Annotated in this window: 108 protein-coding genes and 6 pseudogenes; 49 read left to right on the top strand and 65 right to left on the bottom strand. The window is 43.5% G+C overall.

All coding sequences use genetic code 11. The features are described from left to right. Positions 1-162 precede the first annotated feature (162 nt). Both murI and btuB read right to left on the bottom strand, forming a co-directional pair. A complete protein-coding gene (murI, locus tag ACGF49_RS13845) occupies positions 163-1,026 on the bottom strand; it encodes a glutamate racemase (protein WP_112878932.1) in 864 nt (287 codons plus the stop codon). After that, the gene (btuB, locus tag ACGF49_RS13840) at positions 971-2,830 is read right to left on the bottom strand and encodes a TonB-dependent vitamin B12 receptor BtuB (protein WP_113042951.1); all 1,860 of its coding nucleotides are present in this window, start codon (positions 2,828-2,830) and stop codon (positions 971-973) included. The genes murI and btuB overlap by 56 nt, the downstream gene beginning before the upstream one ends. 183 nt (positions 2,831-3,013) lie before the next feature. Here btuB and trmA point away from each other — a divergent pair, with 183 nt between their 5' ends. After that, positions 3,014-4,114, top strand: a complete 1,101-nt coding sequence (trmA, locus tag ACGF49_RS13835) for a tRNA (uridine(54)-C5)-methyltransferase TrmA (protein ID WP_223121506.1) — start codon at positions 3,014-3,016, stop codon at positions 4,112-4,114. A 62-nt stretch (positions 4,115-4,176) separates the two neighbouring features. Here the strand turns inward: trmA and ACGF49_RS13830 are convergent, their stop codons facing one another. Both ACGF49_RS13830 and fabR read right to left on the bottom strand, forming a co-directional pair. Then, on the bottom strand, positions 4,177-4,548 hold the full coding sequence (locus ACGF49_RS13830) for a YijD family membrane protein (protein WP_113043069.1): 372 nt from the start codon (positions 4,546-4,548) through the stop codon (positions 4,177-4,179). Between the two features lie 23 nt (positions 4,549-4,571). Then, the gene (gene fabR / locus ACGF49_RS13825; protein WP_011148806.1) at positions 4,572-5,216 is read right to left on the bottom strand and encodes an HTH-type transcriptional repressor FabR; all 645 of its coding nucleotides are present in this window, start codon (positions 5,214-5,216) and stop codon (positions 4,572-4,574) included. A 374-nt stretch (positions 5,217-5,590) separates the two neighbouring features. Here fabR and sthA point away from each other — a divergent pair, with 374 nt between their 5' ends. After that, on the top strand, positions 5,591-6,988 hold the full coding sequence (sthA, locus tag ACGF49_RS13820; RefSeq protein WP_113042952.1) for a Si-specific NAD(P)(+) transhydrogenase: 1,398 nt from the start codon (positions 5,591-5,593) through the stop codon (positions 6,986-6,988). Here sthA and oxyR read toward each other — a convergent pair. From oxyR to argC, 5 genes are all read right to left on the bottom strand, one after another. Next, complete coding sequence (oxyR, locus tag ACGF49_RS13815; protein ID WP_113042954.1) at positions 6,980-7,885, bottom strand: DNA-binding transcriptional regulator OxyR; 906 nt, start codon at positions 7,883-7,885, stop codon at positions 6,980-6,982. The genes sthA and oxyR overlap by 9 nt on opposite strands. A gap of 155 nt (positions 7,886-8,040) precedes the next feature. Continuing rightward, the gene (gene argH / locus ACGF49_RS13810) at positions 8,041-9,420 is read right to left on the bottom strand and encodes an argininosuccinate lyase (protein ID WP_228900143.1); all 1,380 of its coding nucleotides are present in this window, start codon (positions 9,418-9,420) and stop codon (positions 8,041-8,043) included. A 152-nt stretch (positions 9,421-9,572) separates the two neighbouring features. After that, entirely contained in the window at positions 9,573-10,787 is a 1,215-nt protein-coding gene (locus ACGF49_RS13805) for an argininosuccinate synthase (RefSeq protein ID WP_113042958.1), read from the bottom strand. A 68-nt stretch (positions 10,788-10,855) separates the two neighbouring features. Next, complete coding sequence (argB, locus tag ACGF49_RS13800; protein ID WP_113042960.1) at positions 10,856-11,629, bottom strand: acetylglutamate kinase; 774 nt, start codon at positions 11,627-11,629, stop codon at positions 10,856-10,858. Positions 11,630-11,654: 25 nt separating this feature from the next. After that, a complete protein-coding gene (argC, locus tag ACGF49_RS13795) occupies positions 11,655-12,659 on the bottom strand; it encodes an N-acetyl-gamma-glutamyl-phosphate reductase (RefSeq protein ID WP_113042962.1) in 1,005 nt (334 codons plus the stop codon). Between the two features lie 102 nt (positions 12,660-12,761). Here argC and argE point away from each other — a divergent pair, with 102 nt between their 5' ends. From argE to ACGF49_RS13780, 3 genes are all read left to right on the top strand, one after another. Continuing rightward, on the top strand, positions 12,762-13,919 hold the full coding sequence (gene argE, locus ACGF49_RS13790; RefSeq protein ID WP_113042964.1) for an acetylornithine deacetylase: 1,158 nt from the start codon (positions 12,762-12,764) through the stop codon (positions 13,917-13,919). A gap of 282 nt (positions 13,920-14,201) precedes the next feature. After that, a complete protein-coding gene (gene ppc, locus ACGF49_RS13785; RefSeq protein ID WP_262977868.1) occupies positions 14,202-16,838 on the top strand; it encodes a phosphoenolpyruvate carboxylase in 2,637 nt (878 codons plus the stop codon). Between the two features lie 306 nt (positions 16,839-17,144). Beyond that, on the top strand, positions 17,145-17,726 hold the full coding sequence (locus ACGF49_RS13780; RefSeq protein WP_262977869.1) for a YolA family protein: 582 nt from the start codon (positions 17,145-17,147) through the stop codon (positions 17,724-17,726). Between the two features lie 305 nt (positions 17,727-18,031). On the opposite strand, the gene ACGF49_RS13775 is transcribed toward ACGF49_RS13780, so the two are convergent. Together ACGF49_RS13775 and ACGF49_RS13770 are read right to left on the bottom strand one after the other, a co-directional pair. Then, positions 18,032-18,427, bottom strand: a complete 396-nt coding sequence (locus ACGF49_RS13775) for a type III secretion system chaperone (RefSeq protein WP_228900137.1) — start codon at positions 18,425-18,427, stop codon at positions 18,032-18,034. Between the two features lie 11 nt (positions 18,428-18,438). Further along, positions 18,439-19,113, bottom strand: coding sequence for a hypothetical protein (locus ACGF49_RS13770; RefSeq protein ID WP_262977870.1), 675 nt, complete (start codon positions 19,111-19,113; stop codon positions 18,439-18,441). 582 nt (positions 19,114-19,695) lie between these two features. On the opposite strand from ACGF49_RS13770, the gene ACGF49_RS13765 reads away from it, so the two are divergent. Continuing rightward, positions 19,696-19,965 (top strand): DUF1778 domain-containing protein, encoded by a 270-nt coding sequence (locus ACGF49_RS13765; RefSeq protein WP_158536575.1) that lies wholly within the window; start codon positions 19,696-19,698, stop codon positions 19,963-19,965. A gap of 179 nt (positions 19,966-20,144) precedes the next feature. On the opposite strand, the gene metF is transcribed toward ACGF49_RS13765, so the two are convergent. The 3 genes from metF to metB form a co-directional block, all read right to left on the bottom strand. After that, a complete protein-coding gene (gene metF, locus ACGF49_RS13760; protein ID WP_113043071.1) occupies positions 20,145-21,029 on the bottom strand; it encodes a methylenetetrahydrofolate reductase in 885 nt (294 codons plus the stop codon). A gap of 322 nt (positions 21,030-21,351) precedes the next feature. Beyond that, the gene (locus tag ACGF49_RS13755; protein ID WP_228900131.1) at positions 21,352-23,787 is read right to left on the bottom strand and encodes a bifunctional aspartate kinase/homoserine dehydrogenase II; all 2,436 of its coding nucleotides are present in this window, start codon (positions 23,785-23,787) and stop codon (positions 21,352-21,354) included. Between the two features lie 2 nt (positions 23,788-23,789). Next, the gene (metB, locus tag ACGF49_RS13750) at positions 23,790-24,950 is read right to left on the bottom strand and encodes a cystathionine gamma-synthase (RefSeq protein ID WP_113042978.1); all 1,161 of its coding nucleotides are present in this window, start codon (positions 24,948-24,950) and stop codon (positions 23,790-23,792) included. Between the two features lie 287 nt (positions 24,951-25,237). Here metB and metJ point away from each other — a divergent pair, with 287 nt between their 5' ends. Further along, positions 25,238-25,555 (top strand): met regulon transcriptional regulator MetJ, encoded by a 318-nt coding sequence (gene metJ, locus ACGF49_RS13745; RefSeq protein WP_113042979.1) that lies wholly within the window; start codon positions 25,238-25,240, stop codon positions 25,553-25,555. A gap of 129 nt (positions 25,556-25,684) precedes the next feature. Here metJ and rpmE read toward each other — a convergent pair whose 3' ends face one another. Next, positions 25,685-25,900 carry a 50S ribosomal protein L31 gene (gene rpmE, locus ACGF49_RS13740; RefSeq protein WP_112878949.1) on the bottom strand — a complete coding sequence of 72 codons (216 nt, stop codon included), beginning with the start codon at positions 25,898-25,900 and terminating at the stop codon, positions 25,685-25,687. Between the two features lie 220 nt (positions 25,901-26,120). Between rpmE and priA the strand changes: the two genes are divergently transcribed. From priA to rraA, 7 genes are all read left to right on the top strand, one after another. Continuing rightward, positions 26,121-28,319, top strand: a complete 2,199-nt coding sequence (priA, locus tag ACGF49_RS13735) for a primosomal protein N' (RefSeq protein ID WP_113042981.1) — start codon at positions 26,121-26,123, stop codon at positions 28,317-28,319. Between the two features lie 326 nt (positions 28,320-28,645). Beyond that, positions 28,646-29,674 (top strand): DNA-binding transcriptional regulator CytR, encoded by a 1,029-nt coding sequence (gene cytR, locus ACGF49_RS13730; protein ID WP_113042982.1) that lies wholly within the window; start codon positions 28,646-28,648, stop codon positions 29,672-29,674. Between the two features lie 69 nt (positions 29,675-29,743). Continuing rightward, entirely contained in the window at positions 29,744-30,565 is an 822-nt protein-coding gene (gene ftsN, locus ACGF49_RS13725) for a cell division protein FtsN (protein ID WP_113042984.1), read from the top strand. A gap of 124 nt (positions 30,566-30,689) precedes the next feature. Further along, positions 30,690-31,220, top strand: a complete 531-nt coding sequence (hslV, locus tag ACGF49_RS13720) for an ATP-dependent protease subunit HslV (RefSeq protein WP_036780122.1) — start codon at positions 30,690-30,692, stop codon at positions 31,218-31,220. Positions 31,221-31,231: 11 nt separating this feature from the next. Next, on the top strand, positions 31,232-32,563 hold the full coding sequence (gene hslU, locus ACGF49_RS13715; protein ID WP_113042985.1) for an HslU--HslV peptidase ATPase subunit: 1,332 nt from the start codon (positions 31,232-31,234) through the stop codon (positions 32,561-32,563). A 219-nt stretch (positions 32,564-32,782) separates the two neighbouring features. Continuing rightward, positions 32,783-33,700 (top strand): 1,4-dihydroxy-2-naphthoate polyprenyltransferase, encoded by a 918-nt coding sequence (locus ACGF49_RS13710; protein ID WP_387491443.1) that lies wholly within the window; start codon positions 32,783-32,785, stop codon positions 33,698-33,700. Positions 33,701-33,849: 149 nt separating this feature from the next. Continuing rightward, positions 33,850-34,356, top strand: a complete 507-nt coding sequence (gene rraA, locus ACGF49_RS13705) for a ribonuclease E activity regulator RraA (RefSeq protein WP_113042989.1) — start codon at positions 33,850-33,852, stop codon at positions 34,354-34,356. A gap of 68 nt (positions 34,357-34,424) precedes the next feature. Here the strand turns inward: rraA and zapB are convergent, their stop codons facing one another. Further along, positions 34,425-34,667 carry a cell division protein ZapB gene (zapB, locus tag ACGF49_RS13700; RefSeq protein ID WP_113042990.1) on the bottom strand — a complete coding sequence of 81 codons (243 nt, stop codon included), beginning with the start codon at positions 34,665-34,667 and terminating at the stop codon, positions 34,425-34,427. A 304-nt stretch (positions 34,668-34,971) separates the two neighbouring features. Between zapB and ACGF49_RS13695 the strand changes: the two genes are divergently transcribed. Beyond that, complete coding sequence (locus ACGF49_RS13695; protein ID WP_113042991.1) at positions 34,972-35,802, top strand: MIP/aquaporin family protein; 831 nt, start codon at positions 34,972-34,974, stop codon at positions 35,800-35,802. A gap of 30 nt (positions 35,803-35,832) precedes the next feature. Continuing rightward, complete coding sequence (gene glpK / locus ACGF49_RS13690) at positions 35,833-37,356, top strand: glycerol kinase GlpK (protein WP_112895294.1); 1,524 nt, start codon at positions 35,833-35,835, stop codon at positions 37,354-37,356. Positions 37,357-37,419: 63 nt separating this feature from the next. Here the strand turns inward: glpK and ACGF49_RS13685 are convergent, their stop codons facing one another. Continuing rightward, positions 37,420-37,629, bottom strand: coding sequence for a hypothetical protein (locus ACGF49_RS13685; protein ID WP_228900124.1), 210 nt, complete (start codon positions 37,627-37,629; stop codon positions 37,420-37,422). A gap of 211 nt (positions 37,630-37,840) precedes the next feature. Between ACGF49_RS13685 and fpr the strand changes: the two genes are divergently transcribed. Further along, positions 37,841-38,587 (top strand): ferredoxin--NADP(+) reductase, encoded by a 747-nt coding sequence (fpr, locus tag ACGF49_RS13680; protein ID WP_113042993.1) that lies wholly within the window; start codon positions 37,841-37,843, stop codon positions 38,585-38,587. 2 nt (positions 38,588-38,589) lie between these two features. Here the strand turns inward: fpr and ACGF49_RS13675 are convergent, their stop codons facing one another. After that, complete coding sequence (locus tag ACGF49_RS13675; protein WP_112878960.1) at positions 38,590-39,024, bottom strand: DUF805 domain-containing protein; 435 nt, start codon at positions 39,022-39,024, stop codon at positions 38,590-38,592. A 67-nt stretch (positions 39,025-39,091) separates the two neighbouring features. Here ACGF49_RS13675 and ACGF49_RS13670 point away from each other — a divergent pair, with 67 nt between their 5' ends. Both ACGF49_RS13670 and tpiA read left to right on the top strand, forming a co-directional pair. Further along, on the top strand, positions 39,092-39,694 hold the full coding sequence (locus tag ACGF49_RS13670) for a YiiQ family protein (RefSeq protein WP_387491436.1): 603 nt from the start codon (positions 39,092-39,094) through the stop codon (positions 39,692-39,694). A gap of 134 nt (positions 39,695-39,828) precedes the next feature. After that, the gene (gene tpiA, locus ACGF49_RS13665) at positions 39,829-40,596 is read left to right on the top strand and encodes a triose-phosphate isomerase (RefSeq protein WP_228900120.1); all 768 of its coding nucleotides are present in this window, start codon (positions 39,829-39,831) and stop codon (positions 40,594-40,596) included. 52 nt (positions 40,597-40,648) lie between these two features. Here the strand turns inward: tpiA and ACGF49_RS13660 are convergent, their stop codons facing one another. From ACGF49_RS13660 to ACGF49_RS13630, 7 genes and pseudogenes are all read right to left on the bottom strand, one after another. Continuing rightward, positions 40,649-41,644: a sulfate ABC transporter substrate-binding protein gene (locus tag ACGF49_RS13660; RefSeq protein ID WP_113042998.1), complete on the bottom strand. Its 996-nt coding sequence runs from the start codon at positions 41,642-41,644 to the stop codon at positions 40,649-40,651. Between the two features lie 171 nt (positions 41,645-41,815). After that, entirely contained in the window at positions 41,816-42,787 is a 972-nt protein-coding gene (gene pfkA / locus ACGF49_RS13655; RefSeq protein ID WP_113042999.1) for a 6-phosphofructokinase, read from the bottom strand. Between the two features lie 465 nt (positions 42,788-43,252). After that, a pseudogene (locus ACGF49_RS13650) lies at positions 43,253-43,408 on the bottom strand (plasmid stabilization protein); the annotation flags it as partial. A 178-nt stretch (positions 43,409-43,586) separates the two neighbouring features. Beyond that, complete coding sequence (locus ACGF49_RS13645) at positions 43,587-44,531, bottom strand: phosphatidate cytidylyltransferase (RefSeq protein ID WP_191214902.1); 945 nt, start codon at positions 44,529-44,531, stop codon at positions 43,587-43,589. After that, positions 44,528-45,130, bottom strand: a complete 603-nt coding sequence (locus ACGF49_RS13640; protein WP_113043072.1) for a 1-acyl-sn-glycerol-3-phosphate acyltransferase — start codon at positions 45,128-45,130, stop codon at positions 44,528-44,530. Before ACGF49_RS13640 ends, ACGF49_RS13645 begins: the two co-directional genes overlap by 4 nt. Positions 45,131-46,286: 1,156 nt before the next feature. Next, a complete protein-coding gene (locus ACGF49_RS13635; RefSeq protein ID WP_113043002.1) occupies positions 46,287-46,592 on the bottom strand; it encodes a type II toxin-antitoxin system RelE/ParE family toxin in 306 nt (101 codons plus the stop codon). Between the two features lies 1 nt (position 46,593). After that, on the bottom strand, positions 46,594-46,872 hold the full coding sequence (locus ACGF49_RS13630; RefSeq protein ID WP_113043004.1) for a damage-inducible protein J: 279 nt from the start codon (positions 46,870-46,872) through the stop codon (positions 46,594-46,596). 27 nt (positions 46,873-46,899) lie between these two features. Between ACGF49_RS13630 and ACGF49_RS13625 the strand changes: the two are divergent. The 5 genes and pseudogenes from ACGF49_RS13625 to ACGF49_RS13605 form a co-directional block, all read left to right on the top strand. Further along, positions 46,900-47,142: pseudogene (locus ACGF49_RS13625) on the top strand (transposase); the annotation flags it as partial. A gap of 205 nt (positions 47,143-47,347) precedes the next feature. Next, complete coding sequence (locus ACGF49_RS13620) at positions 47,348-47,590, top strand: type II toxin-antitoxin system ParD family antitoxin (RefSeq protein WP_113043006.1); 243 nt, start codon at positions 47,348-47,350, stop codon at positions 47,588-47,590. Continuing rightward, positions 47,583-47,867, top strand: coding sequence for a type II toxin-antitoxin system RelE/ParE family toxin (locus ACGF49_RS13615; protein ID WP_113043008.1), 285 nt, complete (start codon positions 47,583-47,585; stop codon positions 47,865-47,867). The genes ACGF49_RS13620 and ACGF49_RS13615 overlap by 8 nt, the downstream gene beginning before the upstream one ends. 193 nt (positions 47,868-48,060) lie before the next feature. Next, positions 48,061-48,275: pseudogene (locus ACGF49_RS13610) on the top strand (integrase); the annotation flags it as partial. Between the two features lie 712 nt (positions 48,276-48,987). Then, positions 48,988-49,428 carry a type II toxin-antitoxin system PemK/MazF family toxin gene (locus ACGF49_RS13605; protein WP_262977874.1) on the top strand — a complete coding sequence of 147 codons (441 nt, stop codon included), beginning with the start codon at positions 48,988-48,990 and terminating at the stop codon, positions 49,426-49,428. A 137-nt stretch (positions 49,429-49,565) separates the two neighbouring features. On the opposite strand, the gene ACGF49_RS13600 is transcribed toward ACGF49_RS13605, so the two are convergent. Together ACGF49_RS13600 and mobC are read right to left on the bottom strand one after the other, a co-directional pair. Continuing rightward, a complete protein-coding gene (locus tag ACGF49_RS13600; protein ID WP_036811429.1) occupies positions 49,566-49,811 on the bottom strand; it encodes a hypothetical protein in 246 nt (81 codons plus the stop codon). 81 nt (positions 49,812-49,892) lie between these two features. After that, on the bottom strand, positions 49,893-50,618 hold the full coding sequence (gene mobC / locus ACGF49_RS13595; RefSeq protein WP_262977875.1) for a MobC family replication-relaxation protein: 726 nt from the start codon (positions 50,616-50,618) through the stop codon (positions 49,893-49,895). A gap of 135 nt (positions 50,619-50,753) precedes the next feature. Between mobC and ACGF49_RS13590 the strand changes: the two are divergent. Further along, a pseudogene (locus ACGF49_RS13590) lies at positions 50,754-51,059 on the top strand (ISKra4 family transposase); the annotation flags it as partial. A 227-nt stretch (positions 51,060-51,286) separates the two neighbouring features. Then, the gene (locus tag ACGF49_RS13585; protein ID WP_113049739.1) at positions 51,287-51,562 is read left to right on the top strand and encodes a helix-turn-helix domain-containing protein; all 276 of its coding nucleotides are present in this window, start codon (positions 51,287-51,289) and stop codon (positions 51,560-51,562) included. A gap of 79 nt (positions 51,563-51,641) precedes the next feature. Here the strand turns inward: ACGF49_RS13585 and ACGF49_RS13580 are convergent, their stop codons facing one another. Then, a complete protein-coding gene (locus ACGF49_RS13580) occupies positions 51,642-51,857 on the bottom strand; it encodes a helix-turn-helix transcriptional regulator (RefSeq protein ID WP_113049738.1) in 216 nt (71 codons plus the stop codon). A gap of 410 nt (positions 51,858-52,267) precedes the next feature. Here ACGF49_RS13580 and ACGF49_RS13575 point away from each other — a divergent pair, with 410 nt between their 5' ends. Next, positions 52,268-52,543 (top strand): helix-turn-helix domain-containing protein, encoded by a 276-nt coding sequence (locus tag ACGF49_RS13575; RefSeq protein WP_113049737.1) that lies wholly within the window; start codon positions 52,268-52,270, stop codon positions 52,541-52,543. Positions 52,544-52,687: 144 nt separating this feature from the next. Here ACGF49_RS13575 and ACGF49_RS13570 read toward each other — a convergent pair whose 3' ends face one another. From ACGF49_RS13570 to ACGF49_RS13450, 25 genes are all read right to left on the bottom strand, one after another. Further along, positions 52,688-52,906 (bottom strand): ogr/Delta-like zinc finger family protein, encoded by a 219-nt coding sequence (locus tag ACGF49_RS13570; RefSeq protein WP_262977876.1) that lies wholly within the window; start codon positions 52,904-52,906, stop codon positions 52,688-52,690. 54 nt (positions 52,907-52,960) lie between these two features. Continuing rightward, complete coding sequence (locus tag ACGF49_RS13565) at positions 52,961-54,070, bottom strand: phage late control D family protein (protein WP_387491422.1); 1,110 nt, start codon at positions 54,068-54,070, stop codon at positions 52,961-52,963. Next, positions 54,067-54,531 (bottom strand): phage tail protein, encoded by a 465-nt coding sequence (locus tag ACGF49_RS13560; RefSeq protein WP_262977877.1) that lies wholly within the window; start codon positions 54,529-54,531, stop codon positions 54,067-54,069. Before ACGF49_RS13560 ends, ACGF49_RS13565 begins: the two co-directional genes overlap by 4 nt. Then, positions 54,528-57,170: a phage tail tape measure protein gene (locus ACGF49_RS13555; protein WP_262977878.1), complete on the bottom strand. Its 2,643-nt coding sequence runs from the start codon at positions 57,168-57,170 to the stop codon at positions 54,528-54,530. The genes ACGF49_RS13560 and ACGF49_RS13555 overlap by 4 nt, the downstream gene beginning before the upstream one ends. Then, positions 57,163-57,282 (bottom strand): GpE family phage tail protein, encoded by a 120-nt coding sequence (locus ACGF49_RS13550; protein ID WP_051560792.1) that lies wholly within the window; start codon positions 57,280-57,282, stop codon positions 57,163-57,165. Before ACGF49_RS13550 ends, ACGF49_RS13555 begins: the two co-directional genes overlap by 8 nt. A 14-nt stretch (positions 57,283-57,296) precedes the next feature. Beyond that, positions 57,297-57,614 (bottom strand): phage tail assembly protein, encoded by a 318-nt coding sequence (locus ACGF49_RS13545; protein ID WP_149616303.1) that lies wholly within the window; start codon positions 57,612-57,614, stop codon positions 57,297-57,299. A 45-nt stretch (positions 57,615-57,659) separates the two neighbouring features. Next, on the bottom strand, positions 57,660-58,175 hold the full coding sequence (locus tag ACGF49_RS13540) for a phage major tail tube protein (RefSeq protein ID WP_036811406.1): 516 nt from the start codon (positions 58,173-58,175) through the stop codon (positions 57,660-57,662). A gap of 10 nt (positions 58,176-58,185) precedes the next feature. After that, entirely contained in the window at positions 58,186-59,358 is a 1,173-nt protein-coding gene (locus ACGF49_RS13535; protein ID WP_262977879.1) for a phage tail sheath protein, read from the bottom strand. A 313-nt stretch (positions 59,359-59,671) separates the two neighbouring features. Then, positions 59,672-60,118 (bottom strand): tail fiber assembly protein, encoded by a 447-nt coding sequence (locus tag ACGF49_RS13530; RefSeq protein WP_262977880.1) that lies wholly within the window; start codon positions 60,116-60,118, stop codon positions 59,672-59,674. Continuing rightward, the gene (locus tag ACGF49_RS13525; protein ID WP_262977881.1) at positions 60,119-61,642 is read right to left on the bottom strand and encodes a phage tail protein; all 1,524 of its coding nucleotides are present in this window, start codon (positions 61,640-61,642) and stop codon (positions 60,119-60,121) included. Beyond that, positions 61,639-62,247, bottom strand: coding sequence for a phage tail protein I (locus tag ACGF49_RS13520; protein WP_262977882.1), 609 nt, complete (start codon positions 62,245-62,247; stop codon positions 61,639-61,641). The genes ACGF49_RS13525 and ACGF49_RS13520 overlap by 4 nt, the downstream gene beginning before the upstream one ends. Next, the gene (locus ACGF49_RS13515; protein ID WP_262977883.1) at positions 62,240-63,148 is read right to left on the bottom strand and encodes a baseplate assembly protein; all 909 of its coding nucleotides are present in this window, start codon (positions 63,146-63,148) and stop codon (positions 62,240-62,242) included. The genes ACGF49_RS13520 and ACGF49_RS13515 overlap by 8 nt, the downstream gene beginning before the upstream one ends. Before the next feature lie 2 nt (positions 63,149-63,150). Then, positions 63,151-63,492, bottom strand: a complete 342-nt coding sequence (locus ACGF49_RS13510; RefSeq protein WP_214089435.1) for a GPW/gp25 family protein — start codon at positions 63,490-63,492, stop codon at positions 63,151-63,153. After that, the gene (locus ACGF49_RS13505) at positions 63,489-64,127 is read right to left on the bottom strand and encodes a phage baseplate assembly protein V (protein WP_262977884.1); all 639 of its coding nucleotides are present in this window, start codon (positions 64,125-64,127) and stop codon (positions 63,489-63,491) included. Before ACGF49_RS13505 ends, ACGF49_RS13510 begins: the two co-directional genes overlap by 4 nt. A 37-nt stretch (positions 64,128-64,164) precedes the next feature. Further along, positions 64,165-64,830 carry a phage virion morphogenesis protein gene (locus ACGF49_RS13500; protein WP_046974474.1) on the bottom strand — a complete coding sequence of 222 codons (666 nt, stop codon included), beginning with the start codon at positions 64,828-64,830 and terminating at the stop codon, positions 64,165-64,167. 1 nt (position 64,831) lies between these two features. Further along, a complete protein-coding gene (locus tag ACGF49_RS13495; RefSeq protein ID WP_046974475.1) occupies positions 64,832-65,248 on the bottom strand; it encodes a phage tail protein in 417 nt (138 codons plus the stop codon). A gap of 7 nt (positions 65,249-65,255) precedes the next feature. Continuing rightward, positions 65,256-65,417 carry a hypothetical protein gene (locus ACGF49_RS13490; RefSeq protein WP_228939934.1) on the bottom strand — a complete coding sequence of 54 codons (162 nt, stop codon included), beginning with the start codon at positions 65,415-65,417 and terminating at the stop codon, positions 65,256-65,258. Continuing rightward, entirely contained in the window at positions 65,389-65,730 is a 342-nt protein-coding gene (locus ACGF49_RS13485; protein ID WP_262977885.1) for a hypothetical protein, read from the bottom strand. The genes ACGF49_RS13490 and ACGF49_RS13485 overlap by 29 nt, the downstream gene beginning before the upstream one ends. Positions 65,731-65,761: 31 nt before the next feature. Beyond that, the gene (locus ACGF49_RS13480; protein WP_262977886.1) at positions 65,762-66,157 is read right to left on the bottom strand and encodes a structural protein; all 396 of its coding nucleotides are present in this window, start codon (positions 66,155-66,157) and stop codon (positions 65,762-65,764) included. Further along, positions 66,150-66,473 carry a phage holin, lambda family gene (locus ACGF49_RS13475; RefSeq protein WP_262977887.1) on the bottom strand — a complete coding sequence of 108 codons (324 nt, stop codon included), beginning with the start codon at positions 66,471-66,473 and terminating at the stop codon, positions 66,150-66,152. The genes ACGF49_RS13480 and ACGF49_RS13475 overlap by 8 nt, the downstream gene beginning before the upstream one ends. Positions 66,474-66,476: 3 nt before the next feature. Next, positions 66,477-66,680 carry a tail protein X gene (locus ACGF49_RS13470; protein WP_262977888.1) on the bottom strand — a complete coding sequence of 68 codons (204 nt, stop codon included), beginning with the start codon at positions 66,678-66,680 and terminating at the stop codon, positions 66,477-66,479. Then, positions 66,680-67,267, bottom strand: a complete 588-nt coding sequence (locus ACGF49_RS13465) for a head completion/stabilization protein (protein ID WP_262977889.1) — start codon at positions 67,265-67,267, stop codon at positions 66,680-66,682. Before ACGF49_RS13465 ends, ACGF49_RS13470 begins: the two co-directional genes overlap by 1 nt. Next, positions 67,227-67,892 (bottom strand): phage terminase small subunit, encoded by a 666-nt coding sequence (gene gpM / locus ACGF49_RS13460; protein WP_262977890.1) that lies wholly within the window; start codon positions 67,890-67,892, stop codon positions 67,227-67,229. The genes ACGF49_RS13465 and gpM overlap by 41 nt, the downstream gene beginning before the upstream one ends. Beyond that, a complete protein-coding gene (locus ACGF49_RS13455) occupies positions 67,892-68,995 on the bottom strand; it encodes a phage major capsid protein, P2 family (protein ID WP_262977891.1) in 1,104 nt (367 codons plus the stop codon). The genes gpM and ACGF49_RS13455 overlap by 1 nt, the downstream gene beginning before the upstream one ends. Positions 68,996-69,007: 12 nt before the next feature. Next, positions 69,008-69,844, bottom strand: a complete 837-nt coding sequence (locus ACGF49_RS13450) for a GPO family capsid scaffolding protein (protein ID WP_262977892.1) — start codon at positions 69,842-69,844, stop codon at positions 69,008-69,010. A gap of 142 nt (positions 69,845-69,986) precedes the next feature. Here ACGF49_RS13450 and ACGF49_RS13445 point away from each other — a divergent pair, with 142 nt between their 5' ends. Both ACGF49_RS13445 and ACGF49_RS13440 read left to right on the top strand, forming a co-directional pair. After that, complete coding sequence (locus ACGF49_RS13445; RefSeq protein WP_262977893.1) at positions 69,987-71,744, top strand: terminase ATPase subunit family protein; 1,758 nt, start codon at positions 69,987-69,989, stop codon at positions 71,742-71,744. Continuing rightward, the gene (locus ACGF49_RS13440; RefSeq protein ID WP_262977894.1) at positions 71,744-72,778 is read left to right on the top strand and encodes a phage portal protein; all 1,035 of its coding nucleotides are present in this window, start codon (positions 71,744-71,746) and stop codon (positions 72,776-72,778) included. Before ACGF49_RS13445 ends, ACGF49_RS13440 begins: the two co-directional genes overlap by 1 nt. A gap of 315 nt (positions 72,779-73,093) precedes the next feature. Here the strand turns inward: ACGF49_RS13440 and ACGF49_RS13435 are convergent, their stop codons facing one another. The 10 genes and pseudogenes from ACGF49_RS13435 to ACGF49_RS13390 form a co-directional block, all read right to left on the bottom strand. Beyond that, the gene (locus ACGF49_RS13435) at positions 73,094-73,399 is read right to left on the bottom strand and encodes a helix-turn-helix domain-containing protein (RefSeq protein WP_051691050.1); all 306 of its coding nucleotides are present in this window, start codon (positions 73,397-73,399) and stop codon (positions 73,094-73,096) included. Between the two features lie 8 nt (positions 73,400-73,407). Further along, complete coding sequence (locus ACGF49_RS13430; RefSeq protein ID WP_036773962.1) at positions 73,408-73,743, bottom strand: type II toxin-antitoxin system RelE/ParE family toxin; 336 nt, start codon at positions 73,741-73,743, stop codon at positions 73,408-73,410. A 388-nt stretch (positions 73,744-74,131) separates the two neighbouring features. Then, positions 74,132-75,229: pseudogene (locus ACGF49_RS13425) on the bottom strand (DNA cytosine methyltransferase); the annotation flags it as partial. Then, complete coding sequence (locus ACGF49_RS13420; protein WP_387491402.1) at positions 75,223-77,361, bottom strand: replication endonuclease; 2,139 nt, start codon at positions 77,359-77,361, stop codon at positions 75,223-75,225. The pseudogene ACGF49_RS13425 and the gene ACGF49_RS13420, both read right to left, overlap by 7 nt. Next, positions 77,358-78,173: a Dam family site-specific DNA-(adenine-N6)-methyltransferase gene (locus tag ACGF49_RS13415; RefSeq protein ID WP_315901987.1), complete on the bottom strand. Its 816-nt coding sequence runs from the start codon at positions 78,171-78,173 to the stop codon at positions 77,358-77,360. The genes ACGF49_RS13420 and ACGF49_RS13415 overlap by 4 nt, the downstream gene beginning before the upstream one ends. 4 nt (positions 78,174-78,177) lie before the next feature. After that, a complete protein-coding gene (locus ACGF49_RS13410) occupies positions 78,178-78,399 on the bottom strand; it encodes a TraR/DksA C4-type zinc finger protein (protein ID WP_262977896.1) in 222 nt (73 codons plus the stop codon). Then, positions 78,392-78,586: a DUF2732 family protein gene (locus tag ACGF49_RS13405; protein ID WP_036773977.1), complete on the bottom strand. Its 195-nt coding sequence runs from the start codon at positions 78,584-78,586 to the stop codon at positions 78,392-78,394. Before ACGF49_RS13405 ends, ACGF49_RS13410 begins: the two co-directional genes overlap by 8 nt. A gap of 73 nt (positions 78,587-78,659) precedes the next feature. Beyond that, a complete protein-coding gene (locus ACGF49_RS13400; protein ID WP_149616323.1) occupies positions 78,660-79,019 on the bottom strand; it encodes a DUF5347 family protein in 360 nt (119 codons plus the stop codon). Positions 79,020-79,141: 122 nt separating this feature from the next. Then, a complete protein-coding gene (locus tag ACGF49_RS13395) occupies positions 79,142-79,369 on the bottom strand; it encodes a hypothetical protein (protein WP_036811332.1) in 228 nt (75 codons plus the stop codon). 10 nt (positions 79,370-79,379) lie between these two features. Beyond that, the gene (locus tag ACGF49_RS13390; RefSeq protein ID WP_036811329.1) at positions 79,380-79,670 is read right to left on the bottom strand and encodes a Cox family DNA-binding protein; all 291 of its coding nucleotides are present in this window, start codon (positions 79,668-79,670) and stop codon (positions 79,380-79,382) included. 196 nt (positions 79,671-79,866) lie between these two features. On the opposite strand from ACGF49_RS13390, the gene ACGF49_RS13385 reads away from it, so the two are divergent. Beyond that, a complete protein-coding gene (locus tag ACGF49_RS13385) occupies positions 79,867-80,160 on the top strand; it encodes a helix-turn-helix domain-containing protein (protein WP_036773984.1) in 294 nt (97 codons plus the stop codon). Positions 80,161-80,226: 66 nt separating this feature from the next. Beyond that, complete coding sequence (locus tag ACGF49_RS13380; protein ID WP_262977897.1) at positions 80,227-81,195, top strand: tyrosine-type recombinase/integrase; 969 nt, start codon at positions 80,227-80,229, stop codon at positions 81,193-81,195. Between the two features lie 230 nt (positions 81,196-81,425). Here ACGF49_RS13380 and cpxP read toward each other — a convergent pair whose 3' ends face one another. Further along, entirely contained in the window at positions 81,426-81,920 is a 495-nt protein-coding gene (gene cpxP, locus ACGF49_RS13375; protein ID WP_113043010.1) for a cell-envelope stress modulator CpxP, read from the bottom strand. Between the two features lie 157 nt (positions 81,921-82,077). On the opposite strand from cpxP, the gene cpxR reads away from it, so the two are divergent. The 16 genes from cpxR (at position 82,078) to ACGF49_RS13295 (ending at position 100,466) form a co-directional block, all read left to right on the top strand. Continuing rightward, on the top strand, positions 82,078-82,773 hold the full coding sequence (cpxR, locus tag ACGF49_RS13370) for an envelope stress response regulator transcription factor CpxR (protein ID WP_112877772.1): 696 nt from the start codon (positions 82,078-82,080) through the stop codon (positions 82,771-82,773). Beyond that, the gene (gene cpxA, locus ACGF49_RS13365) at positions 82,770-84,140 is read left to right on the top strand and encodes an envelope stress sensor histidine kinase CpxA (protein WP_113043012.1); all 1,371 of its coding nucleotides are present in this window, start codon (positions 82,770-82,772) and stop codon (positions 84,138-84,140) included. Before cpxR ends, cpxA begins: the two co-directional genes overlap by 4 nt. 400 nt (positions 84,141-84,540) lie before the next feature. Beyond that, positions 84,541-85,851: a nucleotide sugar dehydrogenase gene (locus tag ACGF49_RS13360; RefSeq protein ID WP_113043014.1), complete on the top strand. Its 1,311-nt coding sequence runs from the start codon at positions 84,541-84,543 to the stop codon at positions 85,849-85,851. Positions 85,852-85,865: 14 nt separating this feature from the next. Beyond that, positions 85,866-86,915, top strand: coding sequence for a Gfo/Idh/MocA family protein (locus tag ACGF49_RS13355; RefSeq protein WP_113043015.1), 1,050 nt, complete (start codon positions 85,866-85,868; stop codon positions 86,913-86,915). Between the two features lie 18 nt (positions 86,916-86,933). Beyond that, positions 86,934-87,521 (top strand): acyltransferase, encoded by a 588-nt coding sequence (locus tag ACGF49_RS13350; RefSeq protein WP_113043017.1) that lies wholly within the window; start codon positions 86,934-86,936, stop codon positions 87,519-87,521. A 14-nt stretch (positions 87,522-87,535) separates the two neighbouring features. Beyond that, positions 87,536-88,615, top strand: a complete 1,080-nt coding sequence (locus tag ACGF49_RS13345; protein WP_387491390.1) for a DegT/DnrJ/EryC1/StrS family aminotransferase — start codon at positions 87,536-87,538, stop codon at positions 88,613-88,615. After that, a complete protein-coding gene (locus ACGF49_RS13340) occupies positions 88,612-89,835 on the top strand; it encodes a lipopolysaccharide biosynthesis protein (RefSeq protein ID WP_228902743.1) in 1,224 nt (407 codons plus the stop codon). Before ACGF49_RS13345 ends, ACGF49_RS13340 begins: the two co-directional genes overlap by 4 nt. 1 nt (position 89,836) lies before the next feature. Then, entirely contained in the window at positions 89,837-90,946 is a 1,110-nt protein-coding gene (locus ACGF49_RS13335) for a D-glucuronyl C5-epimerase family protein (RefSeq protein WP_228902744.1), read from the top strand. A gap of 346 nt (positions 90,947-91,292) precedes the next feature. Continuing rightward, a complete protein-coding gene (locus tag ACGF49_RS13330) occupies positions 91,293-92,165 on the top strand; it encodes a hypothetical protein (RefSeq protein ID WP_228902726.1) in 873 nt (290 codons plus the stop codon). An 11-nt stretch (positions 92,166-92,176) separates the two neighbouring features. Beyond that, the gene (locus tag ACGF49_RS13325) at positions 92,177-93,265 is read left to right on the top strand and encodes a glycosyltransferase (RefSeq protein ID WP_228902727.1); all 1,089 of its coding nucleotides are present in this window, start codon (positions 92,177-92,179) and stop codon (positions 93,263-93,265) included. Between the two features lie 5 nt (positions 93,266-93,270). Continuing rightward, complete coding sequence (wecB, locus tag ACGF49_RS13320) at positions 93,271-94,341, top strand: non-hydrolyzing UDP-N-acetylglucosamine 2-epimerase (protein ID WP_387491385.1); 1,071 nt, start codon at positions 93,271-93,273, stop codon at positions 94,339-94,341. Further along, on the top strand, positions 94,338-95,576 hold the full coding sequence (locus tag ACGF49_RS13315) for a glycosyltransferase family 4 protein (RefSeq protein ID WP_387491382.1): 1,239 nt from the start codon (positions 94,338-94,340) through the stop codon (positions 95,574-95,576). The genes wecB and ACGF49_RS13315 overlap by 4 nt, the downstream gene beginning before the upstream one ends. After that, complete coding sequence (locus tag ACGF49_RS13310) at positions 95,569-96,726, top strand: DegT/DnrJ/EryC1/StrS aminotransferase family protein (RefSeq protein WP_113043038.1); 1,158 nt, start codon at positions 95,569-95,571, stop codon at positions 96,724-96,726. Before ACGF49_RS13315 ends, ACGF49_RS13310 begins: the two co-directional genes overlap by 8 nt. Continuing rightward, positions 96,727-97,338: a sugar transferase gene (locus ACGF49_RS13305; RefSeq protein ID WP_387491378.1), complete on the top strand. Its 612-nt coding sequence runs from the start codon at positions 96,727-96,729 to the stop codon at positions 97,336-97,338. A gap of 9 nt (positions 97,339-97,347) precedes the next feature. Then, positions 97,348-99,222 carry a polysaccharide biosynthesis protein gene (locus ACGF49_RS13300; RefSeq protein WP_387491375.1) on the top strand — a complete coding sequence of 625 codons (1,875 nt, stop codon included), beginning with the start codon at positions 97,348-97,350 and terminating at the stop codon, positions 99,220-99,222. A gap of 290 nt (positions 99,223-99,512) precedes the next feature. After that, positions 99,513-100,466, top strand: a complete 954-nt coding sequence (locus ACGF49_RS13295) for a DMT family transporter (protein ID WP_387491372.1) — start codon at positions 99,513-99,515, stop codon at positions 100,464-100,466. A gap of 63 nt (positions 100,467-100,529) precedes the next feature. Here the strand turns inward: ACGF49_RS13295 and ACGF49_RS13290 are convergent, their stop codons facing one another. After that, positions 100,530-102,467 (bottom strand): acyltransferase family protein, encoded by a 1,938-nt coding sequence (locus tag ACGF49_RS13290; protein ID WP_387491370.1) that lies wholly within the window; start codon positions 102,465-102,467, stop codon positions 100,530-100,532. Positions 102,468-102,592: 125 nt separating this feature from the next. Here ACGF49_RS13290 and ACGF49_RS13285 point away from each other — a divergent pair. Together ACGF49_RS13285 and ACGF49_RS13280 are read left to right on the top strand one after the other, a co-directional pair. Next, a pseudogene (locus ACGF49_RS13285) lies at positions 102,593-103,166 on the top strand (transposase). Positions 103,167-103,508: 342 nt separating this feature from the next. Next, the coding region (locus ACGF49_RS13280) for a transposase (protein WP_387491459.1) at positions 103,509-103,679 on the top strand (171 nt) is incomplete at its 3' end.

The following is a 103,679-nucleotide window of genomic DNA, read 5'->3' as shown; positions in this document are numbered from 1 at the left end:
GCCCGCAGAGTCAAGCGCTTATTAGCTTTTTCTCTGCCCGACCTCACAATGTTTATCAGCGTTGTGTCGGTCAGTGGTGGCGCATTATAGGGCGTTCTTTGGCGCTGGCAATAATTATTTTGAAAAAAGTTAACGACCGATGATTATTTCATCAAATTTAACTTAAGTTATCAATTTTTCTAGTTTTGAAAATCCATACTCCTGCAAAACGGGGATTAATGCATCAGTATCAGCATTCACTTTCATACAATAAGCAAGACTATCTGCTGAAGTGCAAACAAGATTATTCTGATGTTTAACCAACCAAGCCGTTCTTCGAGCAATAGCAACACCAGAATCAATTAAACGCGTGCCATCAGGTAATATCTGAACTAATTCTTCTGCTAATAGTGGAAAATGGGTACAACCCAATACCACTGTATCAGGTGGTTTTTTCATTCTAAGCCACGGTTTCAGTATCTTTTTTAAAATATCGGAAGAAACCTTACCACCATGCAGTTTAATTTCAGCTAATTCTACTAATTCAGAAGAACCTATAGATTCAATCCTGCAACCTGTCGCAAACTTTTCGATAAGTTCTTTTGTATAGGAACGATTAACTGTTGCTCTAGTCGCCAATAATCCAACGACACCATTACGAGTTAACTTTGCAGCAGGTTTTATCGCTGGAACCACACCAACAACCGGAAAGCTGAACCGCTCACGTAGAGCTGGCAAGCTGACTGTACTGGCAGTGTTACATGCAATAACCACTATTGTCAGAAGGTGTTTTTGCTGAACAGCACCAACAATTTGAACGACTCGTTCAACAATAAACTCTTCCGATTTTTCACCATAAGGGAATGCTTCGTTATCAAAAACATATATATAATGGAGATCTGGTAATAATTGTCGGATCTCTTGGTAAATAGATAAGCCGCCTACCCCAGAATCAAACACTAAAACTGTTGGGCGTGCGGCTTTATTTAAATCAGAAGTTATAGCTCCCAGTGAGGTAGTATTCACGTCCTGGAATGCGATAGCCATAAACTGTCTCGTAATCTTTATCAAGCAGGTTGGCTATTCTAGCACGAATTGTCAGATAAGAAGTGATTGGATATGAAACTGTTAAATCCCAAAAGCTGACGCCACCTAATTTCACACTCTTAGCCGGGAATGTACTGAAATCCTTGTCATAACGCCGCCCTAGATATTGATAAGTTAACCCCCAATCAAAATCATATAACTGCCAGTCAAGTTGATATTTCACTTGCTGCTTCGCACGACGAACTAAAATTTCATTAGTTTCACTATTACGGGGGTCAATATACTGTATTGTCAATTGATGCTGAAATATGCCAGTGTCTATTAAGCTAGTCCACTCAACACCTTTAATTTTTGCTTTACCAATATTGTAGTAGCGACTATTTGCATAATCGATCAATTGCTCAATCTCATTGCGATATACAGTCAGACGCCAATTTAGCTGGCCTGTGACGCCTTCAATACCGCCTTCCCATTGTTTACTTTCTTCCGGCTTCAAATCATGATTACCACCAAAACCATACATCTGGCTAAGCGTTGGAGCCTTAAATGCCGTACCATAAGAAGCGATCAAGCGATAATCTTTAATAAACTCCCAACCTAAACTGGCTTGCCATGTAGTATTCCAGCCAGCTTCTGAATGTTTATCTGAACGAATTGCACCTTCTAAAATAAAATCTTTCAGCTGTTGCTGTGCTGTCAGATACATTCCTGTATTACGTACTGTTTTACTCTTCGGAATATAACTGGTTCCAGCTTCTATCGATTGTTCTTGGAAATCCACACCGGTACTGACCATGCCCTGATATAGCTGAAAAGTATTCCCCCATTGCAAGTTATATTGTTCAGAATCATTAAGGCTAGCAGACTTATCATAGCGTCCATATTGAGGATCAAAGTTATAATCTTTTGTATGACTATAACTGGTAATTAACTGGGATGAGTAGATCCCTTGGTTAAATCTGACTCCCATGTCATAGTGGCGACTATAAAGTTCACGAGTATCAGGTCTGGCATATGGATAGCTCCAATTAATATCCGCATCATAAGATGTTCTATTGTTATAGCCATAAGCTCGAACAAATCCACTGACTTGCTCATTAAATTTTTGATCGACTCCCAACCAAAGCATTTTGCTCATGAAGCCATCACGATCAGGTTGTCTAAAACCACCGGTATTACCATCAGCAACAACATCGTATCCTTTGGTATAAGTATAGTTGGCTGCTGCTGTCAGAACTGTATTTTCAGCTATCGTTTGTTGAGTTGCACCATCATAAGTTTGATAACCATGTGAGCCGATACCTACATTAAGGCTGGTTCCTAGTTTCTCTCTAGTAGTGATGATATTAATAACACCACCAATAGCATCAGAACCATAAACAGCGGAACGTGGCCCACGGATATATTCAATTTTCTGAACCAATGATACAGGTATTTGGCTTAAATCAGAGGAGCCACTGATGCCCGCTTGATTCAAACGTATTCCATCTATCAGTACCAATACATGACTAGCATGAGTACCACGTATAAACAAAGAGCTTAACTGCCCAATACCTCCATGCCGCGCAATATCAACACCGGGTAGACGACGCAAAATATCGGCTACACTATTTGACTGCCAACGATCAATTTCATCCCGTGTTACAACAGTATAAGCAGCCAGTATGCTTGATACCGGCTGTTTAAAACGACTCGCCGTCACAACCAATGAATCCTGCGACTCCACCGCAACAGAGGCTTGATTCCAACCAGAAATTACCATGATTGAAACAGTGGATAATAATAACCGCTTTTTATTTATCATGAGAGAAAACATCCCACAATTTATTGTTAGAAGGACACGCTACGATGAAGCGTTGAACCTATTCATAATAGTAAGCATAGACAGGATCGTGTATGAGTAATAAGAAAACTGGACATTCTTTGCTCTTCCCCTACAATTTTGCACGAAAATTTTTCTTACTACAGATATAAGAGAACAAACATAATGCAAAATCTCCTGCCAACGGAAAGCTATGAACAGCAACTGACGGAGAAAGTCAGCCGTTTAAAAAACATGATGGCGCCTTTCCAACCCCCGGGGCCAGAGGTTTTCCGCTCACCGCTATCTCATTACAGAATGCGAGCAGAATTTCGAATCTGGCATGAGCAGGATGATTTGTACCATATTATGTTCGATCAACAGACGAAACAGCGTATTCGCCTTGTTCAATTCCCTGTCGCCAGTAAGTTAATCAACAAAATGATGGTAGTATTAATTGACTCCATTAGATCTGAACAGATCTTGCGTCATAAGCTATTTCAAATTGATTATCTGTCTACTTGCAGTAATAAAATCCTTGTTTCTCTGCTTTATCACAAAAAATTGGGTGATGAATGGACACAACAGGCATTAAGACTGCGTGAAGCGTTAAGAAATAAAGGATTTGACGTTGAGTTAATTGGCAGAGCCGCTAAAACCAAAATCACATTGGATCATGACTATATTGATGAGGTTTTACCTGTTGCAGGCCGAAAAATGATTTATCGCCAAGTGGAAAACAGCTTCACCCAACCAAATGCTAGCGTCAATATTCATATGCTTGAATGGGCAATTAATATTACCAAAGATTCAAAAGGTGATTTACTTGAGCTCTATTGTGGTAATGGCAATTTCTCTCTGGCATTAGCTCAAAATTTTGAACGAGTATTGGCAACAGAAATTGCCAAGCCATCCGTTGCTGCCGCTCAATACAACATTGCAGCCAACGGTATTGATAATGTACAAATTATCCGAATGTCAGCAGAGGAGTTCACCCAAGCAATGAATGGTGAACGCGAATTTAATCGCCTTCAGGGAATCAATTTAAAAAGCTATCAATGTGAGACTATCTTTGTCGATCCGCCACGTAGCGGCCTTGATGAAAAAACGCTTGAGATGGTCCAAACATATCCACGGATTCTTTATATTTCCTGTAACCCGGAAACCCTTTGCCATAATCTGGAAACATTAACCCAAACGCATAAAATTAGCCATCTGGCTCTGTTTGATCAGTTTCCTTATACTCATCATATGGAATGCGGCGTGCTTCTGGAAAAATTAAACTGATACTTGACGAACATATAAAACAAAAACGCCGGCAGATAGATCTCTCCGGCGTTTTTCATCAATTAATGGCAATTTTCTGTAATTGCTTTGTTTTTACGAATTTTTACCTTTCTGTAAATCCAAAATACCAGTACGGTACCCATTACTGCGGGCAGAAAATTAGAGCCAATTTCAGGGTATTCAACTCTGATAATCGCACTATAACTAAATAATCCTAAGAGGAAACAGGCGACAACCAACTTAGGCATCCCATCTGGCATTGAGTAATTCAAATAGCGCTGGTGGATACAATAAATTGATAAAATCAATGTTATCAATGGGAAAACTGAAAAAGAAACAACTGAGCTAAAAACTGCTGAAAACGTTCCATTCGTTGCTAATCCGACAATAAAAGCGAGTAACAATGTACTTTTGTCCTGGCGATATTGTTCCATCATTTCGTTCTCCTCCTTCATAGTTATTTAAGTTTAGGGTTCGGTGGGTTCATTTCTTTGCGATACCAATAATATGCACCTTTAGCAATCATCCGTAGCTGCAAGACTAAACGTTCTTCTAAACGCTGTCTTTTCTCCAAATCAATATCCAGTGCTTCTGCACCTGCACTGAATACTATTGTTACCATTGCCTCTGCCTGCACTTCAGTAAAATGCCTCGGCATACAGCTTTCCTGTTCTAAATAGTCTGCCAGCTCAGCAATAAAATGTTGTATTTCCCGTGCGACAGCGGCACGAAATTCAGCAGAAGTCCCTGAACGTTCACGTAATAATAATCGGAATGCATTTGGGTTATTACCGATAAATTCCATAAAAGTTGAAACAGACGTACGGATGACACTGCCACCTTTAGCAATACGTTGCCGGGCTTGCCTCATTAACTGACGTAACATCAAACCACTTTCATCCACCATAGTGAGCCCAAGCTCATCAACATCGCGGAAATGACGATAAAATGAAGTAGGTGCAATACCTGCTTCACGGGCGACTTCACGCAAGCTAAGGCTGGTAAAACTCCTTTCGGCACTCAACTGGCTGAAAGCAGCTTCAATCAGTGAACGACGAGTTTTTTCTTTCTGTTTCGCTCTGATGCCGATAATGTTACTCACACGAATCCTGACTCTTTATCTGAACTACATGTTAGGAAATATACCAAATTTTAACGCGTTTGCCGTAATGATATGCTTGTCATGTCATTTATAATGATCCATGTCATTTTCTCAGCGCATTTTCTTATTAGATATTAAGATGATAAAAGTGACTACGCGTAGTCAGAAAATCATTAAGGGAGCATTCCCCCTTTGTTAATTCGATCGTTAGATAATTATTTTTTTTCCAAAAACTTCATGGTATTAGCATAGCGAGTAAAACTATGTTCAATTCACCCTAAACGATGACATAAACTCCTTATGAGGATTGGGTTATTAAGTCAACCGATGTTAATATAGCGTTGTAATTTTGTGTAAAAACAGGTATTTCCTCTATGCAACATATTCATTTTGACGCCATTGTCATTGGTTCTGGTCCCGGTGGAGAAGGAGCAGCAATGGGATTGGTGAAACAGGGTAAAAGCGTTGCTGTTATTGAACGCTATAATAATGTCGGCGGTGGTTGTACTCATTGGGGTACCATCCCGTCGAAAGCCCTCCGCCACGCCGTCAGTCGTATTATTGAATTTAACCAAAACCCTCTGTACAGTGATAATTCCCGCATTCTTCGCTCTTCATTTGCTGAAATCTTACGCCGTGCTGAAATGGTAATTAATCAGCAAACTAGAATGCGTCAAGGATTTTACGAACGTAATGGGTGTCGTATGTTTTCCGGGGAAGCAACATTCATTGATGACCACCGGGTGAGTGTGCGCTATGCCGACGATAACCACGATATTTTAAGCGCAGATAAAATTATTATCGCAACGGGTTCTCGCCCATATTGTCCGCCAGATGTCGATTTCACTCATTCCCGTATTTATAACAGCGATTCCATTCTGAAACTGGATCATGAACCACGGCATGTCATTATTTACGGTGCCGGAGTGATTGGTTGCGAATATGCTTCAATCTTCCGTGGATTAGGCGTAAAAGTTGATTTGATTAACACGCGTAATCACTTACTCGCTTTCCTTGATCAAGAGATGTCAGATGCACTTTCTTACCATTTCTGGAATAGCGGTATAGTGATCCGCCACAATGAAGAATATTCTAAAATTGAAGGTGTTGATGATGGTGTTATCGTTCACCTTAAATCCGGTAAAAAAGTCAAAGCTGACTGTCTGCTTTATGCTAATGGTCGAACAGGTAATACGGATACTTTAGGACTAAAAAACGTTGGTCTAGAAGCAGATAGCCGCGGTTTACTGAAAGTTAATAAGATCTATCAAACTAGCAACGAAAATATTTACGCTGTAGGAGATGTTATCGGCTATCCAAGCCTGGCCTCAGCTGCTTATGATCAAGGTCGAATTGCCGCCCAAGCGATGACGAAAGGAAACGCCGAAGTTCATCTGATTGAAGATATTCCAACGGGTATCTATACCATTCCTGAAATTAGCTCTGTAGGTAAAACCGAACAACAATTAACAGCAATGAAAGTGCCTTATGAAGTTGGACGCGCGCAATTTAAACATCTTGCGCGCGCGCAAATTGCGGGGATGAACGTAGGAAGTTTGAAAATACTGTTCCACCGGGAAACAAAAGAGATTCTTGGCATTCATTGTTTCGGGGAACGTGCGGCTGAAATTATTCATATCGGCCAAGCGATTATGGAACAGAAAGGTGAAAGTAATACTATCGAATATTTCGTCAATACTACTTTCAACTATCCAACTATGGCTGAAGCCTATCGTGTCGCGGCTTTAAACGGGCTTAACCGGCTATTTTGATTGCCCGTAATAAGTGCCCATTTTAGCTCTAATAGCCTCTGCTAGTTGCTCATAGCGACCACGCAGAGGTGAACCAGGACGATAAATCAAAACAACAGACCGCTTAGGTTCAGGGCTGCTACACTCCAGATAACAGACGCCATCACGTTTTTTCTCTTGTGGCACTGCCAGATCAGGCAATAAGGTTATTCCACTACCGGCAGCAACCATATTACGCAGGGTTTCCAAACTGGTTGCACGAAAATGGGTATCTTCCTTCGCGCCCGCCTGAAAACAGAACCCCATTGCCTGATCACGCAAGCAATGACCATCTTCTAACATCAACAATTTTTCACCTGCCAATTCATCCATAGCGATTTTTTTACGCTCTGCCCAAGGATGACCATCATAGATAGCTAGTTTCATGGGTTCTTCAAACAATGGCACTTCAATGAAAGCTCTTGTCTCCTTAACCATTGCCAGAATCGCACAGTCCAATTTTCCACTATCCAACTGGGCTAACAGACTTTGAGTCTGGGCTTCATATAGATACATTTCCAACTTAGGAAACAAACTATGAAGCCCAGGGATAATATGAGGCAACAGATATGGACCAACCGTCGGGATCAAACCAATATGCAGAGGACCAGACATGTTTTCCCCTTGAAGTGACGCCATTTCCTGCAAAATCCTCACCTCGCGGAGAACTGTTCTGGCTTGTTCTACTAATAACATCCCTTGTTGCGTGAACAAAACTTTACGGCTGGTGCGCTCCAATAACATGACACCCAGATCATCCTCAAGCTTACGAATTTGCCCGCTTAACGTAGGCTGGCTAACGTGGCAAGAATCAGCAGCATGGCGGAAGTGCCGATGCTCCGCAAGCGCCACAAGATATTCCAGATCGCGGATATTCATTCCCACCTCAACATATTTAATATAAATGATAGAAACTACCAATAGATAATTATATCAATGTGAGGAAAAGACTATCAGATAATCCTTAAGAACTTATATATAAAGCTCTCATTTATTTTATAGGGGATAAATTAATCCCCCTACTATTATGATGACTAACTTAATTTTAGCCTCTGTTTAGCCTCTGCAATCGCTTTCATAACCTGTTTTTGCGACACTCCCCCCTTTGCAAGGCGTTTGTCCAGACAAGATTGCAAAGACAAAATATCATATACATCTTCAGTAATTGCACTACTGAACTTCTGCAACTCTGCCAATGACAACGCTTCCAATGCCTGCCCCTGGGCAAGCGCCATAATCACAATTTCCCCAACAATATGGTGAGCTTCTCGGAATGGAACACCTTTTGCAACCAAATAATCAGCTAATTCGGTCGCGTTAGCATAGCCCTGTTTAGCTGCTTCCGCACAACGTGAACGCCTGACCTGAATACCATCTAACACCAACGCGGACATATGTAAACAATCCAGCCAAGTATCCAGCGCATCGAATAGCCCTTCTTTATCCTCCTGCATATCTTTATTGTAGGCTAGCGGCAAACCTTTCAAGGTCATCATCATACCGGTCAATGCCCCCTGCACCCGGCCACATTTCCCACGAATTAACTCCAGTGCATCCGGGTTTTTCTTCTGTGGCATCAGAGAAGAACCGGAAGTGACTCGATCTGACAGTTCAATAAACCCGGCTTCACCGCTATTAAAGAAAATTAGGTCTTCCGCAAAACGGGAAAGATGGATCATACTGATACTGGCATTAGATAGCAGTTCCAATACATGGTCACGATCTGAAACGCTATCCAAACTGTTACGCGTCGCTGAAACAAAACCTAGCCATGATGCTAGTTGTTCACGGTCAATATCATAAGCGGCTCCAGCCAATGCACCACACCCAAGCGGGCTGGTATCCAGCCGTTTCAAAGTATCCTGTAACCGACTTTCATCTCGGACCAACATTTCTACATATGCCAAGCACCAGTGAGCAAATGTGATAGGCTGCGCTCTTTGCAGATGGGTATAGCCCGGCATCACTGCATCCTGATTATTCTCCGCAGTAATCACCAATGCCTGCTGTAACTCCACAATTGCCTGATGGAGATGTGATATGTATTCTTTACACCAAAGTTTGAGATCTGTTGCCACCTGATCGTTACGGCTACGACCAGTGTGGAGCTTCTTACCCAAATCGCCAACTTTACTGATCAACTGCCCTTCTACCCAACTATGGATATCTTCTGCACCACTTTGCAAGATGGCTTGTGGGTTAGCCTGAACCTCATTCAACAATTCATTTAATGCCAGCTCCAGTCTTTGTTGTTCTTCAACGGTCAGCACACCAACCGTTATCAACGCTTTCGACCATGCAACTGAACCGGTAATGTCCTGTTCCGCCAACCGATAATCAAAGCGAAGTGAATCGTTAAATTGTTTAAACCGTTGATCTGCTTTCTGACTGAAACGCCCGCCCCAGAGTGCCATATTTTCGTTCCTGATTATCTGATGTCTGAGTGATTGATTACCTTTCATAAACAGCAATTTCATTCGCAACATGGAGATAATAGACTCGATAAATCAAATACAAGGATGAATTCACGATCTGGTCATTACCTCCATAACTACGAACGATGAAATTACTCTTTACTATTTAATGCTCGAATGCGCGAAGGGAGAGAATACAGACGGATAAATCCTGCTGCATGGCTGTGATCGTAAACCTCATCTTCACCAAACGTTGCAAACGCTTCAGAATAAAGGCTATTTGTTGATCTTTTCTGGATCGCTGTTACCTGACCTTTATAGAGTTTCAGTACTACTTCACCGCTGACATCCGCAGCCAACGTCTCAGCCGCGGCCTGAATAGATTGACGTAGCGGGGCAAACCAACGTCCGTCATAAACGACATAAGACATTTCTAGCCCAAGCTGCTGACGCCATTTAAAGCTATCACGGTCCAGAACCAGTTGTTCAACACCACGCAACGCAGCCATCATGATGGTTCCTCCCGGCGTCTCATAACAACCACGAGATTTCATTCCCACCAGCCGGTTTTCCACGATATCGATACGGCCGATACCATGTTTTACGCCCAGAATGTTCAGCGCTTCAAGGCATTGATATGGAGACATCACCTTGCCGCTAACCCCAACAACCTCGCCTTTCTCAATAGTGACACTGACCAATTCAGCTTCATCTGGTGCCTCTTCTGGATCGACTGTCCACACCCAACAATCTTTATTAGATGCATTCCAAGTACTTTCCAGTACGCCACCTTCGGTAGAGATATGCCACGCATTCTCATCACGGCTGTAAATTTTCTCCAATGTTGCGGTGGTTGGAATATCTCGCGCTTTCAGATAATCCAGCAACGCTTCACGGGAACGCAAATCCCACTCTCTCCACGGTGCAACTACTTTTAGCTGGGGGGCTAATGCCGTATAAGTGCTTTCAAACCGAACCTGATCGTTACCCTTACCTGTTGCACCATGAGCAAGTGCATCTGCTCCCACTTTCAGTGCCAATTCAACCTGTGCTTTAGCAATAATGGGGCGTGCCATTGAAGTGCCCAACAAATAGCTACCTTCATACAGAGCACCGGTTTTCAGTACCGGATAAACATAATCTTTAATGAATTCCTCACGCAGATCCACAACGTGACATTCTGATGCGCCAGAACGCAAAGCTTTCTGCTCCACGCCTTCCAAATCTTCACGGCTTTGCCCCACATCGGCAACAAACGCAACAACTTCACAGTTGCCATAATGTTCCTTCAGCCAAGGAATAATGGCAGAAGTATCCAGACCACCAGAATAAGCAAGAACGATTTTTTTAATATCTTTAGTATGCATGAAGTTACCCTTTGAAATTCCGTTGTTATTTATCAGCAAAGATTTGCCGAAAATTAATCAAACTTAATTTAAGCCAGAATACGAGTACCGACGGGAACACCGTTAAATAGATCGGTCAGTTGATCTGCATGACGCCAACTGGCGATATCTACCGGACGATCTAATGTTCTAGCTGCATCTAGAGCGGCATTCACCTTCACAATCATGCCGTCAGTAATGATGCCGTGAGCAATAAGTTGTTCTGCTTTCTCAACATTTATGTCAGGGATTCTCTGCCCTTTACCATCCAAAATACCACTAACATCAGAGAGCAATATCAAATCAGCACCTAGTGTCTGAGCTATCGCCGTTGCTGCCTGATCGGCATTCACATTCATCAGCTCCCCTTTATCCGTTACACCAATCGAGCTGATAATAGGCATATAACCCGCATCCAATAACATTTTCAGCAACTTAGCATCGCCCGGCATCGCTTTCCCCACATGCCCCAACTCTTCACTCAGTTGGGAAACCATGACCACATTACCATCTCCTAAATATAATCCAACTGATGCAAGTTGATATTTAGTCGCCCACGACAACAAGGTCTTATTGGCGATACCAGCCAATGCGCCAGTGATAATCCCAATCTGATCAGCGGGTGTTACTCGTAATCCTTGTTCCTTCACTATCGGTAGCTGCAACTTTTCCATCAGCTCATCCACCAGATACCCCCCCCCATGAACAATAACCAACTGGCGTTCGTGTGTTTGCCGATATTCCTGTAATGCAGTAAACACACGTTCCAATGCTTCTTCATTGTCCAGTAACACGCCACCTAACTTTATGACTAAAGGTTCCATCTGCTCTACTCCTTCACGTCAATAATTAAAATAATGCCTGAGTTTCTTCAAACCCAAAACGTATATTCATACACTGAACTGCCTGAGCTGCCGCGCCCTTCAAAAGATTATCCTCAGTACCCACAATAATCAGATGGTCACCCTGTACAACAAAACCGATATCACAGAACGGTAACCCAACAACGGATTTCAATGCTGGCACTCCTTTGCTATAAAGCCTTACCAATGGCTTATCTTTGTATGCTTGACGATACACCTCATCTATCTGTCCTACGGTAACACCCGGCTTCAACTTACAGGTAATTGTGGCAAGAATACCCCGCGCGAAATTGCCAAGATGTGGAGTAAAAACCACTTTGGTTCCCAGATGTTCCTCAATCTCCGGTTGATGACGATGGGTAAATATTCCATAAGGTTGCAAACTGATTTCGCAGAAACTGTTGGTCATGCTGGCTTTCCGGCCTGCTCCACTTACACCACTAGTAGCATTAATCACCGGCCAATGGCTGGTATCCAGCAAACTATTTTCCAACAACGGTTTTAGGGAGAGTTGAGAAACTGTTGGGTAACATCCCGGTACAGCAACTAATTGGGCCTGTTTGATTTTTTCAGCCTGCCATTCGGCAAGTCCATATACTGCTTGTGCTAACCATTCAGTATGCTTATGTTTGAATCCGTAGTATTGTTGATAAATCTGAGCATTTTGTACGCGGTAGGCACCGGAGAGATCGAATACAATGCAACCTGCTGCCAGAAATAACGGCGCAATGTCATGACTAACTTCATGGGCGGTGGCAAGGAAAACCACATCAATCCCTTTAGCAGCATTAATAATATCAGTCAGCGGTTGCAGCGGTAGATCAACAATGCCTTTATACTGTGGATGTAAATCTGAGAAGCATTTATCTGCATCAACGCTCTGAGCAGAAACCATGAGTCTAATCAGATTCGTATGCGGATGACGATGCAGATATGCTGCCAGTTCTGCTCCGGTGTAACCACTTGCACCAACAACCAACGTATTCAACATAGGATATCTTTACCTTATGCTCAGTATTCAAACGGGATAATGTATTTTTATTCAAAAAAAATGCATGAATATTGATACTATCATGAATAAAGGCTGTCAACAGTGAATATTAAATTACCTCCATTTATTGAGCTATTTCGGCAATTAATCGCGACGCCATCTATCAGCGCCACCGATGTCAGTATTGACCAAAGTAACGAGTCTCTCATCAACCTATTGGCAAGTTGGCTGAAAGAAATTGGTTTCGAGATTGAGATACAGCCCGTCCCCGAAGCCCTCGGAAAATACAATCTACTAGCAACATTGGGGCGTGGCCTAGGTGGATTACTATTGTGTGGACACACTGATACCGTACCCTTTGACGAAGGGCTCTGGACGAAAGATCCGTTCACCCTGACAGAACGCGATAACAAACTGTACGGTTTAGGTACAGCAGACATGAAAGGCTTTTTCGCCTTTATTATTGATGCGTTGCGGGACATTGATGTCAGTAAAATAACCCGTCCGCTGTACATTCTGGCAACCGCAGATGAAGAGACGACAATGGCGGGAGCCCGCTATTTTGCTGCAAGTACCACTATCCGCCCAGATTTCGCTATTATTGGTGAACCCACTTCATTGCATCCTATCTGTGCACACAAAGGACATTTATCGAACGCTATCCGCATTGTTGGCCAATCCGGGCACTCCAGTGATCCAGACCGTGGTATAAACGCCATTGACTTGATGCACGAATCTATTGGTCACCTGATTGAACTACGCAATACGCTAAAAGAGCGTTACAACAACCCGGCATTTACCATTCCACACCCAACCATGAACTTCGGCTATATTCATGGAGGTGACGCAGTAAACCGTATTTGTGCCCATTGTGAATTGCATATGGATATTCGCCCGTTACCGGGACTAACGTTACAGGATCTGAACGGACTGCTAAATGAAGCACTGGAACCAGTGAAGCAACGCTGGCCTGGCCGCTTAACTATCGATGAATTACATTCCCCTATTCCCGGTTATGAATGCCCAACTGATCACAAGATGGTTGACGTGATTGAGAAACTGCTAGGCCGCAAAGCTGAAACGGTCAACTACTGTACCGAAGCACCATTCATTCAGAAAGTATGCCCAACTTTAGTCCTTGGCCCTGGTTCTATTGAACAGGCACATCAACCGGATGAGTTCATTGATATGTCATTTATTAAACCCACCAGAAAGATAATTTCTCAGTTAATAGATCATTTTTGTCTAAGCAATGATTAATTGTTTTACTCGTCCCCCAAAAGTCAGGGGGACTCAAGCATCATAACAATTAACAAAAGTACTCTTCCCAAGCTTCCTGATACATAAGTAATACTTATAGACCATGACCTACCATTAAATTTTAGAAATTTCGCCCAAACTGATTATTTTCTGATATGAATATGAGGGCTTAGGGTCAATGCAACACTGTGGCGCCACAAAAAATAACTTCCCGCCACTTAAATAAAATTTTTCTACAGGAACAGAATCAACATTCTGCCAGCAATAAAGGCTAAGAGTCACATGAACCAACAATATTCTGCAATGCGTAGTAATGTCAGCATGCTAGGTAAGCTGCTCGGAGACACGATCAAAGAAGCTTTAGGGGAAGATATTCTCGATAAAGTTGAGACTATCCGCAAATTATCCAAATCGTCCCGCGCAGGTAATGAAGCACACCGCCAGCAGCTATTATCTACATTGCAAAACCTATCTAATAATGAACTGCTACCCGTTGCCCGTGCTTTCAATCAATTTCTCAACCTGACAAACGTCGCAGAACAATATCACAGTATCTCCCCGCATGGTGAAGCTGCCAGCAACCCCGTTGCGTTAGCGAAATTATTCACCCGCTTAAAAGAAAAAAATTTCAATAATGACGATCTGAAAAAAGCGGTAAATGAACTGTCTATTGAACTGGTTCTCACCGCTCACCCAACTGAAATCGCTCGTCGTACATTGATCCATAAACTGGTAGCCGTTAACACCTGTCTATCGCAACTCGATCACGATGATCTGGCGGATTATGAGCGTAATAACATTATGCGCCGCCTGCGCCAGTTAATTGCCCAATCATGGCATACCGATGAAATCCGCAAAATCCGTCCTACCCCAATTGATGAAGCGAAGTGGGGGTTTGCTATGGTGGAAAACAGCTTGTGGGAGGCTGTGCCAGCATTCCTGCGTGAATTCAATGAACAACTGGAAGAGTCAATTGATTACAGCCTGCCAGTTGAAGCGGTACCTGTCCGCTTTACTTCCTGGATGGGCGGCGACCGAGACGGCAACCCGAATGTCACCTCTGAAGTCACTCGTCATGTATTACTGCTTAGCCGCTGGAAAGCAGCCGATCTATTCCTAAAAGACATTCAGGTTCTGGTTTCTGAGCTATCCATGTCTGAATGTACACCAGAAGTTCGTAAATTAGCAGGTGGTGATGAAATTCTAGAACCTTACCGAGAAATTGCTAAAAAGTTGCGGACACAACTCAGCAATACATTGACCTATTTGGAGAAACAACTGAAAGGAGAACAAGTTCTGCCACCAACTGATTTGCTGGTGGATAACGAACAGCTTTGGCAACCACTTTACGCCTGTTATCAGTCACTAAAAACCTGCGGGATGGAAATCATCGCCAACGGTCAATTATTAGATATCTTACGCCGTATCCGTTGTTTCGGCTTATCGCTGGTACGTATTGATGTACGCCAAGAAAGCACTCGCCATACAACTGCCGCTTCTGAACTGACGCAATACCTAGAATTAGGTGACTACGCCAGTTGGTCAGAAGAAGAAAAACAGGCTTTCCTACTGTATGAACTGCACTCCAAACGTCCATTGATCCCACATAACTGGCAACCAAGCGCTGAAACGCAAGAGGTTTTCGCAACCTGTAAAGTCATTGCCGAGTCACCTCAAGACGCTATCGCCGCTTACGTTATCTCAATGGCTAAAGTACCTTCTGATGTATTAGCGGTTCACTTGCTACTGAAAGAAGCCGGTTGTCCGTTCACTTTACCCGTTGCCCCATTGTTCGAAACCCTTGATGACCTGAATAATGCCGAAAATGTCATTCAGCAATTAATGAATATTAAATGGTATCGCACTCTGATTCAGGACAAACAGATGGTGATGATTGGCTACTCTGACTCGGCAAAAGATGCCGGGGTGATGGCTGCGGGATGGGCGCAATACCGCGCACAAGATGCACTAATCAAAGCTTGTGAAAAAGAAGGCGTCACGCTGACCTTGTTCCACGGTCGCGGCGGTACCATTGGCCGTGGCGGCGCACCAGCACATGCTGCTCTGCTTTCCCAACCACCGGGAAGCCTGAAAGGTGGCCTGCGCGTGACTGAACAGGGTGAAATGATCCGCTTTAAATTCGGTCTGCCACAGGTCACTATCAGTAGCTTAGCCTTATATGCCAGTGCGATTCTGGAAGCAAACCTCCTACCACCGCCGGAGCCTAAACCAGAATGGCATCAGGTGATGGATACCCTGTCTGATGTTTCCTGCAAGATGTATCGCGATTATGTACGTGAACAGCCCGATTTTGTACCTTATTTCCGTGCGGCAACACCAGAACAGGAATTAGCTAAACTGCCTTTAGGTTCTCGTCCAGCCAAACGTCATCCGGCGGGTGGAGTAGAAAGTTTACGCGCTATCCCGTGGATTTTCGCCTGGACACAGAATCGCCTAATGTTGCCAGCCTGGTTAGGTGCAGGCACCGCGCTACAACAAGTTATAAATGATGGGAAACAGGATGTATTAGCAGAAATGTGCCGTGATTGGCCTTTTTTTACCACTCGGATTGGTATGTTGGAAATGGTCTTCGCCAAAGCTGATTTGTGGCTAGCGGAATATTATGATCATCGTCTGGTAGATAAGAACTTATGGCCGTTAGGTCAGAAACTGCGCGAGCAACTTTCCGCAGATATTAAGACGGTATTAACCATTTCTAAAGATGAACACCTGATGGCAGATCTACCATGGATTGCAGAATCAATCGCCCTACGTAATGTTTACACTGATCCACTCAACGTCTTACAGGCAGAACTATTACTGCGTTCCCGTCAGCAGCAACATCCCGATCCTCAGGTTGAACAAGCGTTGATGGTCACCATTGCCGGTATCGCAGCAGGAATGCGAAATACAGGTTAGTTGCTGTCAGGAGGAAACAACCTCCACGCGATTATAGTGACACTATTGAGCACAGTACTGGAATCTTTCCCAAACAACCCAGCACAAAATGTGCTCAATAGACAACGAAAAAGGAGTTATTTCTCACCAGGCGAAGCAATTAAAGAAAAACTCCTTATTATTTGTCCACCTTTGTTCCTCAGTGAGATAAGCAAGCAAACAATAACCCCCGCAAAAATTTCGATCATTACATAAATAAAATTTAATAATGTGATTTTCGCCCACTTCCCTAGAATTGTGCTTTTCCATTTCTAAGAGGATTCAGTCGTGAAGAAAAATAAACTTGCCATGTTGTTATCTCTTGCTTCCTTGTTTGGCGTTAATGCCTATGCCCAAACAGAGCAACCGAAGGAGGTCCCTACTGCTCAAAATGCCTTGGCAGCTCAACCTCAGCTACTGCCTAACCCTGAGAGCCCTATCCGGGCTGAAGAAGAGAAAAAGCTCGACGCTAAATCTGGGGTAGCTTACGTCGCCGCACCTCCGCTAACCAATATGTGGGTCTATGCCGTTGGCTCAACGAATTGCGGATGGGAATACACTTCCAACTTGCCGGTGACAAACTGCAATCACGGAGGACAACAGCTCCGCGCCGCCGTTCTGGAAATTGGCTACGGCTACAATTCCTTTGCTTGGATGAACGGCGCTACACTGCCATACTCACTGTACTCTTCTACACCAGTTTGCATTACAAACGGGCACTACAATTGGCCATGTGCTGCGGGCCAAATTGTGGTTGGCTTCCTGAAAGAATACAGCCTCGATGGCTACCAGAATGGTATCTTCAGTTACCAGAACACTTCTGCTAATTGGCCTCGAAATACCATGTCAACGCAGATCAGCATTCTTTGACCTGCTAAAACCCATTTAGGCGTCTATTAAGAGGGGCGGGAAACCGCCCTTGTTTATTTTTACGTACAGGTATCGACGCCGATGGTTTAGCCTCGTAATTAGGCAAATATATAAAATTAATTTAAAAGTTTACCTAGGTGAATTTCTCACAAATTATTTCCGTTAGGCTCCCTCTGTAGGAGTGCCTGTACCCAGTAATAAAGTCATTAATCAACGAATGGTATAACGAATGCACAAAATAATATCGCTCGTGGCTTGCAATAATACACCTGATTAATCTCTTAAAGCTTCTTAAGGTTTTTCACCTAAACTTTGTGCCACGAACTCCCTTGAATACTTAACGGCGGCCACTCTTGGCTTTCAGTGATAGGCGCCGTAGCCGTAAGGTCCCTGGCTTGCTGTAACATCCGCTCGACCAAGTTGGTCAACAGCTCAGCATCCAGCCTCTCCAACCATTCACGGCTCCAAAGCAGAGTCTCTCCCTCACCACTACGGCTCAGTTGCAATGTTGGCCAATCGGCCAGTGTAGCCAACGAACAAAGTTCGACATCACCTAGTGGAATAAACAAAGTTACCAACTCATCGCGTTGGCGGATATGCAAACTAAAAGGGCCGAGAGGTAGATCGAGCCCCTCCGAATGCAGAGACTCTTCGGTCTGCCCAAGGCGTCGGCACAGTTCCGATAATAAGGCATTGAACATAGTTACCCTGGTTACCTTTTATGGTTGTCAAACACAGATTCAGTCGGCGGCCACAGGTTAGCGATCGGAGGATTACTCGACGTGCCTTGCAGTTTACCACCTATGGTCGCAGCCCAAGGATCGATGACATATGCCTGGGAGCCCCAAGTTTCGGGTTTGCTGAGCTCACTATTGGGATCACGACCGACCACCACGAAGCAGTGGGTCTGGCTATGCCCCTTGGCGCCACGATGAGCGACTACCTCAATGCGCTGCTGGTCATCTTGATTGTGCTTCATCAGTTCGGCTGCCGCAGAGTAGGCTAAAGTGGTGCAACAACCAGCCTGAGCTTGAGCGACCCGGGCGGCGATAGATTGCAGTTGGTTGAAACTGACGTTGCCTTGTCTAGCGGCGATAGCCGCCATGTTGGACATCATATTGGCCTGGCTGTTACCCCTCAGGCGGTCCGGGTTGTCATTGAATAACCTCAATCTCTCCATGATTTGCTGATAATGAGGATTCTGCTTGCTAACGAAAGTGCCGGCATCAGTGCATGCGTAAGTTCCCATCTTCTGTAAAGCTGGCATAGCCTGCTGCAACATCGCTTGGGGACCGGCCGTCATCACCTTTGGCTGGAGAGTGCGCACCACAGCGCCTTGTTCTGCCAGAGCCTGTTTAAGCTCGGTAAGGCGGGAGCTACGGGCCACCACCTCTTTAGGGTGGTGGTTCTCCCAGTGCTGGATAGCATCCTGCACCCGTTGGGCTTGCGCACTGTTGGGAGCACTCTGCAATTGGCGCAGTTCGGTGATCAAATGCTTGAGATCCGAACTCTGGAAATGCAAAGGACCTCGCCGAACAGACTGTTCGAACAAGCGGTTACCTTGTTCGAGTAGAGGAGAAGATGCCGTGTGCTGAGGAGCTTGCGTTTGGCTAAGCGGTGTATGGCCGCCAATATGCTGAATATGCATTATTCTTTCCAAAATAGGTTGAGTTGATTAAGAGTATCTTAGTATTTCTCCTACCCTGCTTATGTAAAAAAGTGACCCGATTTTTATCTATTTTAGGTGTCAGAAGAGAAGGGTTATCCGGGGATAGATGCCCAGAATTATTGAACCACAACAGTTCATACTGGACGAAGGATTATGGCGAACTTTACTTATTAAACCGAGATGATCTAACAATGATAATGTAGTGTGGGGATACAAACTCAATATTAAAACTTGCTTACTCAATTTTTATACAGAAAAATACCGTATACGTTAATTTGCCGTATTTAAAGAGGAATGATAATGACTGCTATCGCTCGATTTGATTTAAAGATGGACACAGATGAAAAGGAAGTTATTTCTCGCGCCGCAGCTTTAATGGGCACAACAATGGCTGCATTCGTGCGCACAGCAGCTAAAGAGAAAGCACGTGAGCTATTAGATAGAGACTCTCGCATAACAATGACAGTCCAGGATTTTCAGGCATTCACAACCGCTTTGAATGACGCTTTCGCTCCCAATGCTGCTTTACAAAACGCAATAAATGCTGCGCGCAAGGTGAAACGTGTTTGAAAAGCAATTCCTTGATCCAAGCTAAGTAAATCAGTAAATTTTATGCAATAATGTATTAATTTCAACTTATTTTAATTAATTTATCCGGTAGATTCACATAATAAGAATTCACTCTTTATAACAATACTGCGAAAAAAATATGCTCTTACTAAGCAACATTTCTTAATAAGAGCCAATGATTAAGGACGAACACCCAAAGTATGACAAATTGCATAACTCAGTTCTGCACGGTTTAAGGTATAAAAATGAAAATCCTTCACACCTTCGCGGCTTAAAATCTTCACCATATCCATTGCGATAGAAGCACCAACTAAATTTGCGCTTTCAGGATCATCATCCAGTCCATCAAACATTCTGGTCATCCAACTTGGAATACGCACATTGGTCATTACAGCAAAACGTTTAAGCTGACGGAAATTGGATACCGGCAAAATTCCCGGTACAATTTCCACATCAATCCCGGCAGTCACACAGCGGTCACGAAAACGTAGGTAACTTTCCACATCAAAGAAGAATTGAGTAATAGCACGGTTCGCCCCCGCATCAATTTTTCGTTTCAGGCTAATCAGGTCAGCCTGAGAACTTTTTGCCTCAGGATGCACCTCAGGGTAAGCCGCAACGGAAATATCAAAATCAGCTTCTTTCTTAAGTAATTCAACCAGATCAACTCCATACATTTTAGGTTTTTCACCGTTTTCCGGTAAATCACCCCGCAAAGCCACAATATGGCGAATACCATTTTTCCAATAATCACGGGCAATTTCGCACAATTCATCGCGACTGGCATCAATACAAGTAAGGTGCGGAGCCGCTTCAAGGCCGGTTTTTTCTTTTATTCCCTTGATTATGCTATGGGTACGATCACGCTCGCCAGAGTTAGCACCATAAGTAACAGAAACAAATTTAGGCTTGAGGGTGCTCAGACGACCAATGGATTTCCACAGGGTTTTTTCCATCTCGGCTGTACGCGGTGGAAAGAATTCAAATGAAACACGGATCTGTCCTTCCAGTTCAGCCAGATTCTGATTCAGCGCCTCGCGCTGATTTGCGTGAAAAAAACTCATATCCTGCACCTCGTTAACAAACGGAATAATTTCCCATCTTAATAATTTGCCAGTTACTTTTATTTGCACATCTAAACACCTATACGTTTAGACGTCTAAATAAAATGAGGGATCGGCATTTTTTAGTCAACAACAAAGTTGAGTTAAATCGGTGAGGAATATTCACCCTGAATCGGAAAAAAATTCATCGAGGAATCTTTAGTAGATCGATGCCTAAAACAGCAATGAGGAAAGATGCCCTGTTCAGAGCATCCACCCTCTCGTTACCTCAAATATCAAGCGAAGGAAATCACATTTGATCAATCAGTGGAGGCTAGAAAGCTTAAAGCAGTTGTGACAAGCGGTTAAGATCAGACTGAATCGCTCCGGCGGTCACGTCACGACCAGCCCCCGGCCCACGGATCACTAACGGATTATCACGATACCAACGGCTCTCAATCGCAAACACGTTGTCGCACGGTAGCAAAGACGCCAATGGGTGATCAGGACGTACCGCCTCAACACCCACCTTTGCCTTACCATTCGCATTAAAACGGGCAACATAACGCAGCACCATGCCCATTTCCTGCGCCGCGGCTAATCGCTGCACCATCTGCTCATTGATAGCACCGCTATTATCAAAGAATTGTTCAATAGAGCCTGACTCTGCGTCTTTCGGCACCAGTGACTCAACACGCACTTGCTCTGGCTCAATCTCATACCCTGCTTCACGGGCAAGGATAATCAATTTACGCATCACATCCTGACCAGACAAATCAATGCGCGGATCAGGTTCTGTCAATCCCTGTTGCCACGCCTGTTCAACTAAATCACTAAACGGCACTGAACCATCAAATTGCAGAAACAGCCAAGATAATGTGCCGGAGAAAATGCCACTAATGGACAAAATGGTATCACCACTCTCCCGTAAGTCCCTTACGGTATGATTGATAGGTAAGCCAGCGCCAACTGTTGCATTGTAAAACCAATGGCGACCTGTTTTGGTAAATGCATCACGAATGAAACGATAATCACTGCTATTGGAAGCACCCGCAATTTTATTGGCACTGATAACATGGAAACCATAGCTGGCGAAATCGCTGTAACATCGAGCTAGTTCTTCACTCGCCGTCACATCTAGGATCACCAAATCGTCATAAGGATGCGCTCGCATCCACAGAAATAATCCATCAACATCATATTCTGTCGCTTCGTCATCAAAAAAAGCTAATGCTCGACTAGCATCAATCCCTTGATAGTCGAGTAAACTCCGGCGACTATCCGCCACACCGGCCAGAACAAATTCAAAATCACTGCGAGCCGAAATGTTTTTCTGCTCACGAGCGAATAACTCCAACCAACGAGAGCCAATATTTCCTTTACCAAACAAAATCAGACCAATCCGCTTTTCAGCCCGGAACAAACTCTGATGCAACCCCTGAATCACATGTTCAGTCTGATTAGTCCGCAACACAGCGACAAGACTGATACCATCCTCCGCATGCCAGATAAATTCTACCGGCTGATCTTTAAGTTGCTGATAAAAACGGTGGCAATGTAATGGGTTCTTGCATACACCAGCTCCAACCAGTGCCACCAGCGCCAAACCTTCTCTAAGGGAAAGTCTCCCCGGAAGCGTAGCATCTTCCAGCACACCCAATGCACTATTCACCACTTCGGAAGTGTAACAGAGCTGAATCAAATTACAGTCTAGATGGATACCTGTCGCCAATGGACGAATTTGTTCTCGCTTTAGCAACAGATCAATATCTTTGTATATCTGTTTAAAATCATGATGAGCGGCCACATGCAACTCAATTAGGCAAACATCATCATGACTAGTAACAATTTTTGCGCCAGTCCCAGAAGCCAAAACCCTTTCAATACGCGTTGATCCTTGCTCCGGTTGGTAGCTGCAACGTAGTAGCAAATCAATATCACTGAAGGAAACAGGCTGTAAGGTACGAGCATGCAACACGGGTGCGGCAAGACGAGCAAGTTCGCTAGCTTCATCTAAGCGTAATAATGGTAACAAACAGGCATCTTTGACTTTTCTCGGATCAGCACTGTAGACACCAGCAACATCACTCCAGATGGTTACCCGCCTCGCCCCTGCCAAAGCCCCAACCTGAGTTGCGGAGTAGTCACTGCCATTTCGCCCCAATAACACCGTTTCTCCATCATGATTACTGGAGATAAAACCGGTCACCACCAGTCGTTTATTTAGGTTTTGTGTTAGCAACTGATTTAGCAATGGTTGGGAAAGGGTAACATCAATTTGCGGCTGAGCTGCCCGTTCCGCGCGTAAAAACTGGCGAGCATCCACCCAAGCGCTAGGAATACCCTGAACTTCAAGCACAGCCGACATCAAACGCGCGGACCAGATCTCTCCGTGCCCCACCACTTCTGCATAAGTCACATCACTAACGGGTTTATCCAGTAATGCACTTAGCTTTTCAAGATCGGCAATAAAACGCTTCACCAACTCTTCAGCAACAGTTTCAGGTAGCAAACCTCTAATCAGATCCTGCTGATAACGGCGCAGAACCTGCTGTACCTGATGGGCAGAAATACGGTCGCTCTGGCTAAGTTTAAGCCAATTAATTAACTGGTTAGTCGTGCTGCCTGCCGCGGATACCACCATTAAATCACCGGGTTGGCTGTAATTAGCCATAATCTTGGCCACCCGTTGATAACATTTCACATCCGCGAGACTACTTCCACCAAACTTATGTAATTGGCGGTCATTTTCCGCCGTTGCAACTACCAGTGTACTCATGGTCACTCCTTTACTACTGCCTGAAATGCATTTTCCAAATCAGCGATTAAATCCTGACTATCTTCAATACCCACAGAAACACGCAATAGTGAATCCGTAATCCCCGCTTCCGCCCTTGCCTGTGCTGACATGCCAGCGTGAGTCATGGTAGCCGTATGAGAAATTAAGGTTTCCACACCGCCCAGTGATTCCGCCAAAGTAAATAACTTTAACTCAGACAGAAAACGGCGTATCGCCTGTTCACCACCATCGAATTCAAAGCTTATCATTGCACCAAAACCAAATTGTTGCTTACGAGCAATTTCATGCCCAGGATGATCTTTCAAAGCAGGATAAAAAAGTTTTTTCACTAACGGTTGCTGTTGAAGATAATTGACGATCTCCAATGCATTCTTTTGCTGTAACAGGACCCGTGGCGATAAAGTGCGCATGCCGCGCAACAGCAGGTAGCTATCAAACGCCGCACCGGTCACACCAATATTATTCGCCCACCAAGCGAGTTCCGTTGCAACCTCTTCATCTTTTGCAATAATAGCTCCGGCAATCACATCAGAATGTCCATTAAGATATTTAGTACAGGAATGCACAACCAGATCTGCCCCCAATTCCAACGGCTTCTGTAGTACAGGGCTCAGGAAAGTGTTATCAACAATGACTGTCGCCCCTACCTCATGGGAAAGCTGGCATATATGAGCAATATCGACAATACGCAATAAAGGATTACTGGGCGTTTCAATCAATACCAACTTTGGTTTTTTGGACAAGACTTGCTTTAATGCCTGTTCATCACTCTGATCGACAAAAACCACGTCATAAGCACCGCGTTTAGTCTGGCTGTCAAATAAACGGTAACTGCCACCATAACAATCATGAGGCGCAACCAACAGATCGCCAGGTTGAAGGAAAACCGTGCATAACAGGTGAATGGCTGACATTCCACTGCTGGTCATGATAGCACCCGCTCCCCCCTCCAGCTCAGCTAATGCCTGTTGCACCATATCTCGACCCGGATTACTCCTGCGGGAATAATCATGTGTCCTTGGCTGATTAAAATCAGTAAAATTATATGTGCTGGAAAGATATATAGGCGGAACAACACAACCATACTGTTCATCATTATTCAGCCCATTGCGAACTGCTATTGTTGCCGGCTTGCGTGTCATATCAGCTACCACTATCTGTCATAAATTAAGTCAGGGAAGAATATCCGCTACCACAGTAGACGTCAATACATCTAGACATCCAAACCTCTTTACGGTTAGATTAGACAATGGGATAATTATTCATCATAACTAATGGTGCTTTATTTATTAGTAGCCATTAGTTTATCGCATATACTATAACTGTATAATTGATAAGGAAATCACGATAAAATGGCAATATGTCACAACGAAAGCTGGTGCTGTTATCTGGCTTAATTTTATGATTTTACGACTATTTAAGGTACCCCATGGCTGAGTGGAACGGTGAATATGTCAGCCCTTATGCTGAACATGGCAAAAAAAGCGAGCAAGTGAAGAAAATCACAGTTTCAATTCCTTTGAAAGTGTTGAGAATCCTCACTGATGAACGCACTCGTCGCCAGGTCAATAACCTGCGTCATGCAACTAATAGTGAATTGCTGTGCGAAGCATTCCTGCATGCATTTACTGGACAGCCGCTGCCCGATGATGCTGATTTACGTAAAGAGCGTAATGATGAAATCCCAGAGGTAGCCAAAAAAATCATGCGGGAATTAGGTATTGATCCTGATACCTGGGAATATTGATAGTAGCGAAAAAAACTCCTGTAAAAATTCAGGGATTTTTTATTTTGGCTAAAATGCAAAACGCCCGATGCAAAACACCGGGCGTTAGTACCAGTCGGCCTGTCATCATGGACAGGCTCAATTCTGCAACTATTTGCTGACACCTGGAACATTGAAACGTTTCTTAAAGCGATCAACACGACCACCAGTAGCAACATCACGTTGTTTACCCGTATAGAATGGGTGGCATTGGCCGCATACGTCTAGGTTCAAAGCGTGACCAGCGGTAGATCTGACTTGTATTACATTACCGCAAGAGCAGGTTGCAGTAATTTCTTCATATTTAGGATGAATACCTTTTTTCATGGGATAACCTCTGTTAAGGCCGTGTCGCTATCCAGCCCTGTTGCCGCCAGACACCACACGTCGTGTTGATAAAATGAGTTTGGTATCTTCCATACCAAAGGCGGCGGATCATACAGAAGATCTGCCTATCTCGCAATGAAATCCACTCAACACCTATGGTACTCTGTAATCAATTTTTGATTACATTCTAATTTACCCATTGATTTTACGGAATAATTTTATGGTTGTTATTCAGGTTGCTCTGCCTGTCCCTCTTACCCGCTCTTTTGACTATCTGCTACCCGCAGAAAGTCAATTACCCGTTGCAGGAATGCGGGTAACAGTCCCTTTTGGCAAACGTAAAGCGATTGGTATCATCACTGGGATAACTGACAACAGTGATATTCCGGCAGAACAACTGAAAACCATAGAATCTATTCTCGATACTCACTCTTTATTTCCAGAAAACCTTTGGCAATTATTGCTCTGGGCATCCAATTATTACCATTACCCCATCGGTGAAGTCCTGTTCCATGCATTGCCGGTGCTGCTTCGTCAAGGAAAACCCGCGGAATCAACTCCACTATGGCAATGGCAAGTCACGCCAACAGGCGCTGAATTACCGCTAGCGCAACTGAAACGCTCGCCAAAACAGCAGCAAGTACTGGCAACCCTACGCCGTAAAGCAATATATCGCCATCAGATTACAGAACTGGAACTGAGCGAAAGCGCTTTCCAATCGCTCAAAAAGAAGTCACTTATCGATTTATACCCTGTGCAACCTGAATCTGAGAACTGGCGAAATCACTTCCAAATCACCGGCGAACGCCTGAAATTGAATACCGAACAAGCCACAGCAGTTGGTGCTATCCGTGCAGAAGACCAGCAATTCTCTCCCTGGTTACTGGCGGGCATCACCGGATCAGGTAAAACAGAAGTTTATCTCAGTGTGTTGGAAAATATTCTGGAGCAAGGTAAACAAGCGCTGATACTTGTACCGGAAATTGGCCTGACACCACAGACCATCCGTCGCTTCCGTGAACGTTTCAACGCACCGGTTGATGTTCTTCATTCAGCCCTGAATGACAGTGAACGTCTTGCTGTATGGCTACGAGCGCGACAAGGTGAAAACGCCATTGTCATCGGTACACGCTCAGCCCTATTTACCCCTTTCGCCTGCCTTGGCATCATCATTATTGATGAAGAACATGACAGCTCTTATAAGCAACAGGAGGGCTGGCGTTATCATGCCCGTGATTTAGCGGTATTCAGAGCAAAAAAAGAGAATATCCCGGTGATCATGGGCTCTGCGACCCCAGCACTAGAAACACTTTACAATGTGCAACAAGGCAAATACCGTACGCTAACATTGTCCAAACGGGCAGGTTATGCTCAGCCAGCGACTCAGCATCTGTTGGACTTAAAAGGCTTACCACTCAAAATCGGGTTATCTCAACCACTAATAAAACGTATTGAAGAACATCTACAAGCCAATAATCAGGTCATACTTTTCCTTAACCGCCGCGGTTACTCACCTGCCCTACTCTGCCATGAATGTGGCTGGATTGCAGAATGCCAACGCTGTGACCATTATTACACGCTGCATCAATACCATCGTCAGTTACGTTGCCATCATTGTGACAGCCAGCGCCCCGTTCCCCGTCAGTGCCCGCAATGCGGTTCTACTCATCTTCAACCTGTTGGCCTTGGCACAGAACAGCTTGAAGACGGTATTTCAGCCCTATTCCCTAATGTACCCGTTACCCGCATTGACAGGGATACCACTAGCCGCAAAGGAACACTGGAACAACAACTGGCTGACATTCACGCCGGAAATGCCCGTATACTGATTGGCACCCAAATGCTGGCAAAAGGTCACCATTTTCCTGATGTCACACTGGTCGCGTTACTCGATGTTGATGGTGCCTTGTTTTCAGCAGATTTTCGGGCAGCAGAACGTTTCGCACAACTTTATACACAAGTTTCTGGTCGGGCTGGTCGGGCTGGTAAACGAGGAGAAGTGGTTCTTCAGACTCATCATCCTGACCATCCATTACTGCAAATTTTGCTCAATAAAGGCTACGATGCTTTCGCTATTCAAGCTATGGATGAACGTAAGAGTGTGTTTTTACCACCATTTACCAGCCATATTATCTTGCGGTCAGAAGATCACGATAATCAGCAAGCACCTGCTTTTTTACAACAACTGCGCCTGCTTTTTGAACACCACCCTTTGCGGGATGATAACTTATGGATCATGGGCCCGGTTCCTGCATTACAGTCAAAAAGAAGTGGTCGTTATCGTTGGCAACTATTAATTCAACATCCATCCAGAACTGTTTTACAAAAAATCATGGCACTGGTTTATCCACAGATAACAGCTTTACCGCAAACCCGAAAAGTGAAATGGAATATCGATGTTGATCCAACAGACAGTTAGTAATTAATCGCCTCTATTTTAAAACACATAACCTGAGCAGATTAAACATACTCTTATTTGCTATTTAAAAAATCACACCCAACAATCCGTAACCAATGAAAAATTACTCACTAATTTGCGAGCCATATCGAATAAATGATTTATATCACACTTTTTTACAAACTAAGGAATAAATGAATTTGCCAAACTGTTTAGAATGATCCCTTAATAACATTGTCATAACCTTAAACCGCATGTCGTTACTTTCCTTAAAGTCACTGACGGTTTCCCGGCAACCAGAAAATGACAATCATTTAACTAATCAGTCAGGAAATGAGGAGTGAGTTTTGGAGCAGAAAAAGAATGGCACCTCCGCAACAATGAAAGATGTCGCTGAAGTGGCTGGCGTTTCTACCGCAACAGTATCGAGAACACTCATGAATCCAGAAAAGGTTTCTTCCCAGACCCGACAAAAAGTGGAACAAGCTGTACTGGCTGTGGGCTATTACCCAAATAATTTATCCCGTAATCTTAAACGCGGTGAGTCAAAAACTATTTTAGTGATAGTGCCAAATATCAGCGATCCCTTTTTCACTGATGTGATTTGCGGCATTGAAGAGACAGCGGAACAACATGGCTATCTGGTTTTAATCGGTGATTGCCAACATCAGCAAAAACAGGAACACGCGTTTCTCAACCTGATTGTCACCAAACAAATTGATGGTCTGTTGCTACTGGGTTCGAATATCCCGTTTGATGCCAGCAAAGAAGAACAAAAAAACCTACCGCCAATGGTAATGGCAAACGAATTTGCACCAGAGCTAGAACTGCCGACTATTCATATTGATAACCTGACCGCCGCATTCAATGCGACTCATTATCTGCAAACATTGGGACATAAACGCATTGCCTGCCTCTCCGGTCCAGAAAATATACCGATTTGCCGCTATCGCCGTCAGGGATATATCCAAGCATTGCGTCGCTCTGGTGGGACAATTCGTGAAGATTATATTGTCCAAGGTCACTTTACCCATGAAAGCGGCGCAAAGCTGACTGAACAGTTGCTCTCTCTGCTGGATCCCCCTACAGCCATCTTCTGCCACAGCGATGTTATGGCAATTGGCGTGATGTGGCAGGCTAAAAGAATGGGCTTAAAAATACCGGAAGATTTATCAATCATTGGGTTTGATAACTTAAGTCTCGCCACGTACAGCGATCCGCCGTTGACAACCGTTGGACAGCCCAGTTATCAAATTGGTCACAAGGCAATGTTACTGTTGCTAGATCAAATCCAGGGTCACACAACTTCAGGCGGTTCTCAGTTACTGGAATCGGAATTAATTATTCGGCAAAGCACCTGTTCGCCTAAAAGCTAGGCAAATAACCGCAGGTTAAGTAACATATCGTTTATTTTCTTTTATTTAAATTACTCAGCGAATTAGACAGTGGCACAACGAGATTATGTGAGTCGCGGGCGTTCAAACACCCGCCGTAAAAATACCGATAAGAAAAAACACCAAGCCCAGGGGCTGCCAAAAGCAACGCTGGTCATCGCGATAGCCTTAGTCGTTATCTTTATTGGTGGCCTTTACTTTATTACCCACAATAAACAGAAAAGCGAACCAGAAATACTGCCAAAACATTCTCAGCAAAACAATGGATTACCACCAAAACCAGAAGAACGTTGGCGCTATATCAAAGAATTGGAAAATCGCCCCGTTGGCATCGAGACACCACGTGATCCCTCATCCGGGGGGCAAAGCAATTCACAAACTCAGCTGACCGCAGAGCAACGGCAGTTACTTGAACAAATGCAGGCGGATATGCGCCAACCGGCGACTTCACTACCAGAAGTGCCATACAATGGCGTTCAAGTGCCGCGTTCACAAGTGATCATCAAGCCATCAACGGAAACACAAAAACCGCTGGAAACAAGGCCACAACCTCAACAAACGTTACCACAACAACCCATGCAGACTCAGCCAGTTCAGCCACAAACTCTACCACCGGCTGAAACCAGTAAACCTAAGCCCGTAGAAAAGGCACAGCGTATGATTTTACAATGTGGTTCATTCCGCAATATGGACCAAGCTGAATCAGTACGTGCCAATCTGGCATTTGCGGGTATTGAAAGCCAGATCACAACGGGAGACGGCTGGCATCGTGTTGTTCTTGGTCCCTACAGTAAAAACACCGCAGAAAAAATGCGGGAACGTCTGAAAGGCGCTGGCGTATCAGGTTGCATTCTCCGTGTTACTGGGGGTTGAAAAATGATAATTCTCCCCCATCTATACTGCTAACACCGTGCACACGGTATTTTCGATAGCCGTATACCCTATGGGAAAGTACCATGCGTCACATTTATCTATTTTTGTAACCAAGGGCTTACTCGTGACTACAATCGTAAGTGTTCGCCGTAATGGCCAAGTCGTAATCGGTGGTGATGGACAGGCAACGATGGGTAATACCGTCATGAAAGGCAATGTCCGTAAAGTTCGCCGCCTCTATAATGACAAAGTAATCGCGGGTTTTGCCGGCGGTACAGCAGACGCTTTTACTCTGTTTGAACTGTTTGAACGTAAACTTGAAATGCACCAAGGGCATCTGACCAAAGCAGCGGTTGAGCTTGCTAAAGACTGGCGCACTGATCGCATGCTACGCAAACTGGAAGCTCTGCTGGCAGTCGCAGATGAAAATACCTCCCTGATCATTACAGGTAACGGCGATGTCATTCAGCCAGAAAATGACCTCATTGCCATTGGTTCCGGTGGCCCATACGCCCAATCTGCCGCACGAGCAATGCTGGAGAATACCGATCTCAGCGCCAGACAAATTGCAGAGAAAGCGTTAACCATTGCCGGTGATATCTGCATTTATACCAACCATAATCACAACTTCGAAGAACTTCCTTCAAAAGCGTAAGGGTAGATAGTATGTCTGAAATGACTCCACGCGAAATTGTCAGCGAACTTGACAAACACATTATTGGTCAGGACAAAGCGAAACGCGCTGTAGCTATCGCACTCCGTAACCGCTGGCGTCGTATGCAGCTAGATGAAACGCTGCGCTACGAAGTAACACCTAAAAATATCCTGATGATTGGTCCGACTGGGGTAGGTAAAACCGAAATCGCCCGTCGCCTGGCAAAACTGGCAAATGCGCCGTTTATCAAAGTCGAAGCGACAAAATTCACCGAAGTTGGCTATGTTGGTAAAGAAGTCGATTCTATCATCCGTGATCTGACCGATGCCGCGGTTAAAATGGTCCGCCTGCAATCCATCGAAAAAAACCGTTATCGGGCAGAAGAATTGGCAGAAGAGCGTATTCTGGATGTCCTGATCCCACCAGCCAAAAATAACTGGGGACAAACGGAGACGCAAGTCGAGCCATCAGCCGCACGCCAGGCATTCCGTAAGAAACTACGTGAAGGTCAACTTGATGATAAAGAAATCGAGATTGATGTTGCTACCACACCTGTGGGCGTCGAGATCATGGCGCCTCCGGGTATGGAAGAGATGACAAATCAGTTGCAATCTATGTTCCAGAACCTTGCCGGTCAGAAACACAAATCTCGTAAGCTAAAAATCAAGGATGCTTTCAAGCTACTGATCGAAGAAGAAGCCTCTAAACTAGTTAACCCGGAAGAATTGAAACAACAGGCTATTGATTCCGTTGAACAACACGGTATTGTCTTCATTGATGAAATCGACAAAATCTGCAAACGAGGCCAGACTTCAGGCCCTGATGTTTCCCGTGAAGGTGTTCAGCGTGACCTGTTACCATTGGTGGAAGGTTGTACAGTATCCACTAAACACGGCATGGTAAAAACAGACCACATCCTGTTTATCGCCTCAGGTGCATTCCAGGTTGCCAGTCCTTCCGATCTGATCCCTGAATTACAAGGGCGTCTGCCAATCCGAGTGGAGTTACAGGCACTCACTACAAAAGATTTTGAGCGTATTCTGACTGAACCGAGTGCATCCCTGACGGAACAGTACAAAGCACTGATGGAAACGGAAGGTATGATCATCAGTTTCACGGATGATGGCATTAGCAAAATTGCAGAATCCGCATGGCAGGTAAATGAATCGACCGAAAATATCGGGGCCCGTCGCCTACATACTGTGCTTGAGCGGCTGATAGAAGATATCTCCTTCGAAGCCAGTGAACGTCGTGGTCAGTCAGTTGATATTGATGCCGACTATGTTAAAAAGCATCTAGATGAATTGGTTGCAGATGAAGATCTGAGCCGCTTTATCCTATAATCGGTATATACGATTTCTGATCCGCTATACCCTATGGATTTCAAGATGCATCGCGACGGCAAGGGAGCGAATCCCCGGGAGCATAGATAACGATGTGACCGGGGTGAGTGAGTGCAGCCAACAAAGAGGCAACTTGAAAGATAACGGGTATATAATGAATGATGGGAGGCATGCCTCCCATCATTCATTATAAATTTACAGGAATAAGTGAACTCAGAAATGAACTCATCAACTTCCATCAGTCAAACTCAAGCATGGCTGGAAAGTTTGCGTCCTAAAACGCTACCACTCGCCCTTGCCGCCATTATTACTGGCTCAGCCCTTGCTGCCTGGACAGGGCATTTCAAGCTACCGGTCGCCTTACTAGCACTATTAACAGCAGCCATACTGCAAATTCTGTCCAATCTCGCCAATGATTACGGTGATGTTATCAAAGGCAGTGATACTGAAAAGCGTATCGGGCCACTACGTGGTATGCAAAAAGGCATTATTACCATCTCACAGATGAAAAAAGCGCTGAAGATTATTGTCCTGCTAACTTGTCTGTCTGGTAGCGCCTTGATTGCCGTTGCCTGTGAAGAACCTAGCGATATATTCGGTTTTTTGGCACTTGGCCTGCTAGCAATTATTGCCGCAATTACCTATACAGTCGGTACAAAGCCTTATGGCTATATGGGACTTGGCGATATTTCAGTACTGATTTTCTTTGGCTGGTTAAGTGTTGCCGGTACTTATTATCTTCAAGCAGGTTTTTTTGATTCAGTTGTCATACTCCCGGCGACAGCCTGTGGTCTTCTCTCTGCTGCTGTTCTGAATATCAATAACTTGCGTGATATTGAAGATGACAAACGGCATGGCAAAAATACCCTGGCCGTCCGTCTCGGCCCTAAAAAAGCCCGTTATTATCATGGATGTTTAATAATCACAACAATACTCTGCTTGGTATTATTCACCATACAAAACCCGTCTGGCTGGTCAAGCTGGTTGTTCTTGCTCGCTCTGCCTTGGTTGTTCAAACATATGTGGTATGTACTTAATGAACCCACACCGGAAGGAATGCGACCAATGTTGGGACAGATGGTTAAGACGGCATTATTGACTAATATTCTATTTTCAGTTGGTCTTATTTTTAATTAGACAATATTTGTGCTGTTTTTCCGAAGGTGTTGTAACTTAATCATTCTGGATACCTGTTAACAATATCAATTTAATAATTGATGATTTTGCTAACATCGGCCTGAAAGGGATATACTGACTGTTCCATACCTTAACCAGACGTAAATCCTATGAAATATGATACTTCCGAGCTTTGTGACATCTATCAAGAAGAAGTAAATGTGGTAGAGCCTATGTTCTCCAATTTTGGCGGGCGTACTTCATTTGGTGGTCAAATCATCACGGTTAAATGCTTTGAAGACAACGGATTACTTTACGACCTGCTTGAAGACAACGGTCATGGACGCATTTTACTGGTAGATGGTGGTGGTTCTGTACGCCAAGCATTAATTAACGCTGAACTGGCACAACTCGCTGTGCAAAATGGATGGGAGGGTATTGTTGTTTACGGTGCTGTACGTCAGGTTGACCAGTTAGCAGAGTTCGACCTCGGCATTCAAGCTATAGCCGCTATTCCTGCTGGCTGTCGTGATGAAGGGACCGGCGCAAGCGATATCCGGGTGAATTTTGGTGGTGTCACCTTCTTCTCTGGCGATTATTTGTATGCCGATAACACCGGTATCATTTTGTCTGAAGAACCACTGGGACTTGATGATGAAGAAGATGAGATCATCTGATGATAATGTATGATAAAACTAAGGGCGATTTTTCAGATCGCCCTTCTTTTGTCTGTTGGAAATTTTAATTACTGAACATCTTCCATTTTGCCTAACAAGGCACGCAAACGTTCTTGCCATACTTGCTGCTCTTGTTTTAATTGCTCATTCTCATGAGCCAGAGACTCACGGCCGCTGGTTGCATTCTGGATCTCCTGAGACAAAGCTCGATTTTTTTCTTTTAATTCTTCAATTTCCATTTGTAGCAGGGTAATAGTATCAATCGCCTGCTGAACCTTGGCTTCCAGCTTTTCAAAAACTTCAAATGACATTCTCGGTTCCCCCTTATAAGCAATTGTCTGATTGTATGTAGCCAAAGCTCCCCTGTCTAGCAACATCCCCAACACATGAAAAATAACTACCAAATAAAAAGCTCAAAATGTCTCACACTTTAATTTTTAGCAAAATAGCGGATAAATGCGGATTCGCTCATTTTGTTGACACAACACACACATTTTAATTTCGCTATTTCTCGTTTCCGCTCATTAACGATAAATTTACATAATCTCCTTTTCAATTTCTGAAAGGTGACAATAATAATTACGCCTCTAAAATCTTCTTTGTAGGATAGAACATATGAGCCAAACCACTAGCACGACATTAACCGGACAATGTATCTCTGAGTTTCTTGGTACCGCACTATTGGTTTTCCTTGGAGTAGGCTGTGTTGCCGCTGCACGTATTGCCGGCGCACAATTAGGCTTATGGGAAATCAGTATTATTTGGGGTATGAGCGTTGCGTTGGCTGTTTATCTCACCGCAGGTGTTTCCGGTGCTCACCTTAACCCAGCAGTGACGATTGCCTTATGGTTGTTTGCCCGCTTTGATGGCAAAAAGGTTATCCCTTTCATTATTGCCCAAATGATTGGTGGCTTCATCGCTGCCGTTCTCATTTACATGATGTACTACAGCGTATTCCTTGATTACGAACAAGTACACAATATCATTCGTGGCACGCCTGAAAGCCTGTTTACAGCAGGTGTATTCTCTACTTACCCAATGGCGCCACTGTCCATTTCTCAGGCTTTTATGATAGAAGTTATCATTGCCGCCATTCTGCTCTGTTTGATTCTATCGCTGACTGACGACGGTAACGGTATTCCCCGCGGTCCTCTGGCCCCGTTACTGATTGGTATTGTGATTGCCGTTATCGGCGGTGCATTTGGCCCATTAACCGGTTTCGCGCTGAACCCGGCCCGTGACTTTGGTCCCAAATTAGTTGCTTATCTGGCCGGTTGGGGAGATATTGCCCTGACGGGTGGGCGTGAAATCCCTTACTGTCTGGTTACTCTGACCGCCCCCATTATCGGCGGTATTGTGGGAGCATTTGGCTACCGCAAACTTATTGGTCGTAATTTACCATCTGATGTTCATAAGACTGAAGATCAGAAGAAAAAGAAAGCCTAAAGTAGAGCATTACCAGAACAGGTTATTATCATGACAACAGAAAATATGATTGAGAAAAAGTATATTGTCGCTCTTGATCAGGGAACCACCAGTTCCCGAGCAATAATTCTTGATCACGACGCCAATATTATCTCAATTTCCCAAAGAGAGTTTACGCAAATTTATCCTAAACCGGGTTGGGTAGAACACGATCCAATGGAAATCTGGGCAACCCAAAGCTCAACTTTAGTAGAAGTATTGGCGAAAGCGGATATTAGTTCTGATCAGATTGCCGGTATTGGGATTACCAACCAACGTGAAACAACGATTATTTGGGAAAAAGAAACCGGTAAACCTATTTACAATGCCATCGTTTGGCAATGTCGCCGTACCGCAGACGCGTGTACTAAACTCAAACAAAAAGAGGGATTAGAAGAATATATTCGCCAGAATACAGGGTTGGTAGTAGACCCTTATTTCTCCGGCACCAAAGTAAAATGGATCTTAGATAACGTCGCAGGCGCCCGTGAACGAGCTGAAAAGGGTGAGCTCCTATTCGGTACTGTGGATACTTGGCTGGTATGGAAAATGACTCAAGGCCGTGTCCACGTTACCGATTTCACAAACGCCTCCCGAACGATGCTGTTCAATATTCACAATCTGGAGTGGGATCAACATATTCTTGATGAGTTACAAATCCCGCGATCCCTACTGCCTAGCGTTCATTCATCTTCTGAGATTTATGGTCAGACCAACATCGGCGGTAAAGGCGGCACCCGGATCCCTATCTCAGGTATCGCAGGTGATCAGCAAGCTGCTCTATATGGTCAACTTTGTGTCCAACCGGGTATGGCGAAAAACACCTACGGGACAGGCTGTTTCCTACTGATGAACACGGGTACAGATGCCGTACGCTCCAATCACGGCCTACTAACAACCATTGCCTGTGGTCCTCGCGGCGAAGTGAACTATGCACTTGAAGGTGCGGTTTTCGTTGGTGGTGCCTCTATTCAGTGGTTGCGTGATGAACTGAAACTTATTGCAGATGCGGCTGACTCCGAATATTTTGCCACTAAAGTTAAAAATAGTAACGGCGTGTATGTGATCCCTGCTTTTACCGGCCTTGGTGCCCCCTATTGGGACCCCTACGCCCGAGGGTCAATTTTCGGCCTAACCCGCGGCACCAACAGTAATCACATCATTCGTGCGACGCTGGAATCTATCGCCTATCAGACCCGTGATGTACTGGACGCTATGCAAGCTGATGCAGGCACCCGGCTGCAAGCACTACGGGTAGATGGCGGAGCCGTTGCCAATAACTTCCTGATGCAATTCCAATCAGATATTCTTGGCACCCGTGTAGAACGCCCTGTGGTGCGTGAAAGCACTGCATTGGGCGCAGCATTCCTCGCAGGATTGGCAGTTGGCTACTGGAAAGACCTGGATGAAGTGAAAAGTAAAGCCACCATTGAAAAAGAATTCCGCCCAAGCATTGAAACCACTGAACGTAATTACAAATACAATGGCTGGAAAAAAGCAGTTGCCCGCGCGCAGGATTGGGAAGATAAAGGTTAATTAATATAAAGAAAGGGTGAAATTACCACCCTTTCTTTACTAATATGATTAAACGACATATCCCTAGCGTTGCATTCTATACCCGTTATCTTTCAAGTTGCCTCTTTGTTGGCTGCACTCACTCACCCCGGTCACATAGTTACCTATACTCCCGGGGATTCGCTCCCTTGCCGTCGCAATCCATCTTGAAATCCATAGGGTATATGTGCCAATGGTAACCAACAAAGCAAGATCAAAACTGACGTAAAGAACATATTCCTGCACCAAAGACAAAAGTAGTGCACAATTTTATTTTCAGAAAAAATTGCAGTCAATTACGCCATATATGGCAACAAATATGCACATATAAACCAAGTATTAATAAAATTATGGTTAATTTTTCTATGACACAGAATCGATAATGGTATTTATCTCTATAGGACTAAAATAGCGACGTAAAAACAAACTGTTCGGAGATTTCTTTCGGGATAGGAGATAAATTCCAATGGCAAACTGGGTTACAGGAAAAGTTACACAAGTTATTCACTGGACGAATACCTTATTCAGCATCAGGATACATGCACCGGTTGAAGAATTTACTGCGGGTCAGTTTGCAAAACTGGCGATGGAAATAGATGATGAACGGGTGCAACGGGCCTACTCTTATGTTAATGCCCCGATAGATAATAATCTTGAATTCTACTTAGTCACGGTTCCAGAAGGCAAACTCAGCCCACGGTTAGCAGCTCTGCAACCGGGTGATGATCTCTTAGTAACAGAACAAGCCGCAGGCTTTTTTATTCTTGATGAAATACCTGATTGTGAAACATTATGGATGCTTTCAACAGGGACTGCCATTGGCCCTTATCTGTCAATCCTCCAGCAAGGAGATCATCTGGATAGATTCAAGAACATCGTATTGGTGCATGCAGTCAGACTAACACAAGATTTAAGCTATCTGCCCTTAATGCAGCAATTAGTTGAACGTCTCAATGGCAAGTTACGAATTCAGACTATCGTCAGTCGTGAACAAAACCCCGGCTCATTGACTGGTCGTATCCCAGCATTGATCGAGAACGGCGAACTTGAGTCCGCTGCCGGACTTACGATGAACAGTGACAACAGCCATATTATGTTATGCGGTAACCCTCAAATGGTGAAAGATACCCAGCAACTGCTAAAAGAGCGGCGTGGAATGACAAAACACTTACGCCGCAAACCGGGGCATATCACCAGTGAGCAATATTGGTAATTTCAATCATCTTTGACAGAAATAAAATCCACTTTCTCTGTCGCCTCACCAAACCGGTTTGGCCCATCCGTACCACGGAATACACCGCAATCAAGCACCATCATTACAATGATCAATGTGGGGATAAAACGGCCAATCCCCCATTGCCAGAACGGTGCCATGCCACCCCAGTCAACAGCAATCAACAGCCCTGCCAGTAATAAAAGCAGCGACCAGCCTCCCCGCTTATTTCGATCATGCAGACGCTTAACCATCATTGCCGCTACGGGATACATCACCAAGACAAGTGCAAAAACAGCATAGTGCATGGTCAAAGAATTCATTCCCTGAATAGTCAAGATAACAAACATCAAAGCCAAGCAAACACCAATGCCAATCCAGAATTCACACCGCCCAATTCGTCCTTTGAATGAAAAACCCCATTGTTGTAATGTCATCTATTCTTTTCCAATCGTGTATTCTGTTTCTCTGCGCAGTTTAACCTAAGCGAGCGGCAACATGAAAATGGACGTTAATAAATTTCTAGCCATAATATTAGCGGCAAACAGCGTCGGTTTGCCATTGGTAGCCCATGCTGATAAATCCACAACCACAGAACCCACAGTACAAGCGACCTATCTTCTGCCGAATGCCCCCTCTTTCGATGAAACTATCCCGCGATTTCGCGAAAAATATAATCGCCACAACCCGACATTGCCACTACGCGAGTATCGGGTAATCATAAGTAAAAACATTTATCCGCCACTGACACGAGCTGCCAGTAAAATCAATGAAAAACTCTATTCTTCCGCCGTACTTGAGCGAGGAAGCGAAAAAATCAAAAGCCTGCAACTGACATTACTACCATCAGAAAATACCGCTGAAACTCAGCAAAACCAAATGCTGGCAGAGCAGTACATGATCGCCCTAATGCGCCACTTTAACCCAACGCTTTCACAGGAACAAAGCAAAGAGAATATTGATAACTTACTCATAAACAGCAAAAAATCGCCATTTTACAGCCACAACATCGGCGCTATTCGCTATATTGTGGTAAATAGTAGCGAAAAAACGCTTACTTTCGCTATTGAACCGATTAAGCTATGGTTATTTGAACCCGATAACTAATCAAATTTAGCAATAAAAAAAAGCTATTGTCGGCAATGATCACTATACTGTGGAGCGCCGATCTACCGAATCGATCTTAAGAATGAATTTCATTCAACTCACTACTTAAACATTCTCTGGTTGGAGGAAAAAACATGCGACATCCATTAGTTATGGGTAACTGGAAATTGAATGGCAGCACCCATATGGTTAACGAACTCATCACTGGCCTGCGTCAAGAATTAAGCAGTGTTACCGGCTGTGACGTCGCTATCGCGCCACCAGCGCTTTATCTCTCTCAGGCTAAACAAGCACTGGCTGGCAGCCGCATTGCTCTAGGTGCACAGGACGTTGACGTTAACCTGTCTGGTGCATTTACCGGTGAAACTTCCGCCACAATGTTGAAAGACATTGGCGCAGAATACATTATTATCGGCCACTCTGAACGCCGTACTTACCACCAAGAAAGTGATGAATTCATTGCGAAAAAATTTTCCATTCTTAAACAACAAGGTCTAATCCCTGTTTTGTGCATCGGCGAAACTGAACAGGAAAATGAAGCCGGCCAAACTGAAAGCGTATGTGCAAGGCAAATTGATGCGGTTCTGAACATATTGGGAGTAGAAGCATTCCAAAATGCGGTCATTGCTTACGAACCTGTTTGGGCAATTGGTACAGGCAAATCAGCAACACCGGCACAAGCTCAGGCTGTGCATAAATTCATCCGTGATCATATTGCGCAGAAAGATACAGCAATCGCACAACAAGTCATTATCCAGTACGGTGGCTCTGTGAACGCAGATAATGCCGCTGAACTATTCGCTCAACCAGACATTGACGGTGCATTAGTTGGCGGTGCATCTCTAAAAGCGAATGCTTTCGCTGTTATCGTAAAAGCCGCAGCCACTGCGAAAAAAGCCTAATTCATATTTCAACGATAATTGACCGCCGTACACCTACGGCGGTTACTCATTTTTATCGCTGAATAATCTCATCAAACACACCGCCAGTCGCAAAATGCACTTTTTGAGCTTCACCCCAACCGCCGAATATCTTATCGACAGTAAATAATTCCAACGCAGGAAAAGAAGAGCGGTACTTATCAGCAACCGCTTTATCACGTGGTCGATAATAGTTTTTAGCCGCTATCTCCTGCCCAACTGGCGAGTAAAGGTATTGCAGATATTCTGTTGCTAGCTCACGGCTATGACGTTTATCAACAACCTTATCAACAACAGAAACCGTCGGCTCAGCCAGAATTGACAGACTAGGTGTCACAATTTCGAATTTATCTTTATCAAGCACATTAATCGCTAATAATGCCTCATTCTCCCAGGCAATTAATACATCACCGATTCCACGCTCGACAAAAGTACTGGTCGCTCCTCTTGCGCCAGAATCGAGCACTTCAACATTCTGGTAAAGGGCTTTAACAAACGCTTTCGCTTTGTCCTGTTCCTGATTGTTATGAATCAACCCATAACCCCATGCAGCCAAATAATTCCAGCGTGCACCGCCCGATGTTTTTGGATTAGGTGTCACAACAGATACTCCTGGACGAACTAAATCTGACCAGTCTTTAATTTGCTTTGGATTACCTTTCCGCACTAAAAAAACAATGGTTGAAGTATAGGGGGCAGAATTCTCTGGCAAACGCTTAATCCATGCTTTCGCTATCCGGCCACGTTCCGCAATGGCATCCACATCATAGGCCAAAGCCAGTGTCACCACATCCGCCTCAAGGCCGTTGATAACAGAAGTTGCCTGTTTACCCGAACCACCATGAGATTGCCGGATTATCACTTTATCCCCTGTCTTCTGTTGCCAATAATCGCTAAAAGCCTGATTATACTGCTGATATAACTCACGGGTTGGATCATAGGAAACATTAAGAAGTTGAAGATCTTTTGCCCAGACGCTGCTATTGGTAATCAATAGTAACGCCAATGCCACACGCCATCTGACTTTCATTTGAATCTCTCCACAAGCTGTTTTAACTGTTATGAAATTCAAGGCTGACAGAAAGCGTTATCACTCAGAAATAATTAAAAGCATTTATTTATATGTGAAAGGAATATCTAAAGATAAATTACAGCCTCCAACGAGGCTGCAACGGATTTAGATTTGCCGGTATTGACGTGATCAATACAACTTTTTCGCGGTTTCCAACCAATCCTGTTTAAACACACGTTTCATATTTTGCACTGCATCAATGATGTCATGATGAACAAGTTTCTCGTTTTGAATACCAACACAACGACCACCATAACCTTCCAACAGCAATTGAATGGAATATGCCCCCATACGGGAAGCCAGAATACGATCATAGGCAACCGGGGAACCACCACGCTGAACATGGCCTAAGACTGTGGCACGGGTTTCATGATGCGTCTCTTTTTCGATATGTCTCGCAAGTTCATAAACATCACAAACATGTTCGGTAATTGCAACGATGGCATGGCGTTTGCCTTTATCGATACCCGCTTTAATTTCCGCTACGAGCTCATCACAACTAAATGAGACTTCCGGTAGAACAATAAACTCACAACCACCTGCAATAGCGGCTGACAAAGTGAGATCACCACAATAACGTCCCATGACTTCAACAATGGAAATACGTTTGTGGGAAGTCGAGGTATCACGCAGACGGTCAATCGCTTCAACCACAGTTTCCAGCGCCGTGAAATAGCCGATGGTATAGTCGGTACCCGCCACATCATTATCAATAGTGCCCGGTAGACCAATGCAGGGGAAACCCGCTTCTGTCAGTTTTTTCGCACCAAGATAGGAACCGTCACCGCCGATAACGACCAGAGCATCAAGACCGTTTTTTCTCATGTTCTCAATAGCGACAGTACGAACCTTCTCATCCCTGAACTCTGGGAAACGGGCTGAGCCTAGAAAAGTACCACCACGGTTAATCATGTCGGACACACTAAAACGGTCAAGTTTCTTCATGCGGTTTTCATACAAGCCAAGATAGCCATCATAAATACCGAAAACTTCCAACCCTTCGGTTAATCCCGCACGAACCACACCACGAATAGCTGCATTCATACCCGGCGCATCACCGCCACTCGTTAAGACACCGATTCTTTTGATCTCATTGCTCATGACGACCTCTGACTTGTAGATGTAATAATTGCAAACCCGCTAACGGCGGACTCCGTATGCGATCACTTTGCCTGAGAAATCTGCCTTTTTAACCTGCTACCACCCGGCGTACTGAAACAATCAAGCTGAATTGATTCAACTTTTCATATAATACGGTAAAAAACCAAGTCTGCATTAACAATAAGTCCCTTTTTGAGATCAAGTTGGCTAAAAAACCATTTAATTATGCTCCTATAGCTCTTAAGGTCATCAACCAACCTCCGAGAAATCCTATCCTTATATCCCCGCTCGCACTGGACAACTGTCTTGAGCGACAATTTATAAACCAAATCTCCGGCCCGTTTACCAATAGCAATGACGAGCAAGATAATCTCATTGTCGTTCACCTCATAAACCAAGTGGTAGCCAGAAGACCGCACCGGTTAACTCGACCACTTAGTCTTGCTGACGGCACATGAGGGGATAGTAAGCGAATAATTCAGGCGGCACACAATAAAACGCTGGTTCATTTCGGTTTAGGATTACGATAGCCTCACCTTTTCCCTGTAAATATGTTCCCATAGGGTTACGTTTCAGATCGGTAATACTCGCCGCTGTGTTTGTTAAGATTTGATATGCCATACACCACCTCATACAATTATATAATTCAACACTAGATCATTTATACTCAAGATACTTCAAAGTGCATGTTTGAAAAACGATTATGTTGTTGAATTTAAATGTTTTTATATCTGACGACTCAAGCATCTTGAAGTTCATTCGGTATAAGAGCACTACAAAATGATCTTTTATTTAATCTTTATGTATAAAAATAACGTGTCAGATGGAAAAAGACTGGGGCGGCAAAACACAACGAATCGATCCTATCTAACATGCCGCCATGACCTTCAATCATTTCACCGAAATCTTTAATGCCACTATCACGTTTTATCGCCGACATACACAAGCCACCAATAAAGCCCATCAGCGTAATCGCTAATGACATCAAACCTGCCTCCCACGGAGAAAATGGCGTTACCCAATAAAGTGACATTCCTAATAACACTGAAACCAAAATGCCACCAACAAAACCTTCAACTGTTTTATTTGGACTCAATTTAGGCACAATAGGATGTTTGCCAAATAATTTACCAAACACATATTGCAAGACATCTGACATCTGCACCACAATCATTAAAAACAACAATAACTCGACATTCTCCCCCTCATAACCTGGAATATCTAACATCAATAAAGCGGGGGCATGGCTAATACAAAATACAGCAACTAACATACCCCACTGTATTTTGGCTGTCCGTTCCAGAAAGTTCGTTGTATCTCCAGCCAATGCAATACGAGCAGGTAAAAACAGGAAAACATAAACAGGAATGAAAATAGAAAACACGCCATACCACTCAATACCAACGGCAACGTATTGCAATGGCATGAAAATAAAGAAACACCAGAACATGGCCTCATGGTCACTTCGTCGTGTTGGTGTCAAAGTGAAAAATTCCCGCAAAGCGAAAAATGACATACTCGCAAATAATAACACCGAACCGATTGGCCCAATAATCACCGACAACACACAAATAATACACATCCCCCACCAGCCACGGATGCGGGCATTCAGATTATCGATTGTCGCATTACTGTTATCCCTTGAATATTTGGAGGAAAGTATTGCACCAACAATACTGGCAATAATTAACGGCACGAACATACCTCCCAACAACAGGAGTAGTTTATTATTAAGCATAGTCATAATATTAACGCCTCCAATGCCTGACGAGCTCTCTGTAAAAAGTCAGCTTTTTCCTCTTTTGCACCTAACTTTTCCAAAGGTTGTCCAAATGTTGCCGAGCAAATAACAGGAACAACAAGTGCCGAGCCTTTTGGCAAAACCCTGTTTAAATTTTCCAGATAAACTGGAATAAGCTCAATATCAGGATATTTCTTCGCTAAATAATATAGCCCCCCTTTAAACTTATTGATTTGTTCCCCACTCCCTCGCGTTCCCTCCGGGAACAAAATTAAAGATTCCCCTCGTTTTAATACATCCTCCATGGGTGTCAGGGTATTTCCCTTTAAACAATCCTCTCCTTTACGATCAATAAGCACAGCCCGAAAAACTTTATTAATAAAATATCTGCGCAGATAAGTTTTACTCCAATAATCACGTGCAGCAACTGGATGCACCCGAGAACGTAACACCCGAGGAAATCCAGCCCAAATAACTAATCCATCCAGATGACTGCTATGATTAGCATAATAAATTCGGGAAACTACCGATGGCTTACACCCAATCCAACGAATTCTCACTCCTGTTAATAAACGGCAAAGCCCAGACAGAAACGAACCCATACCTTTACTTACCAATGTCACTTCTTGTGGTTTATACCCTATGGATTTCAAGATGGATCGCGACGGCAAGGGAGTGAATCCCCGGGAGCATAGGTAACTATGTGACCGGGGTGAGCGAGTGCAGCCAACAAAGAGGCAACTTGAAAGATGACGGGTATATTCATTACAAGCATCCTTCTCTTGTAATTCATTCAATATGACTCTGGTTCGCCGAACACATGTCCAAAGACAACCCAATGTGATAACGACTAATACCGCCAATAAAAGATACTGGCTCCATAACTGAGGTAAAAAAGCGGCAACAATTGAACTAACGGTAATTAATGCCATCCGATGCTGTTTCGCCATCGGACCGAGGAAACGCTGAGATAAACCACAAGTCCCACCTAACAAACGAATATAAGCGGTCAAAACAGCTAATAATGCAGCAATACAGCCAAGAGAAATCGCAAATGGAAAAAGCGTTAAACCATACCCTACCCCAATCAGAATAAAAGAATCAGCAATACGATCAGGAAGATCATTAAAAACAGTACCGGTAGCCGTCTTCAATCCCCCCTCAACAGCAACCATGCCATCCAATAAATTACACATTAGTCGGCCTTGAATAAGCAAGGCACCAATAATCAATAAAACTGAAGTCAACCAAGAAGACTCGACTAAAAAACATACGGCAAAACACACGCCAGCTAATACAGCAAAAACAACGCTGGCAACAGATATGCCATTTGGTGTCGCCCCTTTATATTGCAACCATTTAGCCATCTTACTGGCCCACACTGCATTGCGTGTCTTGATCGGACGCCGATCTTTTACCTCGTTACCAGACATACCTTTTCCCTTTTTGAGCACAAATGAACAATCAAATCTACTTAAGTTAAATGAAATAAGATAAACAGGATTGGTTAGAATAACAACAATAAAAAAACCTGCCGGTGGGAAGCGGGAAAACGAAGATGGCGTTCATTTTTACAACGCAATACTATGTAATAAAAGGATTTAAAAACAAAAATGTCCACACCGTGACCACATCGATATATAAAAAAGCCCTTCGCATGCCGAGGAGCTTTTTTATAATTCAGTTTACTGTCAGACAAAGAAATGCTCCCAGTTATCTGGCTGGAATATTTTTGAGATTCACCTCAAAGTTTTTTACTTAAAAAAGCCCGGTTATTCTTCTGGAGGTGTGCAATATTCTGAGAATTTTTATATTTTCTATATCCTCATCGTAACGGTAGAACATGATGAAAGGAAAATGAGGGACAACGAGTTTTCTATAACGTTCATCTGGGCCGTTACGAGCCTTTATGCCTGCATATGGGCTAACTTTCAGAAGTTCAGCCATTTCCGAAAATTTTGTATCAACTTTATCAGCCAATAACAGCCCAGCCTGTTCAAAGAAATAGAGATAAATTTGCTCCCGGTCAGTTTGGGCGGTTTCTTCCCATGAAATACGTATCACTTTATCCCCTGCTCAGCTTATTACGCAGTAGAGCCATCCGACGATGACTTTCAGAATCATCGATAAAATGAGCCAAGCCGTTTTCACATCGGTCAATTGCTTTCTCAATTTCCGCTTCTAACCAGTGAGCATGGGTATTTTTTTGATACTCACGTTCTTCATTCGCCAACTCTTCGGCTTTTTGTCTCATTAACTTTGTTAAGTCTGTCTGATGGCGTTTGGCAGCTTGCATGGCTAAGCGTTTGGTTTCTTCATCAATACGAAAATGAATCGTCTCCATTCACCCTCCTTCGTTCACTATTGCCTCAAAGCGTGTTGTCATTTGTGTTGTCATACTAGCACAATAGCCTATAACAACAATGTTGTTTTCAAAGAAAACAAAAAAATGATAACCCGCCATATCTGGGAGGCCAGTAAAGAGCAGGCCAGAGAAAACCGATTAACCCTATGGGGAAAAAAGATCTACAAACGACGAAAGGAGGCGATAGAGCGCGGTTTTGCGGATGCGAAGCAACATCACGGACACCGTTATACCCGTTTTCGTGAGTTGCACGAGAAATGAAAATAACGCCCTGGCGGGGGATTAGACCGGGTTAATGAGGAAAATGGAGACATTAGAAACAAACAAACCCCGTTATTTTCAACGAGGTTTGTCAGCGGTCTGAGCCCCGATTTTTTCGGGGCTTCAGAACGTTGGTAATGCGGCCTGATTTGCCGTACACTTGATGTATTAACTATTAATACATTGGTGAGATATGAGAAAAATTACTACTGTCAGTATGGGCGAACAGCTTGACAGGTTCGTACAGAATATGATTGAAAGTGGCCGTTATGGAAATGCCAGTGAAGTTATGCGTTCGGCGCTGCGTTTGCTGGAGCAACAAGAAGCTTACGATGAGATTGTACGCAAGGCGGTTATTGCTGGCTTGGAAAGTGGGGAAAGCTCGCTGACCCTACGGGATATAGCGGAACAACGGAAACGCAGACATAATGTATAAGCTCACGGATCAGGCTGCTGAAGATTTTGCTGGGATTTATGATTATACACTTTTGCAGTTCGGTGAAGCTCAGGCTGACCACTATACGGAGGCACTGGAAGCATTTTTTGACACGCTAGCTGAAATGCCACATATAGGGAGGGAATGCTCATCTGTCCCAGGTGTCATGCGGGTTGAGTTTCACCGCCACACGGTTTTCTATACTATCCGGGATACCGATATTCTGATTGCGCGTATCCTTCATCAACAGATGAATCACCCCCGTTATCTTCTTTAAGCGGGCGGGGGGCTACGTTGTGCTGTGCATCAAGCCAGCGTAGCTATCTCGTCCTGCGAGCTGCCATTGCTAATCGCAATGCTTTGTTGTTTTTATTTCTGGAGAACAAGCATTTTATTGCAGGAGAAGTGAAAATAACGCCCTGGCGGGGGATTAGACCGGGTTAATGAGGAGTTATAAGCCCTTTGCGGGAGAAATTTTTAACAAAGCCCTCATGGGAAATTCCCCAAGCAAGCTGTTCAATGTTGACTACATAAATTTCTGCAAGATCTTACATGTAGTAAAGCCCGACTTACCAAAGGGCACGCCAGCATAATCCAAACAATGGTCTATGCCCACCTTGCCCCGGACTATTTGCAACATGCCATTACATTAAACCCTCTTAAGGGTGGGATAGAAGTAGAATAAAGCTAGAGAGTGTGGCGAACGTCCAACAAGCGTCCACACTCAAAAACTTTTGTATACATTCCAACCCCTTTATACTTTTTTATGTTGTTGTTTTACAAAGAAATACGTTGTAAGTGACTGAAAAAAAAGCCCTAAAAAGGGCCTGAAAGACAGGGATGGTGTTTGTTTTTCAAACATAACACATTGTAATAAAAGGATTTATTTAAGTAAGTGTCCACACCTTGACCACATCGACATAAGCCCCGATTTTTTTCGGGGCTTTCATCCCCCCACTATATCTTTCTAACCACAACAATATGAAACTACCCAGACAATAATTCTTTTGAACTCATTAATGAGAAATCGTTAAAAATAAAGTTATCACCCCCTACCTTGTTTATAATGAAGATGCACAGAATATAAAAAGGTGTGGGCCAGACCGTAAACTTTAACTTTGGCTGATGAAAGCTAGCCATCCTTTTCGCCAACCCCGGTTCACTATTGAACATAGTGCTGGATGAAAAACAAGCACATCGTCAATAATCTGAATTATAGGCAATAAAAATATCTATCAACTATAATTTCCCATAAGTAGCATGTTATGATAGGATATCTTTATCGAACACTAGTAACGAACTATTGACCGTTAAAATTGTTCGTTTACACTGTTAGATATCTGACCTAACACATATACTAGGGTAGGAACTATTATTTTAGAGGGCTAATTAATTAAATGGCTATTAGATATCGCCCGCGTATCGGTGAAATATTAGAATGTGACTTTGGTTTACCGGCACAACCAGACCATTTTAATGGTCGCATCCCACCTGAGATGGTAAAAAAAAGAATGGTTGTAATCATGAATGCCCGTTTGTGTAGCAATGGTTATCTCGTTGTTCCGATTTCTTCAACTCTGAACAACGATGGTATTGCTCGTGGTTATCATGTCGAATTAGATCAATCTATTTTTCAAATAACTAATTTTTACGATCGCCGTAAACGCTGGGCGTTAGTTCATCATATGCAGATAATAAACACAAACAGACTCTTTAAATTAAGAGATAATAAACAAACATTTCAGCAATATTTGACGCGTGAAGATGTTGAAAAGATACAACGTTCAATAATCAAAATCATCGGCGCATCAAGTCTTATGAGTAAATCTGAAAGTTGACTTTTTGGATTCTATCAACTAAAGTATGATTATTCCCCATGAGGGCTTTGTTAAAAATTTCTCCCGCAAAGGGCTTAAAACCCCTCATACATGTATGAGGGGTTTTTGATTTAGTAGTCTACATCCACCTTATACGATTATGTACAGCTTGATAATTTTCCCATCAAAATAAGCTCGCCATCAACTGACAACTCGTGTAGTTTACTAGCGACGTCAATGAGACAACGACTAAGTGGCAAAAGTAAGAGCTGGGAAGACTGAACAAAATCTTCTTCATCTGGAAAAAGACAGAAAAATATGTCGAATGCTTCTGCAACTTCTATAACTCGCTCGATTAATTCTGCTAATTCCCGTCCAGTTATGGTACTATTTTTAATAGTCATATAAACACTTCCTCAAAGTGCTGTTTATGTGATCAGAGGGCACAGCGCTTGCCCGCGTTGTGTCCCTCGCCTGCTTTTTATTTATAAGGTGTTTTTCAACTCCTCATATGTAAAAAATTTAATAAAATTCCATGTCTGCTCATCAATCGTGATAGTCTCATTCCCAACTATCACACTGTTAATAGATTTATAAATTTTCTCAACTCTATTTTTCAAATTAACATCAGGTAATAAGTAATATACTTGGTCAAATTGCTTGTTTTGCTGCTGTTCGATGTACTGCCCTAATATTTTACGATAGTGTTCAAGGCTCTTAATTGTACGTTCAACTTTGACCGCAATTTTATTGACGGATTTAGATGTAATAATATAACCATCGAAAGCTTCGGGCTTTTTCTTTTTAGTACTATATATCGATAACCATTGATGACCCTTCGTCTCAACAACTATCCGAATCAACTGTATATCAAGTTTATGCCTAAGAACTGAGATTGTAGTCTTAGATGGATGGAATATATGAATGTCTGCAATATTATCGTTCTCATTCATGGCAAGCCCTGCCCCATGTGGTGTCAAACCGTATATGTTGATTTTGCCCGTGCCAAGATCACAGGAATATACACAAATTACACCTTCGGCTACTAGTTTCCTCAACAAAGTATAAACAGGGCTGATTGTTTTGAATTTTAACACACCTTTTAAAACATCCGCTGTAGTGAACGTTTCTGATTTGAGAAAACAAAGTACATCATTTATTTTCTTGTTTTTTCTTTGATTTCTAAGCGTGTAATCATTAATCAAATTCATAATTAGGCCGTTACTCAGTCAGTAATCTAACAGTATAAACGAACAATTTTAACGGTCAATAGTTCGTTACTAGTGTTCGATAAAGATAGCCTATCATAACATGATACTTATGGGAAATTATAGTTAGCAGGTCTGAATTGCAGCCTGATTTGTGATAACGACGATCTTCGATATGAAAATCATAAATTTCTTTTAAAACAGATAGATGAGATGTATATCTACATTAGAAATAATAGGGCAATGATCCTAAATTATGGGGAAATGTACCGATACGGAGAACCTATTTCTTCCGCATTCGTTGAATCCACGATCAATGAAGTCATATCTAAGCGCATGGTGAAAAAGTAGCAAATGCAATGAAGCCAACGGAGCACTCATTATTTACTACAGACTCGAACAGAGGTATTAAATGGTGATTTAAAAGCCAAATTTGAGCTTTGATATTCGGGTATAAAATTCGGGGATGACCATAGATTTTATGCTATCTTAAGTGTACGTAATGTGGTACTTACCTGACAAACTTTTTAGTAATGTTATTAAACACTATAATATCTTTGTTAGTGTCGTTAACACTATATGATTTTTGTTAAGTAAATTTTAACAAAAAAAGCACTAAGAAATGTTAAATATATCGCCAGCTACATTTCCAATAACTGACGGTTAACTTTATGATTAACAAACGCTTAAAATCCGCTCGCTTACGTGCAAATATCACACAAGAAAAACTCGGAATTGCGGCTGGCATAGATGAAAAGTCAGCACGAGCGAGAGTATCACAGTATGAAAACGGAACTCATCAACCAACCTTCGAAATAATGTGTGCATTTTCCAAAGTATTAAACGTTCCTGAGTGCTATTTTTATATTGTAGATGATGATTTTTCTGATGTTGTTTTGGCTATTCATCAGATTTTAGTGGATTATAAACACTCTCCTAAAGATTGAATACTGTTTGAGACAACTCTGATACCTAATAATGGCGCTAAAACTGTATTCAGCGCCATTCGCTTGAATTCACCTTTTTCTACCTTCCACGTGATGGCCAAATATCAGATGGATGTAAACCTAATTCGGTGGCAATCAGATTTTCTCCTTTTGGCCACGGACGATATAGCGCGTTACTTAATGTGGATGATGCTAATCCCGCTTTACGTGAAACGGCTGAAAGATTTGTTCCTTGTTTTCTTAGAGCGGCAATAATGTCTGCTGGATGCCAGTCATCAGAGATTTTTTTATGCATGATAGACTTCCTTTTAATTAATTTGATTTTTTTGCTAAGAATTCCTTAACAACATGTATGTTAAGGAATACTAAACATATCGTCAACATTCTTAAAGAAAATATAATGTGACTATCGTTAAAAATTTGGCTTTACATGTTAATAGCGAAAATTAAGGTATAAAAACACCCAAGACATTCGTTTTTATTAGCTGATATTTATGCCGCTTCACCTTGCCAAAAAATTTTTATGCGGTCTAAATCCATATTAAACTGCCAACTTAAGTAAGATATATGGCAATTAATTTCATATATGGCATAAAATAACAAATCAAACATTAAGATTCTTGTTAAGTGAATTTTGACAAAAAAAGCACTAAGAAATGTTAAATATATCGTTAACTATATTTTTAATAACTGACGGTTAAGTTTATGATTAACAAACGCTTAAAATCCGCTCGTTTACGTGCAAAGATCACACAAGAAAAATTAGGGATTGCGGCTGGCATAGATGTAAAATCGGCACGAGCGAGAGTGTCACAGTATGAAAATGGAACGCATCAGCCAACCTTTGAAATAATGTGCGCATTTTCCAAAGTGTTAAACGTTCCTGAATGTTATTTTTATATTGTAGATGATGATTTTTCTGATGCTGTTTTAGCTATCCATCAGATTTTAGTGAATTACAGACACACACCTGAAAATTGAATATAGTTTAAGGCGGCTATGGGATAAATCCTGTCCTCACCACACCGAAGCCCCTCAGAAAAAATATTTTTCACATAAAAAAAGCGCCCCACGATAAATAATGGAACGCTTTTTTTAATTATTTACTCATCGACAACTATTCGTTCAGAATACCAGCACGGTCTGCTGTCCACTATCAGGATGCGGCAGGACCGCTTCAATCAATGTCGGCTTGGTGACGAACCGAACAAAGGTTTCATGACTAACAAACGTTGAGCCACAATTAATATTTTGGCACTGGTTGTAACGTTCCTTAGTTTGGGTTGTGTGTTCAAAACTGCTGCGAGTGTGGGCGGCGTGGCCGCATAAGGGGCATCTCATCATAACGCGAGTACCTCAACAAACAGGTTGCCATAGCTGAAACTGGCACTAAAGCAACTATATCATATCTGAATCAGAAATTTTCACTTCCAATTGCAAGGATGACGTTAATCCACTGTCATTCAGTGTGTGTGTGACAGTCACCAGCGTCCAGTCTGCCGTGTCGATTTCGGGCTTAAAGCCGCTCACCCTGACTTTCATTTCAGGGAACAACTCTGGCCGCCCCTTTGCCAGTTGGATTGAGAACGAAGCAACACCGCACTGAATTTTCTCCCATTCTGCTTTAGCTGCACGTTCGGCATTGGCCTTGTTAGCATAGATGTGCTTCATCACAAAAACGTTGCCCTCACTGCCAACCAGATAATGGTCCTGTTTTTTCTCTTCTTGCTGCTGATTGGTCTTACTTCGCTTGCGTTTGACAGTGATATTCTCTTTTTGCTTCGGGTTACGGATATTAAGCCAACTGGCGGAAACGCCGGTGTAAGCGCCCCGGTCAGCCAGTGAAAAACGGTGACCGTCTCCAGACTGCCGGGTAATGATAACCGAAGGCAGGGACTGTCCGCTGGCGGCTTTGTTCTGCCCCTGTCGGATAAAAAGCAAATAGCCATTCTTGATCATGGCAATGGCACCCTCCTGTTTTGCCAACCGGGTTAGAAAATTGCCGTCGGATTCGCTGGTCTGGTCAATATGACTGAGGGTGATGTTGGCTAGCATTTTGTCCACTTTCGGCGTCAAATCGTTACGCACGGCAATAGTGTGCACAATATCGTTGATCGTTTTCTGGTGATAAGCCACCTCGCGATTGATATTAAGCGTCGCCCGAAAATCTGCACTACGGGCACGGATGATTATCTTGTCCGGCGCACCACTGTATTCGATTTCATCCACAATAAATTTACCTTTGTGGATCAGTGATTCCCCCTGCCAGCCCAGATGCAGAGATAACTCCGTCCCACGACGAGGCAGAGATAACAGACCATCGCTATCATTCAGTTCAATATCCAACTGGTCAGCCTCAAAACCCCGATTGTCGGTTAGATTCAGGGAAATTAACCGTGACTGAATGCGGGCATTGACATTTTTGTCACCAGCACTGAGAACATACACAGGTGTATTAGTTTTGCCGGTTACCCAATCTAGTTTTAGCATATCAGGTAAAGAAATCATGAAAATAGCCCGCCCAATTTGTGTGTGACACGGGTTTTCAAGTCAGTCATTTGGGTGCGAAGGTCGCCGAACATCTCCCCTAAATTGTCATCCACACGGCGCAACGTGACGGTAAAGTCAATTTTACGAGCGGTACCGTCGATAAAAAATTCACTTTTGGTCTGGTCGATACTTTCAATAATAAACATGCCGTAAATCGTGCCGCTGCCATCCAGAAATGACCATGCCTTGCCACTCTCAGCCATCAATTGCAGGGCCAGCAAGGACAACCGGCCTCCGGTGATTTCAGGGTACAGGGTACCGGACAGTATAATAGTATCGTTATTTGGCCCCATAAACTGGAAAGCAGGACGGGCATCCACCCGATTGTTAAATCCATAGCGCCATGATTGTTGGTGTTGCAAGCTCTGGTATGGCGTGGTTTTCAGCATAAAGACAAATAAACCCAATGCGGCCATCATGAATAAAAGTCCTCTCTATCAGAAAATGAGCTACGGGCGCGGGCGCGTTGTTGTTGCTCACGGCGATCCAGTTCACGAGCCACCGCCTGAGCAATATCCTGTGCGGATTGTGCGGGAACGGCGTGTATATGAATTTCATAAATGGATCGTCTGTTGTCCTGGATCTGGTTAGCAACTGAAACAACCGATGTCTGATACTGTGACGCGGGCAAACTGTATGGATGCAACGGAGCATTTTGGGCGCTGACTGGCGAGACTGCCCCTACAGATAGGGCCGCGATTGTCGCCAATGCAGCCGTTTGACGGCGACTGGTGACGCGGGCGGGGCCATTGATGATCTCCGGGCCATATTCCCCCACGATACCAATCTTGCCCGTCGGGATGTAACCACCTTTATCGAATCCACCCGCCAGTATGCCGCCAATCGGACCGGTAGCTTCCTTATAAGCATTCAATGCCGCCTTTTGCTTGGGATCTTGGTTTTCTTCCTGCATAAAGTCAGGAGTCAAGGCGTCTTTAACCATCTTGCCCAGTTCGGAGAATTTCTTTTTCAGGGATTCCCATTTTTCCTCAATGCCTGCCTTAAGATTTTCAACAAACTCACCGCCAATCTTCTTAAATTCGGACGGAATTTTTTTCGTGTCAGCGACCAGCTCATTCCATTTGGCTAATGCCCGCTGTTTGATGTTTTCCCATGTGGTGGAAACATAGTTCGAAATGTTGTTCCATAAGTTCTGGAACCACGGGCCGAGTTTGTCCCAATATTGCCAGATCAGGTAAGCGCCCACAGCAATCAAACCGATAACCGCTAAAATGGGGTTTGTCCACATAACATGCCCCAGCCACATCGCCATTTTCCCAATATAGGAAAACACGTTACCAAGACGTAGCATTGAACCTGCTCCCTTGATACCCAACACTGACAGGCCAAATTTAACGATTGCCAGTGGTCCCAACAGAGCAACCAATGCCAGCATAATCGCACCAAAAACCGTCAAAATAATACCCAGCCCGATACTCACCATTGTTAACGTTTTGGTCAGTTCAGGGTTGGCCTTCATCCACTCACCCGTTTTACTGATAATTTTGGTGATACGCTGGGTGATCCCACGCAAAGGACTGTTCACACCGCCAAAAATTTGAATACCGATATCTTCCCACGCCGATGACAGACTTTTCAGGTCGCCGTCAAGGTTATTAGTCATAGTATCGGCGACTTTCCTTGCCTCACCTTGGGCGTTCTTCAATTCTTTGATGAATTTCTGCAATTCCCCCGTACCGGCTCTTTCAGCCAATACCGACAGAGCGGAAAAGGCTTCTTCCCCGGCAATGGCTTTGAAAATGCCGGCACGCTGAGCGTTACCCATTTTAGTCGTTTTCTTGTCCAGCTCAGTCAGGATATCCGGCAAGGCACGGAGATTACCCTTGGCATCCTTAGTCTGAATGTTCAGTTTTGCCAACGCTTTCGCGGCAGCAGCAGGCGGTTCAGCCAGTCGTCCTAAAATGGATCTTAGGGAGGTACCCGCCATACTACCCTGAATACCGGCATCACCGAGCTTACCCGTCGCTGCAGCGGCGGTTTCAATATCAACCCCTAATCCTGCCGCTACAGGGGCGACATACTTCATGGTGTCACCCAGCATCATCAGATTAGTGTTAGAACGAGTAAAAGCACCCACTAGTACGTCACTCACCCGCCCCATTTCTTCGGATTTCAGCTTAAAACCCGTCAGGATATTGGAACCAATGTCCGCCGTCGCGGCTAAATCGGTATCACCCGCCAATGACATCGCCAATGTACTAGGCATGGCTGATCGTATCTGGTCTGGAGTAAAGCCGGCCATTGCATAAAAACTCTGTCCCTGCGCGACCTGATTGGCGGTGAATGCCGTTGTTGCGCCTAAATGCCGCGCCTGCTCCTGCAATTTTTTTAGTTCAGGAGAATGCTTATCCAGACGGGTCAGCGCTTGCACCTTCGACATCCCCACGTCAAAGTCATAACCCGGCATCATCACCCGTTTAGCACCATAGAGCGCACCAACACCCGCTGCCGTTGCCGCAGCACCGGTTGCCGTCATTTGGTTATGCACATCTTTCATTTTTTGGTAGCGAGAGCGGGCATTAGCCAACCGTTGTTCTTGCTGTCTCAAACGCCCAAGCTGCTGCTCCTGTTGCTGGAGCATATTGGTTGTGTGGTTGATGTCCGCGTTTATCCGTCTCTGCGCCTGTCCAAGCTGGTTAGTTGAGATACCGCTGGCGCGCAAGGCATCACGCTGACGTTGCAGGGACTGACTCAGGGATTGATTTTTTTCCTCGAACTGCCTGGCTGCGTTTTTTGCCCGCTGTAGCTGGTTGATTTGGGCCTGTGTCGGGTTCTGACTGGCGTTAATTTCACGGTTCAGTGCTGCCACGCGTTCGGTAGCGCTGCGGTAAACCTGCCGGGTTTCTAGCAATTGGTGCTTTACCTTGCGAAAACCATCGATCCGTCCGGCCTGCTGGTTCAGTTCCCGGAGTTGCTGGCGCGACTGGCGAAGGGTTTCAGCCAGCCGTTTGTTAGAAGCCTGCGCACTCTTGAAAGGACGGGTAATTTTATCAACGGCATTCAGGATAACTTGCAGGCGTAAGTTTCGGTCACTCATTATCGGCCCCACTCCGTTTCATGGCCCGGTAACGCCATGCCAACAATTCAGGCAGGCCCATCTCAGTTGTCACAGCAGGCGGCCAATGAAACACGGTGGCAATATCTGCCACCAGTTCATCAACGGTTATTGATGCTGGAAATCGGACTTCACCGACTTCGGCAACAAAAAATTAACCACCTCAATGCAGAGGTTAATCAGATCGCCGGGCGACATCAGCAACAAATCATTTTTAGTCAGTACCGGCGCGGTGACACGAGGCAAAACCAACATCATAGAATCGACGTCCATTTCCATCAGGGCCTGCAAACGGGCACCACGCAGTGCGCCACTGTTGGGCTTACGCACAACGACATCGCTGATGGTGGTTGCACCACGGGTAATAGGTTCTTCCAATGTCACTGTAGCGTGTTCCGGCTGGGCAACAGGGGTTTGTTCAATCATGGTGAATGTTCCTATGGTGATTTATAGATGATAAGCGTTCAATTGTTACAAACCGATGGCGCGTCGGTGGGCTTCCAGACGGTCAACACCACCAACGATTTCCACCATATTAACGGTGTCGATTTCGATCAGGACTTCTCCATCCCACGTTAGTTTAAAGTAGGTATTTTTGGCGCTGACTTTGGTCTGGCTGTTGTCGCCCTGTTTGTAGCTGCCGTGGTCAAATTCCGAAAAGCGGCCACGCATCACGACTTCGACCGCAATCACTTCCCCGGTATCATCACGCTGAAAGGAGCCGTTAAAGCGCAGAGAAACACCGTCCACTTTCTCAATACCCCACTGTCGGTAAAGTTGGGACTCGACACCACCGAGAGAAAATTCGGCATCTAGTGCGCCATCATCCAGCCCCAAGTCCACCGAGGCAGTGCCATTCATACCACCGCCGCGATAGGCTTCAAGCTTACGGCTCAGTTTAGGAAGCGTCATTTCTTCTACAACACCGATGTAATTGTTGCCGTCATTGAACAAATTCAGGTATTTGAGTTTACGAGGTAATGCCACGAGTAGCCCCTTAGCTGTTAATGCCGTTGGCGAAATTCATCAGGTACTGGTCAGTGATGCGCTGGCGCAACAGCAGGTTTTCCAATGGCGGGATCGGCGTGTAGTTGTAATCAATGAACAGTTTGCCTGCTTTCAGGGTGTCCTTGGTGTTAACACTGTCGTCATACCAGCACTGACCGTCGATCAGGTAACCATTGGATTTCAGTTCGCGCAGCTTGGCATTAATACCTTCGATAATGTCGCGTACCAGCGAAGGTGTCAGTGGCTTGTCAATCGCCCACATATGCGCATCAGCCATCGTGTCGGCCAGTACCTGCGCCGTGCGTGTGTAACTTTCGAACTGAAACAGTGGATCATCCGAACAGGTGCGGGAACCCCAGAAGCGAAAATCGTCCTTGCGGATCAAGGTCGTAACGGCGCTCTGGTTAAGTAGGTTGGCATCGGTGGCAACATCTTGCAAATCCCAAAAAACATCGGCAGAAATCCCTGTCACACCATTAACACCAACGTTGGACAGGGTTTTATGCCAGCCGGTTTCCTCGTCGATTTTGGCACGCAGGCCCAACGCACGAGCCGTTGCGTATGCAATAGACCCGCTATTTTTGACCGTATCCCAACTGAGGAAATCCGGCCAAATCAACATCAGTTCGCGCTGGTTAAAGTTGTTGCGGTAGTTGATAGCCTCTGAGATGGTCTTGCAGCCATAGGCGTTGACATAAGCCATTGCCCGCAATTTCTGGGCAATACCCGCGAGAGCCGCCGCAACAGGTTGGGTATCGTGACCGGGTATACCTAGAATGCGTGGTTTAACACCGAGCTGACCTTGTGCCGCAAGCAGCGCCTGCATTCCCGTTTTTTTACCATCGTCGGTAACGCCGCCAATGATATTCGACGTGGTTTCGACTTCGGTTTCCCCTTGAGCCACACGCACAACAACAGTCACGGGTTTGGACTGGTCGGCAATTGCTCGCAGAGCATGGGACAGTGTGCCCGTTTTTCCAGCCTTACTACTGGCAGTCAGAACGTCGGTTAACAAGACAGGTGTGTTCAAGGGAAAAGTTTTGGTGTCAGCATCATCCGCTGTGCAGACTAGCCCGACAATAGCGGTGCTGACAGTGGTAATGGTGCGCGTGCCCTCGTTGATTTCCTGCACGCGGACGCCATGATGATAATCTTGTGCCATAGCGAAAGACTCCCGTAATGATGATTTCGCTATGGTGATCGCTGTGACAATAAAATTCAGTTGATTGGGTAAGTATCAGGGATAGCACAAAGTGGAGGATATCAAAAAAGTCACAAGGACATTTACCCCCTGAGCAATTAATAAGAAGTCATCGAATTAAAAGATTCAGTCGTTACATTACGCACTATGAAACTTAAAATAGAAGAAGTTGCATAAATAGAGATGAGAAATAGGGTAGATACCTCACAGGCTCCCGATATCAAATAGTCAGAGCCGCTCAAATAAGAACTAAACTACTGCGGCTCTGATTCCATTATTCTGAGGGGTTTTCAGGCCAATGAATATCTGGTACTAAATTAACATCAACGCGGTTCAGTAATACCCGATATTTTTTCAAAGCGGCTAACAGCGATTTTTCCTCATCACTCGCCATCCCCAAATCTACCGCATCTTGTAACGGGGCTATCTGTTTACCTACCGTGAGCATAAGTTGCTGTTTCTTATGTTCTGCTTGTTGCTGCTGTTCCTGCCTAAGTTGTACCTTACCACTTTCTGATATTATCCATTTTTCACCATCATATTTATGATAAACGGACGGAGCACGTTCAATGAGTACTGGATAACCCTCTTTACTACTGACAATTGATAAACCGCGCGATTGCCCGGCGAGTAATTCATTGTGTTTTTCTGCTGTTATTTCAACGCATTCTTTATAAGCTTCATTATAAAAAGCGCCTTCTTTTCTGGAGAAATAAACCATTTATACCCCCCAAAATAATATATGTACAACTCTGTCTGGATTCTCATTATTGTTAGGAGTGCCAGCTTGATACTCAAATGTCGATAGTGTTGCATTACGTACTAATGTGTGACCCGTTGATGTATTGATACTCGACATACTGGCAATATAGCCAAAAAACTTATTTTTAAAAGAAATTGGATAATTGACTTTTACCCATGATTGTTGACTGGATGTAACTTTAACCCATTGAATAATTATCCCCGTATCCCCACATTGCCACCAACCATTTTCAGATTTTATCGCTGCATTTTGTAGCGCAAGAGTACCACTTCGCTCAGGTATTAGTATATTGTAACGCCGCCGATTGCTCGGATCGTTAGAATAGATATGCAACAATTTTCCTTCTGAGCCGTTAATTCCTACCACATACCCATCTTTCGATTTGAAACGCAATTCAGGAAAGGGCGTTTTGCTATCAATCAGTAAACTACCAACGGTGGCGCTTTTATCGCTAGAAATACGCAAGAAAGTATTATCATTCTCTGCTCGCGTATATGCTCCCACATCTCCAGCACTCAAACTTAGATCCCCTGTCAACGCCTTACCGTTGATTTTCCGGTTGCTCGGTACTGCTCCTTTAGCCAACACTACCGTTTCCAACAAATTGAGATTTTTCACAAAAACATTTTTGTCAGGAATGTCAGCGCCATTCTCTTTCCTGGACAATCGACTATTTGCATTATCATTAGCATCGGTCGCATTCTGGTTTACCGTGTTTGCCAGTATGCTGATTTCATTCACACGAGAATCAATTTCCCCTTTGGTATACGCCCCAATATCCCCCGCATTCAGTGAAATATCAGAGGAAAGCGCCTTCCCGTTCACCTTACGACTAGCAGGCACACGGCCATTAGCGTTATTGTCCGCGACATTTGCCAAGTCATACGCCGCCTTAACCGCCTTCGGGGTTGCCGCGTGGATTTCGCTACTACTGTCTACCGCACTACTCAAAACAACGACACCTTTATCTTTTAGCGTAGCGTCAGGGTGGTTAGGGTTCTTCACATGAGTTTGAATCGACTCGTCCACATATTCCCGCGTTGCCAGCACCACGGAGGGATCAACTTTCAATGTTACTGTGTCAGTGCTGCTGACAATCAAGACCATACGAATAGTCTGTGTACGCCCAGCGCCTTCCTGTAACTGCGGTTTGTAAGTCTCCGCGCAGTTTCCGACGGCAATCAAAATGCCGTCTTTATCAAACAAGCCAATTTCCCGTATCCACCAACCGCCCTCGTTTTCGGGGATTACCTGCTCGGCAATAATCTGGTTAGTATTCTTGGGATCAACATTTAACTCATTAATCGCCGCACGACGGCGTTCGTTAACCAGTTTAGTCTGTGCAGTATCTGGTGTCGGCAAGCTTCCGCCACCATCACCAACAGCCATATGGGTGATTTCAATCTTGGTACCCAACGCGGCGGCATTTGCCAGCTTATCCGCGCCCAATTGAGTTAACAGGGCAAAATATTTGGTCCTCATGATTCAATCCTCACATCATCAATAATATGCACTCCAACCCCTACTACATCAGAGCCAATGGCGGTAATTAATTCCGAGATATAGGGGTAAACGGTTAATACATCACCGCTGTAACTGGCGACAGCGCAATAATTTTCGCCACTGGTCTCCAACTGAATAGACATACCGACCAAATGCCGTGAAGCGGGTTTGGCATCAAAAATCAACCGTTCTAGTTCTTGATAGGTGGTCTCGGTGATACCGGTTTCCATGACGCCAATATCCAACCGGAAAGTGCCGGGGGCATCATTTGTTTGCCACCATTCGATAACACGGATGAGATAACCGAATGGTTCCACTATTCGCCGGATTGCGCCAATGGTTCCCTTATGTTTATGAACAAACATCGACGCCTTAATTGACTCGCGTTTAGTATTCTCCGGCCAGTCCATGTCCCAGCGGTCAACCGACCACGCCCACGCCAGATAGGGTAAAAACTGCACTGGACACCGCTCAGGACTCCACAAGTCACGCAGGGGAACCGGCACATTTGACAGACTGGCGAGGGCTTCAGCGGCGGCCACTTCCAGCAGTGATGATCCAACAGGTAACAAACGGTTATTCATCCGCTCCCCCAATCACTACCTGCACACGTGTGCAAAAACTCGCTTGAGTTTTATCCAGAATCACATCCTGAGCCGGAGCTTTCAGGTGAACACGCTGAACACCGGGCATATGCAAGACAGCAAAAATGGCACTGCGCACGATATCGCGGCCAATCCGGTGTTGCTCGGCAGTGTAACGCGCCAGCCGTTCACGCACAGCCTGCAATATCGGCTCATATTCCGGGGTTGGGTACAGGTACAGCACGGCATCAATTTGATAATCGACAATCTCCGCAGACCGAACAGTCAGGCGATCCGCCACGGGGCGAACATCCTCATCATTCAAGGCAGTATTCACGACCGCAATCAATTCATCACTGGCCGCGCCGTTCCCCTCACGTGACAAAATACTGACTGTGACACAGGCAGGCGCTGGGCTTATCACCGATGCATCGGCAACCCGTCCGTCAGCACTGCACGCATGGTATTCATAGGATGCCACAGGGCCGGCGACGCTTAACCCCTCGAACGCTTGAGGAATGCGTACCCGAAAATCAGCGTCAGATTCCAGCACCGCAGAGATCGGCGGTATGGCGAGATTGTCAGCGGGCTGTAATACCAAACGCTGTACATTGTTATTCGCCCCCAGTTGGTCTAAGTCGCTGCCTGTGGCATACACTACCATCGCCGCCCGCGCTGCCTCATTAACGCGCTGACGCAAGAGCAATTCCCGATAGGCGTTTTCCTGCAACAGTTTGGTGATGGGTTCGGATTCCAGCGCCAACGTGCGGGTGATAGCACCGCGATGCTCTGGCGGATACAGTGAAATCAGTTTTTCTTTTCGCTCGGCCAGCAGGGTTTCGAAATCCAGCAGTTCGACAACCTCCGGCGTCGGTAACTGGCTAAGGTCGATGGTCGGCATGGTCACCCCACAGGCACAGAAAAAGCAACCGGGGCATTGGATAGCTGATACTGGCCGCTGATATCAACAGTCATGTGTCCGGCTTCACCTTGATTGATAGTGATAGCGGCCAGGGTAATGCGGGGTTCCCATCGCTGGATGGCGGTATAGCACGCAGCCATAATTTGCAGACGTAAAGCAGGATTTTGGGGCGCATCAATCAATTCAGATAACAACGAACCATATTGGCGGCGAGTAATACGGCTACCCATCGGCGTTAGCAAGATATCGCTGACTGACTGGCGAACATGGGCGATATCGCTGATAGCCTCACCCGTCTGTCGATGCATACCAAGGTACATCATGATATGGGAACTCCCGATGTACTGTCACCGGAGCGCACACCGTGGTGTCGGTGCGAATCCACCACAACCCCGTTAGAACTGAATTCACCCCCTACATGAACGATATTGCCACGCATAGTGCCGCCTTTTTGCACTTCCAGACTGCCCGTAGTCAGATGGTGGGTGCAAATGACGGTGGGTGTATCCAATGTGATCTGATTGTCGGCCATACAAGTGATTTCTGGTGCAATAACATGCACGGAAGCCGACGCGGTAATCGTGGCGGTCTTAATACCTGTGACAGTTAACGCGCTGATCTGTGGTTCGTATTCCATCACGGCACCATCAGGAAAAGCGATACACACCGCTTCTGGTGATGCCGAAGGGGCTGGAAACTCATCAGAAAAGATCGCAGGCAGTATAAAGGCCGTGGTCAAGTCACCACCAAGGGATAACAATAAAACCTGCTCATCAACACTGGGCGCCCACCATGTTCGGGAACTTCCCGCTCTGGATGTCAACCAATGCAACCAGTCAGTTTCAAGATTGCCTGTCATAACCCGGCACATTCCCCGTGTAGTATCTACCTGGGTAATAACACCGATTCGGATCAGGTTGCGCAATCGGCGCAACAATTCAGTTAATTGTGTGTTCATGCAGACAACAATGTCACCCCAAACCCTCACCTGCACGTCATGAGGTTTGTGTACTGACTGGCACACATCCGTGGATGAGATGGGAAAATATCTGGTCTTCGATATGTTGAATATCGCTCTGTGTCAGTCCCAAAAGTCGCCGCGATGGATATTTGGCTTCAATGTTTTTCCCTCTCATACGTTCCTTTAATCCGAACTGATGCACACGAGCAACCGCAGTGACTTTCGATGCGAAAAAGATAATGGCTTCCCGCTCACTGGCGGACAGACGTAAGTAACGCGCAGTAGCCAGTTTCTTAAACATGCGGGACTTTTTATTGGATTTTCGGGTACTTATCCGGTCGGTTTTGACGTCCAGAAAACGTTGGATATCGCGTTTGTAAAAAGTACGCTGCCCTTTACGCTCAGCATCATAACCGGTAATCGTTTCACCCTTCTTGCCCTTGCGGATTTGCCAATTTTTCAAGGTGCGAGGTTCACCGCGCCAGATAAATTTTATACCATGCTGTACAGTGCGGGTTTGTGCCTTGCGTTGGGTAAAACGGCTGCCGTCAGGGTTACGCTGGGATCGGATACGTTGCATTTGGCTCTGTCGTAAGTCCCGTGCGATATCACGGGCTAGCTGCTTTCGACTGGCGGGAGAAAGTTGATTCAACAGGGCGGTTAGTGCGGTATCCAAAGGCTGCAATGCGTCACCGTTCATCTCACCACCTGTCAAACGGGTTTTCAGGCTCAGGAACGGCGCACACCGTGCTAACCTGCCCTTGCTGGGTGACCAGTACACGCTCGGTCAGTTTCAGATCGATACTGATATCAGCGGTGTCATCATTGAGAATATTCACGTCAAAAGTAAAGCCGCTGCGGCGATTGTCAGGATGAGCGAAAATATCTGGCTGGTGCTCGCGTATCCAGTGCACGATAACCACCATGAGCACATCCTGATCATCGGGATAGGCTTCAATAATCAGGTTTAGCGTGTATTCATATTCGTAAGACAAGGAGAGTGCCATTGTCGCCAAAACGACGCCATCTTCAACAAACAAATGCAGGTATTCAGGGTTGTCGCGCAAGTAGGGGATCTTTTCTGTCAGGACTTTCCGCAAAGCGTTAGGCTTATTCATGTGTCACCTATCTAATCTGTTCTATTTGTCGAATGGCCTGTTTATCCAGATTGCACTGTTCAATAACCGCCAGTAACTGTGCATTCAGCAACAAGCTATCACCCCATGTCATTGTGTCGGATATGACCGGGGGCAGACAGTCAGCGAGCAGATGCATCGGAATCGGCATCAACGGTACCTGAACGTATTCGGTTCGCGTGCTGCTGCAACCGGACAACAGCCCTATCAGGAGCAGCACGACGGGCGCAATCATTACCGACAACAACAGTGTTGATAGCCGCCTGAATTTGTGCAGCATCCACGGCTGATCGCTTCCGATTTTCGTTATTAACCCGTGAGATATCATTGATTATCCTGATGGTCTGGAATGCGTTATCGGTAATGGTTTGCTGTTGCTCATACCGCTGGTTCAGCGTTTGGTATTCATCGCTTTTTTGCTGATACTCACCGTAATAGAACCAGAGCAGGCCAGACACTGCCACCAGCGTACTCAAGGTGAATATAGATTAAACCTCATAACAGCGCAAACGCCCGTTTAATGATCATATCGGCATATGGTTGCTGTCCGTTCTCCATTTGAATGATGGCGCAAACCAATCGGGTCATGATCACCGGATTATCAACATCAATCACCGCATTACAGGGAATACCAACCGCCCGGCTCATATATGCAATGTAATTTTCGGTATCATTTTCATTCGGGGGTGCCCAACGAGAAATTATCTGCCGGATACTGTTCAATCCGTATTTTCGTTCATAATTGCGGATAATCTTGATAATGGCCCGTATGCCATATTCTGGTGATACAAATTGACAAAATGACGGGTCTGTTTGTGTGTCGTGTAATCCCAGCCATTTATCACCGTGGCGGATATTGCCCGGATTATGGTTGCGAACACCTCTAGTCATGTGATTTGTCTCCTAAACGTTTATTGATTGCGCGAAGGGCAAATTCACGCAGTTTTTCAACACCAATAAAACCAATGGCGCCCCCCAAAGCCGGTGAAACACTGCCGGGAATGCCAAACAGTTCCAGCCCGCTGGAAACACCCCACGACAACCCGCCACATAGCAACGGTTCAACCCAGCATTTTTTTCGCTCTACACCGTCATAAATCAGGCGACCATAACAGATCAGTACAGCCAGTAAGGAGCCGGATATCTGCGGCCATGAATTTTTCAGGCCATTCAATAAATCGGCCCATAAATCCGGTTGCTTGCTCATTTTCTAATCCCATAATTGAATGATGGGCGTTACAGCAGCAGGCGTGATTTCAGGCAGTTCAATCTCGGTACCCTGCGGCAAGATGGCCCCAATATCAGCCAAACCGGGATTGGCTGCTAATACCCGTTCGGTGACTCCCTGTGTTCGTCCATAGTGGCGCCAGCATAAGGAATCCACGGTGTCATACTGTTGTGCCCTTACCCGCATTAGATCAACGCCACAATGACATGATCCCGCCCCTGTATCCGGCGCATCGCCCATTGCGCATCCCGCCACAGGTCGTCAATGGTGATTTCCATTGCCTCAGCCTTTTTACTGCCGGTCTGAGTCGTGTCGATATCGCGGTAACGCTCGATCAGATTCGCCTTAGTCAGGCAAAACACCGCTCGACGATAGAGATAAACCAACTCACTCTCGCCATTGAGAGTGCCGGCGGGAATATCGGCCAGTGATGAGTATCCCTCATCAATATGGCTCAGCCGCCAATGGTTCAGCTCGCGATTAACCTCAACAATGGCGTTGGAAATTGCTTGATGTAATCTCGGCGCGGTGACCGTACCATCTGTGCGCATCTCGTCACGGTAACGACTGATCTCAATAGCAGGAAAAAACGGGGCACTGGTCATGGTGGCCTGTTTATCCGTTGCGGGTGCGGTTGAAATAAAATCCATATTGCCCCCTGAATAGGTGGGCGGTGAACAGGGCGTTGAGACTTCGCCACCCCGTGCCGCCCCGGCGCGTTGGCACGTTCGGTTATGTGTTGTCGTGTTTCTGACTGCGGAGCGCTCTGGCAAGTTGCTCTAAGTCTTTTTTCACGCCAACATGATTGTTCAGTTCTAAAGCCCTGCTCAGCGAACAATAGGCAGGCTGCGGCTGATTGTTATCCCGCTGGCTGTAACCGAGCCATTTATATAACTCCGCCCTCACCTTATCGGGCATATCCTGATCGTGGGTGAGATTGGCCGCCCGTTCCAGCGTGGCAAGAGGCACCGGAGATTTAGCGGTATAGCAACGCTGGGCTGCTTCGGCGATCTCTTCTGTAACGGCACAGCCCGTTGTCCGCTCATGATTTTCAGGCATAGCAAGTCGGTGCTGTAACGCATACTCGGCGATATCCAGCGCACCATCATAATCACCGGCATCAATGCGCCACAGCAGGACATACATCAGCACATCATCTTGATGACCTATGCCCCCCTGTAATACCCCAGTAATCCACGGCGCATATTTAGGCAAGATCTGCCTTTTGTGCTGCGCTTTGCGCTCCATAGACTGGATTTTTTTAAGATGACGGCGGTCTTGCTCCAGCATCAGCAGCATCTGGTTATAACCGCCGTGATTTTGCAGCGCGGGGCGACTCAGTTGAGCAGCCTCGGTCGCCTGTAATCGCATTCGGTGACGCTGCCACAGGCTAGCCATTATGGTTCCTCAGTGTCGGCATTGTGCTCAGGTACGGCATTATCTGGCTGCAACGACGCTGCTTTTTTGCTGGCTGCCAACATCTCGATATTTTCAATCAGGGCCACACCGCGATAGTCTTCAACGACATACGCCTCATTGACTGATTCGTAGTTTTCAATGCGATCACGTTTGGGGTTATCCAGCACAGAACGTCGGCGGGTGCCTTCCTGATAATAGATAGACAGATTATCCAGACGGCTAATTAGCAAGGCTTTGGGCGGGAAATACGGTACACGCACTGCGGGCAAATTACCGATACGTTTCTGGCTGATAATCACATCGGCCGCCATTTTTTCGGTGTTGGGCTGCGACTGATTGACCAACGGGAAATATTTGTCAGCCAGCAGTTCACGGCCACAGATGACCACCAGTTCCGTATCATCCTGATATTCTGGGTCGATAGCATTGTTGACGGTATCTATCACCAATGCGTCAAGATTATTGAAATCGCCGCCTTCTCCTACACGGATGGTTTCAGATATAACCTTACCGGCTTCGTCAGTGATATTGCTCATGACATGATCCGGTGCACCCTGTCGGATTTTTTCCAACCAGCCGATATTTACATCCTGCAATAGTGGATATTGAACGCGGTTTGAAGTTTTGGCGCGTTTAACCCCATTCCAGCCGATCATAATGCGGTCCAATGCCTGACGACGGATAATGGCGTTACGGATACGTAACTGGAAATCTTGAAATTTCGCCCACAAGTCAAGTTTTTTGTAAGGAATGCTAGTGTCAAAGTTGGTTTGTTCGCATTTATACTCAATAGCGTTGAGTCGGGTCGGATCGGAAGTTTCTCGCTCCTTACTGTCGGTGTCTGTCGTCCCTGCAATAGTCGAACCGGCACCTAGCCCAATCGCTTCGCCCGACTGCTCGCTGACGGGAACCATGTTAATTTTTTGCAGAAAATCGGCACTTTGCTGGATTTCCTCTTCCAACGTCTGGGCAACTGATGGATTGACTTCTACCTTGCCTGTAAATGCCGTGGCGTCCACACCGTAAATTTCACCCAGACGCATCAGAAAGGCGTTAAATTTAAATCGAGTTTCGTTCTTCATGGGGTTGTTCCATTAACAGTTGGTCAGATGTTTACTGACTGGAGTGTCGGCGTTCGGCGATCCCAGCGAAACAGGTCGGTGTGTTTTCTGGCTGTCTTGCTGACTCAACTGAGTTTTTAAGTCACTAAGCTGGGTTTCAAGTTCGGTTTGCTTCTGTTTGATAGCAGTTATTTTGCCTATTTGTTGAGAAAGTGTGTTTACGATTTCCACCGTGGCCTGCTGCTCTTGGGCACACAGTTCGACGGCCCGATGGATATCGGTAAAACGAGTATCATCACTCTGCTGCTTTTTCTGGAAGAACGTCTGTACACAGGAAAAGAGAGAGATTTTTTCGGTTTCCTCTAACAAATCAATAAATTCGAGCAAAGTTTCTTCCGTGGCAGTAAAAACATTGTTCGGATGCTGCTTGCGCGAATTCAGCGGATTATTGGTCGCATTAGCGCTAAACTGCAACATTTCAGTGCCAAGGCTCGCCGGACTGTCAGTAACGGCCAATCCCACCAGATACGCCCCGCCGAAGTCAGCAAAATCCAGGTTGATTTCGGCGGAGGTGTAAACCTTTTGACGCTTACGGTTCATTTCCACCAGATCATCGGTGGGTAAAAGTATCCCATACAGCCCCAGCTTGCCCGCCAGCGCACCGTCCTTGATTTCTTCGGTAAAAACCGATTCCACATCGCCAAAGCGCGGACTCCACGAAAAATTGTAATGTTCCATGTTGATACGTGCACCGTAGGTCTGCGGGTCATAGTTGGCGGCAATCTGTGTCAGCCATTCACGCTGAACCTTGCGCCCGTCTGTGGTTGCACCTTCCACACAGATTCGAAAAGGTTTGGATTTCTTCGGCATTGCAAGCCCCGATTATCAATGAATCAGTCATGGCCTACTAGTTTGTATCGTCATGTCGAGGAAACAATAAAATGCGGTTGTGTCTGGGCTGGCACACAGGGCAGACACAGAGAAATGACGGACGGGTCTGTAGTCTGGCAGCATGAAAACAACGCCCGATTTTGATCCCCGTAAGCACGCAATGCACCTGTATTTTAACGGGTACCGGATCGCACGGATTGCGGAAATGCTCAACGAGAAAGCATCAACTATCCATAGCTGGAAACGTCGCGACAAATGGGATGAGGTGACCTCGTTTGAACGAGTCGAGTTATCTCTTGAAGCACGGTTATGTCAGCTTATCGCCAAGGAGCAAAAAGAAGGCAAGGACTTTAAGGAAATTGACCTGCTGCACCGTCAGTTAGAACGACAAGCGCGGATCAGGAAATACAGCCGCGGCGGTAATGAAGCCGATCTGAACCCCAAAATTGCTAACCGCAACAAAGGTGAGCGCCGGCCACCGGAAAAGAACGTGTTCAGTGAAGAACAAGTCAAAAAGCTGGAAGACATTTTCCGCTCGACCCTGTTCGATTATCAACATGATTGGTATCACGCCGGATTAGCGCATCGTATCCGCAATATCCTGAAATCCCGTCAAATTGGTGCGACATTCTTTTTTGCCCGTGAAGCCCTGATCGATGCGTTGACTACCGGACGCAATCAGATATTTCTCTCTGCCAGTAAAGCGCAGGCCCACGTATTCAAGCAGTACATCCTGGAAATGGCGCGGGAAGTGGACGCCGAACTAAAAGGCGACCCGATCACCCTGAATAATGGCGCCACCCTGTATTTTCTCGGCACCAATGCCCGCACCGCGCAAAGCTATCACGGCAATCTCTATCTGGATGAATATTTCTGGATTCCGAAATTTCAGGAACTGCGTAAAGTAGCATCCGGTATGGCGATGCACAAAAAATGGCGCCAGACTTACTTTTCTACACCGTCCAGCTTAACCCACGGCGCGTACCCGTATTGGTCAGGCAAACTGTTTAACCGTGGCCGCGCCAAGGCCAATCGCATTGACATTGATATTAGCCATCAAGCATTAGCCAGCGGCCTACGATGTGCCGATGGTCAGTGGCGGCAGATTGTCACGGTTGAAGATGCAGTCAGAGGCGGCTGTAACCTGTTTGATATTGACCAGTTACGGCTGGAATATAGCCCGGACGAGTACCAGAACCTGCTGATGTGTGAGTTTATGGACGATATCGAATCCATTTTCTCACTGCAACTGATGCAGGGTTGCATGGTCGATAGCTGGGAAATCTGGGACGATGTGCAACCCCTGATGCTACGCCCCTATGGTTATCACCCTGTCTGGATCGGTTATGATCCCGCCAAAGGTGGCGAGAATGGCGACAGTGCCGGTTGTGTCGTAGTCGCTCCACCGCGGGTACCGGGTGGCAAATTCCGCATCCTTGAACGTCATCAGTGGCGTGGCATGAACTTTCGCGCTCAATCTGACGCCATCAAACGACTGACGGAACAGTACAACGTCGAATATATCGGCATTGACTCGACCGGCGTCGGGCATGGGGTTTACCAAAACGTCAAAGAATTTTTCCCGTCCGTGCGGGAATTTGTCTATAACCCCGCCGTTAAAAACGCGCTGGTACTTAAGGCATGGGACATTATCAACCATCGTCGGCTGGAGTTTGACGCCGGCCAGACCGACATTGCACAAAGTTTTATGGCGATCCGCCGTTCTACCACCGCCAGCGGCAACCGCCCGACCTATCAAGCCAGCCGCAGCGAGGAAGCCAGTCACGCAGATCTGGCATGGGCCACCATGCACGCCCTGTTTAATGAACCGATTACCGGTGACACTCCCCACCATAGAAATATTGTTGAGGTTTACTGATGAGCCGTAAAAACAGAAAACGCAGCCCGGCGGTGAAAACCACGGCCAGCCCATCAATTGAAGCATTCACCTTTGGCGATCCAATCCCCGTCCTTGACCGGCGCGAGGTGTTTGATTATTTGGAATGTGTGCTAGTCGATAATTGGTATGAACCCCCAATCAGTTTTAACGGGCTGGCGCTGTCGTTTCGCTCGGCACCGCACCACAGCAGCGCGGTTTATGTCAAACGCAACATCCTGACCAGTACCTTTATCCCACATCGGCTACTTAGCCGACAGGCATTCGATTCATGGGCGCTGGACTTTATGCTATTTGGCAATGCTTATCTTGAACAACGCAATAATCGCCTCGGCCAGCCTTTGAAGCTGCATCATTGCCCAGCCAAGTTCACCCGACGCGGTGAAGACCTGGAAACCTACTGGTTTGTGAAATATGGCTACAACAGCCAGCCATACCCGTTCCCGACTGGGCAAGTATTTCATCTGATTGAACCCGATATTAATCAGGAACTGTACGGATTGCCGGAGTATTTAGCTGCTTTGCCGTCGGCATTGCTAAATGAATCGGCTACGCTTTTTCGCCGCAAGTATTACCTGAACGGCAGCCACGCAGGTTATATCCTGTATATCAGCGATGCCTCACAAAACCTATCCGACATCGACAATATCCGCGATGCGCTGAAAAATTCCAAGGGGCCAGGTAATTTCCGCAATCTATTTTTATATGCGCCGGGCGGTAAAAAAGACGGTATCCAGACTATTCCACTGTCTGAAGCCGCAGCTAAAGACGAATTTTTAAATATCAAGAATGCCAGCCGTGACGACATATTGGCCGCACATCGCGTACCACCGCAGATGATGGGGATTATTCCACAGAATACAGGCGGTTTTGGTGATGTGGAGAAGGCGGCTAAGGTGTTTGTACGTAATGAGCTAATGCCATTGCAAAGCAAAATGAAACAGTTAAATGACTGGATTGGTGAGGAGGTAATTCGGTTTGAACGGTATTCGTTGGATATGGACGAGGACGAATAGCCCGCATTATTGATCGAGAGGCCGCCTACTGAGTGGCCTTTTTTTGTCTGGAAGAAATATAGTTTCAATACAGAATGATTACATCCTGAAATTTGAGACCAACAAAGCTACCAGACGCTACCACGCGCAGTCGTGACCCCGCCGCGCCTGCTCACTAAATACAGTGCTTTTTATGCACCAGCAAGAGATCATCTCAAAGGCACCAGTATTGGCGCTTTGTGGGGCATGAGATCCTTTTTTGATCTTGCGGATTGGTGCGGGGAATGGGGGGTTATGCCCCCTTATGCGCACCCGCAACAAAAGAATAAAAAACGATCACTTTATTAATGATAAGGATATTTTGATATCGTTAACACCACAGGCACGCGCATAGCGACTGAGTGTATCAATGGATGCCTTAACGATATTTCTTTCTATTTTTGATACAGTCGGTGGTTTGATACCCATTTTTTCAGCAACCTGAGCGCTGGTCAGCCCAGCATGTTTCCGCCATTCAGTCAGCATATTCTGCATCTCAATCGCGAACTCAAGCTCTTTCTCCTCTTCCGCTAACGTGGCTTTAAATCGGGGGTTTTCTTTGGTTCTTTCCTCAATGTAGAGGTCTAAGTCATCACGCATCATATTTCCTCTTAATCTCTTGATGGTTCTGTCAGTTCATTTTTTCGCGCAATCGCTATCCTGAGTTCATTCAGGGGAGTGGCATTAGTTTTTTTCACAAAGCATCTTAACAGATAGATTTTCTTCCCTGCGGCATAACAAAAAAAACTTCTGGCTATTCCGTCTTTGGCTTTTGCTCTCAGCTCAAACAGCCCTTTATATCCCTCTATCGGTTTTGAATGCGGCTCTCTCAGGCTGGTTGGGTTTTCCCTCAAACGCTTAATTAACGCGACCATGCGCAATTCCAGCGAATCAGGCAGTGATTTTAATTCTTCCTTAAAAGCATCATGAAACTTAATTTCAAACATTCGACAATCCCCTATTGATACCTAAATAATAGCCCCTGAGCTAAATTAGCGCAAGAGCTAAGTTAGCCCTTGCACTAATAATATCTAGCATCGACACATAGCAATAACCCGCTTTGAAAGCGGGTTTAGTGATAATCGCGTGACATGTCACACAATCACAACTGCAATTTTAGTTCATGCCAGCCCGACGTATTCCAACAGGCAGCCTCGCCAAAGAAGCAGCATTCCGTCACCGGATGCGGATCAGCAACGCCAGATATTCAACCACCTCATAGGGATCGTGCCCTGGTCGTTTCAGTGAACAATTTCGATTTAACGAGGTAATTCATCATTTCCTAGAGTGATACTCCGTTGTAACGCATCATTATTTATTCCTTGCTTGCATTAAAATTCGTTTCCCAATCCATGCCATTACAGGCACAGCCATTGAATTTCCGATTGCCCGGTAACGGTGACCATCAGGACAATCAGCCGAAGCCTTGCCATTCCACGGAATTTGGGTGTGATTATCGGGAAAACCCTGCAACCGCTCGCACTCAACAGGCGTCAAACGGCGCACGACACCCCGCATTGCGATCAGGTCAGTGGCACTTTTATCGTCTCTGGCTCTCAGGGTTGAGGAAATATCATCCGTTCGGTACTCACCAAACGAAAGCAACCGATACGTAGATACCAATCCACTGCCTCTCTGAGAAAATATCTCCTGATTGCTCATGCCAATACCGCCTGAGTTTAATGTCGGATGCGGGTTTAACCCTGAATCCCAGTGACTACCGATAACAACACGGCTTCCAGCATTTTTGGTAATTGCTTTCCCCTCCGTTCCGCGCGATTCAAAATGCCGACGCACGCTGCTTGGCTCAAAAAGTATTTTTGCGGGACAGATGTCTGTTCTAGCACTTGCGACAACAAACACACGGCGACGTCGTTGGGCCACTCCGAAATATTGAGCGTCCAGCACCCGCCACGCAACAGCTCTTTGTGGTCCAGACACATAACCTGAGTTCGTCCATTTCTTCCTTGACAGCTGCAATGGTTCATCTTCTCCGGTAAGTCCCGCAAGAAAACAACCAAAGGCATTATCCTTACTGGATAGAACTCCGGGGACATTTTCCCAAACGATAATTGAAGGCTGTTCTCCGTTTGCTGCTCTGACTGAATCAATGACATTTGCCAACTCCACGAATGATAATGTTAGTTTTCCCCGCTCATCGTCCAACCCATTACGCCGACCTGCAATGCTGAACGCCTGACAGGGTGTACCACCAACCAAAATATCCGGCGCATCGGCCTGATTTTCGGTAATCATGGCGGGGATTTCAGTCATATCCCCCAGATTTCGGACATCAGGCCAGTGATATTGCAGTACCGCGCTGGGGAATTTCTCAATTTCACTGAACCATGCCGGAGACATACCCAGCGGTTCCCATGCCACACTGGCTGCTTCAATACCGGAACAAACCGAACCGAAACGCATATTCACGATAGGTTTTTCCTCATTTCACCAATATTCTTAATCCGCTGCCACAACAAATCGCGACGTGCTTCTTTCTGACATTCCGTCTCTATCGGAATAAAACTGCCATCCGTCCATAACTTGAACGACTGTTCACCTATGTTGATTTTTCCTCCGATGATTAATGACTTCGCCATAGCCCGGCTAAAATCCATGCCGATTGAATCCGCATAATCGATAACTTTTTCCACTAACAGATCACCGCCTCTGGCCGCACTGTTACACCCCGTACAGTTATTGACAGAACTCCAAGAGGCGGCAGAGCCGCCAGAAAACCCCAAACCCACGCCTTTAACATCAGCGTTAAATTTAGGAACAATGTTCCATTTAACAGTACGGGTAATAAAAGAAGAGGAATCGCCCAAACGGGGCGAGTAGACACCGGAAATACGCAACACATTTTCGCCGTAAGCATTGCCCTGTTCGGTGATTTCATAGGACAACCGCACGGTTAAATCTTTCCGTGCAACCAGAGGCCCACCCTGGAACTCGGTATAGGCGAACCAGTCCCCCACATCCGCAGCAAATCGAACATTATCCATATCTACATCAGACAAGATTTGCTCATCACCACTCAAACGACGCAATTCGCGCCAGACGGAAACGGGCGCACCACCGATCTGCTGAAACTGCCGGATACGCCAACGACTGGCCCAAGCAGAGACAGATCGTGACATATCCTTAAGAAGTTGGCCTGTTTCCCCATCCTTTTCGCCATCCAGCGCGTAACCGTCAATATTCTTGGAAATGTACTTAGCGATATAGCCCGTAGCCGAACCTTTCGCCTTATCGATGGGCTTCACATGGAATCGTGCTTTTAGTGCTTTCTGCCCCTGTAATTCTTCTGAATCTTCCAACCGGGCGTAATAACACATAATGTCACGCATTTCATCGACATGTTCAGGACGCATAAACAGCAACATATGCCAATGCGGCGTACCATCATGGTGAGGTTCAACTACACGAAAACCGAAGGCGCTGATCCCCGCACGGGAATAAGCCGCCCTGATTTTCGCCCAGACGTTGCACAGATATTTTTGTGTATCACGGGGACTAGCTCCATTCCAATTTGAAACAAAGCCACCGACACTGTGGACAGCGTGATACTTTGATGGCGCGGTGATGGTATAAAACTCACCAACATAGCCGAGTTCGTCAGCCAGATTTTCAAAACCGCGCATTCTCACCATCAATTCACTACGGCGGACGGCGGGATTAGCCACACTACCGAGTACCATATCTTCCAGCGGTACCCTGTCGCCCTGTTCATTCTCAACATCAAACTGTTTGATAAAATCCCAATTACGGCGCTTCTGCTCTAACCATTCACGCAGCGTACTACGGGAAACATAGGGAGAGGCTGATTTCTGCACTTGACCTACCGCAATAGCCATATGCTCAGCGCGAATATCACGCATTCTTTTCAAGCGGGCATACCACCATTTATCCGACATCATGCGCAGGAGGCCGGCACACAATTGATCGACTGTGGCACCTTCCCTGCCTTTGGTGAACTGCTGCCAGTAAGGAGCTGTTGTGCCAGCTTGTTGAGTCAGTTTTGCCAGTAACTCATAGATACGGATCAAACGTTCTCTGGCGTCTTGTTCGCTCACAGGTTGTTGATTGACATACTGAGCCGATGTATTTTCGTAGTTCTCGGCCATAAAATGGGAAATTCCCCAGGCAAGCTGTTTGATATCCTTACGCTCCAACGTAACCAATCGCTCTAACTGCTCAATAAAGGGGAACGGGGTAACGCCGGATACCTGATGCTTGAATTGATAGCGTTCAGTGACTTTATTCAGCCGTGGTAATACGTTCTCGCCAAACTGACGCAAAAACGTATTAGCACGACGGCGATCACCCCCCGATTGGGTAAATATTTTTTTGTACCGGGTAGCAAAATAGAGCGCCAAAAAATCGGGCATATCACCGATAATTTTATGACGCCAGTCATAATCATCAGGGTTTGCCTGCCACATGATCTGTTCAGCTAACGTTGACTCGCCGGGCAAACCGGGCTTGAACATCTCATATTGCAGGCGTTTTGACTGCTGGTAATCGCTGTTGTGCTCCTGCAACAAGTCGATTAACTCACTCATGCACCCGCCTCTAGCGTCGCGATAATTTCTATTACTGGCTGACGATTGCCATTGGCGGCAATGGTGCGTGGTGCTTCGATTTCATGGATAGTGAACCCCAGATCGGCATAAAGTTCTTTGGCTTCAATGGAGTTGGACACTGTGACAGGAACGCCCAATAACTCATTAAGCTGTTTCAGAGAAGTCGCCAGCTCCTGATGGTCATTATGAAGAAAGCCAGTTTTGCAATACTGCGTGAAATTAACACCGTTGGTGAAATAAGGCGGATCGCAATAAACCACATCCCCAAAATCAACCATTTTCAGTATTTCGCGCCAATCGGCACAATGAATAGAGGCAATCTTAGATTTCGCAGCAAACGCCAATATTTCTACTTCGGGAAAGTAAGGTTTTTTACCGTTCCCAAAAGGCACATTGAATTCACCTTTTGAGTTATAACGACACAGGCCATTAAAGCAATGCCGGTTTAGAAATAAAAATACCGATGCGTGCCATATCTGTGATTTATATTTTTTATCATCAGAATTAAATAAAGCTCTCAGACAATAAAACCCATGCTCGCTATTAAAATACGAAAACCAGTCTTGCGCAGCATTTATAAACCCATCACAATTCACTTTGATGCACTGATACATATCAATTAAATCGCTGTTAGCACCTGCAATTAAATACGCATCATATTGCGTATTCATCATTACAGAACATGAACCTGCGAACGGTTCAACCAACCGTTGACCTGCTGGCAGATGGGGCAGCAATTTATCCATAATGCGAATTTTAGAACCTGCCCATTTCAAGATAGTTTTATTCACCAATTCATATACTCCGATAATGCTTCTGTTTCAGTTCAAAAACTGCCTGACATGCGACGCAGCGGATGACTCCGGCCATACTCATCCGGCGTTCCACGGGGATAGGTTGGTCGCACTCTTCACATTCAAACGCAGAGACACCGACGGAGCGGTTTACATGCTCTGATATTCTGCGCTCTAGCGTTTTCTCAGCATGTTGGCAAGCATGGTCGATTTCCCTAGACACTCTCCAGCTCCCGAGCTTCGAGTTCTATTTTCTCGGCTTCACTGTTCAACAATGCAGATGACGCGGCGTAATCCAATTTCTTTGCCACAATATGCGCCGCGATTTTTAACAGACGTGAAGAAGAACGTTCGGCTAATATCTTGCGTTCGTCTTCTCTATTTCTTTTAATTAATTGCTCTATATTCATTTTTTATTTCCTATTTTTAGGCAATAAAAACCCCTGCGAATTTACGCATTAATTTCTTAGATTATGCTTTAAATTAATATTGGGTTGATTTTGGCAATGCCAATTTATCTGGCAATATAGATGCCACAGCCCGAAGTTGATTAATTGCCAATATTAATGAGCGCCGCTCCTCTATTGTTAATTCCTTAAACTTGACGTGATAACGCTCTTTATCAAAACCTGCCAAGTGAAAAATCAAATGCAAAACCCGTTCATTATTTCTAACGCGATTATTTGTGCGATCGCGCATAGTTTCAATGAAATCGTCCAATTTGTTATTATTTTCTTTATCATCGAAAAAATACCGATTACGCGCCTCAGAGGCTTTATTGAGACCATCAATTTTTTCATCCAGTGTTAAGACAACAGCACGGCACGGCTCTGTATTTGCCATTTTGTCACCTGTAAATAAAAACTAATAACGGGGTTAATATCACAGTTGCCAAACCAATTACCGAAACTACAAAATATCTGTAATGATCCATCTTTTTGAAATCATCACCCGTTAATTTATATTTATGCGGAATTTTCGTTAACTCGTTCATTTATTTTTCTCCCGTAAAGCTGCCTTGCAAAACTGATAGCCTGCTTTTTTGAATCGAATCGGCCATAAGAATATTCACCATCACTGACCTGATATTGAGTAATCTGAACTATGGCGTTCTTGCGTAAAGGTCGAATAAGTAATTTTCCAAATTTTACCCGTCCCTTTCTATATTCCTCTAGTGCCGGTATTTGAGTCATTGCACTCACCTTACAATCCAACCCACAATAACCACGCATCACGTAATTCTTTAGGACGGTTCAAATATGCGTCACGCATTCCTCTATTAAACTCAGGTAAATAAACCCAGTTTTCTCCACGAGTTTTTACTCCCTCTGGCGCCTCTGGTATCTGCCACGGAATAATTGGTAATTTACTCTTGTCAATCATTCCCTTAACAGCACTCGGAGTTTTTCCTATCAGTTCAGCAAACTTCTGATAGGGCACTGCATCAACTGGATAATAAACCTGCATGTACCCATCTGAATTTTTTTCCATCACTCATCAATTTCCTTTCTATAACACTCAGTAGTGGTCAATTAAGAACCTCGTAATTTCCCAACTCGTTTGCTAATCTGGCTAGACCAAACGCCTATAGTTGCTTCTAAGGGCATCTTTAGGGGTTTTTGCGCCTTAAAAGGTCTTAAATATGGTACCTTTTGAGGGAGTTTAGTCTTAGAAATGGAACCTGTCAACTATGGACATGTCACAAAAAATTCGGGCTATACGTAAAGCCGAAGGACTTACACAGATGAAGTTTAGTGAATTAACAGGCATTGCCTTAAGCACTCTCAAAAACTACGAAGGTGAACACACCGCACCTGGATTAAGCACCGTCCTACAAATTACCAATCACCCCAAATTTGAAAAATACACACTCTGGCTAATGACGGGAAAGATTGCCCCAGAATCTGGGCAAATTAGCCCAACTCTCTCCCCTGATGGTGTAGACATCAAAACGTCACACCACTCAGACCGGAAAACTGGCTAACACTACATGAGGAATTAATCGACTGGATCGACAGTCAATCAATTTGTTGCATCGGAGGGCTTCACTATGCCAATTAAGAAGCTCGATGATGGTCGTTATATGGTGGACATTAGACCTCTTGGGCGACAAGGAAATCGCATCAGGAGAACATTCAACAAGAAGACAGAAGCTATTGCTTTCGAACGTCATTCAATGGCAAATGCTCAAAAACTCAGTGCAAGGACTAGTAGACGAGACCTTAGCGATTTACTGAACTTATGGTGGCTATATCACGGACAAACCGCAGAGAACGGCACTATAGAAAAACGACAACTGATGAAGACAATCAGGCAGTTAAATGATCCATCGATAAACCGTCTTAACAAACATGTTTTACTGGAACACCGCAGTAATCGCCTAGCTGATGGGATCAAAGCGTCAACGATAAATCGGGATATGTATCGTCTATCAGGAATGATAACGACATTGCAAAAACTTGAAGTTTTTAGCGGTAGCAACCCACTGAATGGATTACCCCCGTTAAAGGAAAAACAGCCAGAAATGACCTTTTTAACAAAAGAAGAGGTCAAAACTCTGTTATCAGTACTATCAGGGGATGAAAGAAAAATTGCGCTGCTATGTCTCAGCACAGGTGCTAGATGGGGAGAAGCATCAACCTTAAAAAGCGCCCAAGTAAAGAGTTGCCGAGTGACATTTTTAAAAACCAAAAATGGCAAGCAAAGAACTATTCCGATATCAAAAGAGTTAGAAAAGGAAATCAAACAGAAGTCAGGGGAATTATTTGACGTTGATTACGAAAGCTTTCGTACAAAGTTAAAATCAATAAAACCTGATTTACCAGAAGGACAAGCAACACACGTTCTACGCCACACATTCGCGAGTCATTTTGTGATGAAAGGTGGAAACATTGTTGCACTGCAACAAATACTCGGTCATGCCAATATACAACAAACTATGGCGTATGCTCATCTGGCACCCGACTATTTGCAATTTGCAATCACGTTAAACCCACTGAATGGCGGCATGGAAATTTAGCAATCCTAAGCAACCGTAGCACTCAAAAGTGTCCACACTAGTGTCCACACTTGAAAATTTCCACGCTACTTACAGTTGCTTGTAAAACTTTTATCTGGTTGATTTTAAAGTGAATTAATCTTAGCCAGATAAAAAAATCCCGCCATAAGGCGGGGGAAAAGACAGGGATGGTGTCTATGGCAAGGAAAAATTCTCGTTTGCTACTACTTTGCTTCTATGGGTACTACAAATCAGTTCGGTAACTGAGACATACGCTGCCGATAATGTTGTTCCAATTGTGCTTGTTGCTCAGGTGTCAACAGCTGGTACATCTGGTGATGGATTCGTGCCATTTCAACCTGGTGTTCCACATTACATCTGACCATCCTTTCAATCAGAGCCTTTACTGCCACTCCATCAAACTCCTTCGCAGTGACCAGCTTACGCATCTCTTCTCGCTCTGTCGGACTCATTGACATCGATGAGCGCGGTTGATGTTTCTGCCCTACCAAATCACGCATCTGTTGACGCTGTTGCTCAGTTAAAGTGATACCGCTAAACATATGGTCGTTATCACCAATATCGTTATTATTACGATAATGATAACTTCCTACATTTTTATACTCACAAGGTGCACAATGACCAGGTACCGTAGCAGCGTGCATTGTACTTGCTGTTCCAGCTAAAGATGCAGCCGAGCTAAGAACAAATATTGACGCTAAAACTAACGCTGCTATGTTACGCATTAAACAATTCCTCGTTTCCCCGAACGATGCTATTAGGTCCAATGTGGACAACTATACCTACGTGGCTGCAAACTAGCGTCAAAGGCTTGTAAAAGAACGTAAAGTCGTGGAATAGCAAAGTTTGTTATCGTATTTTTGCTCTTGGAGGAAGTAATCAATGCATAAAATCCTATTAGTTGATGATGACCGTGAACTGACATCACTATTAAAAGAATTACTTGAAATGGAAGGATTTAACGTTGTTGTCGCTCATGACGGAGAGCAGGCATTAAAATTCCTTGACGATTCTATCGACTTATTACTACTCGATATTATGATGCCGCGTAAAAATGGCATTACGACATTAAAGGAGCTTCGTCTACACCATCAAACTCCAGTCATTATGCTGACAGCGCGAGGAAGTGATTTGGATCGTGTTCTGGGACTAGAATTAGGGGCAGATGACTATCTTGCCAAACCATTTAATGATCGTGAGCTAGTGGCACGTATACGTGCTATTCTTCGCCGCTCAAACTGGAGTGAACAACAGCAAACCGACAATGGCCCACCCACGCTTCAGGTCGACAATCTACAATTGAACCCTGGCCGACAGGAAGCCAACTTTGCTAATCAAATTCTCGATTTAACCGGTACCGAATTTACTTTGCTCTATCTATTAGCTCAACATTTAGGTCAAGTTGTCTCCCGTGAACATTTGAGTCAGGAAGTATTAGGTAAACGGCTCACGCCATTTGACCGCGCAATTGATATGCATATCTCTAACCTACGCCGTAAATTGCCTGAGCGGGAAGATGGACTCCCCTGGTTTAAGACCTTACGTGGCCGAGGATATTTAATGGTTTCTGCGACATGATAAACAGTTTGACGGCACGCATCTTCGCAATTTTCTGGTTTACTCTGGCGTTAGTCCTAATGTTGGTATTAATGGTGCCGAAACTGGATTCCAGACAACTGACCTCTCTGCTGGAAAATGAATACCGGCAGGGAGTCATGCTGGAACAACATATCGAAGCTGAATTAGCTCAAGATCCCGCTAACGATTTACTTTGGTGGCGCCGTTTATTTCGCGCGATTGAAAAATGGGCCCCCCCAAGTCAGCGCCTAATACTGGTCACCAGCGAAGGGCGCGTTATTGGCGCACAAAGAAGTGAAATGCAAGTTGTCCGTAACTTTATTGGACAATCAGATAACGCTGATCATCCTAAAAAGAAAAAATATGGCCGCTCTGAAATGCTAGGGCCCTTTTCCATTCGAGATGGAGAAGATCATTATCAACTTTATTTAGTTCGTCCCGCGAATAGCCCACAATCGGATTTTATTAATTTGATGTTTGACCGGCCACTATTATTATTAACTGCCACCATGTTAATCAGTGCGCCACTCCTATTATGGCTGGCATGGAGTTTGGCTAAACCTGCCCGTAAATTAAAAAATGCCGCAGACGATGTTGCTAAAGGTAATTTACGCCAGCATCCAGAACTGGAAGCCGGCCCACAAGAATTTCTGGCCGCCGGTAACAGCTTCAACCAGATGATCAGTGTATTGGAAAGAATGGTCACCGCACAACAACGGTTAATTTCCGATATCTCCCATGAACTACGCACGCCTCTCACCCGCTTACAACTTGCAACAGCATTACTTCGCCGCCGTCATGGTGAAAATAAAGAATTGGAAAGAATAGAGACAGAAGCCCAACGGCTAGACAGCATGATTAACGATCTGTTAGTCCTCTCCCGCAGTCAGCATAAAAATGAACTGTTGAGAGAAAACATCAAAATGACAGATTTATGGAACGATATTCTTGACAATGCCCGCTTCGAAGCTGAACAGATGGATAAAACCCTTGAAGCAACCTTACCACCGAGTTCCTGGGCAATTTACTGCAACCCATTAGCACTTGGCAGTGCTTTTGAAAATATCGTGCGTAATGCCTTACGCTACTCCCACCACCATATTGCGGTCGTATTTCACGCCGATAATCAAGGGATCACCATTACCGTTGATGATGACGGCCCGGGCGTCAACCCGGAAGACCGCGAACACATATTCCGCCCTTTCTACCGTACAGACGAAGCCCGCGATCGAGAATCCGGTGGCACTGGCCTTGGCTTAGCCATTGTTGAAACCGCTATTAACCAACACCGTGGTTGGGTTCGTGCTGAGGACAGCCTACTCGGCGGCTTACGCTTGGTTATTTGGCTACCACTTCATGGCCGGTAATACAGATTTCTGCTAAGCTTATTCTACAAATTTATTAAATAAATAAATTTTATTTATGCTTGACCCGATGAGTCTGACGGTTTAACCTCCCCCACTATTCATTAAAAAAAATTATATTTAATTGCTTTTCTATTACGGCAGACAAAAGCATTAAAAAATCAAAACAGTAGATAAAATTATAACGTTCTATGGAGTTCTGGGAGCCAATAACCTAGTGCGGTAGCTTTGTTATTACCTTATTTATTATTTCAATAATATATCTTACACAACCTATTTAAAAAACTTGTTAAACTTTCACCTGCCAAATAAAACTTATGGAAATAGATAGCATCCTATTAAAAACAAAATGTAATTTATTTTCACAATTTCATTTTTAAGTCATCATCTTAAAAGGCAAAATATGTCCTCACTCAACATTCTCACCGAGAAATTTGATAATAAAACCGCCACCATTGCCATTGTTGGCCTGGGTTATGTTGGCTTACCGCTCATGCTCAGGTATAACGATATTGGTTTTAAAGTGATTGGTTTCGATATCGATAAAGAAAAAACAGATAAACTCAATCAAGGCCAAAGTTACATTGAACATATTCCCTCCGCCAAAATCAGTCACGCGATAAAGACCGGTTTTGAAGCCACCACGGATTTCACCAACATCGCTCAATGTGATGCCATTATTCTTTGCGTCCCAACGCCGTTAAATAAATACCGTGAACCCGATATTAGTTTCGTGATTAACACCACAGATAGGGTAAAACCGTATTTAAGAACCGGGCAAGTCCTCTCGTTAGAAAGTACTACTTATCCGGGCACCACCGAAGAAGAGTTACTCCCCCGGGTTGAAGAAAATGGATTAAAAGTGGGTGAAGATATCTTTCTGGTCTATTCACCCGAACGCGAAGACCCCGGTAACCCTGATTTCGAAACCCGCACCATTCCTAAAGTCATCGGCGGCCACACGGAAAACTGCTTAAAAGCCGGTATCGCCGTGTATCAACACGCCATTGACCAGGTTGTTCCCGTCAGTTCAACTAAAGCGGCGGAGATGACAAAACTGCTGGAGAATATTCATCGGGCGGTCAATATCGGCTTAGTTAACGAAATGAAACTGGTTGCCGATAAAATGGGGATTGATATCCACGAAGTGATTAGAGCCGCGGCAACCAAACCTTTCGGCTTTGTTCCCTATTATCCCGGCCCCGGATTAGGCGGCCACTGTATTCCCATTGATCCCTTCTATTTAACCTGGAAAGCCCGAGAATATGGTATTAATACCCGCTTTATTGAACTCTCCGGCGAAGTCAATTCCTCCATGCCCGATTATGTGGTCACCAAAACCGTATTAGCGCTGAATAAAGCGAATAAATCCATTAATGGCAGCCGCATATTAATCCTCGGCATCGCCTATAAAAAGAATGTGGATGATATGCGAGAAAGCCCCTCAGTTCATATTATGGAAAAATTAAGCGAACTGGGCGCAAATATCGAATATTCAGATCCACATGTCCCGATCTTTCCGAAAATGCGGGAACACCATTTTAATTTAATCAGCCACCCTGTGACTGAAAATAGTCTCAAAACCTTCGACTGCGTTATTTTAGCCACCGATCACGATAAATTTGATTATGAATTAATTATCAATCACGCCAAATTAGTCGTCGATACTCGTGGTAAATACTCTCCCAATCACACAAACATTATCAAAGCTTAACTTAGGATAAGATTATGCTGAGCACGATCAACGACAGAAAGATAAGATTTGCTTTAGTCGGTTGTGGACGGATCGCTAAAAATCATTTCAATTCTCTGGAAATACATCAAGAAGCGGCCGAATTAGTCGCCGTCTGTGATAACGATCAAGACGCATTAAACGCAGCAGTAGAAAAAACCGGCGTCCCGGGTTTCAGCGACTTAAACACGATGCTGGATAACATCACGGCCGATATCATTATCCTGACCACCCCATCCGGCCTTCACCCAGCACAGGCGATAGCCTGTTTTGATAAAGGCTTTCACGTCGTCACCGAAAAGCCGATGGCCACCCGATTAGCTGATGGAGAAAACATGGTTAAGGCGGCGGATAAAGCCGAAAAACACCTCTTTGTCGTCAAACAAAACCGCTTAAATGCCACCCTGCAATTACTGAAACGGGCAGTCAGCGAAAAACGATTTGGCAAAATCCACCTAGTCCACCTCAATGTTTTCTGGACCCGTCCCCAAGCCTATTATGACCAGGCCGCCTGGCGGGGCACCTGGGAATTTGATGGCGGTGCCTTTATGAATCAGGCGAGCCACTATGTTGATTTAATTGAATGGCTAATCGGCCCGGTCAAAGATGTTCAGGCCATGACCTCGACCCACTTAGATATCGAAACGGAAGATACCGGGGTACTTAATATCCGCTGGCGGGATGGCACATTAGGCTCGATGGCTGTCACCATGTGCACTTATCCGCAAAATCTCGAAGGTTCAATCACCATCTTGGGGGAAAAAGGTACAGTCAGAGTGGGAGGTTTAGCCGTTAATGAAATCCAGGAATGGCATTTCGCTGACGAAAAAGAGTATGACCAACAAGTTAAAGCCGCCAACTACGAAACCACTTCCGTTTATGGCTTTGGTCACCCGCTTTATTATAAAAATGTCATTGAGGTGATGAAAGGCGACGCCAAACCGATAACCGATGGCCGGGAAGGCTTAAAATCCTTAGAACTGCTTATTGCCGCCTATTTATCCGCCAGAGATAATAAAACCATTTCTTTACCTTTAACCTATTAAATCAATGGAATCGGTCTCATGTCAGCAGAACACGTAATGATACATTCCAGTGCCATTGTTGATGAAGGAGCGCAAATCGGGAAAAACAGCCGTATCTGGCATTTCACCCATATCTGTTCTGGCGCGCAAATTGGCGAAGGTTGTTCCTTAGGACAAAATGTCTTTATTGGCAATAAAGTCACCATCGGCAATCACTGCAAAATACAAAATAATGTCTCGGTTTATGACAATGTTCATTTGGAAGATGGGGTATTTTGTGGCCCCAGCATGGTGTTCACCAATGTCTATAATCCCCGTTCATTAATTGAAAGAAAAAGTGAATATCGAAATACGCGGGTAAAAAAAGGCGCCACCTTAGGCGCCAACTGTACCATTATTTGCGGCACGACCATTGGCGCTTATGCCTTTATTGGCGCCGGCGCGGTAGTGAATAAAGATGTCCCTGATTATGCCCTGATGGTAGGTGTGCCGGCTAAACAAATTGGCTGGATGAGTGAATTTGGTGAACAACTCGATTTACCGCTGCACGGACAAGCTACCGCCATTTGTCCACACACTCAGCATATTTATCAACTCAATAACCATATTGTCGTGCGAATTAAATAAACAAGGATAAAAGCATGCAATTTACCGATCTGGCAGCACAGCAACTTAAAATTAAAGATAAAATTGACGCGAATATCCAGAAAGTATTAACACACGGAAAATATATTTTAGGCCCCGAAATCGACGAATTAGAAGCAAAGCTGATTGCCTACACCGGAGCGCCATATTGTATTACCTGCGCCAATGGCACCGATGCCTTGCAAATAGCCTTAATGGCGATTGGCATTAAACCCGGTGACGAAGTGATTACCCCCGGCTTTACCTACATTGCCACCGCTGAAACCGTTGCGCTACTGGGCGGGATTCCGGTTTATGTTGACGTCAAGCCTGCGACGTATAATTTAGATCCGGCGCAACTCGAAGCCGCAATTACCCCGAAAACCAAAGCGATTATTCCGGTTTCCTTATTTGGTCAATGTGCCGATTTTGACGAAATTAATGCCATCGCAGCAAAACATAACCTGACCGTAATAGAAGACGCGGCCCAAAGTTTTGGCGCGACTTATAAAGGCAAACTCTCCTGTAACCTGACCACAATTTCCTGTACCAGTTTCTTCCCCAGCAAACCGTTAGGTTGTTACGGCGATGGCGGCGCTATTTTCACCCACGATGAAGAACTCGCGAAAATTATTCGTCAAATAGCCCGTCATGGGCAAGACAGACGATACCATCATATCCGGATCGGAATTAATAGCCGCTTAGATACCCTGCAAGCAGCTATCCTGTTACCCAAACTGGAGATATTCGATGAAGAAATGGCATTACGTCAGCAGGTGGCAGAAAACTACAATAACGCATTGAACGGCATCGGTATCACGACCACGCCCTATATTGAGCCACACAATCTTTCGGCCTATGCGCAATATACTCTCCGCATTAAAAACCGTGATGAATTACAACGCAGATTAAAAGAACAGGGTATTCCCACCGCCATTCATTACCCGATCCCGCTAAATAAACAACCCGCGGTGGCCAGCAATATTGCTCTGCCTATAGGAGACGAAATCGCACAAGAAGTCATTAGCTTGCCGATGCATCCTTATTTATCCATAGATACAATTAATAAAATTGCCAGTTCAATTAAAAATCCATGAATTATAAATTATTGAGGAATATATCTGGCTTATTACTCTCATCATTATTCAGCCAGATATTATTATTACTATCAACACCAGTATTAACAAGATTATTTTCACCGGAAGAATTAGGTATTTATGCTTCATTTTCATCGCTTTTAAGTGTTTTTGCCGTCGGTGCTTGTCTTCGTTATGAATTTTCAATAAGCTCATCAGAAAAAAATCGGGAAATTAATTCATTAGTCACATTATCTTGCATTATTCCAATAACCATTAGCCTAATAGTTATCACTATTTTATCAATATCTAAAACACCAGAAAAAATAATTATAGGAAACTATATATACTATATCCCGCTAGGCATTATCACTTATGGATTTTATCGGGCAGTGAGTTTCAATAGTATAAGAGAAAAACAATACCATGCACTCTCTATCACTAAAATAACGCAAACAGTTGCCATGATTAGCACCCAAATCATTGGCGGCATTGCCCATTTAGGCGCAAGCAGTCTCATCTTAGGTCAAATATTAGGTCAATCATTAGGTGTCCTATTTTTAAGTAAAAGATCCAAATATCGTTTAATTATCAACAAACATGAACTTAGAAAAATAAAACTACTGGCTAAGAAATATTATAAATTTCCAGTTTATGATTTTCCTGCGGCTTCAATTAACACGTTTAGTAATGAGCTGCCCCAATTATTTATCATGTCCACCTATGGGCTAAAATCGGCAGGATTTTATTTAATTGCATCCAGAATATCTGGCGCTCCAATTATGCTATTAACCCAAACTGTTTCGTCTATATTACAAGGATATTTAAAAGACACACTTATATCACCTTTCTTAAAGATAAAAAAAACATTTTATTGCCTAACGCTCATTGCTATTTTATTTGCTATAGTGACATACTTCGCTGGCATACCCATCATAAGCTTTATTTTCGGTGAAGAATGGCTTGAATCAGGTAAATATCTATTATGTTTAATACCGCACTTATGCGGACAAATAATATATTCATCGTTATCGATATATTTATCCATTTATGAACACCAGAAAAGCAATTTATTTATTCAAACAATATCGATTATATTAAGATTAATCGCCCTCCTTGCTGGATATCTATTAGGTGATATTTACCTTACCCTATTATTATTTTCACTCACCAGTTTTGTTCTTTATATGACAAGTACGACTTATATTTTAAAATTATCTTTCATGCATAAAGAAGGTTAATATGAATAAAATCATAATAAAAATAATTCCTTATATCATTATCGTGATGATTGTCAGCTATACATTCAATAAATATGCTTATGAGCTAGACGAATTCAATGGCAATGTGAGAAACCTGGTCATGAAAGGGAAATTCACTCAACGCGAATTTAATAGCAATGGTTTTCCTTTATCTCACTCACCTCATATTCCAGAGCCATTCTTATCCCCATTTTATGTTGTTCACTATGGCCTGATATACTCTTCTTTAGGCTTAAATAATAAAGATAACACCAATATATTATGGCGAACCGATTCATCCTTACCGGGATGGAATGTACCGCCACCTCAATTCAATCAAAATGAATTAATGATTAATTTTAAATTTTCAGCCGATTGGTTATTTAATAATATAAAATCATTTCATGGTGAAAGTCATTACTTATATGATTTTGATTGGTCATATAAAGGCTACAAAAATAATAAACTCTCTGCCCCCTGGTGGTCTGGACTAACCGATGCCTATGCCATTATTCTCTTATTAAGAGCTTATGACCATTTTGACGATGATAAATATCTACTCACGTCGAAACGACTATACCAATCATCACTCGCACCTATCCATAAAGGCGGCAGTTTAACAACATTAGATAATATGCCCTGGATTGAAGAGTATGTTGATCCTCAAGCCAATTCGGATCAATTAGCTTTTGTATTAAACGGCATGGTCTACTCTACTTATGGTATTGAATCCTTTGAAAATTATCTAAATATAGATGAAAACACCAAAATATCCGATAAATTATATCAATCAATCAGTCATAATATATTTAAGTTCGACATAAAAAATGAATGGTCCAGCTATGATTTAATTGGCAATCCAAGCAACATTAAATATCATAAAATACATACCCTTCTTTTAAAAGATCTGATAGATAGAAATCAAAATTTTAAAAATAAAGAAATAATAGACTTATATAACAACTGGAATAACTCCGCCGCTAATAGCGGGTATTATTACATAAAACATGGCCCTACGAGTTGGGCATACTACCAATTCATCACTATGTATTTCCTGTCTATCTTAGTATTATCATCCATTTACTTTTTTATCAGCAAAAATGCAAAATAATATTAAAATAATCCTGAAAATATTTATCTATCAGGTTATTATCTACCTGAATTCAGTACTTATATTAGATACATTCCATGAGGTAAGAGGCTATAATATTACCCCACAAGGTTACTTAAGTATTTTTTTCTGTTGGATATCATTTTTACCACTCATTTTACTCAACAACCAAAAAAATCCCGTGATGGTTTTTTTATGGTTAATCTATATCACTTACATTATACCGGTATCAATTATATTCCCACTGATTAATTCAGCTTCTGTCTATTCAATCATTTTCGTATGCACAATAAACATATTATTTTTCTCATCTATATTATTCTTTCGGATAATAGATAGAATAACCATGCCGAAACTAAAAATCCCGTGGGATTTATATAAAATACTGATAATAGGATGTGGTATTATTGTACTCTTATTCGTCATGAGTAATCCTGGATTAAATTTAATACCGCCTAATATATTTAAAGTTTATTCCGTGAGACAGCACTTTAAAGACAACACGCCGCTACTCACTATGTACATCATCACCAATGGGGGATATGTTATCTCACCATTACTATTATTAGCTTCACTCTATATCAGAGGTCCGATAAAATATCTCCTCATTACAATAAGCATTACGATTTCCTATTTAATCTATAGCTCCTCAGGATTAAAAAGTATAGCATTCATGAATCTCGCCGTTATCATTCTATTCTTCTATATAAAAGGAACAAGATCGATAAGTAACTCGGTGATAAATATCATTCTCTATTTATTCCTTGCTGCCGGGATATTATATTTTATTTTCGATTTTTATGACCCACTGATACATTGGCTACGCAGAGTATTCTTCACACCAACATTAAATACCTATTACTTTTATGATTATATCTACAACAACAATAGTGAATTTACGACAGAAGCGCCTCAAATAGTTTCTCAAATCTATTATGGTACCTCAGGTTCAGCGAATACTGGCTTTATTGGCGACGGTATCGCCAGATACGGTACACTGGGTTTAATCATAAACTTTTTTATATTTAATCTATTAATCTTTGCCATGAACCTGAGCTCAAAAAAGGTTCCATTTGAATTTTCAACGACACTCTATCTACCCTTTGTATACACAATATCAAACTCAGCAATTACAGCACTGCTACTGACCTATGGGCTGCTGGCATTAAGCATATTATTATTTTTATTCCCTACAAAAACTAACAAAATATCCTTATGAAAATTACACACATGACCTCGGTACATTCACGTTTCGACATCCGTATTTTCCTAAAAGAATGTTCCGCCTTACAAAAAGAACATGAGGTCTCGCTTATTGTCGCAGATGGTAAAGATAATGAAATCAAAAATAACATTACTATCATTGATGTCGGTATATTACCCGGCCGATTAAATAGAATATTTAAAACAACCGATAAAGTTTATAAAAAAGCATTAGAATTAGACGCTGACTTATATCATTTTCATGATCCGGAACTCATCCCTATTGGATTAAAACTGAAAAAGAAAGGTAAAATAGTCATTTTTGATGCCCATGAAGATGTCCCTAAACAAATTTTTAGCAAACCTTATTTAAATAAATTTACCCGAGTGATTATCTCTAAATTATTTACCCTCTACGAAAAGTATTCTGCACCTAAATTTGATGGCATTATTACCGCCACACCATCAATAAGAGACAAATTCTTAAAACTCAATCACAACACCATAGATATTAATAACTATCCCATATTAGGTGAGTTACATAATAAGCATGCCAACTGGCATGAAAAAGAAAAACAAGTCTGCTATGTCGGCGGCATTTCCGACATTAGAGGTATAGCCGAGATGGTTGAATCCCTCTCTCACCTCACGACGAATACAAAAATGAAATTAGCGGGCAATTTTTCTGACACAGATTTAGAAAACAAAATAAAAAACATGAAAAATTGGCACAAAATAGAGGCACTGGGATTTTTAAATCGCATAGAAACCAAGGAACTTTTATCTAAATCTATTGCGGGTATCGTTCTATATCACCCACTCCCCAATCATATTGATGCCCAACCCAATAAAATATTCGAATATATGAGTGCCGGCATCCCTGTTATCGCTTCAAACTTCACATTATGGAAAGATATTGTTGTAAAAAACCATTGTGGCATTTGTGTCAACCCATTAAACCCTAAGCAAATAGCTGATGCGATAGATTACTTATCAAATAACCCTGATATAGCAGAAGAAATGGGTAACAATGGTCTCTTGGCAGTCAATGAAAAATACAATTGGGATATTGAACAAAATAAACTAACCAAATTTTATCAACAAATTGGACGTTAATCGATATGAAAAAAATCATCACCGTATTAGGCGCCAGACCACAATTCATTAAAGCAAGCTCTGTTTCTCTTGCCTTAAAAAATAATAAAAAATTTAAAGAAATTATCATTCATACAGGTCAACATTTTGACACTAATATGTCTGATGTATTCTTCAATGATTTAGCCATTCCCAAACCGGATCACACGCTCAATATTCACGGTGGCTCACACGGTGAAATGACAGGTAGAATGCTCATCGAAATTGAAAAAGTACTTATCATAGAAAAACCGGATGCCGTTATGGTATATGGTGATACAAACTCGACTTTAGCGGGCGCATTAGCCGCATCTAAATTACATATTCCCATTATCCATGTTGAAGCCGGTCTGCGTAGTTTTAATATGCAGATGCCCGAAGAGATCAATAGAATATTAACCGATAATGTGAGTTCAATTCTCTTCTGTCCAACAGACACTGCCGTCAATAACCTACAAAAAGAAGGCTTCGGTTCAAAGCCCGTTAATATCAAAAAAGTCGGTGATGTGATGGAAGATGCCGCCTTATATTTTAGCCAAATGGCGAAAAAACCTGATGGGCTGGATGCGATACAGAACTTTATATTAACCACGCTCCATCGTGCTGAAAATACCGACAATCAAGAACGTCTAACTGAAATAGTAAACGCTTTAAATGATATACATGAAAGAATTGATACTGTTGTTATGCCAATTCACCCAAGAACTAAAAAAATGTTAGCACAATACAACTTACATTTAGATGTTCATTTAATTGAGCCAGTCGGATACTTAGAGATGATCTGGCTACTTAAAAACACCTCCCTGATTATTACCGATAGCGGTGGACTCCAAAAAGAGGCTTTTTTCTTCAAGAAACCTTGTGTGACCGTGAGGGATCAAACTGAATGGGTAGAATTAATTGCAGCGGGCGTAAACAAACTCTCGGAGGCGGAAAATAAAAAAATAACCCAAGCCGTTCATGACATGATTGGAATTAATATGGACTCGATTCAATCCATGTATGGTGGTGGTATCGCTGCGACAAGAATTGCTGACGAACTAGAAAAATTACTATGAATATCGTCTATATAAACCACTATGCCGGCTCACCGGATCTTGGGATGGAATTTCGCCCATATCATTTAGGACAAGAATGGGTTAAATCGGGACATAATATTACCCTACTCGCAGCCTCTTATTCTCATGTACGGACCAAACAACCCAAACTAATAGATAATAAAAAAACCACCGAAAATATTAACGGATTAGAATATATCTGGTATCCAACCCCGAACTACAACGGAAACGGATTATCCAGAGTCAAAAATATTTTCTCTTTTTTACGGCAAATTTGGCTTGATAGCCATAACTTAATCAAAAAATATCGACCAGATGTTGTTATTGCTTCAAGTACATATCCAATGGATATCTGGGTGGCAAAACGGCTTGCCAAAAAAGCCAATGCAAAATTGGTTTTTGAACTCCATGATTTATGGCCTCTCTCACCCATAGAACTAGGTGGAATGTCACCTAAACATCCATTTATTCAATTATGCCAACTTGCTGAAAACGCGGCTTATAAATATGCGGATATAGTTATTTCCATGCTTCCTAATGTACAAGAACATACGAAAGCACATGGATTAGATCTCAATAAATTACATATTATCCCTAATGGCGTGGTTGTAGAGGATTGGATAAATCAACCTACTCCGTTAAACAGTTCACTCGAAAAACTTATCGTAACTGAAAAAAATAAAGGGCATAAAATTGTATGCTATAGCGGCGCCCACGGCCGCCCAAATGCACTAGAAAAATTACTCAAAACCGCTTCACTTCTTCATGATCAAACGATGACATTCTTATTAGTCGGCACGGGCCTTGAAAAGGATAATTTAATTGAGGAATCTAAATTACTAGGCATAAATAACATTATATTCTTTGATCCGATCCCCAAAACTCAAATCCCAACACTACTCAATAAAATTGACATTGCCTATATAGGATTACAAAAGCAATCATTATTCAGATTTGGCATCAGCCCCAATAAACTTATTGATTACATGATGGCAGGCAAACCTATTTTATGTGCAATTGACGCCGGCAATGATCCCGTCTCTGACGTGAATTGCGGTATTACAATTAAATCAGATAAGCCAGAAGAGATTGCTCAGGCTTTATTAAAACTCAGTGAATTATCCACTGACGAATTAAACCAAATGGGGCAAAAAGGTAAAATTTACGCTTTAGAAAATCACGCTTATTCCGTATTAGCTGACAATTTCATAAAGGCCATAATCAATCATGAATAATAAATTCCTTCCTTTTGCATTACCTGAAATTGGACAATCCGAAATTGATGAAGTCATTGACTCACTTAAAACCGGCTGGATAACCACCGGACCTAAAGCCAAAAGATTTGAACAAGATTTTGCCCAATATTTAGGTTCTGGTGTTGAAGCAATTTCTGTAAATTCAGCAACGGCGGGATTACATTTAGCATTGGAAGCCATTGGTATCCAGCCGGGAGATGAAGTCATTGTCCCTACCTATACCTTTACGGCAACAGCAGAAGTTGTCCGTTATTTAGGAGCTCACCCTGTTTTTGTTGATTCTTTACCTGACAGCCTGAATATTGACCCAATAGCAATAGAAAAAGCCATAACCGCCAAAACTAAAGCAATTATGCCAGTACACTTCGCAGGTTTATCCTGTGATATGGATGCCATCATTGCAATAGCTAAAAAATTTAATCTACGAATAATTGAAGATGCCGCCCATTCATTTCCGACTTTATACAAGGGAAAGAAAATTGGCACGCTAGACACCGATGTCACCGTATTCAGCTTCTACGCGAATAAAACCATGACGACAGCAGAAGGAGGCATGTTAGTCTCCAGAGATCCAGATATCATAAAAAGAACAAAAATAATGCGTCTCCACGGCATTAGCAAAGACGCTTTTGATAGATATCAATCTAAAATACCCGCCTGGTATTATGAAGTTATTGAACCGGGCTATAAATATAACATGCCAGATATTTGTGCATCCATCGGTATCCATCAATTACAGAAAATAGACGCTTTTCAAAAGAAAAGAGAGGAAATGGCTAAACTCTATGATAATGAATTAAAAGATCTGCCGATTATCTTACCGACTAAACCTAAAGAGCCTAATAGCCAACACGCCTGGCATCTATATACCATTAGATTAAATGATGAAGTCAAAATATCCAGAGATGACTTTATCATAAAAATGGCAGAAAAAAATATAGGCTGCTCTGTCCACTTTATCCCACTGCATAAACAACCCATCTGGAAAAACACCTACTCTCTTGATGAAAACAACTTCCCAGTCGCAGAAGAAAATTTTAAAAGAATTGTATCTATCCCTTTATATACAAAAATGACAAAAGAAGACCAAATCTACGTTATCAACACAATTAAAGAGATCTTGGCATAAATGATGACATATTATTTAGCTATAAAAAGGCTTTTTGATTTTACCTCTTCTCTCATTGGGCTCATTCTATTATTCCCTATTTTAATAACGATTGCTATCTGGATAAAAATGGATTCGAAAGGACCTATTTTTTTCCGACAAAAACGGGTAGGCCAATATAATCACGATTTCTATATTCACAAATTTAGGAGCATGACCACAGGATCAGAGCAAAAAGGACAACTCACTATTGGTAATGATCTCCGTATTACCAACTCTGGAAAATTTATCCGCAAATATAAAATTGATGAATTAGCTCAACTGATTGATGTTGTTCGAGGCAAAATGAGCTTAGTCGGGCCAAGACCTGAAGTGCCACAATTTATGGACAAATATCCAGATGATATCAGAAACAAAATATTATCGATAAAACCCGGCATAACAGATTTGGCTTCTATAGAAATGATCGATGAAAACCAGATATTAAGCCAATATAAAGATCCTCATCAAGCTTATATCGATATTATTATGCCGATAAAAGCCAAGTACTATTTAGAATATATTGATAAAAAGTCATTTTTCTATGACCTGAAGATTATTTTCAAAACAATCTACAAAGTAGTTTTTAGGTAATTAACCATTATGAATAAGAGAATATTTTTCAACCAAGATAGATTAATTAAAACCATCGTTCTTCTGATTGTAGATATATTTATCATTATTATTTCATACTGGCTAAGCATGTGGCTACGCCTTGATAGAGAAGTACCTATTTACAGCTTACAACATTGGTTAACCATTATATTCACCATACCTTTCACACTATTTATTTTCCTAAGAATTGGCTTTTACAGATCGATATTAAAATATGTCAACATGAGTATATTGAAATGGGCCATTTTTGGTTCATTTCTATCTACTCTACTATTGACTGCAATTTCCTTATACCAACAAGCATTTTTACCCAGAACCGTACCAATTATCTACTTCTCTTTTCTGGTTATCTCACTCTGCGGTACAAGATTTGTCTATAGAACACTACGTAATTTATTAAAATATAAAGGCACGCCTGTTATCATATACGGAGCAGGAGAATCTGGCCGGCAACTCTTACCCATATTAAGAGAGCACAGAGAATTCAACCCTATTGCTTTTGTTGATGATAACATTAAATTACACAATTTATCTATTCATGGGGTTTATGTCTTTTCTCCAGAGAGAATAACACTGTTAGTTGAAAAATATAATATAAAGAAAATATTATTAGCCATACCCAGTGCATCTATATCTGATAGAAAAAAAATACTTGAGAAACTACAAAAAGAGCATTGTGAAATCCTCACCATCCCAAGCTTCAATGATCTGGTTGAAGGAAAAGCGCAAATAAACTCACTGAAACGCGTTTCCATTAACGATCTACTTGGAAGAGAACAGGTTAACCCATTACAAAATTTACTCAGTAAAAACATCAAAAACAAAAATGTGCTTATTACTGGCGCCGGAGGTTCAATTGGCTCAGAATTATGCAGGCAAATCATTACTCAATCCCCTTCGCAACTGGTCTTATTTGAATTAACCGAATATTGCCTTTATTCAATAGAAAAAGAGTTACAAAAGATAAACTCAGATAAAGATTTTAATATAACGATTACTGCAATTCTAGGTGACATAAAAGATTCAGACAAAATAAACAGAATAATCAATAAATTTAACATTAATACCATATACCACGCTGCGGCATATAAACATGTTCCACTGGTAGAAATGAATACCATAGAGGGCATTAATAACAATATTTTTGGTACCCTCTCACTCGCTAAAGCAGCAGTTAATCAAAAAGTTGAAAAATTTGTATTAATCTCTACCGACAAAGCCGTCCGCCCGACAAATACCATGGGGGCAACAAAAAGATTTGCTGAGCTTATACTACAAGCTTTCGCTAAAGAGAACAGTTACACAAAATTCTCAATGGTTCGCTTTGGCAACGTCCTTGGCTCATCCGGTTCCGTTGTCCCCCTGTTCGAGAAACAGATAAAAAGTGGTGGACCGATAACCCTCACTCACAAAGACATTACCCGTTACTTCATGACGATTCCAGAAGCCGCCCAATTAGTCATCCAGGCAGGAGCACTGGGCAATAATGGCGATGTTTTTGTTCTGGATATGGGAGAATCAGTAAAAATTTATGATCTCGCCCGAAAAATGATCCACCTTTCCGGCCTGACCGTGAAAGATGAAACCAATCCTCATGGTGATATCGAAATCAAAATTACCGGATTAAGACCTGGTGAAAAACTTTACGAAGAACTCCTAATTGGTGATAACGTTTCTGGCACCAATCACCCAAGAATAATGACTGCCAATGAAGTTTTTCTGACTTGGGATAAATTAAACCCATTATTAAATGACTTAAAAACATCTTGTGAAAATTACGATTTTGAACATATTAGGCAGATCCTTATCAATGCGCCTATTGATTTTCATCCTAAGGATTATATTTACGATCTTTTAAAATAATATCTATAAATACATTCATGTCATGAAGCTGGCTGAAAATCATATTACCGACATTAGCCTTCTGGACAAATAATAATCCTATGAAATTTTTAACACACGAGCAATTAAAAATCAAATAATTCGAAAATTAAAATAACAAGCCAACAAAAACCTCATTATTAGATATACCCTATACATTATACTTCCTTCATTTCTTCCTTCAACAAAGGAGAATGATTAAACATCTGGAAATTATGAAGCTAGCCTTTTAATATGAGCCTATAAATTTATGAAAAAGTACCAAAATAGCTATGTTCACAAGCCGTAAAGTAACAGCTAACGCTTATGGATTATCCTCTGGTGTTTTCTGGGGGCTAAGCGGCGTACTTTTCGCATTATTATTAAAAAACACGACTCTTTCCTCTTACTTTTTCATTCCCATCATACTCGCTTTCCTGAATGATACGATCTCATGCGGATATATGTTTATATATCTTATAGTTAAAGGAAAATACCGAGCGATACGCCTTATCCCCAAAAACAAGAAAAATGGCATAATTGTACTGGCGGCTATATTTGGTGGCCCAATGGGCATGTCTTGTTATATCTTAGCTATTCAATACATTGGCATTAGCTACACAGCCACTATTTCAGCAACCTACCCGGCTATTGGCGCGCTCATTTCTTTTTTTCTACTTAAAGATCGCATTCACCTTATCGGCATATTGGGACTAATACTGGCCGTTATATGTACCATGATACTCGGCTATTCGGCATCAACTCAAACAATATCTGGCTGGATAGGCTTTCTCTTCGCTTTTATATGCGCACTAGGCTGGAGTTCCGAAGTTGTTATCAGCTCTTACGGCATGAACAAAGATATACCTGCTGATATTGCTTATTTCATCAGGCAATTATCATCCTCAGTGGGCTATTTAATCATGATCATATTATTCATTCACTCTTTTCCTGGAATTACACATATTTTTTCAAATATAGAATTATACTCCTTATTATTTTTCACTTCTCTGGTCGCCACACTATCGTATCTCTTCTACTACAAAGCAATCAGCATGCTTCAACCCATCCGTGCTATGAGTTTAAATATCACCTATGCTATCTGGGCGGTAATTTTTGCTTGTTTGCTGGTAGATGAACCCATCTCTATAAAACTATTACTCCTATGCGTAGGAGTCTCTGCTGGTTCATTCCTAACTGCCGTAAATCCACTTAATATCAAAAAATTGATTCTGACACTGAAATGAATGTGATTTTATTCGCAACAAAGAAAACCACATATAAGCCCCTCTACGAGAGGCTAACTTTATTTATTTGACTAAGTCAGGTGCATTTTTTGCTGCCCAGTCTGCAAATATATCCCCCAACTCTCTGCTTGCGAATGCCGACAGATGCTTAAAGTCGTCTCTATAAATAGGCAGACCTTTTCTAATCGACGAACATCCTTTATTGTCACATATTAGGCTGTTCGGATCGAAGAAAAGAACATTAGGGTGATCTTTATGTAATGTCTTGATCAGCATATTGAAATTATGTCTTATTGATGTGACTTCTTTTAAATCTGTCTCACAGTCCTCATCTGCTTTTTTAAATGGGCGAGAGAAGCATGCTTTTATGTTAAAGTTTAATTTAACATGTGGAGCAAATACAATGATCTTCTTGCCGCTTTTTTCTATCAGGTTTATTCTCTGAGAGAGTTTATCAATGTACTCTTTGCTGAAGTTTGCATCTATCCCACTAATAATAACATATTTTATTGATGTAGTATGCTCAATAATCCCATTAATATAATTGTATTCTTTTTTATAGATAGTATTCTCTTTTTCACCTACCGATACAGTAACGTCATCCACGCCAATAGACAAGACATTCAGATTTCTTAATTTCTTAGACTCTGCTATTCCTGGATATAAATGGTTTGCATAGCTATTTCCAAGCAGAACAACGTCTGGATCTTCGTTTCTTGTTAGCATGCAAAACCACCAACCAAATCCAGACGCTTCTGGGAAGTTGAATCTGGTTTTACATATGTCATTGTTAGTGTATTGCCAAAGCGCCCCATTTAACTGTGCACTGACTTCATTACTGATATTGATATTCTCTCTATTATATATTCCTTTCTTTTCATAAGTGACATACCCTGTTATTCCAATGATAATCATAAAAATAAGCATTGGGACTGTTTTTTTGCGCCAAGATTTGATTCTCTTTAACGGTTTTTCTATGCATAAATATGTAAATACAGATAAAATAAATGCAGATACTAGCAATAAAATTCTAATGTATGGGGGAGGAACTTGCCCATTAATTATATTTGCAAGAGATAATAATGGCCAGTGCCACAGATAAAGAGGGTAACTTATTAGCCCAACAAACAAAGCGGGCTTACATGATAATACGACCCCATTCAAGATTGCACCTCGCCCGGCCGCTATTACAAAAATAGTACCAAACACCGGTGCAGCAGCATACCAGCCAGGGAACTGCATTGCAGGAGTAAATAAAATAGCACTTGAAATGATAAGAGCCATTCCAATGATAGATAATGTGTTTGATAAAAGCTTTCCTTGAGATAAGGCATTATCTTTTTGTGTAACAACAGCCAATAATGAACCACACAATAACTCCCAGTGCCTATACTGAGGGAGATAGAATACTTTTTCTACGTTTTCATTTATTAAATATATATTCAATGAGAATGAAATTATAGTTATGATCGCCAGAAAAAGAAATGGATTTAACCTTCTTTTATAAACGAATAAAAGTATTAAAGGGAAAATTAGATAAAACTGCTCTTCAATACCAAGAGACCATAAATGAAGAAGAGGCTTTGTGCTTGAATATGTATCAAAATAACCAGTCTCGCTGTATAATACTATATTTGCAATGAATCCTGCACCCCCAGCTATTTGTTTGCCAAGCTGCATATATTCATCAGTAAACAGTGCAAACCATCCAAATATATAAACAAAGAAAAGCATTAATAGTAGGGCTGGAAATAATCTATCAATGCGTCTTCTATAAAATTCTTTTATTGAGTATTTATTCTCCTCCAACTCCCTCTGGAGGATGGCGGTTATTAAATAACCAGAAATGACGAAAAATATATCTACACCTACAAAACCACCCGGTAAGTAGGAGGGAAAAGCGTGAAAAACTAGCACCATGACAACTGCGATAGCTCGCAGCCCGTCTATCTCTGGTTTATAACTTACAACCATATGATTACTAATGTCTTTTGTTTGCATGTGATGACTCAAATTATTAAGACTATTCATAATTAACCTGAACTCTGGATAAAAAATGGAACTAAACGCCTGTTCCAAGATCAGAATTTTCGACCAAGAAAAAAGAGAGCTGATAAGGAACGGGCATGGATAAATTAGTTGAACTTTTTTGTGATGTCGATGACTTTTGCCGTGTTTTCATTCCACTCTGGGAACAACAGTGTATCGAGGATGGACATCGCCAACGCCACATGAGTGCCAGCGAGATTATGACCATCGTGATTGCTTTTCATATGTCACATTATCGGGATTTTAAAAATTTTTACTTTGGATTAGTCCGACGATATCACCAACAAGACTTTCCCACCCTGCTGAGTTATACCCGCTTTCTGGGCGTCGTCTCATCGGTTTTAGGACCCCTTTGCAGTTATTGTTTGATGATTTAAACGCAACAGGTGTGACATTCATCACTGATACGCGCAGTAACATGAAGGCAAAAGCGCTCTCGGTGTGGGATAAGATGATGTTATCAAAGCGTTTCATCATAGAAACCATCAATGATCAATTAAAGAATATTTCTCAGATAGAACATTCACGACACCGTAGTGTGCAGGGATTAATGTTGAATGTGTTGGGGGGACTCATCGCTATTGTCTCAAAGAGAACAAACCGTCACTGAAGATTTCCTGCTCAGAAATGGATAGGTTAGTAACGGCTTAACCAGAACTCAGGTTAAATAAATAATACTAATATTCATGTGGCGAAAATAATAGTTTGCTTATCTCTCCTTCTCCTACTTCTCCTATATATCTAAGTTCACTGCGCTGTGGGCAAAAATCACCGCAAGTGGGCTGGCACGCTAAGCGCTAGTACTACAGCCGTAGATATCAGAAAGTTGCATTTTCCTTGATGCTCACAACTCTGAGAAACCGCATGAATTAAGATTTTCTATGGGTGTCTTTTCTGTTGAAAAAAGTAAGTACGGCTGTAGTACTAGGCTGTGTCCCGCAATAGACTGAGATAGAATAATCCCCTGGTTCTGATTTTCGGAAAAAACCTGTTATGGCTCGTTACGACCTTCCTGATGAAGCATGGGAGTTACTGCTCCCCTTATTGCCCCTCGAACATTCTCAACGGCCGGGACATCCTTATGTTGAACACCGCCGGGTTATCAACGGCATGTTTTGGGTACTCTGTTCCGGTGCCCCCTGGCGGGATTTACCCGAACGTTAT

Source organism: Photorhabdus sp. RM96S, from assembly GCF_042879335.1.
Classification (GTDB): Bacteria; Pseudomonadota; Gammaproteobacteria; order Enterobacterales; family Enterobacteriaceae; genus Photorhabdus; species Photorhabdus kayaii.
The sequence above is the reverse complement of the archived record's forward strand: the minus strand, read 5'-3'. Positions and strand labels throughout refer to the sequence as shown.

Coding starts and splice junctions, on each gene's coding strand:
- murI (WP_112878932.1), bottom strand. CDS start 1,026: ATGGCTATCGCATTCCAGGACGTGAATACTACCTCACTGGGAGCTATA.
- btuB (WP_113042951.1), bottom strand. CDS start 2,830: ATGATAAATAAAAAGCGGTTATTATTATCCACTGTTTCAATCATGGTA.
- trmA (WP_223121506.1), top strand. CDS start 3,014: ATGCAAAATCTCCTGCCAACGGAAAGCTATGAACAGCAACTGACGGAG.
- ACGF49_RS13830 (WP_113043069.1), bottom strand. CDS start 4,548: ATGGAACAATATCGCCAGGACAAAAGTACATTGTTACTCGCTTTTATT.
- sthA (WP_113042952.1), top strand. CDS start 5,591: ATGCAACATATTCATTTTGACGCCATTGTCATTGGTTCTGGTCCCGGT.
- oxyR (WP_113042954.1), bottom strand. CDS start 7,885: ATGAATATCCGCGATCTGGAATATCTTGTGGCGCTTGCGGAGCATCGG.
- argH (WP_228900143.1), bottom strand. CDS start 9,420: ATGGCACTCTGGGGCGGGCGTTTCAGTCAGAAAGCAGATCAACGGTTT.
- ACGF49_RS13805 (WP_113042958.1), bottom strand. CDS start 10,787: ATGCATACTAAAGATATTAAAAAAATCGTTCTTGCTTATTCTGGTGGT.
- argB (WP_113042960.1), bottom strand. CDS start 11,629: ATGGAACCTTTAGTCATAAAGTTAGGTGGCGTGTTACTGGACAATGAA.
- argC (WP_113042962.1), bottom strand. CDS start 12,659: ATGTTGAATACGTTGGTTGTTGGTGCAAGTGGTTACACCGGAGCAGAA.
- ppc (WP_262977868.1), top strand. CDS start 14,202: ATGAACCAACAATATTCTGCAATGCGTAGTAATGTCAGCATGCTAGGT.
- ACGF49_RS13775 (WP_228900137.1), bottom strand. CDS start 18,427: ATGTTCAATGCCTTATTATCGGAACTGTGCCGACGCCTTGGGCAGACC.
- ACGF49_RS13765 (WP_158536575.1), top strand. CDS start 19,696: ATGACTGCTATCGCTCGATTTGATTTAAAGATGGACACAGATGAAAAG.
- metF (WP_113043071.1), bottom strand. CDS start 21,029: ATGAGTTTTTTTCACGCAAATCAGCGCGAGGCGCTGAATCAGAATCTG.
- ACGF49_RS13755 (WP_228900131.1), bottom strand. CDS start 23,787: ATGAGTACACTGGTAGTTGCAACGGCGGAAAATGACCGCCAATTACAT.
- metB (WP_113042978.1), bottom strand. CDS start 24,950: ATGACACGCAAGCCGGCAACAATAGCAGTTCGCAATGGGCTGAATAAT.
- metJ (WP_113042979.1), top strand. CDS start 25,238: ATGGCTGAGTGGAACGGTGAATATGTCAGCCCTTATGCTGAACATGGC.
- rpmE (WP_112878949.1), bottom strand. CDS start 25,900: ATGAAAAAAGGTATTCATCCTAAATATGAAGAAATTACTGCAACCTGC.
- priA (WP_113042981.1), top strand. CDS start 26,121: ATGGTTGTTATTCAGGTTGCTCTGCCTGTCCCTCTTACCCGCTCTTTT.
- hslU (WP_113042985.1), top strand. CDS start 31,232: ATGTCTGAAATGACTCCACGCGAAATTGTCAGCGAACTTGACAAACAC.
- ACGF49_RS13710 (WP_387491443.1), top strand. CDS start 32,783: ATGAACTCATCAACTTCCATCAGTCAAACTCAAGCATGGCTGGAAAGT.
- rraA (WP_113042989.1), top strand. CDS start 33,850: ATGAAATATGATACTTCCGAGCTTTGTGACATCTATCAAGAAGAAGTA.
- zapB (WP_113042990.1), bottom strand. CDS start 34,667: ATGTCATTTGAAGTTTTTGAAAAGCTGGAAGCCAAGGTTCAGCAGGCG.
- ACGF49_RS13695 (WP_113042991.1), top strand. CDS start 34,972: ATGAGCCAAACCACTAGCACGACATTAACCGGACAATGTATCTCTGAG.
- glpK (WP_112895294.1), top strand. CDS start 35,833: ATGACAACAGAAAATATGATTGAGAAAAAGTATATTGTCGCTCTTGAT.
- fpr (WP_113042993.1), top strand. CDS start 37,841: ATGGCAAACTGGGTTACAGGAAAAGTTACACAAGTTATTCACTGGACG.
- ACGF49_RS13675 (WP_112878960.1), bottom strand. CDS start 39,024: ATGACATTACAACAATGGGGTTTTTCATTCAAAGGACGAATTGGGCGG.
- ACGF49_RS13670 (WP_387491436.1), top strand. CDS start 39,092: ATGGACGTTAATAAATTTCTAGCCATAATATTAGCGGCAAACAGCGTC.
- tpiA (WP_228900120.1), top strand. CDS start 39,829: ATGCGACATCCATTAGTTATGGGTAACTGGAAATTGAATGGCAGCACC.
- ACGF49_RS13660 (WP_113042998.1), bottom strand. CDS start 41,644: ATGAAAGTCAGATGGCGTGTGGCATTGGCGTTACTATTGATTACCAAT.
- pfkA (WP_113042999.1), bottom strand. CDS start 42,787: ATGAGCAATGAGATCAAAAGAATCGGTGTCTTAACGAGTGGCGGTGAT.
- ACGF49_RS13645 (WP_191214902.1), bottom strand. CDS start 44,531: ATGACTATGCTTAATAATAAACTACTCCTGTTGTTGGGAGGTATGTTC.
- ACGF49_RS13640 (WP_113043072.1), bottom strand. CDS start 45,130: ATGGGTTCGTTTCTGTCTGGGCTTTGCCGTTTATTAACAGGAGTGAGA.
- ACGF49_RS13630 (WP_113043004.1), bottom strand. CDS start 46,872: ATGGAGACGATTCATTTTCGTATTGATGAAGAAACCAAACGCTTAGCC.
- ACGF49_RS13620 (WP_113043006.1), top strand. CDS start 47,348: ATGAGAAAAATTACTACTGTCAGTATGGGCGAACAGCTTGACAGGTTC.
- ACGF49_RS13615 (WP_113043008.1), top strand. CDS start 47,583: ATGTATAAGCTCACGGATCAGGCTGCTGAAGATTTTGCTGGGATTTAT.
- ACGF49_RS13605 (WP_262977874.1), top strand. CDS start 48,988: ATGGCTATTAGATATCGCCCGCGTATCGGTGAAATATTAGAATGTGAC.
- ACGF49_RS13600 (WP_036811429.1), bottom strand. CDS start 49,811: ATGACTATTAAAAATAGTACCATAACTGGACGGGAATTAGCAGAATTA.
- mobC (WP_262977875.1), bottom strand. CDS start 50,618: ATGAATTTGATTAATGATTACACGCTTAGAAATCAAAGAAAAAACAAG.
- ACGF49_RS13585 (WP_113049739.1), top strand. CDS start 51,287: ATGATTAACAAACGCTTAAAATCCGCTCGCTTACGTGCAAATATCACA.
- ACGF49_RS13580 (WP_113049738.1), bottom strand. CDS start 51,857: ATGCATAAAAAAATCTCTGATGACTGGCATCCAGCAGACATTATTGCC.
- ACGF49_RS13575 (WP_113049737.1), top strand. CDS start 52,268: ATGATTAACAAACGCTTAAAATCCGCTCGTTTACGTGCAAAGATCACA.
- ACGF49_RS13570 (WP_262977876.1), bottom strand. CDS start 52,906: ATGATGAGATGCCCCTTATGCGGCCACGCCGCCCACACTCGCAGCAGT.
- ACGF49_RS13565 (WP_387491422.1), bottom strand. CDS start 54,070: ATGATTTCTTTACCTGATATGCTAAAACTAGATTGGGTAACCGGCAAA.
- ACGF49_RS13560 (WP_262977877.1), bottom strand. CDS start 54,531: ATGATGGCCGCATTGGGTTTATTTGTCTTTATGCTGAAAACCACGCCA.
- ACGF49_RS13555 (WP_262977878.1), bottom strand. CDS start 57,170: ATGAGTGACCGAAACTTACGCCTGCAAGTTATCCTGAATGCCGTTGAT.
- ACGF49_RS13545 (WP_149616303.1), bottom strand. CDS start 57,614: ATGATTGAACAAACCCCTGTTGCCCAGCCGGAACACGCTACAGTGACA.
- ACGF49_RS13535 (WP_262977879.1), bottom strand. CDS start 59,358: ATGGCACAAGATTATCATCATGGCGTCCGCGTGCAGGAAATCAACGAG.
- ACGF49_RS13530 (WP_262977880.1), bottom strand. CDS start 60,118: ATGGTTTATTTCTCCAGAAAAGAAGGCGCTTTTTATAATGAAGCTTAT.
- ACGF49_RS13525 (WP_262977881.1), bottom strand. CDS start 61,642: ATGAGGACCAAATATTTTGCCCTGTTAACTCAATTGGGCGCGGATAAG.
- ACGF49_RS13520 (WP_262977882.1), bottom strand. CDS start 62,247: ATGAATAACCGTTTGTTACCTGTTGGATCATCACTGCTGGAAGTGGCC.
- ACGF49_RS13515 (WP_262977883.1), bottom strand. CDS start 63,148: ATGCCGACCATCGACCTTAGCCAGTTACCGACGCCGGAGGTTGTCGAA.
- ACGF49_RS13510 (WP_214089435.1), bottom strand. CDS start 63,492: ATGATGTACCTTGGTATGCATCGACAGACGGGTGAGGCTATCAGCGAT.
- ACGF49_RS13505 (WP_262977884.1), bottom strand. CDS start 64,127: ATGAACACACAATTAACTGAATTGTTGCGCCGATTGCGCAACCTGATC.
- ACGF49_RS13500 (WP_046974474.1), bottom strand. CDS start 64,830: ATGAACGGTGACGCATTGCAGCCTTTGGATACCGCACTAACCGCCCTG.
- ACGF49_RS13495 (WP_046974475.1), bottom strand. CDS start 65,248: ATGAATAAGCCTAACGCTTTGCGGAAAGTCCTGACAGAAAAGATCCCC.
- ACGF49_RS13490 (WP_228939934.1), bottom strand. CDS start 65,417: ATGCCGATTCCGATGCATCTGCTCGCTGACTGTCTGCCCCCGGTCATA.
- ACGF49_RS13480 (WP_262977886.1), bottom strand. CDS start 66,157: ATGACTAGAGGTGTTCGCAACCATAATCCGGGCAATATCCGCCACGGT.
- ACGF49_RS13475 (WP_262977887.1), bottom strand. CDS start 66,473: ATGAGCAAGCAACCGGATTTATGGGCCGATTTATTGAATGGCCTGAAA.
- ACGF49_RS13470 (WP_262977888.1), bottom strand. CDS start 66,680: ATGCGGGTAAGGGCACAACAGTATGACACCGTGGATTCCTTATGCTGG.
- gpM (WP_262977890.1), bottom strand. CDS start 67,892: ATGGCTAGCCTGTGGCAGCGTCACCGAATGCGATTACAGGCGACCGAG.
- ACGF49_RS13455 (WP_262977891.1), bottom strand. CDS start 68,995: ATGAAGAACGAAACTCGATTTAAATTTAACGCCTTTCTGATGCGTCTG.
- ACGF49_RS13450 (WP_262977892.1), bottom strand. CDS start 69,844: ATGCCGAAGAAATCCAAACCTTTTCGAATCTGTGTGGAAGGTGCAACC.
- ACGF49_RS13445 (WP_262977893.1), top strand. CDS start 69,987: ATGAAAACAACGCCCGATTTTGATCCCCGTAAGCACGCAATGCACCTG.
- ACGF49_RS13440 (WP_262977894.1), top strand. CDS start 71,744: ATGAGCCGTAAAAACAGAAAACGCAGCCCGGCGGTGAAAACCACGGCC.
- ACGF49_RS13435 (WP_051691050.1), bottom strand. CDS start 73,399: ATGATGCGTGATGACTTAGACCTCTACATTGAGGAAAGAACCAAAGAA.
- ACGF49_RS13430 (WP_036773962.1), bottom strand. CDS start 73,743: ATGTTTGAAATTAAGTTTCATGATGCTTTTAAGGAAGAATTAAAATCA.
- ACGF49_RS13420 (WP_387491402.1), bottom strand. CDS start 77,361: ATGAGTGAGTTAATCGACTTGTTGCAGGAGCACAACAGCGATTACCAG.
- ACGF49_RS13405 (WP_036773977.1), bottom strand. CDS start 78,586: ATGAATATAGAGCAATTAATTAAAAGAAATAGAGAAGACGAACGCAAG.
- ACGF49_RS13400 (WP_149616323.1), bottom strand. CDS start 79,019: ATGGCAAATACAGAGCCGTGCCGTGCTGTTGTCTTAACACTGGATGAA.
- ACGF49_RS13395 (WP_036811332.1), bottom strand. CDS start 79,369: ATGACTCAAATACCGGCACTAGAGGAATATAGAAAGGGACGGGTAAAA.
- ACGF49_RS13385 (WP_036773984.1), top strand. CDS start 79,867: ATGGACATGTCACAAAAAATTCGGGCTATACGTAAAGCCGAAGGACTT.
- ACGF49_RS13380 (WP_262977897.1), top strand. CDS start 80,227: ATGCCAATTAAGAAGCTCGATGATGGTCGTTATATGGTGGACATTAGA.
- cpxP (WP_113043010.1), bottom strand. CDS start 81,920: ATGCGTAACATAGCAGCGTTAGTTTTAGCGTCAATATTTGTTCTTAGC.
- cpxR (WP_112877772.1), top strand. CDS start 82,078: ATGCATAAAATCCTATTAGTTGATGATGACCGTGAACTGACATCACTA.
- cpxA (WP_113043012.1), top strand. CDS start 82,770: ATGATAAACAGTTTGACGGCACGCATCTTCGCAATTTTCTGGTTTACT.
- ACGF49_RS13360 (WP_113043014.1), top strand. CDS start 84,541: ATGTCCTCACTCAACATTCTCACCGAGAAATTTGATAATAAAACCGCC.
- ACGF49_RS13355 (WP_113043015.1), top strand. CDS start 85,866: ATGCTGAGCACGATCAACGACAGAAAGATAAGATTTGCTTTAGTCGGT.
- ACGF49_RS13350 (WP_113043017.1), top strand. CDS start 86,934: ATGTCAGCAGAACACGTAATGATACATTCCAGTGCCATTGTTGATGAA.
- ACGF49_RS13345 (WP_387491390.1), top strand. CDS start 87,536: ATGCAATTTACCGATCTGGCAGCACAGCAACTTAAAATTAAAGATAAA.
- ACGF49_RS13340 (WP_228902743.1), top strand. CDS start 88,612: ATGAATTATAAATTATTGAGGAATATATCTGGCTTATTACTCTCATCA.
- ACGF49_RS13335 (WP_228902744.1), top strand. CDS start 89,837: ATGAATAAAATCATAATAAAAATAATTCCTTATATCATTATCGTGATG.
- ACGF49_RS13330 (WP_228902726.1), top strand. CDS start 91,293: ATGCCGAAACTAAAAATCCCGTGGGATTTATATAAAATACTGATAATA.
- ACGF49_RS13325 (WP_228902727.1), top strand. CDS start 92,177: ATGACCTCGGTACATTCACGTTTCGACATCCGTATTTTCCTAAAAGAA.
- wecB (WP_387491385.1), top strand. CDS start 93,271: ATGAAAAAAATCATCACCGTATTAGGCGCCAGACCACAATTCATTAAA.
- ACGF49_RS13315 (WP_387491382.1), top strand. CDS start 94,338: ATGAATATCGTCTATATAAACCACTATGCCGGCTCACCGGATCTTGGG.
- ACGF49_RS13310 (WP_113043038.1), top strand. CDS start 95,569: ATGAATAATAAATTCCTTCCTTTTGCATTACCTGAAATTGGACAATCC.
- ACGF49_RS13305 (WP_387491378.1), top strand. CDS start 96,727: ATGATGACATATTATTTAGCTATAAAAAGGCTTTTTGATTTTACCTCT.
- ACGF49_RS13300 (WP_387491375.1), top strand. CDS start 97,348: ATGAATAAGAGAATATTTTTCAACCAAGATAGATTAATTAAAACCATC.
- ACGF49_RS13295 (WP_387491372.1), top strand. CDS start 99,513: ATGTTCACAAGCCGTAAAGTAACAGCTAACGCTTATGGATTATCCTCT.
- ACGF49_RS13290 (WP_387491370.1), bottom strand. CDS start 102,467: ATGCAAACAAAAGACATTAGTAATCATATGGTTGTAAGTTATAAACCA.